Source organism: Methylomonas sp. Uni0011, from assembly GCF_056850255.1.
Window position 1 is genome coordinate 1 of record NZ_JBVVNO010000010.1, and the last position, 110,938, is coordinate 110,938.

The following is a 110,938-nucleotide window of genomic DNA, read 5'->3' on the forward strand; positions in this document are numbered from 1 at the left end:
ATGCGCTATTGATGGCCATTTGGAAGCGTAAACCGGCACAAGGCTTACTCTGGCATACCGACCGAGGGAGCCAATATGCTTCGGAAAGCCACCGGGCGCTATTGAAGCAACACGGCATTTGCCAGAGTATGAGCCGAAAAGGCAACTGTTGGGACAATGCCGTATCGGAAAGCTTCTTTCATACCTTGAAAACAGAGCTGATTCATCATCAAACCTTTCGTAATCGGGTTGAGGCTAGGCAGGCAGTGTTTGAATATATTGAAGTGTTTTATAACCGCGAGCGACTACATTCAGCCAATGGCTATTTGTCACCCGCTGACTACGAATTGCAGCAAAAAGCTGCTTAACCGTGTGTCCGGTAAGGTGTTGACACATCAGATTTGTATGGTGTTCGCGTCTTGTCCTCGAGTCGTCAGACTCGATTAAATAAACACGTAGCGACCCCTAAAATATGATCTTTAAGCCAATCTGCCCCGTGTAGCCTTGATTGGTTGAAGAAACAACAGTGTTGCCCGATGCGAAGAACACAAATCCATCTTTATTGGTAACTTGCAAGCTAATCCCTAGGTCTGCTGAATCTGAAGCGGCACTGGCGCCATTGACAGTCCAAATCCCTGTCGGTAACGCTTGAAACGATCCGGTCAGAGTGCGGTCGGTTTGGAATTCATGAATCCATGCCATTCTGAATAATGGGTACAAAGACCACTCTCTGTCGATGTCGTACACCTTGTCGACTTGAACGCCTAAACTGCCTTGCTCGGACATAACGTTCTTGCTCTGAACCGATAGACCCAAGTGATTTAGGTTGGATTCGTTGTAATGACCCATTTGTAGTGAAGTGGCCTGAATGGCAATGAACGGCATCATGTTTATTGCTGGATTTTCAATCCGATATCCGACTTCCAGCCTACCTGTCAGTGAATTGCTGTTAGTGTGGGAGCTTATCTCGGTCGTTGGTCCAATACCAGCGACATACCTCGTCGATGAGTTACTGAAATAGCCGAAATCAAAGATGCTGTTTAGGTAAAACTTATTCCATTTAGCGACGCTATATAGGCCAAACTGACCTGATACGACTGAACCGGAAGATGCGAGCGCGGATACGTTGTAGCTAGTCGATGTAGCTCCTGCCATGGCACCCACCAAGAGGTTAGGGCCAATCTCGTAATCGAATCCAATAAGACCGCCGCCTGTTTGTGTTGATACAGAAGCTGAGCCAACGATTGAAGAGCCGCTCAACGAATTTGATCCGCCCACACCAGCCGCCCAGCTTCGGAACTGGCTGTTGTCGTTATTTGCGCAGGAATGGCCGATAACCAGGTCGAATTGTGCTTTGTTCTTTTTAGCCCCGGTACCTGCTTGGCATTCATCCATGAGCCAGTAAGCACCTTGTCTTCTTACTGTATCCACAGTGATATTCGTTGCATCAAAGCTGGCAGTTTGTTGTGCAGAAATACCTTCGCCGGATATTGAATCAAAAACAGCCTGCACTTGTGGGACTGTCATTGTAACAAAGCGATTTAGAATGCTTTGGCCAGCAGTTGATGCTGGAGTAATTAAGGCTGTGTTTAAGCCGGTGGCGACCGCCAGCTGATTTTGATTGGTTGCCGTAGATATGAAGTTTGGTTGTTGGTACACATAAATTACCACGGCATTTAATTCACCAGCCGAGGTCCAGACGCCATTTGAATAAGATTTCAAGCCAAGATAGGTGTAACCATTAAACCCAGATGGTTGCGTGCCGGCTGGTGCGTTTCCGGTATTTCCCCATCTGAAATTGAAAAGCCCAGGAACGTTTGAGTCTGATTTAAGTACAAGTGCATAAGCAGTATTCGCTGTCAGTAGCCAATTTGGTATCGCAAATGTATACATTTGCTGACCACTTGACAGGGTTATTGGCTGGAGAGGGAGGCTATTGAGCTGGGTATTTGGAAGCTCAGACGCAACCGAGTAAAGGTCAATTTGGATATTGGTCGACTGCGGATATCCGCATCCAACCCCTGAGCAATTCAGTCCTAGCTGAATGGAACTGATTTCACTGGTAGCCCATGAGGGAGTAGAAAAGATAAGCCCCTTCCAATCATTCGCGCTTATACCAGAGCCGCCACTGGTCACATTTGGAGTATTTGTAATCGCGACAACAGGGGTTGCTCGTACATTATTAGCTACCAGAAAATGACAGTTAAATGTCAAGCATATTGCTAATTTGGAAAGCTTTCTTTTCAATGGGATTGGACGCTATCTTTAAGGGCAGGAAAATTTTTTATCCTACCTAGTGATAGAGATTTCGAAGGATTATGCTTCCGACTCGCAAAATAATAATGTTCGAACCCGGCGGCAATTGGTTGGTCGCGGTCCTTGACTTTCAAGTCCCCTTTGCTCGCCAATTAATTTACCGCAGAATTGTAGATCAAATTTCCCCCGATATTGGAGTAGCTCTAGTTCCAGGGTAGCGTCCTTTGTTAGCGATGCCTTATCAACCTGTGTCGAAGTGTTATCAGGAATTGCAAAAACTGGCAAAACTTGTCCGCCGTTTAACAATTCGGAAGTTAACAAATCCAACGTCGCCAAAATCTCGCTTCTCAATGCCCCCACATCTGCAACCTTTGTACCCAGGCTGTTTGCCGGAATCGCAGCCATTTCCTGAACTGCCAGCAAGCATTCCTGTTGATCGAATTCAAAAACTGGATTCAAACGGGTAATAGGCTTTTTTCTCGGACAATTTGGTGGCAGGAACTAGCAGCCGGGTTTTTAGTGCATCGAGAAAATCGCTCTGCAAATTTAGGAGCAGTAGGGCTAACGTCGATTTGCATCACTATGCCTTGCGTATTTTTATGCACAATCAAATGCTTTGCCTAGTCAAGCTAAGCCAGTGATTTAGAAATTCTCATTGCTAGACGGTTTTAGGCCAGCCTCGTTCTGTCGATTTGGCAACGGCTATCTTGCATCCATTGTTTCGGTCGGCGCGTGGCGTTGGATCAGTCCCTTTGGGAGGCCATATGCAAGCATTGTACTGCCCGGGTTTGCATTCCCAAGGCCTGCGCCACTTGGTTGGGTGCAGGAAATGCTGAAATCAGGAAAAGCGGGCCGCAGGCGCAGGGATGTGGTCTTACCCTTGTACAGCTTACGCGATAGGCAAGCAGGGCTATTTTTGGTCGAAAATGCCAACAGTTGAACTTGGGCGAACGCCTTAGTATTGGTTGCTATATTCGAGAAACCTTGGGGCAACAAAAAAGGCCTAGGTCGTTAAACCTAGGCCTTTTATTTGTCTGGTAGCGGGGGCAGGATTTGAACCTACGACCTTCGGGTTATGAGCCCGACGAGCTACCAAGCTGCTCCACCCCGCGATTGATAGTTCTGCATTATACTGGTCGCCAAAAAAATAGCAAGCAATAAACATGCAAAATCATTTGCTGCCGCCGCATTCGTACCTTCATTTCCTTAAAGTTCCTGGTCGCTGAAAAGATCAGGATGGGTTGGCTGGCGCGCAGGGACCGAATTATCGATGCTCTATGCATCAAGGATAGCCGGGCTAGCGTTCGGCTGTTGCCAGCGGCCATGGCTTCGTTCGAGCTCAGAACGAACTATTTCCCGGTGTAACCTGTATAATCCCCGCCAGAGTTGGCCGAACAGTCGCCGTTCCGCGCAAGCGGGAGGGAGGAAAGTCCGGGCTCCATAGGGCAGGGTGCCAGGTAATGCCTGGGAGGCGCGAGCCTACGGAAAGTGCCGCAGAAAATATACCGCCTGGTTCGTATCGGACCCGGTAAGGGTGAAATGGTGCGGTAAGAGCGCACCGCGCAACTGGTAACAGGTGTGGCAGGGTAAACCCCACCCGGAGCAAGATCAAATAGAGGAGCATTGGCGTGGCCCGCGCTGCTCCTGGGTAGATTGCTTGAGCGCTTGGGTGACCAAGCGCCTAGATGAATGGCTGTTCACGACAGAACCCGGCTTACAGGCCAACTCTTCCATTCCCCTATTCTTTTGCCTTCCGCAAAGACTCCATGACCTTAAAATCCGACGAATTTTTCCTGAAGGCCGAGCAACTGATCGCCGCCGGCCGCTTCATCGACAGCAAGGGCTGGGTGCCGGCCACCAGCGGTAATTTTTCGGCGCGATTGGCGGACGGCAATATTGCGATTACGGTTTCCGGTCGGCATAAAGGTCGCTTGCAAGCCGACGACATCATGCTGATCGATAACTGCGGCCGCTCGCTGGACGGCAAGAAGCCGTCGGCCGAGACCTTGCTGCACACCTCGATTTATCAGCGTTACCCTGATGTGCAAGCCGTGTTGCATCCGCATTCGGTCAACGCCACGTTGACCGCCCGGCTGTTTCAAGACGAAATCGTCCTGGAAGATTACGAACTATTGAAGGCTTTGCCCGGCATCGACACCCACGAAAGCCGCATCGTGGTGCCGATCTTTGCCAACGACCAGGATATCCCGCGTCTGGCGGCCAAGGTCGAGGACTATTTGGACAGCCACGGCGACATTCACGGTTACATCATCGCCGGCCACGGTTTTTACACTTGGGGCGCTTCGGTTGACGACGCGTTGCGGCATCTGGAAGCCCTGGAGTTTTTGTTCGATATTGAAATTCGTCTGCATGGAGTAAAACGCTTATGAGCGCATTGACTACTTATCCCGCCAACCAACCCGGCCAAGGCCAAACCTGGCGCGATTTTGACGCGATTGCCGGCCAACTGAGCGGACTGGGCGTGCAATTCGAGCGCTGGCAGGCCGAGCAAACCTTTGCCGCCGATGCGCACGCCGACACGGTATTGGCGGCTTACCAGAGTTCGATCGACAAATTGAAGCAGCAATACGGTTTTCAATCGGTCGACGTGATCAGCCTGAACGCCGAGCATCCGAACAAGGATGCGTTACGGCAAAAATTTCTGGCCGAGCATACCCACAGCGACTTCGAAGTGCGCTTCTTTGTCGAAGGCAAAGGCTTGTTTTACCTGCACGTCGGCGACCAGGTCCACGCCGTGTTGTGCGAACAAGGCGATTTGATCAGCGTGCCGGCCGATACCAAGCATTGGTTCGATATGGGCGAAAATCCGGCTTTCAAATGCATCCGCCTGTTCACGACCGAAGACGGCTGGGTAGCGGATTTTACCGGCGATAAAATCGCAGATAGCTTCCCGACGCTGGACCAATACCTCGCTGCATTATGATCGAAGCCATCGTTACCGACATCGAAGGCACCACGTCGTCGCTGTCGTTCGTAAAGGACGTACTGTTCCCTTACGCCCGCCAACACCTGCCCGCTTTCGTCGCCGAGCACTGTGCCGATCCCGAGGTAAAAGCCTTACTGGACGATGCCAATCGGCTCGCGGGAGGCCAACTCGAACAAGCGGCATTGATCGAACAATTTATTGCTTGGATCGATGCCGACCAGAAAATCACGCCGCTTAAATCTCTGCAAGGCTTGATCTGGTTGGACGGTTATCAAAACGGCGACTTTACCGGCCACGTTTACCCGGATGCGGTGCGCAATTTGGGGGCTTGGCAGGAGCGCGGCTTGAAACTGTACGTTTATTCGTCCGGCTCGGTGCAGGCGCAGAAATTGTTGTTCGGTTACAGCGATTTCGGCGATTTGACGCCGCTATTCTCCGGCTATTTCGACACCCGCATCGGCGGCAAGCGCGAAGCCGAGTCTTATCGAAAAATAGCCGACGAACTCGGTTTGCCCGCTGCGCAGATTCTGTTTCTTTCCGACATCAAAGAAGAACTGGATGCGGCGCGTATTGCCGGCTTTGCTACCCGCTGGCTGGTGCGGGACCAAACGGCGGATGCCGGCGCCGACCATCCGCAAGCGGCCGATTTCGATGCGATACGGTTCTAATCCGGCTCCGCACGGCCTATGAAAATCGCCATCCTGTCGCGCGACCCGGCGCTGTATTCCAGCGTACGGCTGATGGAGGCCGCCAAAGCACGCGGCCATGACGCGCGCATATTCGATCCGACCCATTGCTACATGAATATCACGTCGATGAAGCCGTCGATTCATTACATGGGCGAAGATTTGCTGGGTTACGATGCGGTGATTCCGCGTATCGGTGCGTCGATTACCTTCTACGGCACGGCGGTGTTGCGCCAATTCGAAGTGATGGGCGTCTATACCTTGAACAAGTCGGCGGCGATCAGCCGCTCCCGCGACAAAATGGCCTCCAGCCAATTGCTGGCTCGCAAAGGCATCGATTTGCCGATCACTGCGTTTGCGCATAATCCCGACAACATCGAAGATCTCATCGCCGAAGTCGGCGGCGCGCCGTTGGTGATCAAGCTGGTGGAAGGCTCGCAAGGCATCGGTGTGGTACTCGCAGAAACCCACAACGCGGCGCATAGCGTGATTCAGGCTTTCATGGGCTTGAACGCCAACATCATGGTGCAGGAGTTCGTTCAGGAGGCGGCCGGCAGCGACATTCGCTGTTTCGTGATTGGCGACAAGGTAGTCGCGGCCATGAAACGCCAAGGCCGCGAAGGCGAATTCCGCTCGAATTTGCATCGCGGCGGCACCGCAACACTGATCAGGCTGGCGCCGGCAGAACGCGCCGCAGCGGTTCAAGCGGCGAAAATCATGGGCTTGGACGTGTGCGGTGTCGATTTACTGCGCTCCAAACGCGGCCCTCTGGTGATGGAAGTGAATTCGTCGCCGGGGCTGGAAGGTATCGAAAAGACCAGTGGCAAGGATATTGCCGGCTTGATGATCGAATACATCGAGAAAAACGCCGGAAAGGCCAAGTCCGCGTAACAAGAGCCCGGCACAAAACCGGGCTCGGAATAAAGTCGTTACTGTTCCAACGTGACGAAAGCCAGCTTCGAGATGCCGGCGTGTTGCACGGTGGCCATCACTTCCGCCACTTTGCCGTAGTTGACGCCTTGGTCGGCATAGATATGGATGATCAGTTCGGGGTTGGCGGCCAGTTCGCTTCTCAGCGTAGTGTCCAGCGCGGCCAGATCGGCGACCGAATTCTTGTTCAGAGTCACCGCGCCCTGGGCGTCGATACCCAGTTGCATCGGCTGTTTTTCGGTATCCGGGGTGGTGGAAGCCGTTTTCGGCAGCGCTACGTTTACCGATTGGGTTAGCAAAGGTGCGGTTACCAATAAGATGATCACCAGCACCAGCATGACATCGACTAACGGCGTGACGTTTATTTCACTGACCGCCTCGTCGTCTTCCGAATTCGTTTTAAATCCCATTTATTTACTCCTTGTTTTTACCGTTGTCGCCAAAGGCGATATGCAGAAAGCCGTCCACGAAATTCTCCAGCGACGCCCGATGGTGCTTGGCGCGCCTCAGGAAAAAATTGTAGGCCAAGACTGCCGGAACTGCCACTGCGATACCGATGGCCGTGGCAATCAAGGCGTCGCCGATCGGGCCGGCCACGACATCCAGGCTGGCCGAGCCGCTGGCGCTGATGTCATGCATTGCGTGCATGATGCCCAATACCGTACCGAATAAGCCGACAAACGGCGCCGTGCTGCCGATGCTGGCGAGCATGGTCAGACCGCTTTCCATCCGGCGCTGCTCGTCCTGGGTTTGTTTGCGCAAGGTCTGCTCCAGCAAATCCTGCGGCGAACCGCGGAATTTCAGGCTGGCGCAGGTCTCCGGGTGGCTCATTTCCGCCAGCCAGGCGAAACCGCATTGGGCAATGCGCGCTTTCGGGCCGCGCGCGGTCTCGGTAGGCAATTGTTCAGCGGCTTTCAAATCGACCGAGTCCCAAAAAGCGGCGTTGTATTTTTTGTTGTAGTAGTTGTTTTTGGCGAATTGCCAAATTTTGAACAGAATCAGAGTCCAGGTTATCAGCGAAAACACCACCAGTGTGTACAGGGTGGCGTCGATAACAGCTTCTGGGGCTATATGGTAAGGCATTACTCTCTCCGAGTTTTATTATTCACGTAGTGTAAAAATGATTGGCACGATCACCGAACTGGCCACCGGCGTTTCACCGCGCTTGGCCGGAATGAATTTCCATTTTTTAACGGCCTCCATCGCCGATTCGTCCAGTATTTCGTGGCCGCTGCTCTGATCCACCGCGACCGCTTCGCTCAGGCCATCCGCGGAAACTTGGACTTTTAGCAGCACCTTACCCTGCCAGCCGCGGCTCTTCGCGATCATCGGATATTCCGGTTTCGGATTGTGGGCGTAATTGGCGCGATAATTTGCTTCAGTAAACTGTTCGGCGCGGGTCGGCACGCTGCTCGTGCTGGTGGCCGGAGCGCTGGGGGCGCTCGGCGCGCTCACCGGTGCCGGTTGCGGCTCGGCCGGAGCTTCTACCGGCGCAAATTCCGGCGCTTTTTGCACAATGGGCGGCGCCTTTTTCGGCAGCGGTTTCGGTTGCGGTTTTTTTGGCGGCGGTTTTTTTTCCGGCGGCGGCGGTGCAGGCGGTGGCGGAGCCGCAGCAGGTTTGGGGGCGGACATTGCGATCATCGAGACTTCCATGATCAGCGGTTGGGCCTCGGTCAGTTTCTCTTCGGGCTTTAGCAATTGCTGCAGGCCCCAGATGTGCAACAGTAATACCAAGACCGCCAATAATCTGAGCATACTGGCGGGCCGTTCCTCGCCGAATAAGCCTCGCCAAAACCAATGTTGACCGCGCCCCCCTGTCTGTCCCACGCCGCCGAACGATACCAAGTGATTTTCCGGCAAAGCATCCTCGTGGTTTTTAAATAAAAACATATAAGCAGTTCAGTACAAAAATATGCGCGATTGGTTTTTAATCATACATTGTATGTTATTACCTCCCCCTCGTCAGCCACCACCTCGCGGACGGCAGTGGGGGCCGAATAAAGACTAAGACGTTTCAGAACCTCAAATCCCCCCTCCCGACCTTTGCGGTTGGCGGCAAAATCGCGATCTGTGGCATAATTTTCCGGCCCGTCCCTAATCTTCCGCTATTTTCTATGTCCGCAAAACATTCCCAGACCAAGGAGCAAATCGCTGCGTTGGCGTTTAGCGCCATCGGCGTCGTCTTCGGCGACATCGGCACCAGTCCGCTGTATGCCGTAAAAGAGGTTTTTCACGGTGGCTTGCCTACCGATACGGTCCACGTACTGGGCGTGTTGTCGTTGATTTTTTGGGCCATCACTCTGGTGGTTACCACCAAATACGCCATCTTCATTATGCGCGCGGATAACAAGGGAGAAGGCGGCATTATGGCGCTGATGGCGCTGGCGATGCATGGCTCGAAGGATAATCCGGAACGTAAACTGTTCATTGTCACGATAGGTTTGCTGGGCGCCGCGCTGTTCTATGGCGATAGCATGATTACCCCAGCCATCTCGGTGCTTAGCGCCGTCGAAGGCTTGCAGATCGTTGCGCCGCGGTTGGGAAACTTCATTTCGCCGATCACCATTTCGGTGCTTGCGGTGTTGTTTGTCATCCAAGCCAAAGGCACGGGTCGAGTCGGGCGCATGTTTGCGCCGGTGATGTGCGTTTGGTTTGCTGCATTGGCTCTGCTCGGGATCTTTAACATCCTGCAGCACCCTGACGTGTTGATGGCGCTCAACCCTTACTATGCCTTTAGTTTGCTGCTCGAAATCGGCTGGAAGGGCTTTGTCATCATGGGCGCGGTGGTATTGGCGATTACCGGCGCCGAGGCGCTGTATGCCGACATGGGCCATTTCGGGTTGAAACCGATCCGCTACGCCTGGTTCGGCTTCGTATTCCCGGCGCTGTTGTTGAACTATCTGGGCCAGGGCGCCTTGTTGATCGGCAATCCGAAAGCGGTGGAAAATCCGTTCTTTCTGATGGCGCCGCAGTGGGCATCTTTTCCGCTGCTGGTATTGGCGACCCTATCCACCGTAATCGCTTCGCAAGCCGTGATTTCCGGGGCTTTTTCGGTGACCCGCCAAGCCATCCTGCTGGGCTATTGCCCACGCATGAACATCCGCCATACTTCCGGCGACGAAATGGGCCAAGTGTTCGTGCCGGCTATCAACTGGTTGTTGATGGTATCGGTGTTCATATTGGTACTGAGCTTTAAATCCTCATCCGCACTCGCCTCGGCTTACGGCATCGCAGTGACCGGCACCATGATCGTGGACACTATACTGGCCTTCATCGTGATCCAGGGTTTGTGGCAATGGAACAAGCCCACCAGCATTCTGTTTTTATCCACCTTCTTGATCATCGACTTACTGTTTCTGTCCTCCAACAGCCTGAAAATTCCGCACGGCGGCTGGCTGCCGCTAGTGGTCGGCACCGTGTTGTTTTTGGTGATGACTACCTGGATCAAGGGCAAGCAGTTGTTGGCCCGCTACCTGGACGAACGCCGGGTGCTGTTCGAAGACTTGGAGGAACGCTTGCGCGACCAGCCACTGGCTACCGTACCCGGCACCGCGATTTATATGGCGCGCAGCGTGCACGGTGTGCCGCAGGTTTTGCTGCACAACCTGGAGCATAACCATGTGATTCACGAGAAGGTGATCGTATTGACCATCGTCACCCGCGAGGAACCTTACGTGGAGGAAGCGCAACGGGTCAAAATTCGTTCGTTTGGCGACAGCGGCAACTTTTACCGCGTCAAACTGTATTTCGGCTTTCAGGAGGAACAGGACGTCCGCCGTGCGCTGCAGCTTTGTTGCCACGAAGGCCTGGATATCAACCAGAAAACCGTATCGTTTTTTATTGGTAGCGAGCGCCTGTCATTCCGCCGCAAAAGTCCGATGCCCAAATGGCGGCGCTCCCTGTTCAGTTTCCTGACTCACAATTCCAGCAGTGCGATCGAATATTTCAAAATCCCGGTTGATCGGGTCATCGAGCTAGGCATTCGGATCGAGTTGTAGTCAGTCTTACTGCGGACTATTGATCGCGGCGTCCGTGCCAGCCGCCGGGTCGGCGATCGTCGCCATCACCGCCGCGCTCGCGCCAAGCCCTGCGGCCACCGGCTTCGGCCGGCTCCGGCCGCGCCATCAAAGAATATCCTCGCCACGCAGACCGGTCCGGTTGATGATCGTCCCGATCATGATCCGGCGAGCGGCCGCGCCAATCGCCGCGACGGTCGTCGTGGCGGTCGAAATCCGGCCGCCGCCAGTCGTGGTGATCATGGTGGTCGTGAATCCGGCCTTGCGGCAGGTAGTAGCGACCGTAAGTTATCGTCGTACCTGGGCTGTAATAGCTGCCGCCGCCGTAACTGCGCGAATAGGTCGGGGACGAATAATAGCCATTGCCGTAACCCGAATAGCCACGTTGGTAGTAGCCCGTCGCACAACCCGACAGGGCGATAGCTGCGATGGAAAAAATGGTGACTTTCAAGGTTTTCATGACTGCCTCTTGGCTTTGCGGCCCTCTTGGATTAAGTTGGCTACAGCGTATCGAGGCAGACTTAATCGGCGCTTAAACTCCAGGCTGCACCAAAAAACCCGCCGGTTCGGCAATCACCGGATTGATCAGGTCGCCAATCCCCTCGATTTGGATACGCACGGTTTGTCCCGGCTTTAAATAACCGCGCGGCTTCATTTTCACACCCACGCCGGCCGGGGTGCCGGTGCTGATCACATCGCCCGGCTCCAAGGTCATGACCTGGCTCAGATAGGCGATCAACTCGTAACAATTGAAAATCATCTCGCCGGTATTAGCGTTTTGGCGCAATTCATCGTCGACCCAGGTTTTCAGACTCAGGTTGTGCGGGTCGGCGATTTCGTCGGCGGTAATCAGCCAGGGACCCAGCGGGCCGTGGGTGTCGAAGGATTTACCCAGGGTCCAGGTCGGCGTCCGCGCCTGCCAGTCGCGCACTGTCACATCATTGCAGATCGTATAGCCGGCAATCACTTCGACGGCGCGTTCGGCGGGGACATTTTTGCAGCGCTGGCCGATGACCACAGCCAACTCGCCTTCGTAATCGACTTTATCCGAGATTAGCGGAATATGGATTGCCGCGCCGGGCCCGATGACGCAGGTGCTTTGTTTGGTGAAAAACGTCGGGTATTCCGGTTTTTCCAAGCCGGTTTCGCCGATGTGGTCGGCGTAATTCAAACCCACGCCCAGCAATTTGCCCGGGCGCGGGATCGGCGCCAACAGCGTCACATCGGTCAGCGCGATGCGCGGCGCATCGGCATCGATCAAGGCTTGCAACGCCTGTCGTGCCGAGTCGCCCGCCGCCAAAAACGCCGGCATGTCGTTCGGCGCCTCCGCGCCGGCGGCCACCACCGCATCGCCCACCACCGCGCCGATTTTGCGCACGCCGTTGTCCAGAAAAGTCGCCAATTTCATATAGTCCGCTCAGTTCCAAAAAGCGGGCATTCTAGCCGATCGGCCGCAAATTGGCGGCAAGCGGGCGTTGGCGTTCGCCGCTCGGCGCGTTGTGGGGTACAATCGCCGCTTGATTGTTCGCGGCCCGGCCGCCCCATTTTGAGTTCCACCGATGACACCCGCCCAATTTGCCGACTACGCCCAACAAGGCTATAACCGCATCCCGGTCTGGCGCGAAGTTTTAGCCGACCTGGACACGCCGCTCAGCGCTTATCTCAAGCTGGCCGACGGCGCGTATTCTTATCTGTTCGAATCGGTACACGGCGGCGAACAATGGGGGCGCTATTCGATCATCGGTCTGCCCTGTCATACCCGGATCAAAATCAGCGGTCAGAGCATAACCGTCGAAAACGACGGTGCCGAGGCTCAGGTGTTCCAGCACCAGCAACCGTTGCAGTGGATAGAGGAATTCCGCCAGCAATACAAAGTGCCGGATGTGCCCGGCCTGCCGCGCTTTAACGGCGGCCTGGTCGGTTATTTCGGCTACGAAACCATCGGCTACATCGAACCGCGCCTGCAACCCAGCGGCAAACCCGACCCGATTGGCGCCCCGGATATCCTGTTGATGGTGTCGCAGGATTTGCTGGTGTTCGACAACCTGTCCGGCAAGATGCTGCTATTGACTCACGCCGATCCGGCGCAGGACAACGCCTATCATAATGCCAAGGCCCGGCTGGACCGACTGGTGGAAAAATTGCGCAAGCCGCACGCCCACCCGCAACCGCACGCGGCCGGAAAACAGGTCAACGAAGCCGATTTCGTCTCCGGATTTACCCAGCAGGGCTACGAAGACGCGGTACTGAAAGTCAAACAATACATCACCGACGGCGACTGCATGCAGGTGGTATTGTCGCAGCGCATGTCGATTCCGTTTAATGCCGCGCCGCTGGATTTGTATCGGGCACTGCGTTGCCTGAACCCGTCGCCGTACATGTTTTTCATGAACCTGGACGATTTGCATGTGGTCGGCTCGTCGCCGGAGATTCTGGTACGGCTGGAAGACAACGAAGTCACGGTCAGGCCGATCGCCGGCACCCGCCGCCGCGGCGAAACCCACGAGCAGGATCTGGAGCTGGAAAAAGAACTGCTGGCCGATCCGAAAGAAATTGCCGAACACTTGATGCTGATCGACCTGGGCCGCAACGATACCGGCCGCGTCGCCAAAATCGGCAGCGTCAAACTCACCGACAAGATGATCGTCGAGCGCTACTCGCACGTGATGCACATCGTTTCCAATGTCACCGGCGAATTGCAGGACGGCAAAAATGCCTTCGACGTGTTGGCGGCGACCTTTCCGGCCGGCACCGTCAGCGGCGCGCCGAAAATCAGGGCGATGGAAATCATCGACGAACTGGAGCCGGTCAAGCGCGGCATCTATTCCGGCGCGGTCGGTTACATTTCCTGGTCCGGCAACCTGGATACCGCAATCGCGATCCGTACCGCCGTGATCAAGGACCAAACTTTACACATTCAAGCCGGCGCCGGCATCGTCTACGATTCGATCCCGCGCAACGAATGGGATGAAACAATGAACAAAGGCCGCGCGGTATTCCGCGCCGTCAGCATGGCCGAAGCCGGCCTCGGAGGCAAAGCATGAGCGGCGTCAGATTGGTGATGGTCGACAATTACGATTCGTTCACCTACAACCTGGTGCAATATTTCGGCGAACTCGGCGCCGACGTGGTGGTGGTGCGCAACGACGAAGTCACGGTGGAAGACATTGAGGGCTTGCGCCCGGACAAGATCGTCATTTCCCCCGGCCCGTGCACGCCAAAGGAAGCCGGCATTTCCGTGGACACCATCCATCGTTACGCCGGCAAATACCCGATTCTGGGCGTCTGCCTCGGCCACCAAAGCATAGGTTACGCCTTCGGCGGTAACATCATCCACGCCAAACAGATCATGCACGGCAAGGTGTCGCCGGTTTACCACAACGATGTCGGCGTGTTCAAAGGCCTGAGCAACCCGTTTACCGCGACCCGCTACCATTCGCTGGTCATCGAACAGGCGACCATTCCCGATTGCCTGGAAATCACCGCCTGGACTCAGGACGAACAAGGCAACATCGACGAAATCATGGGCGTGCGCCACAAAACCCTCGACATCGAAGGCGTGCAATTCCACCCCGAGTCGATCCTGACCGAGCACGGGCACGACATGCTCAGGAATTTTCTGCAGCGCTGAAAAACCTCGCCGCGGCCGTTTTATCCGGCCGCGGCCACCGCAAACGCAGTCTTATCGACGACTCGTCTCAGTACAAAGCTGGAATGCACGCCGCTGACGCCGGGAATGCCGGTGATGCGCTTCAGCAGCAACTCCTGGTAAGCGTCCAGATCCTTGACCGCGACCTTGAGCTGGTAATCGGCGGCCTGGCCGGTAATCAGCAGGCACTCCATCACCTCCGGGATCTCGGCGACGGCGGCCTCGAAAGCGGCAAAGCGCTCCGGCGTGTGCCGATCCATCGAAATCTGCACCAACGCGGTCAGGCTCAAGCCCAAGGCCTTGGCATCCAATAGCGCCCGGTAGCCGACGATCAGGCCGGCTTCCTCCAGCGCCCGTACCCGGCGCAGACAAGGCGACGGCGACAGGCCGATGCGGTCGGCCAGTTCCTGATTGCTGATCCGGCCGTCGTTTTGCAGCGCGGTCAAAATTTGCCGAGCGTAGCGGTCTAGGTCCATAAATTGCCTATATCACATTAATTTAGGCAATAAAATTAATTAAAAAGACATTATTCGGCAATATTAATTTAATTCTACCGCGAATCTTCGCTATAAACGCAATCGCCTGTCTGTCGCTTTGGCGTATCGTATCGCCAACTCGAATACAGGAGACCGACCATGTTAGCCAACCCTTCCATGAAATACCGGCCGTTTCCGCCGCTCGCCTTGCCGGATCGGCAGTGGCCCAACCGGGCCATAGCTCAAGCCCCTATCTGGATGAGCACCGATCTGCGCGACGGCAATCAGGCCTTGTTCGAGCCGATGAACGCGGCACGTAAACTCCGCTTGTTCGAAACCTTGTGCGGCATCGGCTTCAAGCAAATCGAAGTGGCGTTTCCGTCCGCCTCCCAAACCGATTTCGACTTCGTCCGCCAATTGATCAGCGAACAGCGGGTTCCCGACGACGTGACGATAGAAGTGCTGAGCCATGCCCGCGCCCCGTTGTTGCGCCGCACTGTCGAAAGCTTGCGCGGCGCCCGCAGCGCCATCGTGCATATCGTCAACGCCACCTCGCAACCGTTCCGTGAGCTGGTGCTGGGCATGAGCAAGGCCCAAGTGCTGGCGATGGCGGTCAACGCGGTGCGCTTGGTCAAGGAATTGACTGTCATGCAACCCGCTACCGACTGGCAGTTGCAATACAGCCTGGAAACCTTCACCGCCACCGAACTGGATTACGCGCTGGAAGTGGCCGACGCCGTCGTCGAAGCCTGGGGTGCGACGCCGGAAAACAAGCTCATTTTGAACCTGCCGTCGTCGGTGGAACACGCGACGCCGAACGTCTACGCCGACCAGATCGAATGGATGCACCGTCGCATCGCCCGCCGCGACAGCGTGGTGTTGAGCGTGCATCCGCACAACGATCGCGGCACCGCGGTGGCTGCCGCCGAACTGGCGTTGATGGCCGGCGCCGAGCGGGTCGAAGGCTGTTTGTTCGGCAACGGCGAACGCACCGGCAACGTCGATCTGGTCACGCTGGCTTTGAATTTGTACACCCAGGGCATCGCGCCGGGTCTGGATTTTTCCGACACTGACGCGGTCGCGTGCAGCTTCGAAGCCTGCACCGGCTTGAGCGTACCGCCGCGCCAGCCTTATGCCGGCGATTTGGTGTTCACCGCATTCTCCGGCTCGCACCAGGATGCGATCAAGAAAGGCTTCGCCGCGCAAACTGCGGGCGGCTTGTGGAACGTGCCCTATCTGCCGTTCGATCCGGCCGACGTCGGTCGCGGTTACGATGCGGTGATTCGGGTCAACAGCCAATCCGGCAAGGGCGGCATCGCCCATTTGTTGGAAAGCCATTACGGCATCGTCTTGCCGCGCCGCTTGCAGGCCGAATTCGCTCAAGTGGTGCAGCAACAGGCCGACGCCGGCGGCGGCGAGATCGGCCATGCGGAAATCTGGCGCTTGTTCAACGCGACTTATTTGGCGGATGCTGGGCCGCTCCGTTACCTCGGCCACCGTTTAGCCGAAATCGATGGCGGCCAGCGAATCGAATTGGAACTGCAGTGGCGCGGCGCAACGCGCTGTGTGGCCGGCAACGGCAATGGTCCGCTGGATGCGGCGGTCGCCGCGTTGGCGGTGCTGGATTACGCTGAGACAATCCGCAATTATGAAGAACGCTCGCTCGGCCCCAGCCGCCACGGCGGCGATGCCCGCGCCTGCGCCTTCGTCGAACTGGCCGGCCCGGATGGCCAGCCGGTGCGTTACGGCGTCGGCATCGACGATAATTTGCTGACGGCGTCGATCAAGGCGCTGATCAGCGGCGTCCATCGCTCGGCCGAATAGTTTTCCAGGCCGGATGGCGTTCGATTGCGGCCAGGGCCTCGGCCAGCAGGCTGATGCCCGGCTCGGTGCGGTGCCAGGTCGAGGCGCCGGAGGGATGCGGCAGCGGGATCAGGTCGGCAGCGTGGCCGTAGGCGTCGACCTGAAATTGCTTGCCGATGACGGTGTTGAGTTTGTCTGCCTTCAGCCATTGCTGGATCGCCAGCTTGCCGACCGGGATGATCAGTTGCGGTTGCAAGATCTCGATTTCGGCGCGCAGCCAGGCCGAGCAGTTTTCGATTTCGGCCGGGCTCGGCACCCGATCGCCGCCGCCGACCTGCTTGCCTGGGAAGCAGCGGCACACCGCCGCCATATACACCCTTTGCCGAAATTGCGCTTCGTCCAGGCCCAATCGGGCGAACCAGCCGAACAACGTCTTGCCGGCGGTCCAGGCGAACGGTTTGCCGAATTGGCCTTCCTTGCCGCCCGGCGCCTGACCGATCAGCAGCACTTTCGACATCACCGGTTGACAACAAACCACCGGACCGACCATCTCCGGACAACGCCGGCAGGCCAGCAAGGCGGCCCGATGCTGGTGCAGCGCGCTCAAGCGATTTGAATGTCGATGCCGACCGGACAGTGGTCCGAGCCAGTGATCTCCGGCAGGATGAAGGCGCTTTGGATGCTCGGCAGTAGCGGTTCGCTGGCCAACAGGTAATCGATCCGCCAACCGATGTTCTTTTCGCGGGCGTTGGCGCGGTAACTCCACCAACTGTACGCCACTTGCTCCGGATGGAAATGGCGGAAGCTGTCGATCAGGCCGCGCGCCAGAATACTGTCGAAGCCGTCGATCTCGGCCTGGGTGTAGCCGGCCGATTTGTTGTAATTGGCCTTGGGCCGGGCGATGTCGATGGCTTGGTGGGCGACGTTGAAATCGCCGCCGACGATCACCGGTTTGCGGCTTTGCAGATCGGCCAGGTAATCGCCGAACGCCTGGTCCCAGGTTTGCCGGTAATCCAGTCGGGACAGGCCGTCGCCGGAATTCGGCACATAGACGTTCACCAAGTAAAACCCTTCGTACTCGGCGGCGATGACCCGGCCTTCCAGGTCGTGGTCGGTTTGGCCGATGTCGCGCAGAATTTGCAAGGGCTCCTGTCGGCACAGCAGCGCGACGCCGGAATAACCCTTGCGCTCGGCCGAGTTGGCGTGGACGTGGTAACCATCGATGCCGTTCAGGGCCTGCGCCACTTGGTCTTCCTGGGCCTTGGTTTCTTGCAACAAGATGCAATCGGCGTCGATTCGAGCCAGGGTTTCGGCAAAACCTTTGCCTTGTACGGCGCGGATGCCGTTGACGTTCCAGGAGACAATTTTCATTGCGGTAGTCGGGATGCGGTTGAAGACCGGGCTATTCTAAGCGTTGCCGGTCGCAACGGCATAGTGCGGCCGGCCGGAGGTTGGCGTCACTTAGTCGTGCCGATATTGATTCTTTGGAAATATTTACCCAAATCGATCCGGATCGGCATGAAATAGACGTGCAAACCGGTCTCGGCCGCCGTCGCGATCAGATTGTTGGCGAACTCGACGTTCCAGTCGTAATCCGGACGGAAATTTTTCGGAAATTTGACCCGATTTTTCACTTCCCAATAATTCTGCGAGGCCTGAGTCGTGATCGGACTGATGCCGATATAGGTTTCCAGCCCTTGCATATGTTCGGCATAAATCTCGACCATGCGCGGATCGTAAAACGGTTGCGAGAAAAAGCCGGTGGCGCCGGCATCGGCCTTGCGCCAGATATAGTCGCACTCGTCCTGCAAACCCTGGCGATGCGGATCGAAACCGGCGTAAATATTTAGCTCCGGAAAGCGGCGGCGCACGGCGCGGATCAAATCCACCACGTCGGTATTGTAAAACGCCCGTTTCAAACCCTCAGGCGGATCGCCGGTCACCAGCAACACGCTATCCAGGCCGTAGTCTTCGATGATGCGGAACAATTCGCCGCCGTCAATTTTAAAGTCGATGGCTCGAAAATGCGGGATGAAGCGGAAACGGCTACGATCGACCCGGCTTGCCAATTGCCAACTGCGGGTGTCGAAGCGCTGGATATCCGGCACGTTGATGATGTTGATGCCTTGGTTCAGGGTTTGCACAAAGGCGTATTGTTCGTCGAAAGCCTGTAGGCTTCTGGGTACGATTTCGAAAGAAATATTCATGGATGGTGTAACGAATGGAAGTGTATTCGGTCTGCGGCTGGGTTCAACCGGCGCTGGCAAGTTTGGAATCGGTATCGTCTGCCGGGGTTTGCTGCGGTTGAGCCATCAACCCGGAGAACAGTTGCAGGTAGTCATCCGCGGAATGATTAACCGCTTCGACCATCTTGCTATATTGCGCCAGCACCTGCTGCCCTAGCGGTGTCAGTACCGTGCCGCCGCCGTGGCGTCCACCTTTCGCGGCGTGCACCAATGGCTCGGCAAAGCTACGGTTCATCACATCCACCAACATCCAGGCCCGGCGGTAGCTCATATTCATGGATTTACCCGCTGCCATGATGGAACCGGTTTTTTGAATGGCGGCCAACAGTTCGGCTTTGCCCGGCCCCATCGCAATTTCTTGGTTATGGAGCAGACGCACCGTAATTTTTAACTTCGGAAGCTGGGCATCCGTATCGGTTTTGGTTGATGTCATGGCTTGGTAACGGACGAAAACGGCTAAGGTAGGCATGATACATCGCTAGCCGGGTTAATTCGACATGCTAGCCGATCAATCCCAATCTCAGGCGGATGACGGCGCCGTTTACCAAGTCGGGGTATTGCGCCGATGGGAGCATTTCCGGCCGATCTCTCTGGTATCGGTTGCCGAATAGGCTGCCAAATCGCTTGCCTGATCCGCATTGCGGCTACTATATCGGCTTTTTAACCAGTTCAGTACGCAGGAGCACCGCATGAATCCATTGTTCGACCCCATCCGTATCGGCGACCTCGAATTGCCCAACCGTATCGTTATGGCGCCGTTAACCCGCTGCCGCGCTGGTGCCGGCCGGGTACCGAACGCGCTGATGGCGCAATACTACGCGCAACGCGCCAGCGCCGGATTGATTCTTAGCGAAGCGACATGCGTCAGTCCGCAAGGCGTCGGTTATCCGGATACGCCGGGCATCTGGTCGGCGGCGCAGATCGAAGGCTGGCGCGGTGTTACCGAAGCGGTCCATGCCGCCGGCGGCCGCATGTTTTTGCAACTGTGGCATGTCGGGCGGATATCCGATCCGTTTTATCTGGACGGCGAGTTACCGGTTGCGCCCAGCGCGATTGCTGCGCAAGGCCATGTCAGCCTGTTACGGCCGATGCGCGATTTTGTCACTCCGCGCGCGTTGGCGCTGGATGAGATGCCGGCCATCGTCGAGGCGTTTCGCCAGGGGGCTGCTAACGCCAAATTGGCCGGTTTCGACGGCGTCGAAATCCATGCCGCTAACGGGTACCTGTTGGACCAATTTCTGCAAGACAGTACCAACCGCCGCGACGACGCCTACGGCGGGCCGGTGGCAAATCGCGCCCGCCTGTTGTTGGAGGCAACCGATGCGGCGATTTCGGTATGGGGTGCCGGCAGGGTCGGCGTGCATTTGGCGCCGCGCTGCGATATGCACAGCATGGGAGACTCCGATCCGCTGACCACCTTCGGCTATGTCGCCGAACAATTGGGCAAACGTCGGCTGGCCTTTATCTTCACGCGCGAAGCCCAGGGCGCCGACGCCATCAGTCCGGCTTTGAAACGCCGCTTCGGCGGCGTGCTGATCGCCAACGAAAATTTCAGCGCCGAAACTGCAGCGCAAGCCATCGCCAGCGGCGATGCCGACGCGGTGTCGTTTGGCAAGCACTTCATCGCCAACCCCGATCTACCGCACCGCTTAAAGACCGGTGCGGCATTGACGCCGTTCGACGCCTCGACGTTTTACCTGTACGGCGAGGCCGGACCGAGCGAGGGGTATACCGATTATCCATTGCTGGCGGATTGAGTATCTGGCAGCCGAGTTACCTATCATTCGGAAAAAGCGGAGGGCAACCATGATGTCCGCCTTTCCCGGGCGGTATCCGGCGGATGTTAGCAACAACACGGTGCGCGGCTATACTCAATTTCCGGAGGACGCATGAATGATGCCGATTTTTAACCAGCCATGGCCGCTTCAGGCGTGAGCGAAGTAATTCGTTACCGCTACCGGCTGCCTAGTCGTATCGCCGTGTCGCTTTTGTTTGCGGCGCTTGCGCCGACCTGCGGCTTGGCCTATCTCGCCGTAAGCGCGCCGTTGTCCCAGTATGCCAGTCTGATAGGCCTGCTGGCTGTTGCCAGCGGTATATGCGCCGTTTTGCTGGGTTGGATCGTTGCCAGAGCGTCGTTTAAACCGCATTACATCGAATTACGGGAGGAAGAAGCCTTGTTGCCTAAGGCATCTTTGACGTTGCCGATTATCTGTATGCCCTATTCGGCAATCGAACAGGTCAAGCGGCTTAAGGTGTCCGGCCATACCGTGGCCGTGGTGGTTTCGGCTTTCGGCGAAGCTCGGGTCAATTCCGGTTGGTTCGCGGCACCGGGGGAATTTGTCGAATTTCTCGAGCAGGTCGAGCGGCGGCGCCTGCAACACGCCAAGACCAAGTTGCCGGCCTTCGAGTCGTTACTCGCTGCGATTCGTGAGCGCAGTCAGGAGGATCCGCTGGCGGGTGCCAAAATCGCTGCGCAAGAGGTCTTCCATCGCTTGACTGCGGCGATGCAGAACGATAAGGGCGTACATGCCGAATCGCTGTTGTGCGCGCTGGGGGCTTTGGCCGGTTACGCTTGCCAGGCCAGCGTCAGGCAGCGCAATTTGGCGGAAGGTTTGGCTGCCGAGGCCGGTTTCGTTGTGATTGAAGGTACCGATGGCAACCGCTATTTTTACGGCGACGCTTTAAACTCGCCGTTGGCGGAGTCGCAGTATTCGGTGTGGGGTTTGGCGGCAGCGGCGGCGCAAAAATCCGGCTGCCAAGCGTTGCTGGATGTTGGCGAATTATTCCGCCACAGCGCAAATACTTTGGGCAGTGCCGAATTCGGCGTGTTGCGTCTGCCGTTACGGCAATCTCCGGCCGATAAGCCGTTGAATTACTTAAAGGCCTTGTGGCCTAACCTGCTGCCGACGGTACAGTTGCTGTGTCCGGCTGCGGCACATTGGCCGATTCTGTTCGGTTTGGCGATACAGGATGCGATTCATGGCGGAAAAACCGTGATCGACCCGTGCATTGCGCTTAAAATTGTCATGGAAAGCGCTATCGCGATGTCGAAGGTAGACCTCGGCGGCTGATCGTTACGGTCTTCTGTCTTAGCGGCGGCCTTTCGCATTTTTCTGTTCTGACTTTTTGAATCAATGACCGCACCGCAACGTATCGACCCGTCCAAAATTCGCAGTTTCATCCGCCGCCAGGGCCGCGCCACTGCCGGCCAAAAATTCGCACTGGAGCACCATTGGCAGAAATACTGTCTGGCGCCGGAGCAGATGTTCGATCCAGTGTCAGCCTTTGGTCGGCAGGCGCCGCTGATCGTCGAGATCGGTTTCGGTAACGGCGACAGTCTGGCGGCGATGGCGGCAGCCAATCCGCATTTGAATTATTTGGGGATTGAAGTGCATAGGCCGGGCGTCGGCCACTTGATGATGTTGCTGGAGCAGCGCGGCATCGACAATGTCAGAATCTACCATCACGATGCGATCGAAATCCTGGAACAAAAAGTCGCCGACCACAGTTTGGCCGGCGTACATTTGTTTTTTCCCGACCCTTGGCAAAAACGCCGACACCACAAGCGCCGTATCGTCCGCCCTGGTTTTGTCGAATTGCTGAATAAAAAATTGGCGGTCGGCGGTTATTTTCACGCGGCGACCGATTGGGAGCATTACGCCAAGGATATGCTGGCGATTTTGGCCGCAGGCGCGGGATTGAAGAATAGCAGTCCGAGCGGGGATTTTTGTCCGCGGCCGGATTACCGGCCGTTGACCAAATTCGAGAATCGCGGTTTAGGCTTGGGCCACGGCGTTTGGGATTTGATTTTCACCAAGCTTTAACGCGTCGCGGCTGGATTAGGCCTGGGTTTGTGCGACAAGCCAAAGCACCTGTTCCGGGCCAAACGGCCAGTGCAGTTCCAGGCCGCGGCCGGGGTGTGCCAAGACCGGAATCTTAATCCCGTAGCGCTGCAGCAAGGCTTGGTCGTCGATGATGTCCTGCGTCTCGAAGCTCAAGCCGGCCAGTCTGACTATTTCTTCGGCTTCTTCGCATAAGTGGCAGCCGTCGGTGCCGTACAAAATAAAATCCGCCATCAATCTTGGCCTGATCAGTGGTTCAAGTGTGCCGCTAGCCAGCGTTCCGCCACTTCCAGCTTGATGCCTTTGCGCCGCGCATAATCTTCCAACTGGTCGCGGTCGATCTTGCCGACGTTGAAGTACTGCGATTCCGGATGTGAGAAGTACCAGCCACTGACCGCCGCCGCCGGATACATTGCAAAACTTTCGGTCAACGTGATCGTCGTATGCTCGGTGGCGTTCAGCAGTTCGAATAACTTGGCTTTTTCGGTGTGGTCCGGGCAGGCCGGATAGCCGGGGGCCGGGCGGATGCCGCGGTAGGCTTCTTCGATCAGCGCTGCGTTGTCGTAATTTTCATCCTCGGCATAGCCCCAGTAGTCCTTGCGTACCGCCAAATGCATATACTCGGCAAAGGCTTCGGCCAGGCGGTCGGCCAGGGCCTTGAGCATGATGGCGCTGTAATCGTCGTGGTCTTGTTCGAATTCGGCCAGTTTGGCTTCGATGCCGATGCCGGCGGTGACGGCAAACCCCCCGATGTAGTCGGCGATGCCGCTTTCAACCGGTGCGACGAAGTCGGATAAACAATAGTTTGGTCGGCCCGGCGCCTTGACGTTCTGCTGCCGCAAATGGTGTAGCACTTCGAGCTGCTCGCTACGGCTGTCGTCGGTGTAAACGATGATGTCGTCGCCCTCGCTGTTGGCCGGGAAAAAGCCGATCACGGCTTTGGCGGTCACCCAGTTTTCGTTGACGATGTGTTGCAGCATGTCCTGCGCGTCTTGGAATAATTTGTTGGCTTCCTGGCCGACGACCGCGTCATGCAGAATCGCCGGGTAGCTGCCGGACAATTCCCAGGTCAGGAAGAACGGCGTCCAGTCGATGTATTGTGCCAGTGTCGCCAGAGGGAAATGGTCGAAAATCCGGGTGCCGAGGAACTTCGGTTTCACCGGTTGGTGCCCGGCATGGTCGAAACGGTTACGCCGCGCGGCTTCGAGTGGATGCTGCGGATTCTTGGCCTGGCGGCCTTTATGGCGTTCACGGACCTGGGCGTATTCGTCGCGGGTTTTGGCGACGAAGTCGGCTTTTAAATCCTGGCTGAGCAGCGAACTGACTACGCCGACCGCACGCGAGGCGTCGGTGACATAAACAGTTGGATGCTCGTAGTTGGGTTCGATCTTGACCGCGGTGTGGGCGCGCGATGTGGTGGCACCGCCGATCAACAACGGAATTTGGAAGCCCTGGCGCTGCATTTCCTTGGCGACATGGACCATTTCGTCCAACGACGGCGTGATCAAACCGCTCAGGCCGATCACGTCGACCTTTTCCTCGCGGGCTGTTTTCAAGATGTTTTCCGCCGGCACCATCACGCCCATATCTATTACTTCGTAGTTGTTGCATTGCAATACCACGGTGACGATGTTTTTGCCGATGTCATGCACGTCGCCTTTGACGGTGGCCATCAGCACCTTGCCGTTGGTTTCGCGGGCGGCGCCGTCCTTGTCGGCGTCCATGAACGGCATCAGATAGGCGACAGCTTTCTTCATGACCCGCGCCGACTTCACGACTTGCGGCAGAAACATCTTGCCTTCGCCGAACAGGTCGCCGACCACGTTCATACCGTCCATCAACGGGCCTTCGATGACGTGCAACGGCTTTTCCGCTTCCAGGCGGGCGGCTTCGGTATCTTCCTCGATAAAGTCGGCGATGCCTTTGACCAAAGCGTGTTCCAGGCGTTTAGTAACTGGCCATTCGCGCCATTCCAGGGTTTCCTGCTTGGCCGCCTGGCCGCTACCGCGATATTTTTCGGCGATGTCCAGCAGTCTTTCGGTGCCGTCCGGGGTGCGGTTCAGAATCACGTCCTCGACTGCGTTGCGCAACTCTTCCGGAATGTCGGCGTAAATCGCCAGTTGGCCGGCGTTGACGATGCCCATGTCCATGCCGGCATGCACCGCGTGGTACAGAAATACCGCGTGGATCGCTTCCCGCACCGGATTGTTGCCGCGGAACGAGAACGAGACGTTGGATACGCCGCCGGAAATCAAGGCATGCGGCAGGTTTTGCTTGATGGCGCGGGTGGCTTCGATGAAATCGACGCCGTAATTGTTGTGTTCCTCGATGCCGGTGGCGACCGCGAAAATATTCGGGTCGAAGATGATGTCTTCCGGCGGAAAGCCGACCTGCTCGGTCAAAATCTTGTAGGCGCGGCTGCAGATTTCGATCTTGCGCGCCATCGTGTCGGCCTGACCGACTTCGTCGAAGGCCATCACGATCACCGCCGCGCCGTAGCGGCGTACCAGTTTGGCTTGCTCGATGAATTTGGCCTCGCCTTCCTTGATTGAAATGGAGTTGACGATACCCTTGCCTTGGATGCATTTCAGGCCGGCTTCCAGAATATCCCATTTGGAAGAATCCAGCATCACCGGCACTTTGGCGATGTCCGGCTCGGCCGCCAGCAAATTCAGAAAGCGCACCATCGCCGCCTTCGAATCGAGCATGCCTTCGTCCATGTTGATGTCGATGATCTGCGCGCCGTTTTCCACCTGTTGGCGCGCCACTTCCAGGGCATCCTCGTAGCGCTCTTCGACGATCATCTTCTTGAACACCGCCGAACCGGTAACGTTGGTCCGCTCGCCCACGTTGACGAACAAGGTTTCCGAGCCGATGCTCATCGCTTCCAGGCCAGCCAGATGGCAGCGTTTTTCCAGTTCTGGAATTTGTCGCGGCGGAGATTTGCTCAGTTCGGCGACGATGGCGCGGATCGTGTCGGGCGAGGTGCCGCAGCAACCGCCGATGATGTTCAGATAACCGTTGGCGGCCCAGTCGGCCAGTTCGGCAGCCATCATTTCCGGGGTTTCGTCATATTCGCCGAACTCGTTGGGCAGGCCGGCGTTGGGGTGGGCCGAGACGTAGGTGTCAGCGATGTTGGATAATTCTTCGATGTACTGGCGCAGCTCCTGGGCGCCGAGCGCGCAATTGAAGCCGATTGAAATCGGCTTGACGTGTTTCAGCGAAGTCCAGAATGCGGCGGCGGTCTGGCCGGACAGAGTGCGGCCGGAGGCGTCGGTAATGGTGCCGGAAATCATCACCGGCAATTGGTAACCGATTTGGTCGAATACCGATTCGACGGCGAATATCGCCGCCTTGGCATTCAGGGTGTCGAATACGGTTTCGATCAGAATAATATCCGCGCCGCCGTCGATCAAGCCACGGGTGGCTTCGCTGTAAGCGTCAACCAAGTCGTCGAAGGTGATGTTTCTAAAACCCGGGTCGTTGACGTCAGGGGACATCGACGAAGTGCGGTTGGTCGGGCCCAGCACGCCGGCGACGAAACGCGGTTTGTCCGGTGTCAGCGCGGTTGCCGCATCGGCGGCTTGTCTAGCGACTCGAGCCGAGGCGACGTTGATTTCGTAGGCCAGATCTTCCATCCGGTAATCGGCCATCGCCACCTTGGTGGAGTTGAAGGTGTTGGTTTCCAGAATGTCGGTGCCGGCATCCAGATAGGCCTTGTGTATGGCGCGGATGACGTCGGGTTGGGTGATCGACAACAAGTCGTTGTTGCCTTTCAGATCGACCGGCCAGTCGGCAAAGCGCTCGCCGCGATAGTCCTTCTCCTCCAGCTTGTAGCTCTGTATCATGGTGCCCATGGCGCCATCCAGAAATAAAATTCGCTGTGACAGAAGCTGGTGTAAACGTTCGGAGCTATTCATGCGGGCAGTTGATCGAAGAGTGATATTGGAACGGCGGCTGATCGGAAATTTTGGCAAATCACGATTTGAGGGAAACCATGTCTAAACCCAGTCTGTTGCACGTCGTAAAAAGCGTGATAGCCGCCGCGATTGGCGTACAAAGCAACAAGAACAGAGAGATCGATTTTCAGCATGGCTCGCTGCCGGCCTACGTGATCGTCGGCTTGATTGCGACGGTACTGTTTATTTTGGCGATAGTCAGTATCGTGTCGGCCGTCGTTGGCGGTTGAATGATTGCCGCGGCCAGCCCAAGTTGCCTTGGACTGGCCCAATCGGAACGGCTTAGCTGCCGGACGAGGTTTTAAAGCTGTCTTTGATGCTGATGAACATCTCTTTGACGCCGCTGAACAGGTTTGCCGGAGTCAAAGCTTCTTTCAAAATCACCAAGGTGCGGACGACTGCGACGACGAGGAAGCCCGCTATCGATGGAAACAATTCGCACAAGCTGTTGACGAAGAAACCGCCAGCGTTTTCCTGGGTTCTTCTGTCGCTGACGCTGGCCAAGTCGCGGTCATAAGTGTCGCCAATGTCTTTGCCGCCCAGGGCATCGATGATCTCGATGCAGAAAATTTGGGCGACAAATTCCACTGCGAAAAATGCTGCAGCGCATGCGGCCACCCACATCAAAACATTGGATTTTTTAGCCTTCATCATGCTCTGGTAAACCCAGATAGCGGTCAAAACCATTACAATGCCACCGATCATATTTATTCCCCTTGTACTTTTTTATTGTTCTAAAAATTCAGGTTGAAATGGCATACTACCATATTCGGTCCGGATAGCAATTGTGCCGCTATCTTTATCGAACAGCCACGAATTGCTTGACTTTGAGGGTGGCTAAAGTAACATATGAACTTCGACCGCCAACGAAATGGCACATTTTATAACAACTAACTTTAAGGTAGGAGGCACCCATGGGAGCGATCTTAGATTTAACAGAAATGCTGAAAGAACCATCTGGCATGATCGGCGCGGTAGTAATCATCGCTGCTGGCTATTTCTTCGTAAAATGGGTTTTCGCTGAACCTAAAGACGAAGAATAAGCAACGTTTCCTGCTCGCGCTTACAAAGCTTTTCTGGAAAAAGCGGCTACGGACAGATCCCGTAGCCGCTTTTTTTTCGCCCTCTGAGCCGGCTTTTCGGCAAAATCCCTTATAATCGGTAGTCTTTTGGCCTGCCGATCCATCATGTACAAATCGTTAGTTCTAAAAATCAATAGGCTTTATTCGGAAAGGGTTCCGGCAACCGGCATCGGCTTGTTTCGGCTGCTGTTTGGTTTGGTAACGTTGCAGGAAGTGTTGTTTCTGCTGTATTTCAACCATCTGATTTTCGATCCGATTCCGTTCCTGGATGTCGAATTTCCGATGATTCCGTTCTTTCTCTGGCTGTGGGCAGTAGTGGCCATATGTCTGGCCGCGGGTTACCGTTGCCAACTTAGCAGTATTGCTAACTATCTGTTCTGGCTGGTTTTCGTCAATTTCACCCCGATGCAACGCGATTTTGATGGCGGCTTCGATTTGTTCATGACCGGTGCCAATTTCTGTTTGATCTTCATGCCGCTGGACCGGGCATTCGCCATCGACGGATTACGCCGCAAATTGCGTAATCCGTTCGTTCAGTATTCCGCCTACGGACCGGAAACCGTCTCGGCCTTGACATACCATTTACCTGTCATCGTCTGCCTCGGCTTTCTATATTTCGATTCGGCGATTCACAAAATGTTCGCCGAGCATTGGCGCAACGGCCTTGGTGCCTGGCTACCGTCTTCCATGCCTTACTACATATCGGCGCTCGATATGTCCTGGCTGCTGAACATCGAGATCCTGCAACAGACCATCGGTTACACCATCATCGTTTTCCAGTTCAGTTTCTTGTTTTTGTACTTCCGCCGGAATTTCAGGTGGTTGTACTTTCTGCTGGGATTGTCGCTGCATTTGGGCATCGCCCTCTCGTTGAATATCTATCCGTTCGGTATGGGCATGTTGATTTTCTATGCACTCATGATGCCGTTTGGATGGTACCGTTTTATCGGAGCGCGGCTTTGCGCCAAACAGGCGGTTTTGACCGTGTTTTACGACCAGCAATGTCCGCTCTGCAATCGCACGGTGTTGACCTTGAGCCATTTCGACATATTGCGCCGTATCGATTTCAAGCCCGCACAAATCCATGCTGCCGAATATCCGGCCTTGTCGCATTTGGGGCAGGAACAACTGATGAAGGATCTTTACGCGGTCGACGGTCTAGGCCGGGTCTATGCAGGTGTCGACACTTATTCGCAAATTCTGGTCGCGATGGGCTACCCGGCGTTGGCAGGCTGGACAATGCGCTTGCCGTTACTCTACGGATGGATTTGTAAGCGCTATCGGGCGATAGCCGACAATCGGCAACGCCTAGTCTGCGACAGCAGTTGCGCTCCGCCGGTTGCCGACGCAGCCGAAAATAGTCTTTACCATCGAATTTTCGAGGCTGAGCATGCGATCTCGGCCAGAAGTTGCGTCCACAAGATCAGTAAAGTGTTGTTGGTATTGATCTTGTTTCAACTCAACAGCAGCATACATTACGGTTTGCTTTACCGCTTGCACGTCGACACCCGGCAAACGCCGGTGACCAGCATGCTGAACAATATGAGCAATGCACTGTTGATGATGTCGCATACCTTTCTCGGCATCACGCCGCATGCTTTGTATCTGCACGACCATTTCGAAGGCTACGACCATATTTTGGCGATTACCTATCTCGACGCGGATGGTATCGAGCACTGGTTGCCGTTCGTCGACCAGCAGGGCCGGCTGTTGGCTCCCAACTGGGGGCGGGTGCATTCGATGTGGGCCAATATCGCCGTTACGCCGAATATCGACGAATTGCGGCTGAAAAAATTCATCATGAAAATCACTGCTTTCTGGGGTATCAAAGGCGGTTTGGACCTAGATAACACCCAGTTCATCATTAAAATGAAGAAAATCAGGGCGCCGTTTACCTGGGAGAAAGATTTAAGAAACAATAATTTATCCGGTAGCTGGCAAACGATAGGCTCGGCACGCTGGGTCGGTAGGGAAATCAAAATCAGCCTGCCTATGGACATCGACGCAATATGAAAAAGGGTGTTGCATGCGCAGATTGGTCATGCTATAAATTTTGCGTGCTTCGTTTAAGTACACTCAAAATTATAAAAACCCATTAAATCTGGAGGATGTTATGAAAAAAGTATTTTCTGTTTTGGCTATGGTTATGGTTATGGTGAGCTTGGCCGGTTGCATGGACGATCCAGACCAAGGCAACCCAAAACCAAAAGGTTACGGCTCTTCAAACCAACAAGGCGGCGGTGTAAAATAATCGTAGCCGTTACAGGATTTCAGACTCCTGATGTAAGGCCCGCATTTGCGGGCCTTATTCGTTTAAGGGCTTGACATTTTTATAATAACCCTGAATTTGCGTATCTGTTTTTAGCCGTGTTATAAAACCTGCCGTGTTCGATTGACGAGCACGTAAAAATTAAAATTTTTTGGAGGAATTATGAAAAAAGTACTGTCTTTATTGGCTATGACACTGATGATTGCCGGCTTGAGCGGATGCATGGACGATCCAGATGCGTCAAAACAAAAAGTTTCCAGCGCTACTTCATCAGTACAGCTGTAAACAAACCTGCTTAACAAAAAGGCCCGTTGAATCCGGGCCTTTTTTGTGTCAAACGGTTACTAAACCTTGGTTTTTTCCGCTTCGATTTCTGCCATGGCCTGAGAAATCCAGGCTTCGGCTTCAGCATTGATATCTTTCGATTTCTTATCGACCGTAGTTATTGGCGGGCCGATTTTTACCTTAATTACGCCGGGATACTTCAAAAAGCTGTTGCGCGGCCAAAATTCGCCGGCGTTGTGCGCCAAAGGGATCACCGGGAAGCCGGATTTCTGAGCCAGCATAGCGCCGCCGGCATTAAATTTTTTGTGCGCGCCTGGCGCGACCCTGGTACCTTCCGGAAACACCACGACGAACAAGCCCTCCTGTAAGCGTTCGATACCTTGATCGATCAACATTTTCAGCGCTTCTTTCTGATTTTGCCGGTCGATGGCGATTGGCTTCAATGTCGCCAAAGCCCAGCCGCCGAACGGAATCTGTAGCAGGGATTTCTTTAAAACAGCGGTTTGCGGCCGAATAAACTGTCTCAGCGCCACCGTCTCCCAGGCCGATTGGTGTTTGCTCAGCACGATCGCCGCCCGGTCTTGCGGGATGTGCTCCAGGCCCTCCACCTCGTAGCTCAGGCCGCAGCACAGCTTTAACATATGAAGCAGGCAGTCTATCCAGATGTCGGCGAATTTGTAGCGCAAATGAAACGGCAGGAAAAACCCGCCCAGGATCGCCACCCCGACGATCAGCGTCGAGATCACGATGTAAATGAATAGCAGGGTAGAGCCCAGATAAACTCTAAAGTCGGCTTTCGGAGACGATGTATGTCGCTGCGTCATAAAGATTGTCGAAAACGGGAACGTCTAGTTGTGGGTTGTCGTTAAGGGTTTGCATGCCTTTACCGGTCTTGACCAACACCGGTTTGGCGCCGGCCGCTTGGGCGGCCTGTATGTCGCGCAACGCATCGCCGACGGCAAAAGTAGCGCTTAAATCGATTTGCTTGTCTTGCGCCAATCGGCGAAACAAGCCGGCTTTGGGTTTGCGGCAATCGCATATGTCGCCGGGGCCGTGCGGGCAGTAATAGATTGCCTCGATTTCGCCGCCGGCAGCACGGGTCAGTTGCAACATTTTGGCGTGGATTGCGTCCAGCGTTGTCAAATCGAACAAGCCTCGGGCAATGCCGGACTGGTTGCTGATCACCGCTACGCGAAAGCCATGGCGGTTCAGCATGGCTATGGCTTCCAGGCTACCCGGTAAGGGCAGCCATTCAGCGGCGGATTTGATGAACTCGTCGGAATCGACGTTGATGGTGCCGTCCCGATCCAGTATCACGTAACGCCCGCTCACGCTTGCAGCTTGGAAATGTCGGCGATTCGCAAGAATTGGTTGGACAATTTGGCCAGCAGCGCCAAGCGGCTGTTACGCAGTGCCGGATCGTCGGTATTGACCATCACGTTATCGAAAAAAGCGTCGACGCTGTCGCGCAGCTGCGCCAGGCGGCTTAGCGCCAGCGCATAATTTTGTTCCGCCAATAACGGCCCGATATCGGCCTCCGACTGTTCGGCGGCGATAAGCAGGTTTTTCTCCGCCGCTTCGACTAATGTCCCGATCTGCTCGGCCGGCGCTTGCTCGGACTTTTTCAGGATATTGCTGATCCGTTTGTTGGCTGCCGCCAAACTTTCCGCTTCAGGCAGGGCGCGGAAATTTTGTACGGCGCGGATGCGTTGCCAAAAATCGAACGGCCGGGTCGGATTAACCGTCAGGACCGCTTCGAATTCGTCGCTGGAAAAGCCCTGGTCCAGGCAATAGCCTTTCAGGCGGTCGAAAATAAAGCCGACCAGTTTCTGCCGGATTTCGGCCTTGTCGAAAGCGTGGTTGAATTGCGCCAGCGCCGCATCCAGCAATTCCGCAACGTCCAAGGCCAAACCGTTTTCGACCAGTATCCGCAAGATACCTATCGCGGCACGGCGTAAGGCATACGGATCCTTGTCGCCGGTCGGAATCAGGCCAACGCTGAAAATACCGGCCAGCGTGTCGATTTTTTCCGCCAACGCCAGCGCAATGCTGATCGGCGCCTGCGGAATTTCGCCGCCGGATTGTTTCGGGAAATACTGTTCTTCCAGCGCGTGGGCCACCGCCAAATCTTCGCCGTCGGCCGCGGCATAATAGCGCCCCATCGTGCCTTGCAGATTGGCGAACTCGCCGACCATATTAGTTATCAGATCGGTTTTCGCCAGTAGGGCTGCGCGCTTGGCCAAGCCCGCGTCGGCGCCGAGTTGTTCGGCAATCAGGCCGGCCAGATTGGCGACACGTTCGGTTTTGTCGAACAAGGTGCCCAGGTCTTTCTGGAATACGATGGTTTTCAGGCTTTCCACCCGTTCCGCCAGCGACTGTTTTCTGTCCTGTTTCCAGAAAAATTCGGCATCGACCAGACGCGGCAATACCACCCGCTCGTTGCCGGCCCGAATCGAATCCGGACGCGAGCTTTCGATATTGGCGAAGGTAATGAAATGCGGCAGCAAACCGCCTTGCGCATTCTTCACCGGGAAGTATTTCTGGTTGGCCTGCATCGTCGTGATCAATACTTCCTGCGGCAATTCCAGAAAACGGGAATCGAAATTGCCCACCACCGGCACCGGCCATTCGTTCAGCGCAGCAACCTCTTCCAGCAGGTCCGCCTCGATATGGGCGACGCCTCCGACTTTTTCCGCCGCCTGGTTCGCCGCATCGCGAATCACCGTCATCCGTTCCTCGAAATCGGCCAGCACCTTGCCCTGCAGTCTTAAAACCTCCAGATACTCGTGCGGATCGTGAATGCTCAAATCCTGCGGCGCGTGAAAGCGGTGGCCGCGGGTGATCCGGCCGGTAGTGCGGCCGAGGATGTCGGTAACGATGATTTCGCTGCCGAACAATAGCACCGCCCAATGTACCGGTCGGGCGAATTCGGCGTCGAAACTGCCCCAGCGCATGCGCTTGGCGATCGGCAGATTGGCCAAGGCCTTGCGGATGATGTCCGGTAATAATTCGGCGGTGGCCTGACCTTTTACGGCCTGCTTGAAGATCAGCCAGGAGCCTTTGTCGGTCTCCAGTTTTTCCAATTGCTCGAAACTGGCGCCGCAACTGGCCGCGAAGCCCAAGGCCGCCTTGCTGGCCGCGCCGTCCGGCCCGTAAGCCGCTTGCAGGGCCGGGCCGCGTTTCTCGACCACCTTATCGGCCTGAAAGGTTTGCAGATCGTCGATCAAGACTGATAACCGACGCGGAGTGGCATAGGCGCGGGCCAAGTCGTAACTCAACCCGGCATCCTGCAGACCGGCCAGGATGTTGTCCAGCAAGGCCTGGCTCAGGCGTTTCAGAGACTTCGGCGGTAATTCCTCGCAGCCCAATTCGAATAGAAAATGATTGGTCGCAGTCATGATTACGCTCCTTGTCTGGCCAGAATCGGAAAGCCCAGCGCTTCCCGGCGGTTGTAATAAGCTTCGGCGACCGATTTGGCCATATTGCGGACCCTGAGGATATAGCGTTGGCGCTCGGTCACGGAAATGGCGTGGCGGGCGTCGAGCAGGTTAAACGAGTGCGAGGCTTTCAACACCATTTCATAGGCCGGCAGCGGCAGATTTTTTTCCAACAACATCAGGCATTCGCGTTCGTAGGTGTCGAAGCAGTTGAACAGGAAATCGACGTTGGCCAGGTCGAAGTTGAACTCCGACATTTCCACCTCGTTCTGGTGAAATACGTCGCCGTAAGTGACTATGCCTTGCGGGCCCTGAGTCCAGACCAGATCGAATACGGACTCGACGCCTTGCAGATACATCGCGATCCGTTCCAGACCATAAGTAATCTCGCCGGTCACCGGCCGGCATTCCAAACCGCCGACTTGTTGGAAATAGGTAAATTGCGTCACTTCCATACCGTTCAACCACACTTCCCAGCCCAAGCCCCAGGCGCCCAGGGTCGGCGACTCCCAGTTGTCCTCGACGAAGCGGATGTCGTGTTCCAACAGATCCAGCCCCAAATGGCGCAACGATCCCAGGTACAGTTCCTGGATATTGTCCGGTGACGGCTTCATGATCACCTGGAATTGGTAGTAATGCTGCAAGCGGTTCGGGTTTTCGCCGTAGCGGCCGTCGGTCGGCCGGCGCGAAGGCTGCACGTATGCCGAGTTCCAAGGCTCCGGGCCGATCGCGCGCAAAAACGTCGCCGGATGGAAGGTGCCGGCGCCCACTTCCTGGTCCAAAGGCTGCAACAACACACACCCCTGATTCGACCAGTATTCCTGCAGAGTCAGAATCAGGCCCTGAAAAGTTGAGACATCGTTTTTGCTAGTCGACACGTTGAGAGCCACTCGTTTGGTAAAAATGCCCCGATTATATCCGAAATCGCTACGCAGGGCGGAAGGGCGCCGGGGCGTCGCTACCCGGCAAAGCTTGCTGGCGACGGGCTGGCCGCCGCAAAATCCGGCGTGAATTCGGCTGCGGTTAGACTAGTCGACAACTCGGTTAAAACCGCCGGTTTTGGATTAGAATGCCCGGCCATGGCCCGCAATCGCCCTTGTAACTTCCCAACCCTTGCCCAGCGATGAATAAAATTACCGAGCGCCTTCGCCAATACTGGCTTCTCGCCCGCTTCGACAAACCCATAGGCATTTTCATTTTGCTGTGGCCCACCTTATGGGCGTTATGGATTGCCGGCAACGGCAGGCCGGATTCCTTGGTGTTGACGGTATTCGTTGCCGGTGTAGTGCTGATGCGCGCGGCCGGCTGCGTCATCAACGATTATGCCGACCGCGATTTCGACCCGCATGTCGACCGCTGCAAGCAACGGCCGATCGCCGCCGGCCGCGTCACGCCCAAAGAAGCCTTGCTGGTATTTGCAGCACTGTGCCTGACCGCGTTCGGCCTGGTGTTATTGATGAACTGGTACACGATAGCGCTGTCCTTCGTCGGCGCTTTTCTGGCGGCCAGCTATCCGTTCATGAAACGCTATACCCATTTGCCGCAAGCCTATCTGGGCGCGGCATTCGGTTTTGCGGTACCGATGGCGTTTGCCGCCCAAACCAACAGCATCCCGTTGGTGGGCTGGGTTTTATATCTGGCGGTTTTGCTGTGGGCGCTGGTGTACGACACGATGTATGCGATGGTTGATATCGACGACGACTTGAAAATCGGCGTTAAATCCACGGCGATTTTGTTCGGCAGCCGGGTGCGGGAAATCACCGGCGGTCTGCAAGTCGTCATACTGGGCTTGTTAGTCTGGATCGGCACGCGACAGCAATTGGCCTGGCCCTATTACGCCGGTTTATTGGCCGCGACCGGTTTTGCGGTTTACCAGCAAACGCTGATCTTCCATTTCGACAAACCCAATTGTTTCAAAGCGTTTTTGAACAACAACTGGTTTGGTCTGGCCGTATTTGCCGGGCTGGTACTGGCATACCTGTAACCGGACAGACTGGGTTGACGCCGGATTTTTTGCGTTACCGGCGGTCCTCCCATGCGGATGCGTTTGCCAGACGGCGGTGATGCCTTTATTACCGCAACTGAATTTCGGCAAGCCGCGGCTGTTGGCCGCGGACTTGGCGAGGTAGAACCCGTAGCGCGGCTATTTGGATGCGGGATGTTCGCTGGTTTCAAGGCATATGGTGGGCTCGCGTTGACAATCAATCGATTGATTGATATTTTCTAAATCAATCGATTGATTTCTTGCTTGGATATTCGGCGGCATGACTAAAACCACCCCCTGCGACACCGATACTCATGATTCCCGCAGCAGACTGGTTAGCGCTGCACTGCGCTTGTTTGCCGAAAAAGGTTACGAAGGCGCCTCCACCCGCGAGATCTGCGAGGCGGCAGGCGTCAACATTTCCGCGATCCGCTATTACTTCGGCGACAAAGCCGGCTTGTACCGCGCCGCGTTCACCGAGCCGATGGGTGAATCCCCGTGCGGTGCGAACATAGCCGAATATGCCGATTTGCCGTTGCCCGAAGTGTTTTACCGCTTCTTCAGCGAATTTCTGGAGCCCCTCAAAAAAGGCGAAGAGCTCGGGCTGGTGATGAAGCTGCATTTTCGGGAGATGATCGAGCCGACCGGGGCTTGGCAGCAAGAGATCGATGCGGAGATCAAGCCGCAACACGATGGCTTGGTGGCGTTGTTGCAAGCCCATTTTGGCCAGGCTGAAATCGACGACGATTTGCATCGGCTGGCGTTCTCGATCACCGGCATGGCCGTGCATTTTTATGTCGGCCAAGACGTCATCGCCGCGGTTTCGCCGCCGTTGTTGAATACGCCCGACGCAGTCGACATCCTGGCGGAACGTTTGGCCGGCTACGCGACGGCTATGGTTGCCGGTGAGGCGGCACGGCGTCGGCTCCCCGTTGTAGCCCAGGTTTGGCATTCGCATTAAATCAGATCTATTTCACTGGAGGAAAACCATGACCCACGGAAAAATCATTGCATTGGTCGTTGCCTTGCTGTCGATGATCGGGCTCGGTCTGGCGGTTGGCAGCGCTAAGGAATCTTCGCCCGCCGCATTGCCGGCCGCCAACCCGGCGCTTAGCGTCACCACGGTGCAGCCGCAACTGGTGGACATGCCGATTGCCCTGACCGCCAACGGTTCGATCGCGGCGTGGCAGGAAGCGGTGATCGGTGCCGAAATCGGCGACTTGCGGCTCAACGCCGTTAACGTGCAAGTCGGGCAAACCGTGAAGAAAGGCCAGGTGTTGGCAACCTTTGCCGACGAAAGCGTGTTGGCCGACATTGCGCAAAGCCGCGGCATCGTCGCCGAAGCCGAAGCCAATCTGGCGGAAGCGCGAGCCAATGCCGAACGCGCGCGCAAAGTGCTGGAGAAAGGTGCGTTGAGCGCGCAACAGGTCGACCAATACTTGACCAGCGCCAAAACCGCCGAAGCCAAACTGCAATCGGCCAAGGCGCAATTGGAGGTGCAATTACTGCGCTTGAAGTACACCAAGGTTCTGGCCAGCGACGATGGCGTAATCTCGTCGCGTAGCGCGACATTGGGCGCCGTCGCGGCCAAAGGCCAGGAGTTATTCAAACTGATCCGGCAGAACCGGTTGGAATGGCGCGGTGAAGTCACTGCTGCCGAAATGACGCAACTGCGGCCCAGCGTCGCGGTGACGGTCGAAGTGCCAAATGTCGGCAGCATCCGGGGAAGTGTGCGTTTCCTGGCGCCAACCTTGGACGAACAAAGCCGTAACGGCCTGGTTTACGTCGATCTGCCTAACGCGGCGCAAAGCGGTTTGCGGGCCGGCATGTTCGGTCGCGGCGAATTTCATCTCGGTTCCAGCGCCGGCTTGACCGTACCGCAAGACGCGCTATCGCTGCGCGAAGGTTTCAGTTACGTGTTCCGCTTGACCGAGCAGAGCGGCGAGCGGGCCAAGGTCGAGCAGGTCAAAGTTCAATTGGGCCGCCGCGCCGGAGATAAACTGGAAGTGCTGGCAGGCCTGAACCCCAGCGATCGCCTGGTGGCCAGAGGCGCATCCTTCCTGGCCGACGGCGACAGCGTCAGAGTGGTGGCGCCATGAACGTATCGGCTTGGTGCATCCGCAACCCGATCCCGGCGCTGATGCTGTTCGTGCTGCTGTCGTTCGGCGGCGTGCACAGCTTCAAAACCATGAAAATCCAGAACTTTCCGGACCTGGATTTACCCACGGTTACGGTCACGGCAAAGCTGCCCGGAGCCTCGCCGGCGCAACTGGAAACCGAGGTGGCGCGCAAAATCGAAAACGCTATTGCCACCTTGCAGGGTTTGAAGCACATCATGACCAAAGTCCAGGACGGCAGTGCGACCATCACCGCCCAATTTCGCCTGGAAAAGCCGGTGCAGGAGGCGGTGGAGGATGTGCGTTCCGCCGTGACCAAGGTGCGCACCGATTTGCCCAGCGATCTGCGCGATCCTATCGTCAATAAACTCGATCTGGCCGGTTCGCCGATTCTGGCGTTTACCGTGCGCTCCGACCAGCGCGACGACGAAGCCTTGTCCTGGTTCGTCGAAGACACCGTCGCCAAGCGCTTACTGGCTGTAAACGGCGTCGGCGCCGTGACGCGGGTCGGCGGCGTCAGCCGGGAAGTGACGATTGCGCTCGATCCGGTCAAATTGCAGGCTTTGGGTGCGACTGCGGCCGACATTTCCCGCCAGTTGCGCGAAATGCAGCGCGAAAGCGCCGGCGGCCGCACCGATCTGGGCAGCGGCGAGCAGCCGGTGCGCACCTTGGCCAACGTGCTCTCGGTGGATGAGATGCGGCCGCTGCAGTTGTCGCTGCCGGACGGTCGTCATATCCGTCTGGATCAGGTCGCCACGGTCGAAGATTCGGTGGCCGAACGCCGGGCTGCGGCGTTTCTGGACAGCAAGCCCGTGGTTGGTTTCGAAGTCACCCGCAGCCGCGGTGCCGGCGAAGTCGAGGTCGGCGCCGGCGTTAAAAAAGCGTTAGACGAGCTTTTGGCCGCGAATCCGGACATCGAATTCAGCGAGGCCTTCAATTTCGTCGATCCGGTTGCGGAAGAATTTGAAGGCTCAATGGCCATGCTCTACGAAGGCAGTTTGCTGGCGGTGCTGGTGGTCTGGCTGTTTCTGCGCGACTGGCGGGCTACCTTCATCTCTGCGGTAGCCTTGCCCTTGTCGGTGGTGCCTGCCTTCATCGGTATGGACCTGTTCGGGTTTTCGTTGAACGTGATCACCTTGCTGGCCTTGTCGCTGGTGATAGGCATCCTGGTCGACGACGCCATCGTTGAAGTGGAAAACATCGTCCGCCATCTGCGGATGGGCAAGACGCCGTACCAGGCAGCAATGGAAGCCGCCGACGAAATCGGTCTGGCCGTGGTCGCCACCACCTTTGCCCTGGTCGCGGTGTTTTTGCCGACCGCGTTCATGAGCGGCGTTGCCGGCCGCTTTTTCAAACAATTCGGTTGGACGGCGGCGTTGGCGGTGATGGCCTCGCTGGTGGTGGCGCGGATGTTGACGCCGATGATGTCAGCCTATCTGTTGAAAGGCACCGGCCACCAGGAAATAGCCGAAGGACCTTTGATGCGCTGGTACATGCGTGCCGCCGTCTGGTGCCTGAAGCACCGCCTGCTGACGATCAGCGGTGCGGCGGCGTTTTTCGTCGGCTCGCTGATGCTGATTCCCTTATTGCCGACCGGTTTCATTCCAGCCGACGATAATCCGCAAACCCAGGTGTTCGTCGAATTGCCGCCGGGGGCCAGCTTGAACCAGACCCAAGCCTTGGCGGAAGCCGCCCGGCTTCTGGTGGCCGACATTCAATACGTGAAGACGGTCTATACCACGATAGGCGCCGGCTCGGCCGGTAGCGATCCGATGGCCGGCGATCAGGGTGCCGGCGAAGTGCGTAAAGCCACGTTGACCATTACCTTGGCCAGCCGCCGCGACCGACCGGTCCGAAAACAGGTTATCGAACAACAGATTCGGCAAGCCTTGGAAAAATTACCCGGGGTGCGTACCAAAGTCGGTTTGGGGGCGTCCGGCGAGAAATACGTGCTGGTGTTAAGCGGCGACGATCCGCAAGCCTTGTATAGCGCAGCCCGCGCCGTCGAGCGCGATCTGCGGACGATTCCGGGCCTGGGCAGCATTGCCTCCAGCGCTGCTCTGGTCCGGCCGGAAATTGCCGTAAGGCCGGATTTCGCCCGCGCCGCCGACCTGGGCGTCACTACCGCCGCATTGGCCGAAACGTTGCGCATCGCCACGGTCGGCGATTACGACTGGTCGCTGTCCAAGCTGAATCTGGCCCAGCGCCAAGTGCCGATGGTGGTGAAGCTGGCCGCCGAAGGTCGCCGCGATCTGGCGGTGCTGGAACGGCTGGGGGTGCCGTCGGCAAAAAGCGGTAGCGGTACAGTCTTGGTCGGCCAAGTGGCGAAACTGGAACTGTCTAGCGGCCCGGCCGTGATCGACCGCTACGACCGTTCGCGCAACGTCAATTTCGAGATCGAACTGTCCGGCCAGCCGCTCGGCGAAGTCACCGCCGCGGTCGCCAATCTGCCCAGCATCCGCAATCTGCCGGCCGGCGTCAAACGCATCAGCATCGGCGACGCCGAGATGATGGAAGAGCTGTTTTCCAGTTTCGGTTTGGCGATGCTGACCGGCTTGCTCTGCATCCTGGTGGTGCTGATTCTGCTGTTCAAGGACTTTATCCAGCCGATTACGATCCTGGCCGCGCTGCCGTTATCGTTCGGCGGCGGTTTCGTCGCCTTGCTGTTGACCGGTAAGGCCTTCTCGATGCCCTCGTTGATCGGTTTGGTGATGCTGATGGGCATCGCCACCAAAAACTCGATTCTGCTGGTCGAATATGCCATTGTCGCCCGCCGCGATAATGGCATGAGTCGCGCCGATGCGTTGCTGGATGCCTGCCGCAAACGGGCGCGGCCGATTGTGATGACCACCATCGCGATGGGCGCCGGGATGTTGCCGATCGCACTCGGTACCGGCGATGCCGATGCCTCGTTCCGCAGCCCGATGGCAATTGCGGTGATCGGCGGCCTGATCACCTCGACCTTGCTTAGTTTGTTGGTGATTCCGGTGGCGTTTACATATCTGGACGACGGTAAGCAATGCGCGCTGCTACTGTGGCGGCGTTGTTTCGGCGGCAATACCGCCGGTGCCCAGGCGCCGGTTCCGGATTGACCGTCCAGCGGGGCCGGCCGTTTCGGTCCCGCGACTCCAAATGGTGCATGGCGGGTTAGCACGGCGGGCAAACGGTCCAAACCGGTGCGGTGCCGGACGCTGACCAGCGGTATTTTCGAGTCGACAAGGCTGGCGAGAAATTTGCTGCACACAAAGCCAGTCTCCACTTTCGACGAGTACCCCATGCCCGCTTCGTTGCTTTCCGCCGTTCTCGGCAACTATCGGCTTCACCATCAATTCCTGATCCTGTCCGGCCTGATCGCACTGCCGGCAATGCTTAGTGCGGCCGTGGTCGCCAACGGCTACCCCGGCCTGTCGCCGGAGCTGTGGCTGGCGGCGACTGCCGGCCAATTGCCCTGGATGATCGCGCTGTACGCACTCTACGCCGGATTGCGTAACGGGCTGCAAAGTCTGCTTGCTGCACAGCGCCAACTTGCGAACGGCGATTTCGACGTGCGCTTGCAGGTCGTCGGCCGCGACGAGTTGGCTGAACTGGGCGTTGGCTTTAACGATACGGTACGCGAACTGGGCCGGCGGATGAACAAGGTGCAGGCTTCGATCCAGGAAGTGACCTACGCCGCCGACCAGTTGCACCAAGGCTCCGGCCAGGTTGCCGACCAACTCGACCTGCAGCGGAAGAGCACGACGATGATGGCGGCGGCCATCGAGCAAATGTCGGCCAGCATCCTGGGCGTGGCCGGCCAATGCCGGGAAACCGAAAAGATTTCCTCGACCACGCAGCAACTGTCGCTGCAAGGCCAGCATTCGATCGATAGTTTTATTGCCGATATCAAGCAACTGTTCCTGGAAATAGAGGAGCTGGCCGGTTTGATGCGCAACCTGGAACAGCATTCCCAGCAGGTCTCGCAAATCTCGGAGATGATCAAGGCCATTTCCGAACAGACCAATCTACTGGCGCTGAACGCGGCGATCGAAGCGGCGCGGGCCGGCGAATACGGCCGCGGTTTCGCCGTCGTGGCTGACGAAGTGCGGACGCTGGCGCAACGGGTCAGGCTGTCGGCCGAGGAGATCACCGGTACCACCCAAGCGGTGCGCGAACAAATCGATCGCGCCGTGCGTTCGATCGACGCCACGCAGCAACGCACCGAGCAGGGTATAGACAAGGCTTACAGCGTGGAGCGCGTGCTGGCCGGGATCAAGGAATATGCCGACAGCACCTTGGACAACGTATCGATGATCGCCACCAGCACCGAACAGCAAAGCCAGGTCAGTCTGGAGATCGGCCGCAACGTGGAAAGCATCGCCCAGCATGTCGAAGAAAACAGCAAAGCCGCCCAGGAATCGGCGGCGATCGCCCGCCACCTGTCGAAACTGGCGCAAGTCGCAGCCCATTAATCCGCACCGCAGATATTCCGATGGCCGATACCCTAATCTTGTTATGCGCGGTGGCCGGCTCGACCGGCTCGGTGTTTGCCGCGATCTGGCACTGCCGCAACCGAAGCCGACTCGCCCACTTGGCCGGCCAACAAACCAGCATCGCCATCAACCGCCAACTAAAGCAATTGCTCGGCAAAATACAACAGCACCGCGGTATGGTCAGCGGCTATCTGAACGGCGATGCCAGTTTCAAATATAAAATTTCGGCATTGCAGGCCGAAATCGACCGCGAAGCCGAACAAATCGCCGCTAGCTTGCAAGCTTTGCCGGCCCATCGCGCCGGATTCGAGTCGATTCAATCCCGCTGGCGCGCATTGAGCCCGACCGTACTGCACGGCACCCGCGAGCAAAGCTTCGACAATCACTGCCAATTGATCTCGGCCGTACTGGATTTGATACGCGACATCGCCGAACGCAGCCAATTGCACTGCGATAGCGCCTGCCCGTTCGGATTTGTCGAGATTGTTTGGCATTTGTTGCCGGACACTGCCGAAGCGATCGGCCAAACCCGGGCGATCGGTACCGGCATTGCCGCCGCCGGCCGCAGTCTCAGCACCGAACGCATCAAACTGGGCTACTTGCTGACCCGCATCCGCAATGCCGCAGAGCGCCTCGAGTCGGGTATCGCCCGAACGCCGTCGGCGATGGCGGGGGCTGAATTTCGGCGCAGCTTCGGCGAGGTGCAGCAGCACATCGGTAGTTTGGTCGGCGATATCGAGCAGCAATTGCTGGCGACCGAACGCCCCGAAATCGACCCGGCCGGCTTTTTCGCCAACGCCACGCAGACACTGAACGGCGTATTCGATCTGTACGACCGGGCCGAAGCGGTCGCCAACCGGGAGTTGCAAACGCTGTTGGCCGGCGCCACCCGGCTGGGCCGCCAATCGCTGGCGGCGCTGCTACTGGGGTTGGCTATCGCCGCCGCCGGCATCGTGCCGCTGGCGCTGTAAGCCGGCGCCGGGCCGGAACGGCTTGTGTAACGGCGGGGTAAGCCGTTACAGTGGCGCACTTTTGCCGCCCGACCTGCGCCACGGCCGCGGCGGCTACCGGACCCGTTCGCGAATTTAGATGCCCAACGCCAAATCCATACCGCAAGCCAAAGCCGATTTTCTGATCGGCAATCTGCGGCCGCTCGCCGTCGATCCGTTTCGGACTTTGTCCGCCTGGTGGCGCGACTACGGCGATGCGGTCGGTTTTCGAGTACTAACCCGGCAATTCTATATGTTCAGCCATCCGCAGATGGCGGAACAGGCCTTGGTCCGTCAGGCCGGCAAGTTCGTCAAAATGTACGACCCGCAAAAACCCAAAGGCCTGGAGTTGGTGCTCGGCCAGGGCTTGGTCACCAGTCGCGGCGAATTGTGGCGCAATCAGCGGCGTTTGATGCAGCCGGTGTTTCAGCGCGGCAACCTGAGCGCGTTGCAGCCGCAAATCGTCGCCGCCGGCCGCGAAATGCTGCTGCGCTGGCAAGGCTTGGGCGATGGGGTCCAGGTCAATCTGTGCGACGAAATGATGCGACTGACGCTGGAAGTCATCACCCAAACCATGTTCGGCACCAGCGTGCTGGATCGGATCGAGGCTATCGCTCCGGCGCTGGACACGGCATTGCGCCACGCCGCCGCGTCGCTGCTGAATCCTTTATCCTTGCCGCCATCGGTGCCGACGCCGCGTAACCGCGCTTTCAACCGGGCCATGGCGACGTTGGACGGCGTGGTTTACGGCATCATCGAACAGCGCCGCGCCCATCCGGCGCCCGTCGGCCAGGATTTGCTGGGCATGTTGTTGCAGGCGCGCGACGAGGATAGCGGGGCCGGCATGAGCGACCGCCAACTGCGCGACGAAGTGTTGACCATTTTCAGCGCCGGCCACGAGACCACCTCGAATTTACTGAGTTGGACCTTGTACTTGTTGGCCAGGCATCCGGAAGCGCTCGGCCGTTTGCGGCGGGAGTTGCAGGCTTTGCCGGCCGAGGAAGATTGGCAGTTTGCTGACCTGCAAAACCTGGAATACTGCAAGGCGGTCCTGCACGAATCGCTGCGGCTGCGGCCGCCGGTCGGCATCATCATGCGTAAGGTCGCACAAGATGTCGAATTCGAAGGTTATCGGCTCGCCGCCGGGAGCTTGGCGTTGTTCAATATTTTCAACCTGCACCACCATCCGCAATTCTGGGACGACCCGGAGCGCTTCGATCCGGAGCGCTTTCTCGGCAACCGCAGCCACCGCTTTGCCTTCATGCCGTTCGGCGCCGGCGAACGGATTTGTATCGGCAACCATTTCGCCTTGCTGGAGAGCCAGTTGCTGCTGAGTCTGATCGTGCGCCATTACGATATCGAATTACTCGATCCGGGCGAGGCGGAGATCGAATTAATGGTGAGCCTGCGGCCGAAAGGCGGGTTGCCGGCGAGCTTGCACCGGCTCGCATAAGCCCAGGCAAAAGGCCGGAATCAGGTTGCGGAGAGTCTTGCGCTCGGTTGGATTCCAACCCCGCCGCGGAGATACCGATCAGCTTGAGCTGCCATCATCTCCACTTTGCTCGCGCTCCTTGCTGATCAGCCAATCCAGCACCAGGGCGTAACTGGTCGCCAGCAGGGTCGGGCCGATGAATACGCCAATGAAGCCGAAGGCCAGCAGGCCGCCGAAGATGCCGAATACGATCAAGACGAACGGCAATTCGACTTCGCGGCTGATCAGGACCGGCCGCAACCAATTGTCTATCGTGCCGACGAACAACAGGAACCACAGGGCGATAAAAATCGCCCGGCCGGTTTCGCCTTCCACCAGCAGCCATAACGCAACCGGCAGCCAGACCACGGTGCCGGCGGCCGGAAGCAGCATCAAAAAGAAAGCGACGACGCCCAGCACGAAGGCGTAGGGTACGTCGGCAAGCACGAAGCCGAGCATCGACGCCAAGGCTTGAACCAGCGCGGTGCCGATAATGCCGTATACCACGGCACGCAAGCTGGAGCGGACGATGTGCAGAATGCGTTGGCTGCGTTCGCCGGCCAGGCGCCGAACCGCAATCACCACGTGTTCGGCGACCCGTTCACCGTCGCGATAGAAAAAAAACAACACCAGAATACTCAGGCCCATATGCATCAACTGGCCGCCGAGCTTGATGCCTTGCTGCAAAATCCAGGTGCCGGCACCGAGGGCGTAGGGACGGGCCAGATTCACCAGCCGGCTGGTGTCTTCGCCTATATTTTGCCAAGCCGATTTGGCCCTGTCGCCGAGCCACGGCAGGCGTTCCAGCCATTCCGGGGCTGCCGGCCAGGTGTGCACGCTTTGGTTGAGCCATTGCAACAAGCGGTTGATGTCTTCGGTAAAGCTGAATCCGGCGGTAACGAACGGCGTCAACAGCAGGATACCGATCGGCAGCACCATGGTGGCCGCGGCGCGATTGGCGCTGAAATGCCATTCCCGCAAGCGGGAATAGAGCGGCCAGGTGACGAAACATAAGATGGCGGCCCACAGCAAATCGAACACAAACGGCTGCAGCACCTGGTAACAGGCAAACAACAGCAGGCCCAGTGCGGCCAGACTGGCGGCTTTTTCGTAACGCGTGTTTTGCATGCTCATTGGCGGCCTGCACCGGTTTAACAATACTGGTCCGGAGTTTACGGCATTATCGCGCCAGCCGGTATTACCGGTTGCGGCTTAATCAGCGCTTGCTTGGCCGGCGAAGCATTCACTAGAATGCGGCAGCGACATTTTGGAGACCCTTGCCGTGAGCGAACCCCGTGAATTCATTCCGATCAATATCGCGGTATTGACCGTATCCGACACCCGCAGCGAAGCGGACGATACTTCCGGTCGCGTGCTAGTCGATGGCCTGCTCGCTGCCGGGCATTCCCTGGCGGATAAAAAAATCGTGCGCGACGATATTTATCAAATTCGCGCCGCCGTCAGCCAATGGATCGCCGATCCCAACGTCAATGCAATCATCACCACCGGCGGAACCGGCGTAACCGGGCGCGACGGTACTCCGGAAGCGGTGTTGCCGTTGCTGGACAAGGTGCTGGACGGCTTCGGCGAGGTGTTTCGGATGTTGTCCTACCAGGACATCAAGAGTTCGACGATGCAGTCGCGGGCGCTGGCCGGCGTCGCCAATGCCACATATATATTCTGCGTGCCGGGTTCTTCCGGTGCTTGCCGCACTGCCTGGGAGGCGCTGATCAAAGACCAACTGGATTACCGCACACGACCTTGTAATCTGGTGCAATTGATGCCGCGTTTGCTGGAGAAATGATGCGCCGGACTTTTTTATTCTTGGCTGCTGTGGGTGGCTTTAGCGGAGTGGCGTTGGGTGCGTTCGGCGCCCACGGTTTGAAACATCTGCTGAGCGATTACCAATTGGATATCTATAAAACCGCGGTAAATTACCAGATGTGGCACAGCTTGGCGCTGGGGTTGGTGGCGCTATTGACCGAGCGGGCGGCGCTGCGTTGGGCGGGAAGGCTGTTCGCGCTCGGCATCCTGCTGTTTTCGGGCAGTCTATACTTGCTGGCGATATTCGATATCAAATGGCTGGGTATGGTTACGCCGCTGGGCGGCCTGGCGTTTTTGGCGGCATGGGGCCTGCTGGCCTACGTCGCGCTTCGAGAATAAGCAGGAGTCACCGATGGAATCCAAACCGCCCGTTCGCCCGTCTTCGCCGTCGCGGCCCGGAACCAGTCGCACCACCCGCGACGAACCCGAAGTGAAGTTGGCGCCGGTCGTCGAAGACGGTCTGCTAAAAGTACTGCATGCCGTGATCCATTTTGCGGTTCGGGTGCTGGCGGTGCTGATGGTGCTGGTGATTTTGTGGGGCGTGGCCGACGTGGTGTATGTGATCTACCAACGCTTGGTCGCGGAACCGTTTATGATGTTGACGGTCTCGGACATATTGTTGATTTTCGGTTCGTTCATGGCCGTGCTGATCGCGATCGAGATTTTTATCAACATCACGTTGTACATCAAGCACGACACGCTACCGATTAAAATGGTGATTGCCACAGCCTTGATGGCCGTGGCCCGAAAAGTGATCATGTTGGATTTCAAGGACCTGGACCCGGCTTATACCGTCGGGATTGCCGCTGTAACGGTGTCTCTGGGCCTGACCTATTGGCTGATTTCCTATAAACCGCAACCCGTCAAAACTGAAGAGCGATAAGCCATGCGCGATGCCAGCCCGCAAACTGTCTACCTGAAAGACTACACGCCGCCGGAATATCTGATCGACCAAGTCGAATTGGATTTCGATTTGGACGACCAGCGCACTAAGGTGCGCGCCAAAATGAGCGTCAGGCGCAATCCGCAGAGCTTGGCCGACAGTGTCGCGCTAAAGCTGTGGGGCGAGGAGTTGCAATTGCTCAGCATCGCCGTCGACGGCCGGCCGCTGAGCGCCAGCGAATATCTGGTCGGCGACGAAGCGTTGATTATCCACGAGGCGCCGCAGGACAGGCCGTTCGAAATCCTGATCGAAAATCTGATCAATCCGCAAGCCAACACCGCTCTGGAAGGGTTGTTTCTGTCCAGCAGCATGCTCTGCACCCAGTGCGAGGCGCAGGGCTTTCGGAAAATCACTTGGTTTTTGGACCGGCCGGACGTGATGAGCCGTTTCAAAACCACGCTGGTCGCCGACAAGGCCAAATACCCGGTATTACTGTCCAACGGCAACAAAACCGGCGGCGGCGAGTTGGAAAACAATCGGCATTGGGTCAGTTGGGAAGACCCGTTCGCCAAGCCGTGCTACCTGTTCGCGTTGGTCGCAGGCCAGTTGGAATGTGTCGCCGACGAGTTCATGACGATGAGTGGCCGGCGGATTGCGCTGGAGATTTTCGTCGAGCAACACAACGTCGACAAATGCGCCCATGCGATGCAATCGCTGAAAAACGCGATGCGCTGGGATGAGGAAACCTACGGCCTGGAATACGATCTGGATTTGTATATGATCGTCGCCGTCGATCATTTCAACATGGGTGCGATGGAAAACAAGGGGCTGAACGTGTTTAACACCAAGTTCGTGCTGGCCCGGCCGGATACTGCTACCGACAGCGATTACGAACACATCGAAGGCGTGATCGGCCACGAATATTTTCATAACTGGTCCGGCAACCGGGTCACCTGCCGCGATTGGTTCCAGTTGAGTCTGAAAGAAGGCTTTACCGTATTCCGCGACCAGCAATTCAGCGGCGACATGACTTCGCCGGCCGTGAAGCGGATCGAAGACGTCAACGCCTTGCGGACTCGCCAGTTTGCCGAAGACGCCGGCCCTTTGGCGCATCCGGTGCGTCCCGAAGCCTATATCGAAATCAACAACTTTTATACGCTGACCGTCTACGAAAAAGGCGCGGAAGTGGTGCGGATGCTGCACACCTTGCTCGGCGCGGAAGGTTTTCGCAAAGGCTGCGATTTATATTTCCAACGCCACGACGGCCAGGCTGTGACCTGCGAGGATTTCGTCAAGGCGCTGGAAGACGCCAACGGCGTCGAATTCGGCCAATTCCGCCGCTGGTATTCGCAGGCCGGCACTCCGCTGCTGGCAGTGGAGCAGGACTACGATACAGCCGGCGGCCGCTTGCAACTGACGCTGCGCCAAAGCTGTCCGCCGACGCCGAATCAGCCGGTCAAACAACCGTTACATATTCCGGTAAAACTGGGGCTATTGAATCCAGACGGGACACCGGCCGCATTCGAGTTCGGTGGCGAGCGGCACACCGAGGTCACATTGAATCTGACCGAAGCCGAACAAAGCTTCAGCTTCGGCAATTTGGCCGGCAAGCCGGTGGTTTCGTTGCTGCGCGGGTTTTCCGCGCCGGTGACGTTGAAAATGCCGCGCGGTTTGGACGAACTGGCCTTTCTGCTGAGCCACGATAGCGACACCTTCAACCGTTGGGAGGCCGGCCAGCAATTGGCGACGCAAGCCATTTTCGATTTGATCGACAGCATCGAATTGGGGCGGCCGCTGCAGCTGGATGCGATCGTGATCGAAGCGTACCGCAAGGTGCTGGCTGATGCCGGCGGCGATTTGTCCTATCAGGCTTTGCTGTTGGCGTTACCGGAAGAGAGTTATCTGTCCGGCCAAATGGCAATTATTGACGTCGACGCCGTGCACCAGGCCCGCGAGTTCGTCAAGAAAACCCTGGCAACCAGTCTGGCGGATCAATTTCTGGCACTTTACCGCCAACACCACCGCGACGAATCCGGTTGCTTCGATGCCGGCGCCGTGGGCCGGCGCCGCCTGAAAAACACCTGCCTGAGCTACCTGAGTAAATTGGAAACGCCGGACAGTCACCGTCTGGCCGAGCAGCAATTCCGCGGCGCCCGCAATATGACCGACCAAATCTCGGCATTGTCGGCGATCGTAAACAGCCACAACCCGGACAAAGCCGATTGCCTCGACAGTTTTTACCGGCAATGGCAGCAGGAGGCGCTGGTCATCGACAAGTGGTTTGCGCTGCAGGCGACCAGCAGCATGCCGAATACCTTTGCCACCGTGCAGAATCTGATGCGGCACCCGGCTTTCGATATGAAAACGCCGAACCGGGTTCGGGCCTTGGTCGGCGCCTTTAGTCAGTCGAATCCGTTGCATTTCCATGCTGCGAATGGCGAAGGCTACCGGTTTTTGGCCGACCGCGTGATCGAATTGAATGCGTTGAATCCGCAAATCGCCTCGCGCATGGTCAGCGGTCTGGCGCAATGGCGGCGCTACGACGCCAACCGGCAAAGCTTGATGAAACAGGAATTACAGCGTATCGTCGCTACCGAACATTTGTCGAAAGATGTCTACGAGATTGCCAGCAAGAGTTTGGCGTAGCCGTCACAATCACGTAAACTAGCTTCGGACCCAGTTACCCGCATTAGCATGAACCCACGCACCGCCCAGGTTGAACGCAACACCCTCGAAACCCAGATCAAGATTTCGGTTAATCTCGACGGCAGCGGCTCAGCCGCGTTCACTACCGGCCTGCCGTTTTTGGACCACATGCTGGACCAAGTGGCCCGGCACGGCTTGATCGACATGGAAATCGTGTCTCACGGCGATCTACACATCGATGCCCACCACAGTGTCGAAGACATCGGCATTACCTTGGGCCAGGCGGTTGCCAAAGCGCTTGGCGATAAAAAAGGCATTTACCGCTACGGCCACGCCTATTGTCCGCTCGACGAATCCTTGTCGCGGGTGGTGGTGGATTTTTCCGGCCGGCCGGGATTGTTTTACGATGTCGAATTCAAGCGCGCGCTGATCGGCAATTTCGACGTGGATTTGTTCAAAGAATTTTTTCAGGGTTTCGTCAACCACGCCGGCGTGACTTTGCATATCGACAATCTGAAAGGCGGCAACGCCCACCACATTGCCGAAACCGTTTTCAAGGCATTCGGCCGGGCAGTGCGGATGGCGATCAGCCCCGATCCGCGCATGGCCGGGATCATGCCGTCCACCAAAGGCACTCTGTAAACTCTTCACAGCCGCTTCGAACTTTTGACCTTAAATATCTAACTGTTATGCCGTCAGTTGCCGTCATCGATTACGGAATGGGTAATCTGCATTCCATCGCCAAAGCGCTTCAACATGTCGATAGCCGAAGCCAAGTGCTGGTCAGCTCCGATCCGGAAATTATTCGCGGAGCGGACCGGGTGGTGTTTCCCGGCGTCGGCGCAATTCGCGATTGCATCAATGCGCTGCACGACAGCGGTTTGGCCGAGGTCATTAAAGAGGTGGCTGCCGCGAAACCGATGTTGGGAATTTGCCTGGGCATGCAAGCCCTGCTGACCGACAGCGAGGAAAACGGCGGTGTCGCCTGTCTCGGCCTATTACCCGGTCATGTCCGGCGCTTCGCCGACGATCTGCGCGACGGTGACGGCGAGGTCCTGAAAATTCCGCACATGGGCTGGAATCAAGTCGAACAGAAGCCGCATCCGTTATGGAAAAATATCCCGGACCGCAGTCGTTTCTATTTCGTGCACAGCTATTATGCGGTGCCGGACGACGCACGCCATACTGCAGCAACCGCAGATTATCCGCAAACCTTCACCTGTGCCTTGGCCAATGGCAATCTGTTTGCCGTCCAATTTCATCCTGAAAAAAGCCAGACGGTCGGATTGCAATTGTTGCAAAACTTCCTGGCCTGGGACGGGACGGCGTAACCGCCAACCTTCTGCGTTGGCTTTACTAACCCTTTGAAATAGTGATTTAACTGTCGAGATTTAGATATGTTGCTGATACCCGCAATTGACTTGAAGGAAGGAAAATGTGTCCGCTTGCGTCAGGGCCGTATGGAAGACGACACCGTGTTCTCCGACGATCCGGTGGCGGTTGCGGGGCGCTGGGTTGAAGCGGGCGCGAAGCGTTTGCACTTGGTCGATTTGGACGGCGCCTTTGCCGGCAAGCCGAAAAACGCCGACATTATTCACGCCATCGTCGAGGCCTACCCGGAAGTGCCGATTCAAATCGGCGGCGGCATCCGCGACGAGGACACCATCCAAGCCTACCTGGAAGCCGGCGTACAATACGTGATCATCGGCACCAAAGCCGTCAGCGAGCCGCATTTTGTCCGCGACGCAGCGATCGAATTTCCCGGCCACATCATCATCGGTCTGGACGCCCGCGACGGCAAGGTGGCGATCGACGGCTGGTCCAAACTGTCTCGCCACGACGTGATCGATATGGCGCAAAAATTTGAATCCAATGGTGTTGCGGCGATTATCTACACCGATATCTCCCGCGACGGCATGATGCAGGGCGTTAATGTCGAAGCCACCGCCAAGCTGGCCAGTTCGGTACACATCCCGGTCATCGCCTCCGGCGGCATCACCAATCTGGACGATATCCGCGCTTTGGGTGCCGTGGCCCAAGAAGGCATCATGGGCGCGATTACCGGCCGCGCAATCTACGAAGGCACCTTGGATTTCGCCGAAGGCGCCAAACTGGCCGCTTCCTTCGGCGGCGAGGATTGAACGGCAACCCGCCATGAGCCTAGCCAAACGCATCATTCCCTGCCTGGACGTCGATAACGGCCGCGTTGTCAAAGGCGTCAAATTCGTCGATATCCGCGATGCCGGCGATCCGGTCGAAATCGCCCGCCGCTACGACCGCGAGGGCGCCGACGAACTTACCTTTCTCGATATCACCGCCACCCACGACAACCGGGATACGATGGTCCATGTGGTCGAACAGGTTGCCAGCGAGGTGTTCATCCCGCTGACCGTGGGCGGTGGCATCCGCAGCTCGGACGATATTCGTCGCATGCTGAATGCCGGCGCCGATAAAGTCGGAATCAACAGCGCAGCAGTATTCCGGCCCGAGTTCGTCAAGGAAGCTGCCGACAAGTTCGGTTCGCAGTGCATCGTCGTCGCGATCGACGCCAAGAAAGTCAGCCAGGACGGCGAGGCCGAGCGCTGGGAAATTTTTACCCACGGCGGCCGTAAACCCACCGGCATCGATGCCGTGGCATGGGCGGTGCGGATGAAGGATTACGGGGCCGGCGAAATTCTGTTGACCAGTATGGACCGCGACGGCACCAAGTCCGGCTTCGATCTGGCCTTGACCCGCGCCATCAGCGAAGCGGTCAGTATTCCGGTGATCGCCTCCGGCGGCGTCGGCAACCTGGACCATTTGGCCGACGGCATCATCGAAGGCAAGGCCGATGCGGTCTTGGCCGCCAGTATTTTCCATTTCGCCGAATATACGATAGAACAGGCCAAACGCCACATGCAGTCGCGCGGTATCGAGGTGCGGTTATGACGACTACTTGGCTGGAACAAATCGAATGGACCGAGGACGGATTGGTTCCGGCCATTGCCCAGGACCACAGCAGCGGCCGAGTGTTGATGTTTGCCTGGATGAATCGGGAATCGCTGGCCCTCACCGTCGCCGAAGGCTACGCCGTGTATTGGTCGCGCTCCCGCCAGCGTTTGTGGCGCAAAGGCGAGGAATCGGGCCATCGCCAAAAAATCATCGATCTGCAGTTGGATTGCGACGGCGACGTGATTTTATTGAAGGTGGAACAGGAAGGCGGCATCGCCTGCCATACCGGCCGGGAAAGCTGTTTCTTCCGCAGCTTCAAAGACGGCGATTGGCAAGTCAGCGAAGCCGTGTTGAAAGATCCGCAAGCAATATACAAATAAACGGCTATTGTCTTAGCCGCGGCTGCGGGTCCAATTGGCGGACTGCAGCGTAACCCCCTACTTCTGGCGTCATTACCGATGCCGCCCTTCCCGGCTTTGCGTTGCGGCTGTCGGCCTTCGGCTGTCAGGGAATTATTTGCTGTGGCCACAAGTCCCAGCTAAGGTTAAAGTAATCCAGCGGATTGACGCTATAAAACGGACTATCCCTACAGTCGTTACGCTCAACGCCGGCATGCACCGGTCGGGCGCTCAGAATCGCGGTATTGGCTTATGATACTGATCGTAAAAAATATTCCTTCTGCTTCCCAGGAAGACGAATTGGCCGATTTCGTTGCACCGGCTTTGCGGTTTTGTTTTTGGTTGCCGTTCAAAGTTGGCCGAATTTTGAAGACCGATATTTTTTGTCTGAAAAACCTGAGAACCAATGTGCTGTCGTTTCACGGCCGAGTCTTTATCGACGACGATAAAGCCGGGCGCCAGGCGATCAAGAAATTGCACGGCAAGCGCTTCAAAAACAAAATCGTCGAAGTGCGCGAGTATTTCATTCGATCCGGAAAAAACGACCGCCGCGCCGGGCAACAGATCGTCACGGTCGAAATGTTGGAAAAACGCAAGGGCGACCGCCGCTGCAACGTCAAGCATGACAACGAAACGCCAATCCACACCAACGTATTCGATACCCGCAACGTCTACCAAGTCAGCCGGCGAGCTAGAAACGAGTTTTACGACGAATGATTGCAGGCGCTGCCGGTGCAAGCGAGCCGTGCTGACGATACTGCTGCCGTCTCAGACGCAGGCTCAAATCCGGCAATCGGCCTTACAAGCCTTGCCCGCCAGCCACGCCCCCAGCGGCAAACGGTAGCGGGCGAAATACGCATACAGTTTGGCAAACAGCGGCCGGGTCAACGGCCAACGCAACGGCGCAGCCAACCAAGCCAGACCCAGCAAGCTATAGGTCGCGTGGAAGGCATCGATACCTTTCACCAGCGAGCCATCGGCCCGCACGCCGTGAATTTCCGCCATCAACTCGGCCTCGGTACAGCCCAAAGGTTCCGGTGCGAAATCGTTTGCGTGGATATCCTGAAACGCGACGCGGCCGGCGGCGTTTCTGGACTGTAGCCAAGCCACTTCTCGTCGGCAAATCGGACAGTGGCCGTCGTAGAGTAGGGTGAATTCGGCGTTGGTGTTCATGGCGTTACCTGTGTGCGTCAAAGGACCGGGGCTGTTATCGACCACGATCTATCCCCGATAGGCTACCGGACGAAACGCATTCGGCAAGTTCAATTCCCGGATCGATCGCTGGCGCCGAAGCCGCCGCCGCCCGGCGTTTCAATGACGATGCTGTCGCCGGCTTCGACTCGAATGTCCGCGCAACCGGCTAATTCGACCGTTTCGCCGCCGGCTTTGAGTAAACGGTTGACACCCGGCGCGCCGGGCCAGCCGCCGCGCATACCGAACGGCGGCTGGCACCGGTGGCTGGAGAGAATGGCTACCGTCATCGGCCGGCAAAATTCGAGCCGGCGTCGCACGCCGTCGCCGCCGCGATAACGCCCGTCACCGCCGCTGCCCTCGCGTAGCGAAAACTCGCGCAATAGCACCGGAAACCGTTGCTCCAGAATTTCCGGATCGGTGATGCGCGAGTTGGTCATGTGGGTATGCACGCCGCTGGTGCCGGCGAAACCGTCCCCGGCTCCGGCGCCGCCGCAGATGGTTTCGTAGTACTGGTAATCCCGGTCGCCGAAGGTCAGATTGTTCATCGTGCCTTGGGATGCGGCCAGCACGCCCAACGCGCCGAACAAGGCGTCGACGATGTACTGTGATGTCTCGACGTTGCCGGCCACCACGGCGGCCGGATATTGCGGATTCAACAAACAACCTTCCGGAATCACGATATCCAGCGGTTTCAGGCAGCCGGCGTTTAACGGAATGTCGTCCTGCACCAGTGTCCGCATTACGTACAGCACGGCGGCCTTGCATACGGCCGCCGGCGCGTTGAAATTGTCCGCCAACTGCGGCGAGGTGGCGGAAAAATCGATCCGTGCACTGCTCGTGTCCCGATCTATCGAGACGCTGACGGCAATGGTGCCGCCTTGATCCAATGGGTAGGCGAAGCTGCCGCCGTCCAGCGTTTTCAATAAGCGGCGGACGCAGGCTTCGGCGTGGTCCTGCACGTGTTGCGTATAGGCAAGTACCACCGCTAACGAATAATCGCCGACCATGGCCAATAACTCCTGAGTGCCTTTTAGATTGGCGGCGATTTGGGCCTGCAGATCGGCCAGATTTTGCTGCGGATTGCGCGCCGGGTGGCGGTTGCCGGCTAGCCATTCCAGAATCGCCGTTTCCTGAAACCGGCCGCCGTCAAGAAATTTCAGTCCGGCGCTGATCACGCCTTCATCGTCGATATGCCGGCTGGCGGCCGGCATCGATCCCGGCGAAATGCCGCCGACATCGGCATGGTGACCGCGCGAGGCGACGAAAAACAGCAGTTGCCGCTCGGCGTCGAATACCGGCGTCACCACGGTGATATCGGGTAGATGGGTGCCGCCGGCGTAAGGCGAATTCAGCAGATAGGCGTCGCCGGGCGCCAGGTCTTTACCATGGCTCAGCACCAAGGCTTTGACGCTTTCGCCCATCGATCCCAGATGAACCGGGATGTGCGGGGCATTGGCGATCAAATTGCCGCCGGCATCGAACACTGCGCAGGAAAAATCCAGCCGCTCCTTGATATTGACCGAATGCGCGGTGTTTTGCAGTACGAAACCCATCTGCTCGGCCACCGACATGAAGCGCTGGTTGAAGATCTCCAGCATGACCGGGTCGGGGCCCGGGGCGAGGGACGGGGCGGCGATCGAGTATTTGTTTCCGCTCAGCAGCAGATCGCCGTTATGCTGCATCAGGGCTTGCCAGCCGGGCTCGACCACGATGGTCGAAGTCGGCTCCAATATCACGGCCGGCCCCGCCACTGTTTGCCCGCAGCCCAATTGTTCCCGGCGGTAGACCGGCGCATCGTGCCAACGGCCGCGGCTGAACAGGCGCGTGCTGCCTTGCGCCTCGCCATCGTGGCGATCTGCAACAGTTGGCGCTATCTCGCTAAAGCGCGAGTCGCAAGCGATGCTTTCGACCTGCAAGCTGGCAATGACCACCGGCCGCTCGTCGCAAAAGCCGAATTGGCGCCGGTATGCCGCGGCAAAATCCTGCAGTATTGCCTCGGGTTCGGCGTAGTCGACCGTCAAGGCGGTATCGCTGCCTTGATAGCGCAGTGCCAGGCTCCAGCGGCTAATGGATTGGTCCGGGTCCAGGCCCTGAGCGGCCAGCTCGCGCCGCGCAGCCTGTTCCAAGTCTGAGAAACGCCGCCGCAACTCGGCCGCATCCACCTCCTGCCATAAACCTTCCAATGCCGCTTGCTTCAGCACCCGAAACTCGGCCAGGCCGATGCCGTACGCCGACAGCACGCCGGCCAACGGATGCAGCAATACCTTGCGCATGCCCAGGCGTTCGGCTAGCAGGCAGGCGTGTTGCGCGCCGGCGGCTCCGTAACAGCACAAGGCGTAGTCGGCGAGCGGGTAGCCTTTTTGCACCGAGATTTTTTTGATGGCCTCGGCCATATGCTCGACGGCGATCTCCAAAAAACCCTCCGCGACTTGTTCCGGGCTGCGAGGTTCGCCGCTGGCGGCGGAAACTTCGGCCGCCATTGCGGAAAATAGTGCCGTTACCCGCTCGCGGTCCGGCGGCAAGTTACCCTTCGGGCCAAACACCGCCGGAAAATCCGGTAACTTGCCCAGCAGTAGATTGGCGTCGGTCACTGTCAACGGCCCGCCGCGCCGGTAACAAGCCGGACCGGGATTGGCGCCGGCCGAGTCCGGCCCCACCCGGCAGCGCAAGCCGTCGAAATGCAAAATTGAGCCGCCGCCGGCAGCGACGGTATGAATCGCCATCATTGGCGTCCGCATGCGGACGCCGGCGACTTCGTTGTCGAAACTGCGCTCCAGCTCGCCGGCGTAATGGGCGACATCGGTGGAGGTGCCGCCCATATCGAAGGCGATAATCTTGGCCAACCCGGCGCCTTTGGCTGCCGCAATCGCGCCAACCACGCCGCCGGCCGGGCCGGATAGGATGCTGTCCTTGCCGTGGAAGGCGTCCGCCCGCACCAGACCGCCGTTTGATTGCATGAACAACAGGCTTGGGGTCGAGTCGCCAGTTGGCAGGCCGCGTTCGACCTGCGCGACGTAACGGCGTAACACCGGCGACAGATAGGCATCGACCACCGCAGTATCGCCGCGGGCGACGAATTTCGGCAGCGGGCTGGCGAGATGCGATAACGAAATATGCTCGAAACCAATCTCGGCGGCCAACTCGGCTAGCATCAATTCGTGTCGCGGGTAGCGCCAGGCATGCAGCAACGCGACGGCGAGATTGCGAATGCCCAGGTCGTAAAGCCGCCGCAATTCGGCGTTGGCTTGGTCCTCAGTCAGCTCCTGCAATACCCGGCCGTCGGCGCCGACGCGGACGTCGATTTCGGCCACCGCCTGATAGAGGGGCTCCGGCCGGAGAATCCGCAGCGCGAAAATATCGGGTCGGTTTTGGTAGCCTATGCGCAGGCAATCGCGGAAGCCGCGGTTGGTGACCAACGCAATGGCGGCCCCCTTGCGTTCCAGCAAGGCATTGGTGCCGACCGTGGTGCCCATTTTGACGGCGGCTATCCGGTCCTTCCTGCCGGTGCCGGACTCCCGCAAAATCTGGCTTATGCCGTGCAGTGCGGCGTCGGGATAGAGCTCCGGATTTTCCGAAAGCCACTTGCGAACCGCCACCTTTCCGTCCGGGGCCAGCGCCACGATATCGGTAAAAGTGCCGCCCCTGTCGATCCAAAACTGCCAGCCCGCCGCCATCGAAAAAAACCTACTAGAAATTACTAATCAAATTTTTGCTAACTTTATGTAATGATAGCCATTCTTCGACAATGGCATTTTAATTGATGCCGGCCCGGATAACGCGGTTGCCGGGCCATTGCGCGGCAATAATAATCACATAGGGGGAAAGGCGTGGAAACTTTGTTCGATTTGGTTCTGGTCGCGGCGGCCTTGTACGGCGCGAAAGCGTATTTGACCGCGCCGGAAGTCGTCACCGACCGGGAAATTTTTTCCAGCCGGGGGTCGATGTTCGTGAAAAGGCTGGTCAGCGAGCAAGCCGGCCAAGGCCGGCCAAGCCAACCGGGTTCGCCTGTTCCGCGCTCCGAACCGCCGCTAGCCGAGCCCGAACCAAGCCAAGGCATTATCGCCGAAGCCGAACCAACGCTGCCGGCCGAATCGGATATGCCGGCGGCCGTCACTGCGTCCGCGGCTGAACAGGATGCCGACCTATTGCCGGTAGCGGTTGAATTGCAGGTGCCGCAGGATTCGGTATTGAATCGGCATTATTGGGCGCAACGCGCCGCCGAGCGCGCCGCGATCGAGCAACCCTACCCGACCGATTCGGTGTTACTGCGCCATTACCGGCAGATACAAGCGGCGGCCCTGCAGCTCGAGGTGCTAAACGCCGATACCGGTCGTGCGGTCGAGCCGGTTGCGGCCGAGCAAACCGCGGATGCTGTCGGCGCTGGCGTGGCGATCCCGGAAGATTCGGTGTTGAAGCGTCATTTCCTGGCCGATGCCCGGTGCCGGATCGAACAACAGTACGGCCCTTGTCCCGATGAAACCGTGTTGCGCCGCCATCACCAGCAGTTGGTGGCTGCCGCCTGGGACGCTTTTTTGGCCGGTTTGGCTCAATCCACGCTTTGATCAGTCCGCAGCCGCAGTCATTTTCGAAGAAATGCCAGAATGCACCTGGCGTCTGCCGACAACTGGTTTAAAATTCAAGCGTTACCGGAGTGATTAGTCCTGGCCGGTCAGGGTATTTTCTGCAGAGAACGGTCCTCTCCGGTCTTAGGCAGCCTTATATGGGAATAGAACTCGCGTTATCATGATTAACACACCGTATGCCTTGAAAGATTCGCGCCCTAACCGGGCCTGGCTGGCGTTGGCGGCCTGCATGTCTTACGCCGGAATCGAACCGGTATCGGCGACGGATATGCCGCCTGCGGCTGCAGAAGTGGTAGCTCCAGCGGCAATTGAAGCGGCGCCGGTGCCGGCGGCAAATTTTATTCCGGCCGACAACCCGATCGGCAGTTTGCTATTGAGCCGGCAACACCCGCTGTTGGCGCGGGCCGACTTCAGCCGGGTTAGCGACTTTGTCGTGCAAATCTACCAAGCCAATAATTTTCAGCCGATTTGGCTTAACGCCAACCGCTCGGAAAAAAACCTGAACGATTTGTTCGGTATGTTGGATAACGCGGCTGGCAATGCGCTGTCTCCCGCCAACTACGATGTCGAGCGCCTGAAACAATTCGTGGGTTCTCCGATCGCCGATAATGCGACTGCTGCCGGCTACGACGTGGCCTTGACCGTATCGCTGGTGCGGTTTCTGCACGACTTGCGCCAAGGCCGGGTCGACCCGCGCGACGTTCAATACCCGGTGCATATTGCCCCCAAGCCGGCGTTGGATATTGCCGGTTTGTTGAAACAACATCTGGAAACTCAGACGCTGAGCGAACTGGCGGCCGTGTTCGAACCCAAAGCCAAACAGTATCAACAATTGAAGCGGGTTTGGAACCGGATGCAACTGTTGGCCGGGCAATCCGCGCTGCACGAATTCAAGCCCGGCAAGCAATTGCGCCCGGGCGATAAGCATCCCCATATTGTTTACCTGCGGCAAAACCTGCTGGCAATGGGCCTGATCGCTGATAACGTCAATCCGGAAAGCAAGGTTTACGATGCCGATCTGGCCGAAGCCGTGAAAAAAGTCCAACGGCAACAAGGTTTGAAAGCCGACGGCGTGATCGGCGCCGCGACTGCCGCCTTATTCAACCGGCCGCCGCAGGAAAAATTGGCGCAGTTGGAGTTGGCGATGGAGCGCTCGCGCTGGATTCCGGATCCGAGCGACGGCCCGATGATCCTGGTGAATATCCCGGCCTTCGAATTGTGGGCGTTCAATTCGCCCGACGATGCCAACCCGTTGAATATGAAGGTCATCGTCGGCAAATCCCCGGACAAACAAACCCCGGTACTGTGGGAGGAAATGAAGTACCTGGAGTTCATGCCGTACTGGAATATTCCGAAGAATATTTTCGAGAAGGAAATTTTACCGAAAGCGGCAAACAACCAAGGCTATCTGGCCAGCCAGGACATCGAACTGGTGCGGCACCAAAACAGCGAGGAAAAAGGCGGCGGCAGCTATCTGCGCGCCCGCCAGCGTCCCGGCAAGAAAAATCCGTTGGGCCGGGTCAAGTTCGTGTTTCCGAACACCGCCGATGTTTATTTGCACGACACGCCGAGCCGGGCCGCGTTTAACCGGCCGCGGCGCGATCTGAGCCACGGCTGCGTCCGGGTTGCCGAACCCAAGCGTCTGGCCGAGTTCGTGCTGGGCGACCAGCAGGGCTGGGATAAGGACACGATAGAACAAGCCATGTCGGCCCCGAAAACCCGCCACGTCACCTTAAAACGTTCGGTGCCGGTACTGTTTTACTACGCGACCACCTTTATCGATCACGCCGACCAGTTGCACGTCTATCCGGATATCTACGGCCAGGACGAACTGCTACAGAAGGCTTTGAACAAATTGCAGGCACCCACTGCCGGCACCAACCAATTGGCCGCCAGCGGCAAAGCCGCGGCTGCAACCAGCAGTCAGTAGTGGGCAAACTGGACCGGGCATAAAAAAGCGCCGGGATCGGCGCTTTTTTATGCGGCTGAGCGCGAAGGTACTAAAAAGTCCAGGTCCGGAAAGTACCGGTATCGAGATGGATAAAATTCGATTCCGGGTAATAACCGACGCCGCCGCGATGCATGGCCAGCGCCGCGTTGTGGATTCGGCGCAGATCGAAACGTTCGATGCGGATGTCCACCGCTCGGCCGTGCATGTGGAAGCTGTTGTTAGCGACACCGGTATGTTCGGCGTGCAGTTTGGCGTTGGTCAACGGCGAACGGTAGCCGCAGATGACGCCGAAAGGTTGCTGCAAGCCCAGCATTTGTTTCAGATCGTGCAATTGGTCGAGCAACTCCGGGTCGATCGGATGCACGTCGTCGGTACGGTAGTCGCGCAGTAAGAAACTGATTTCATCCAGCGCGTCCGTCAGATAGCGGCCTTTCTCGAAATAAGTCAGATTCAGCTTGTCGCCGGTATGCGGATTTTGAAACGCCAGCGAACGGTGAGACGTCATTCTGCTGCGGTCGGCGAGGAACATCGGTTCCTGATCCAACGCAATCATCGGCTCGCGTTGGCCGGGGCGAATCACCGAATGCACTCTGCCGCCGCTTTCATGGCTATGGCTGATCTGTGCGGTACGTAGCCCGTGCTTTTTGCCGTGGTAAACGTCGCGGATTCTGGCTTGGTATTGTGCGTGATGGTCGGCGTGGGCCAGTTGTATCCGGCCGTGCTGGATTTTCGCCGATTTATGGCTGTTATGGGCGGTTAGCGTTTTTTTCTCCGCATGCCGCGCTGCTTTGCCGGCTTGAATCGCCTCGTGTTTGGGCAGACGCGCCGCGCTTTTCGCCGCCTTGCCGGTTCTATGGTTCTTGTCGGCTTTAACTGCCGCACTTTTGGCAGCATGAGCTACGCCGGGCATTGCGATAGATAAAACGGCACCCAGCGCCAGGCGGCCGAAAAAGCTGCGTCGCGACAGCTCCACTTCGCCTTGCGTATCGCCATCATTCTCTAAGTTATGTCTCAGCATCCATAATCTCCTGTTTAACATCTTACGGATAGTGCTTGATTCCGAAGGTTAAAATCCAAAATTAGTTGTTCCGATTATAGCAGTCTATCACACAGAAGCGACTGTAAAGCCAAAACGGCTGTCAATTGTCGGTAATATTACAATTGCCTGAAGGTGCATATTCCGTTCTCGGTATGTTATCGGCGTCGCGGATTTAACGGTTTTTCAGCTTCCGGTAAAGTTCGACCATGCCTTCCGTTAAAGCTGGATCCGCGCAGTACAGCACGCCGCAATGGTTCATAAACAAGGAGCCGTCCGGATTCAATAGCAAGGCCCGGCCGAACATGTCGCAAGCGATGGCGCCGGTCTCGCGGAACAGGCAAGCCGTGGCTGCATAATCCCAGACGCTACCGCCGCCGGGTTGCGGTTTCGGGAATTTGAAGTAACAGGCCGGCGCATCGGTCAAGACTTGGCAAGCGTTCAGCGCGGCACCGCCCTGCAAGGTCAGAGTGGCACCGGTATAGCCCAATCCGACAGCCAGCCGTTCCAGTTCGATTTGGGCTGCGGGGTAGAGCGGGTCGGCGGCAAAGCTCTTGTCGGTGATGAATTTCAGAACGCTCCCGCCTGCTTTAGGCAACTCCAACAGATGCGAATCGCGCCAGGCGCCGTCGTTTCGCACGGCCCGATACAAGGTTCGCGCCAGCGGATCGTAAACCACGCCGATCAGCGCGGTTCCGCCGCGCTCGACCAATGCGATCGATACCGAGTAACCCGGCACGCCTTCGACGAACGGCAAGGTGCCGTCCAACGGATCGATACTCCAGAAGTAGTCTTTTCGCAGCCGGCTGCCGTCGTCGGCCTGCTCTTCCGAAAGTACGGCCAGATCGAACATATCGCAGGCGGGGCGCAAGGCCTGCAAGATCGTTTGCTGGCTCAGATGGTCGACTTCGGTGACCACTTGCGCCGCCAGACTGCCGTCGCCAGTCTTATTGCCGACCGCAATCCGGCGGCCAGCATGGCTTTCTATGATGTGTCCGGCCTGGTACGCCGCGGCAATGGCGCACTGGCAGAGTAAGTCGAGTTCGGTTGTCGACAGTCGCATATTCAGGGTTCCGGGCTATCGGTCAATTCCGCGATCACTTGCTGCGCCAACCGTTCGCTGTAACTGTCTGCCGGCCAATGCTGCGGGCTCCAGCCTTTCAGGAAACGATGGAAATCGGTCCAGGCAAGCGGATACAACAGCCGCCATTCGCGTTCCAGCGCATCCGTATCGACCTTGCTAGCTTTGGTTTGCAGAGCGGTCCTCAGCGCTTGAAAATAGAAGTCCAGCAACTCGGCTTCGCGGCGTTCCGCCGCACGGTCGTCCAGGCAACTATCGATAAAATAGGCCACATCTTTCATCCCGCAGCCGCCGCCGACGTACTGAAAATCCACCGCGGCGACGCGTTCGCCGTCCTGCGAGAAACAGAAATTGGCTAGTTTGGCGTCGCCGTGGACCAGGGTTTGATGCACGCTGGCATTGAGTTTGCGGTCGATCGCCGCCGCGGCGCGCTTTAACCTGGGGTCGGCCAAGGCCTGCAATTCGTCCGGCCGGGTTGCCAAATGCCAGTAGGTACCGGTTTGCCACAGGCCATCCGGTTTTACGCCGAGAAAAGTGGCGTGAAAATGGGCCAGCCAGTTCAGGCAGGCGCGGAGTTCCGTATCGGTCAAACGGTTGCGCCGCGCTGAAAACCCAGCCGCGTCCAAGTCTTCCAGCACGATCAAGATCTCGTCGCCGAACGACTCTGCTGCCAGACAGGCCGGCACCCGACACTGCCCATCGCAGCGGCGGCTCCATTGGCCGTACCAGGCGGTTTCGATCCGGTAGGAACGCAGTTTGCGCTGATGGGATATGTCCGTTTCGTTGCGCAGCACCGGCAACTTTACGTGCTTGACGACCACGCTGGCGCGATTGCCGCCGACCAAGCGGTAGCGCACGATCTGGCCGTAACCGCTCCATAGCCTTTGCACCGGTTCTGCGCCGCTGATATCGGTCGCCTCGGCGGCGCGCAGAATCAGGTCGCGAATACGGTGGTCCATCGAAGTCTGGGTGACGATGCCGGCCCGGTTCGGACCGGCGGACAACCTTAAAAGAACAGTTCCCGCATTTTCTGCCCTGGCGACGGTGCGCGCATGAAGGCTTCGCCGACCAGGAAGGTGTAAATGCCGTTATCCTGCATCAGTTTGACGTCGGCCGGAGTGTGGATGCCGCTTTCGGTAACCACCAACTTGTCGGCCGGTATCGTGTTTTTCAAATCCAGCGTGGTTTGCAGCGAGACCTCGAAGGTACGCAGGTTGCGGTTATTGATGCCAATCATGTTGGTGTTCAGCCGCAACGCCCGCTCCAATTCGGCGGCATCGTGCACTTCCACCAATACGTCCATGCCCAGTCCGGTCGCGGTATCGGCCAATTCCTGCAGCATCGGGTCGTCCAATGCAGCGACGATCAGCAGCACGCAATCGGCGCCCAATGCCCGCGACTCGTGGATTTGGTAGGGGTCGATCATGAAATCCTTGCGGATCGCCGGCAGCGGGCATCTTTCGCGCACCATCTGCAGATTCGCTTCCGAACCCTGAAAAAACTCTTTGTCGGTCAGCACCGACAAGCACGTCGCGCCGTTGAAAGCGTAATCGACCGCGATTTCGACCGGCTTGAAATCTTCCCGGATCACACCCTGACTGGGCGAAGCCTTCTTGATCTCGGCGATGATCGCCGGCTTTTGCTGGTCTGCCTTGCTGCGCAAAGCCTGATAAAAACCGCGCGGACCTTGCACGCCGGTCGCAATTTCCTGCAACACTGAAATCGGCGTGTTGTTCTTGCGGCGGGCGACTTCTTCGGCTTTTTTGGCGAGGATGGTTTTTAGGATGTCGGGAGTATCGGTCATGGTGTGTTGTTCGATTTGGTTATGTGTCGCTATCGCGACGGATTATATTTGAAGTCGGGTCTCGGCCCGACAGCCGAGATACTTTTCTTTACTTGTCCAAAGAAAAGTATCCAAAAGAAAAGACACCCCGATGCCGCTTGTATCCTGCGCTCCGAAGGCTTTGAACGGGGTTTTCGGAAGGGCTATCCATAGCCCTCCGAAAACGAGCGACATCCCTGCCGCTCCCCTTTCGGGCTAATCCGTCCAAACCCTCCGGTGCTCGGCGCGGCATAGGGGAATCCATCCCGGAATTAAAAGTCGCCTGGTCTGCAAATCATGTAGTCTCGATGGAGTGAAACGAAATCGAGGTATTGATAACATCAATGGATTCCACTATGACTAATTGTTGCTCCAATCGGAACGACGCGGGCTTCGGAAAACTTTATGGGTAGTTTGTTAGTCACAATTATTTCCTTACCTTATTTTTTGTTTCTATATGTAAACCAAACGTACATTAATGGGCCAAAGCCAATGAGCATTTCTATCGGTATTGATATTTTTGAATTATTCCTACTGCTTACGCGGCGCTGGTATATCTCTGCGTAATCGTTAAACAGAGGTTTTCCATCAAGAAATATTTCATATACATGGCTATTCCAAAAAAAAATATCAAACTTCCTTTGTGACAAGATGGTTATATTTTTTCCTGCCAACCAAAATAAATCATCTTTGTTTGATTTTTTTACGCGAGAATCGCCAAAGTTAACTCTAAATCTTTCTTGACGGCCATCAACGTCCAACAAGATAGAATATGCAGGCTGTTTTCTGATACTGTCAACACCTATCACTCTGCCTGTATCTTTATTCATTTGCTCAAGAGTTAACGGCGGATTAAATAAATAGTCATTCAACTCGACGCATAAAACTATCAGAGCAAACATGCAGCCTAAACCGACAACGATTACACCATTACCAAAGATCGCACTATAGTTTCGCCACGCTGCCAAATAATCTTTTCTGGCATTATTTAACAACGCCAATGGATTCCATCTTAAAAAGTTGCTCAGCAATTTTCTGTTATTATTCATTTGTTTAACATAAAAGTCCGGTAGGGTGGGCACGATTTAGTGCCCACGCGGCATTAACGGCCAATGGTGGGCAAATTGCCCACCCTACGCCTCACAAAAACCGAACAAGACCATCAACATAAGAAGTTGCCAAACGGGTATTAGCAAATAGTCCCACCCCCCAGTTGGAATTCCTTTTAACCTAAAATAGCCAAACGAAACCACAGACAAGCCGCTAACCAGACAAAAGGAAACTACTTGAAAAATTAAAGACCGATTGGCACGATTTAGCGAAGAAACGAGTACCCCGTAAGGTGTCAAAGCGAACATTACAAGGAATAAATGAACGTGCAATTGTTCTAGCTCATGCGTTTTTGACCAATCAACGCCGCCGACATAAAAAACAAATGTAATTCCTGAAATAATTTTACATGCGAGAACAAGGTTTTGGTGAGTGACAATAGTTGCCATTTTATTGGTCTCCAGGATTGGTAGGTCCAATTGCATTTCGCTAATTTGACCATCGAATTTCGGCCACGCGCTTCCTATGGTCTTTGTTAACCGTTAAAAGGCCGATGTATTTATCAATCTTGGCATTTATCTCACTGGAGTTTATTTGATGAAGTAAGACTCCACCATCGGACGATAATAACCAATTGAATGAGCCGCAATTCATCAGAACAGTAAGCCAAAACACGACCCGGAAACTTTGCTTTTTGGACTTATGCCTAAGTGTCGTTTGTGCCACTAAGGCACCAGGCCAACCTCCAATCAGAGAAGACAAATGCAAAGTATTTTCCTTTGTCCGCCAATAACCTCGCTGCGCCGCATGCTTGTCGACTGCGTAGAGGAAAAATGTCAGTACACTGGCAAATACATAAAAGACAAATATCAGTATCGGTGTTTTTCCTAAATAAGCCCAATATCCTATAAGAGCTAAAAATCCAATTGCAGCCAGGAAATAAAACAAACTAAGGAAAGATGGAATAGGCAACGCTAGTTTCGCGAATTTGAATTTTACTCTCTGCGCTTGGGGCCTGCCTTCTACATCAATTTTGATTTCAAACGTCACGACATCGCCTATAACAGGTCTTCTGGATTGACTTTGAAATCCCTTGATATGAATGAAAATCTCTGGGCCGCTCTTGGGTTGAATAAAACCGAAGCCTTTTTCATCATTCCATTTTTTGATTATTCCTTCTAAGCGCATATTTTGACTTGCTTATATATCAAACGTTCTGAGTTCTAGGGGGTAAGATTGATACCCCTCAGGAATTAACGGCCAATGGCGGGCAAATTGTGCACCCTACGAAGCCTTAAAAAACCTAAATATAGACACCATAAATTTCACAGAGGGTTAATCCCCTATGCCGCGCCGAGCACCGGAGGGTTTGGACGGATCAGCCCGCAGGGGAGCGGCAGGGATGCCGCTCGTTTTCGGAGGGCTATGGATAGCCCTTCCGAAAACCCCGTTCAAACCCTTCGGAGCGCAGGATTAAAGCGGCATCGGGGTGTCTTTTCTTTTGGATACTTTTCTTTGGACAAGCAAAGAAAAGTATCTCGGCTGTCGGGCCGAGACCCGACTTCAATCTATTCGTCGCGATAGCGACACAAAACTTAAGAATACACCACTAACGCCTCAAAATTAGCCACTGCGCTCGCTCAGGCGAATATCAAGCCGCTCTCGTCTGCACCGTCAACTTAACCCCAAGCGCCTTACAAACTTTGGCGATAGTCTCGAAGCGGGGTTGGGCGTCGGCACGCAAGGCTTTATACAAAGCCTCGCGGCTGATGCCGGCGGCATTGGCAATTTCGGTCATGCCTCGCGCTCTGGCAATGCTGCCGAGTGCATGAGCCAAGGCCGCCGGGTCATCTTCTTCCAGAACCACGGTCAGGTATTCGGCAATGGCTTGATCGCTATCCAGATGTTCGGTAATGTCAAACACGGGTAAGTCGGCGATTTTGATTTTTTCATTCATGATTCAGTCCTCCAACAACGCGGCTAGGCACTGAGCTTTGGTAATATCGGCAGCCTGACTGGATTTATCGCCGCCGCCCAGCATCACAATCAACACCTCGCCCCGCTGCACGTAGTACATTCGCCAGCCGGGACCGAAATGTTCACGCATTTCAAAAACACCCTCGCCTACCGCTTTCACGTCGCCGAGATTGCCTTGTTGGGCTTTTTCCAGTCGGCGCGCCAACCGTCGGTGCGTCAATCCATCTTTCAAGCCAAACAGCCATTCGCTGAATGCGGGGAGTTGTTTGATCGTGTACATGCAGAAAATGTAATCGAACGATTACATCGCGTCAATACTTTAACCGGTTTCGGAATACCCAATCAAAGCCTCAAATTTCCTCAACGCACTCCCATCCGCCAACACCTGATGCGCTCGCCGAATACCGGCATCCAGCGAATCGGTCAGGTCGGCGGCGTAGATTGCGGCGCCGGCGTTCAGGGCGACGATGTCGCGGGCCGGGCCGGGTTGGTTGTTCAGCACCGCTTTGACGATTGCCAGGCTGTCTGCCGCGCAGCCGATGGATAAGGTCTCCAGCTTGGCGCGCTGCAAACCGAATTGCTCCGGCGTGATGGTGTAGGTATGAATGATGCCGTCGACCAGTTCGGCCACATCGGTCGGTGCGGCGATGCTGATTTCGTCGAGGCCGTCGCGAGCATGCACCACCAGCACGTGGCGGCTACCCAGGCGCTTCAAGACTTCGGCGACCGGCACCAGCCATTGTTTGTCGAATACGCCGATCAGCTGGTGCGGGGCGTTAGCCGGATTGGACAGCGGACCGATCAGATTGAACAAGGTGCGCACGCCCATTTCCTTGCGGGCCTTGACGGTGTGGCGTACCGCGCTGTGGTGCTTGGCGGCGAACAGAAAACCGACGCCGATGTCGTTGACGCATTGCGCCACCCGCTCGGCCGGTAGCTCCAGATTGACCCCGGCCAGTTCCAGCAAATCGGCGCTGCCGCAGCAACTGGAGACCGAGCGGTTGCCGTGTTTGGCGACCTTGCCGCCGGCCGCCGCCACCACGAAAGCCGCTGTAGTCGAAATATTGAAGGTGTTGGCGCCGTCGCCGCCGGTGCCGCAAGTATCGATGACGTGCTCGCCGTCGATAGGTACATTGCGCACCAATTCGCGCAATACGCCGACCGCTGCGGCGATTTCGTCGACCGTTTCGCCCTTGCAGCGTAAGGCGATCAAAAAGCCGGCGATTTGGGCGTCGGTCAGCTCGCCGTTCATCATCGCCCGCATCGCGGCGCTCATTTCTTCGGCGCTGAGATCCTGGCGGTCGAGCAGTTTTTGCAGCGTGGTTTGGATGGACATGATTGGCTTCGAAATGGTGTGGATCGGGTTACATCCGTTACGGCGTGGGCGAGACCGGATACTTTCGGCGTGCTTGCCGGAAAGGTCCGCCCCGGCTGGCGCCGGGCGAACGTATTCCGGCCTACGTGATTAGCCCATGTTCTCGATCGGCATTTCCGGGTTCACGTCGGCGTCGTAATCCACGCCTTCGACTTCGAAACCGAACAACTTCAGGAACTCGTGCTTGTAGCCGGCGAAGTCGCTAAGTTGGTTCAGGTTTTCGCTGGTGACTTGCGGCCACAGTTGGCTGACCTCGTCCTGCACTTTCGGATCGAGTTCCTTCAAATCGGCGCGCAGGCGGCCTTCGCTGTCCAGAATCGGCGCCTCGTTGTACAGGCTGTCGCGGAACAGGCCGTCGACTTGTTCGATGCAGCCTTCGTGCGTGCCTTGCGCCTTCATCACTTTGAACAGTAGCGCCAGATACAACGGCATCACCGGAATCGCCGCGCTGGCCTGAGTCACCACCGCCTTCAATACCGAGACGCGGGCATCGCCGCCGATGGCGGCCAATTTGGCGCGGATGTCGATCACGCGTTTGTCCAGGTCTTTTTTCGCCGCGCCGATGGTGCCGTCCCAGTAAATATCCCAGGTGACTTTTTCGCCCAGATAGGTAAAGGCGGTGGTTTTGGCACCGTCGGCCAGTACGCCGGCTGCGGCCAGCGCATCGATCCACATCTGCCAGTCTTCGCCGCCCATCACCGCGACGGTGTTGTCGATTTCTTCCTGAGTTGCCGCAGTCAGCGTAAATTCCTTGATGATTTCCTTGTCGGTATCGACGCCGATTTGTACCAAATCCTTGCCGATCGGTTTCAAGGTCGAGTTATGCACCTCGCCGGTTTTGGGATGAGTACGGCGCGGCGCGGCCAGGCTGTAAACCACCAGATCGACCTTGCCCATATCTTGTTTGATGGCATCGATCACACGTTGTTTGATTTCGTCGGAAAAGGCATCGCCGTTGATGCTTTTCGCGTACAAGCCTTCGGCTTTGGCGAATTGGTGGAACGCCGCCGAGTTGTACCAGCCGGCACTGCCTGGCTTGTCGGCCGTGCCTTCTTTTTCGAAGAATACGCCCAGGGTGTTGGCGCCGGAACCGAACGCAGAAACGATGCGCGAGGCCAGACCGTAGCCGGTCGATGCGCCCAGCACCAGCACGTTTTTCGGACCGCCCGCGACCGCACCTTTGGCTTTGACGTAATCGATTTGCTGTTTGACGTTGGCGGTGCAGCCGGCCGGATGGGTGGTGACGCACATAAAGCCGCGTACGCGAGGTTTGATGATCATGGTGCTCCTCAAGTTTTAATTGTTGTTTTCCCGCGCCCGGTGCCGGAACACGTTTGCCGCCCATGATAACAAACCGGGCCGGGATTCGGCAGGTAGGGATTGAAAGTGTAGGGGTAGGATTGGCTGGTTGATGGCCCCGATCGGTGCAGCGTAATCGGCGGAACGAAATTAGCGCCGGTACGACTTCGCTCTACTAAAACAAACCACGCGGGCTGGACTTCGGGACAATACTCCAGCCTTTGTGCTTTTAGAAAAATACCGGCCATAAACCGTTCCCTTTCAATCCGAAATATCTTGAGGAGTATTTGATGCCCAATAAAAACCTTTCATTGATGCTGGCAGCATTAGGACTAACGCTTGCTGTCGATGTCGACGCAGCGCCAATCATTTCGCCGTTTGCTGCCGATTTGGCTAGCGGCCAGTACAGTGCCGATTTAACCTATCCCGGTACTTCGGCACAGGCAGCGTTCAATGGAGGAGTGTGGAATGCGGGTACCTACGGCAAGCACTGGATCCAGGCGGATATGGGGGCCAGTCAAACCCTGTCGAAAGTGGTGATCACTGCCGCGGTTGCGCCTGCCACTAATGCGCAATACTGGGTTTACCTGTCAAATTCAGCCATAGGCAATAGTTACAACAGTTTAACCCCGGTAGCGACGTTCTCGGACTGGATAGGTACGTCAGGGTTCGGACCGCATTTTGAAACCCACGAGATTGAGTTCGCTGCCGCCTCCGGACGGTATTTACAGATAGTTGCGTATGGCGGTAGCAGTTGGACCGCGCTAGGCGACCGGAAGCCAAGAGTCGACTGGGTCGAACCGGTCTCCCAAGTTCCACTGCCTCCCGCATCGCTGCTGATGTTATCCGGTTTGCTCTATCCCGTGAGACGTCGCTTGTTTGGTTCGGCCAAGGTCTAAAGCATAAGCCGTTCGCACCACGGACAAGGCTAGGCGGTGGGCCTTGTCCGTGGTTAACCTGTAAGGAAGGTTTTTTACTATATCAATGCCCGGCCGCAGGAACCGGGGAGTGACAAGAATTTTGGCATTGGCTATCGGCTGCTTTAAGTCGCTTAAGACCAGCTCGGTAAGCAATATCTTCCGGTCACGCCCGCAACCATTCGGCTAAGCCAATACCAGCCGATCTTATTCCGGCAAAACAAGCCGCCAGCGGATCGCCCGAACGAAATTAAGATGCGTACGATTTTGCTAATTGGGCTCGTTTGGGTCCGGTAGCCGCATCCCTTCCTGAAAATTAACGTCGTCGGCATAAACACATACCGGGTGAGCTCCGGATATCACCCCGTATTCACACGTTTGGTCGATTCTCAGTCGATACGCCTCAATCAGGCATCCGCGGTCTTTACAGGTATTCCGCTTGGCCATCCAGGAGCGCTGCTCTGCCTTGAGATCTGCCTTCGAGCCGCCGAAATCAGCTTCGATCATCGACGAGTAATTGTCTGCCAACACTGAATCAAGCTTGCTGAGGACTGGATCATCGCAAATCCGCTTTTCGATCCGGCTTATCGCCTTCGTGCAGTCGAAGGACGCCGCCGAAACCGTTGATGCTATAGCTAGAAAGACGATCGTGAACGGGATTTTCATCGTAGAAAGCGAGAGTCCTTGGCTTCGATGACGCTATGCTACTCTAAACTACGAGGGCTGTCCGCTTGAGCACAGGGGTTATAGGTCACTTAATAAATAACTGCCGATTGACTGAGTCCACTACCTCTTCAATATATGTGTACTTACCAATGTTCAAATCTGGTGCCAAGCCATTTTCATACATCTGCCACACTTGCTGATATACGTGCCAGATAGACGTAAGTGCGTTTTCTATTTCATCAAAGTTTGCTCTCTGAGATAGCTTAAAGATTTCTTCAGGATCTGTATAAATCGCATGAGCATGGACTTTAGATGCGATGACTGTATAGAGGCTTTTCATTTTCTTACTATTATGTCTGACGAGGCTAGCGAGTTTCTTAAACTCCTCTTCTGTTGGCTCGTGGACATCCTCCATAAAGGCATCTATCCATTCGTGCGCATTCGCGCACCCCTCCGTCTTTCGTTTTCGAAGAGACACCGACGAGAACTGATCAATGTGATCGATACAGTATTTTATAAATGACTGAAATGTAAATGTATCCCCACTCGAATCGAAGAGCCTACGGATACCAATAAATAACTTACTTTCCAGCGCTGATTCGAAGATCTTCCAAAAGTGGACATTCTTATTGAGTTCGTTAACCGACTTCTGATCAGTCAGGAGAATTGAAAACTGACGAAGCGCATACAACGCCCGTAGACTTGTTTCGGCTTCGTGTCGCAAGGTATTGAGATGTTCACGCATTTTAAGCATAGCAAGACGTCAAATAGTCAACAGTATTGTCTACCATGAGTCATCTCACCACTCGATAAATTAGCGGATCAAAGGGCCTTTCCCTGTTCGTCCATCATACCGGCAATTGATAAATTGACGCAGGTAAAGACTTAACACACCAATCACGATCTCAACCGTTCCACCACGCCCATTCCCACCATTCGCCCGCTAGCCAAACAAGCAGTCAACAAATACCCCCCGGTCGGCGCTTCCCAATCCAGCATTTCGCCGGCGCAGAATACGCCGGGCAGTTTGCGCAGCATCAGGTTTTGATCCAGTTCGGTGAATTCGACGCCGCCGGCGCTGCTGATGGCTTCTGCGATCGGGCGTGGGCTGTGCAATTGAATGGGCAGGGCTTTGAGCGCGGCGGCCAGTTGCGCCGGGTCATTCATTTCGTCGGCGGTTAATAGTTCGCGAAGCAGCAGGGTTTTGACGCCGTCGATGCCGAGCCGTTTGCGCAGGTGGTTGCTCAGGCTGTCCTTGTCGCGCGGTTTTGCCAGGCGTTCGACGATGTTTTCCGCGCTGCGGTCCGGCAATAAATCCAGCCACAGCGTCGCCGAACCGGCAGAGGCGATTGCGTCGCGCAGCGGCGCCGACAGGGCGTAGATCAAGCCGCCTTCCAGCCCGTAGTCGGCAACGGTCAGTTCGCCTTGCTGACTGAAAGTTTCGCCGCTTTCGTTGCAAAAACTCGCGACCACCGATTTGAGCGGTTGGCCGGCGCAGCGTTGGCGGAATACCTCGCTCCAGCGGGTTTCAAAGCCGCAGTTGGCCGGGCGGAGCGGCGACAAGCCGATGCCGCGTTCGGCCAGAATTTCAGTCCAGGCCCCGGTCGCGCCCAGTTGCGGCCAACTACCGCCGCCCAGTGCCAAGACGGTTGCGTCGGCCTGGATCAGACGTGCGCCGTCCGGCGTGGCGAAGCGCAACCCGCCGTCCGCCCAGCCCAGCCAGCGGTGGCGCATTTTGAATTGCACGCCATCGCTTCGCAGCCGATGCAGCCAGGCGCGCAGCAACGGCGCGGCTTTCATTTCGGTCGGAAACACGCGGCCGGAACTGCCGACGAAGGTATCGATACCAAGCTGGTTGATCCAGGCCCGCAAATCGTCCGGGGTAAAGGCTTTGAGTATCGGTTCCAATTCGGCGCGGCGCGCGGGGTAGCGGGTCACAAAGGTGTCGAAGGCTTCGGCGTGGGTGATGTTCATGCCGCCTTTGCCGGCCATCAGGAATTTGCGTCCGGCCGACGGCATCGCGTCGTAGACGCTGACCTTGATTCCGGCCTGGCTTAACACCTCGGCCGCCATCAGGCCGGCAGGGCCGGCACCGACGATGGCGACGCTTGCGCTAGGGCTGTCTAACATGTTCAGTTGCGGATTGCGCGCGGGGCGCAGGGGTGGGGGCTTAAAACCGGTTGCGGTCGCGCGCGGCCCAGAATTGGGCGGCCAGGGCTTCGGCCTGCGCTTGATCGTCGGCCTTGCCCAATAATTTCAAGGCGATAGCGGCGGTGCCGATCACGGTAGCCTGACCGAATTCGTCGTTCAGTTCGCCGCGCCAGACTTGGGCCAATAGCTGCGGCTCTAGCGATTCGGCTTTCATGTGGCGGCGTTCGAACAACGCCGGCCAGGTTTCGTCGCTGAGTTCGCCGCCGTGCACGCTTTGCACCAGACACTCGACGTCCGGGTTACGTTCGGTTTCGCCGCCTTCGCCTTTCAACACCGCCATGTGCTGTTGATTTAACAACTGTGCCGCTCTCTGATGCACCTGGCGGTAGCTGGGATGGAAAATGCCTTGAATGCTGGCGGTGGCATCGAACGGATTCAATAATCTGACCAAAGTGTGTACCGGCGAGCGTAGGCCCATGACAGGCCGCAGATTGATCATGTCGTACAGTTTCGGGCAGATGTGCTCCAGCGACAGGTAGCTGAAGTTGGTGCGTTCGATTTGTTGGCCGGCTTCGGCGATCGACTGGGCGGCGTCGATGCCCAGCGCCCGCAGCACGTTTTCGGTATACAGCCGGCCTTGAGTATGGCCGCCGGCACCGTGCATGAACACTTTGACGCCGTTTTCGGCCAGCAGCAAGGTGGACAGCAAAAACCACGGCAGGTGTCGGCGTTTGCCGGCATAAGATGACCAGTCCAGGTCCACCGCCACTTTGTTGTCGAAAGCGAAACTTTCCCGCGCCGCCGCAACGAAACCGGCCAATTCCTCGCAGGTTTCTTCTTTGACCCGCATCAGCATCAAGAACGCGCCAAGCTGGATCGGCTCGACCTGGCCGTCGGCCAGGATCATTTTCATGGCCCGGTAGGCTTCTTCCTGCGTCAGCGGCCGGGCGCCTTTTTTGCCCTTGCCGAGAATTTTGATGAATTCGGCGAACGGATGCTCTTCGGTGATCAGCGTCATGAGATGGACAGCGGGAAGTAATGGTCGATTAGCAAGGCGGCGAAGATCAACATCAAATAGATGATGGAGTAACCGAAGGTGCGCATCGCGGTTTTATTGTCTTTTTTGCGCATCATCTGAATCGCGTAGTAGATGAAGCCCAGGCCCAGCAACAAGGCGGTGGCCAAATAAATCAGGCCGCTCATGCCGGTCAGGTAGGGCAAAAGCGTCGAAATCAGCAGCAGAATGGTATAAAGCAAAATTTGCAGGCGGGTGAATTCGACGCCGTGGGTGACCGGCAGCATCGGAATCGATACCTTGGCGTATTCGTCGCGTTTGGCAATGGCCAGCGCCCAGAAATGCGGCGGGGTCCAGACGAAGATGATCAGGAACAGCAGCAAGGCGTGCGGATGCACTTCGCCGGTGATCGCCGCCCAGCCCAATACCGGCGGTGCCGCGCCGGCCGCGCCGCCGATGACGATGTTTTGCGGCGTCGCCCGCTTCAGGTAAACCGTGTAGATCAAGGCGTAGCCGATCAAAGACAGAAAGGTCAGGAACGCGGTCAGCAAGTTGATCTTGATGGTCAGAATCGCCATCGCGATAAAACCGATCACGCTCGCGAACACCAGCACTTGCCGGGGTTGCAAATGCCCGGTCGGTAGCGGCCGGTTCTTGGTGCGCGCCATTTCGGCGTCGGCTTTTTGGTCCAGGAAGTGGTTGATCGCCGCAGCCGACGACGCGGCCAGGCCGATGCCGACCGTGCCGTACAGAAAATTGGCTAACGGCGGCATGCCGGGGACGGCCAACAGCATGCCGACGATGGCGGTAAACACGATCAACGCAACCACTCTGGGCTTGCAGAGCTCGTAGTAGTCTTTCCAGGAAAGCGAGGCGGTGGTGTCTGGCATCGAGTAGCAAATGGATTGGAACGCGTTCAAACATATAGAATAACAGTGAACCAATGATTATTAAAACAATCACAGGCGCTCACCATCTTTTAGTCAACGAGGGATTTATGAAACACAGGCTTGCAGCGCTGGCGCTGCTTTGTCCGGTTGTGCTGGCGCACGCCGAGGACAGTAAGGTGTACGAACATGTTTTCGCTAACGGCTTGAAACTGCTGGTGAAGGAAGACCACCGCTCGCCGGTGGTGGTATCCCAGGTCTGGTACAAAGTCGGTTCCAGCTACGAGCCGGGCGGCATCACCGGCATCTCGCACATGCTGGAACACATGATGTTCAAAGGCACCGAAAAATATCCGGCCGGCGAGTTCTCCCGCATCATCGCCGAGAACGGCGGCAGCGAAAACGCCTTCACCGGCCAGGATTACACGGCTTATTTCCAAACTCTGGAAAAATCGCGACTGGAGATCAGCTTCAAGCTGGAAAGCGACCGGATGCGCAATCTGAATCTGAAAGCCGAGGAATTGAAGAAAGAATTGGAAGTGGTGACCGAGGAGCGGCGGATGCGCACCGACGACCAACCGCGCGCCAAAGTCCACGAGCAATTCATGGCCACGGCCTTTACCAACAGCCCGTACCAGAACCCGGTGATCGGCTGGCCGTCCGATATCGCTAACTACCAGATCGAAGACCTGCAAGCCTGGTATCAAAAATGGTATGCGCCGAATAACGCCACCCTGGTCGTGGTAGGCGACGTCGACGCCAAGCAGGTCGAAAAACTGGCCGAACAGTATTTTGTCCCATTGCAACCCAGTACGATCAAGCCGGTCAAGCCGCAAGCCGAATCCGAGCAGCGTGGCGTGCGCCGCATTACGGTGAAAGCGCCGGCCAAATTGCCGTACCTGATGATGGGTTACAAAGTGCCGGTGTTGAATAGCGCCAAGCCGGAATGGGAGGCTTATGCGCTGGAAGTATTGGCCGGTGTGCTGGACGGCGGCGACAGTGCCCGCCTGCCGGCGCGGCTGATTCGCGGCAAGCAAATCGCGGTGTCCGCGGGTGCCGGTTACGATCTGACGTCGCGTTTGCCCGAGTTGTTTTTGTTGGAAGGCACGCCTGCCGAGGGCAAAACCGTGTTCGACCTCGAATACGCCTTGCTCGACGAGGTGTACCAGTTGAAAAACGAGCTGATCGACAAGGACGAGTTGCAGCGGATCAAAGCGCAGGTGCTGGCCAGCTCGGTTTACCAGAAGGACTCCAACTTCTACCAGGCCATGCAACTGGGTACGCTGGAAACGGTCGGTTTGGGCTGGCAACGCGCCGACGAATACGTCGCCAAACTCAATCAGGTGACGGCGGAGCAAGTGCGCGACGTGGCGCGGAAGTATCTGATCGAAGACACCCTGACCGTCGCTTATCTCGACCCGCAACCGATCACCGAAGCCGCGAAACCGAAAAAACTGACAGGAGTTCATCATGCGTTTTAATTTAATCGGCTTATTGTTGCTGGCATTCAGCCAATTGGCCTGGCCGGCGGCCAAGATCGAACATTGGCAGACCGCGCAAGGCAGCCGGGTTTACTATGTGCGTACCGCCGGCTTGCCGATGGTCGACGTGCGGGTCGTGTTCGATGCCGGCAGCGCCCGCGACGGCAGCCAGTTCGGCGTCTCGGCTTTGACCTCGGCCTTGCTGGACAGTGGCGCCGGCGATTGGAGCGCCGACGATATCGCCCAACGTTTCGAGTCGGTCGGTGCCCAATATTCGGCTGGCGTCAGCGAGGATATGGCCTGGCTATCGATCCGTTCCCTGACCGAGAAGCCGTTGCTTGAAAAGGCCTTGGCCACCTTCGAAACCGTGTTGAGCCGGCCGGCTTTTCGCGAGGACGATTTCCAGCGCGAGAAGGCTCGCACTCTGGCCGGCTTGAAGCACCGGGAAGAATCGCCCGGTGAACTGGCAAGTATCGCCTTCGGCAAAGCATTGTACGGCGAACATCCCTACGCCCACCCCGAGACCGGCATCGTCCAGACCGTCGCCGGCTTTAGCGCCGACGATCTGAAAAAGTTCTATCAAACCTATTACGTCGCCGCCAACGCCATCGTCGTCATCGTCGGCGACGTCAGCCGGGAACAGGCCGAACAGACTGCCAACCAAGTGCTGGGTAAATTGCCGGTCGGCAGCAAACCGGCGGAAATTCCGGCGGTGACGATGCCGAGCCAGGCCAGCACTCAGCATATCGAGTTCCCGTCCACTCAAACCCACGTGCTGGTCGGTTTGCCCGGCACCTACCGCAAGGACCCGGATTATTTTGCCTTGTATGTCGGCAACCATATTCTCGGCGGCGGCAGCATGGTTTCGCGCTTGTTCGAGGAAGTTCGGGAAAAGCGCGGCCTGGCCTACGGCGCGTATAGTGTGTTTGCGCCGTTGTACCGGCAAGGGCCGTTCATGATGAGCTTGCAGACCCGTAACGACCAGACCGAGCAAGCACTCGGCGTGTTGCGCAAAACCTTTGCCGATTTTCTGGCACAAGGTCCGACCGAACAGGAATTGACTGCGGCAAAACGGAACATCACCGGCGGCTTTGCGATGCGTTTCGATACCAACAGCAAGTTGAGCGACTACGTGGCGATGATCGGCTTTTACCAGCAGCCTTTGGACTATCTGGATACCTTCCAAACTAACGTGGAAGCGGTCACGATCGAGCAGATCAAGGATGCCTTCAAGCGCCGGGTCAAACCGGAATTGCTGCAAACCGTCACGGTCGGCCAGAAGTCCTGATGGCAAATCAAATCCGCATCATCGGCGGCGAATGGCGGAGCCGGCAAATCGTATTCGACGATGCCCCAGGTTTGCGGCCGACGCCGGCGCGGGTGCGGGAGACCTTGTTCAATTGGCTGCAGGCCGATGTCTACGGCAGCCGCTGCCTGGATTTGTTTGCCGGCAGCGGCGCTTTAGGGTTCGAGGCTGCCTCGCGCGGCGCCAAGGCGGTGGTGCAGGTCGAGGATAATGCCGGAAATTGCAAACGCTTGCGGGAAAATATCGCCCGCCTGGCGACGGACCGGGTTCAGGTGGTGCAGCAGGATGCGGCCCGCTATCTGGCCGGATCGGCGCAGCAATTTGACTTGGTGTTTCTGGACCCGCCGTTCGGCCAAGGTTTATTGGAATCGGCTTGCCGCTTGCTGGAAAGCGGCGGCTGGCTCGGCGATTACGCCAAAATTTATCTGGAAAGCGAAAAAAACTGGCAAGCCGCCGATTTGCCGGCAAACTGGCGCTTATTGAAGGAAAAGGTGGCCGGCGAAGTGTGCTACCGGCTGCTGCAGCGGCAAGCCGCTGCCTTTGGCTCGGCTAATGGTTTAGAATGAGCGCCTTTTTGCCGCTGGCCAAGCCAATGAATATTACTGCGATCTATCCCGGTACCTTCGATCCGATTACCAACGGGCATCTGGATTTGATTCACCGCGCCTCAAGGCTTTATCCGCGGGTGATCGTCGCGGTCGCGGTCAGCCGGGGCAAACAGCCGTTGTTTTCGTTGGACGAGCGGGTCGATCTGATTCGGGAGGTGGTCACCGAATTCAGCAACGTCAGTGTGATCGGCTTCGACACGCTGCTGGTGGATTGCGCCCGCCAGCATCAGGCCAGCGTGATCATCCGCGGTTTGCGGGCGGTATCGGATTTCGAATACGAATTCCAATTGGCCGGCATGAATCGCCGTTTGTGCCCGGACATTGAGACCGTGTTTCTGACCCCGGCCGAACAATACGAATTCATTTCGTCGAGCATGATTCGCGAAATTGCCCAATTGCATGGCGACGTTTCCAGTTTCGTGCCCGACTTGGTCAAGCAACGTTTAACCGAAAAATTTTCCGAGGAGTAACTATGGCACTCATCATCAGCGACGACTGTATCAATTGCGATGTCTGCGAGCCGGAATGCCCGAACGGCGCGATTTCCCAGGGTGAAGAGATTTACGTGATCAACCCGTCTTTATGCACCGAGTGCATCGGTCACCACGACAAGCCGCAATGCATGGAAGTTTGTCCGGTGGACTGCATCGACAAGGATCCGGACCACGCCGAAGACAAAGACTCGTTGTACCGCAAGTATTTGAAACTGACGGCGTGATCTTTATGTGGTCGGCGCGGCCTGCGATGTTCTATGGCAATAGCAGTCGCATTGGCCGCATCGGCGATAACTCGAAGCCGTGGCGGTGGTAAAAACGTTGTCCGGCGCTGTTGTCGGCGTCGGTCAGCAAGGTAATTCGCCGGCAACCCTGCTGTTTGGCGAACGCCACGGCATGCTGTAGCAACGCAGAGCCGATCGCGCCGCCGCGCTGGTTTCTATCCACCACCATATCTTCCAGCCACGCCACGGGCGAACCCAGCGCCGTCGATACGCTGAACAGCAAATTGACCATCCCCAGAATTTCGCCGTCGCGCCGCGCCACCAAAATCCGCCCCAGTGCCGGTTCGGCAATGATTTGACTCAAGCCGCGGCGTTGCGCAGTTTCATCCGCGACAAATTCGGCTTCCTGTTCGAATAATTGCGCCAACAGGCGGCACATCGCCGGAATGTCGGCCTCGCTGGCGGTAACGATTTGCATGCTCTGATCTCCTGCTTAAGCCCATAGTCTTGTCGAGTCTAATACAGTAGCGTCGGGCGACGGTAATGTTGGCTGATTGCGGTGCGGTTGATGCCGTTTCGGCGGTTTGCCTTGCCTGCCCAATCCCGATCAACTACAATCCCCGACCTTCTTTCAGGTGTTGGCGCCGAATCTCGGCCAAACTTAAACAGGAAGTCGGTGCGGCAAATTTCGTTTTGCCCATGCCGACGCTGCCCCCGCAACGGTAGATAAGTAAAGAGCCGCGTTTTTTGCCACTGTGCGTTTTGCATGGGAAGGTGCGCGGTTCAGGCCTTCAAGCCGCTTATAAGCCCGGAGACTGGCCCGGAAGATCATTCGAGACAGCGGAGGGCTGTTACGGAATGGTCGCAGCCTGTCTACGCCTTTTCCTGCTCGCTTGCCTCTGTCATAAAGTTACCCGTGTGCGCGGTGGGCGCAGAGGACAAAAATGCACAAATCTTATTTATCCCGGCTAATGTTAGCTGGAGCCGGCGCTGTTTTATCCGGCCAAACGCCGGCCGAACCGGCTGTCGATTTACCGGAAACCGTGGTTACGGCGACCCGCTCCGCCACCGTCGCCGACGAGCTTGCCAGCGCAACTACGGTGTTTACCCGCAACGATATCGAGCAACTGCAAGTTAAAACTTTACCTGACCTGCTGAAAGCCGCGCCGGGTGTGGATGTTACCCAGAACGGCGGTTACGGCCAGCAGGCCAACGTCTATATGCGCGGTACCAACTCCGATCATATTTTGGTGCTGATCGACGGCATCAAGGCCGGTTCGGTGACCTTGGGTACCACCGCGTTTCAGTTATTGCCGCTCGATCAGATCGAACGCGTCGAAATCACCCGCGGCCCGCAGTCGGCCTTGTACGGTTCGGAGGCGATCGGCGGCGTTATTCAAATTTTTACCCGCAAGGGCGCACGAACCGACACGCCCAGCATCAGCCTCGATGCCGGAGCCGGGTCGTTCGATACGTTCAACGGAGCCGGTACGGTTTCCGGCAAGTGGGGCGACAACTGGTATACCTTAGGCGCGTCGCATCTTGGCAGCCAGGGCTTCAACACCCGCAGCATAGGTGCCGAAACCGACCGCGATGCCTATTACAACACCGGCTTGAACGCGCGTTTCGGCCATCGTTTCGCGAATAATGCCGAAGTCGAGGCTTTTTTCATGCGTGCGGAAGGTAAAACCGAATACGACGGTACGCCGAATCGGACCGATTTCGTCAATCAAATGGTGGGTACCACTGCCAGTTTCGATATTTTGGAAGATTGGCGCTCGGTTCTACGTTTCGGCCAAACTGAAGACCAGTCCGGCAATTTTAACCGCGATGGCCGTTTCAATAGCCGTTACAACACTACGCGCTGGAATGCCAGTTGGCTCAACGAACTGCGCTTGGGCGACGATCACCGCCTGACGCTGGGTAGCGATTACCGGGTCGACGAAGTGCAAAGCACCGTGCGCTACAGCGAGGGGTCGCGTTACGACGTCGGCGTATTCGGCGACTTGCACAGCCGATTGTTTAAACAACATTTCGTCAACGCTGCCTTGCGTTGGGATCATAACCAGGCTTTCGGCGAACGGGTGACCGGCAATTTCGGTTGGCGCTTTAACTGGGATTACGGTTTAAGCGCGTTTGCCAGTTTTGGCAATGCGTTCAAGGCACCAACCTTTAACGATTTGTACTGGCCGCACAACGAGTCCAGTTTTTTTGGTACCACTTACATCACCGAAGGCAATCCGAGCCTGAAACCCGAGGAGTCGACGACCTTCGAGGCCGGACTCGGCGGCCAGCATGCTTGGTTGAATTGGCAGCTGCGCGCCTATCACACGAATATCGATAACCTGATCGATTGGGCAGGCGAAATCGTGAGTCCGACCATCTATCGTTACCAGCCGCAAAATGTCGATAAAGCCCAAATCGACGGTATCGAAGCGGAGTTGGGCGGCCAATGGTTGGGTTGGCAGAACAAGTTGAATTTAGGCCTACTCAGTCCGCGCAACCGGGAAACCAATCTGAATTTGGCCCGGCGGGCTGAACAAAGCCTGTCTTACGATTTGTCGCGTAGTATCGGTGCGGTCGACGTCGGCGGCCACGTGTTGGCGCAAGGCCCCCGTTACGACGACCGGGCCAATACCCGGAAAGTGGATGGTTTCGTTACCGTCGACTTGCGTACTGCTTACCATATCGACAAGCACTGGACGCTGAGTGCGAAATTGAACAATCTGCTGGATAAGCAATATCAAACCGTTGATACTTATAATACTGCCGGACGGAATTTTTTCTTTTCCATACATTACAACAACTGATCCATATTTTTCGGAGACTCTTCGATGACCATGCCTAGTTTTGCCGTCAAACCCGGTGCCGTCGCGCTGATGGCGTTGATGGCCGCCACTCGTTTTCACCACTTCGGTACGCCGTTTGCGCTGCCCGACGCCTCGCTGGCAGTGTTCTTCTTTGCCGGCTTTTGGCTGGGCGGCCGTTATTTGTTCGCGCTGCTGTTGTTGGAAGCCGGTTTGATCGATTATTTGTCGATTACCAAGTTGGGCGTCAGCGATTTTTGCGTTTCCAACGCTTACGGCTTTTTGGTCGGTTCCTACGGGGCGATGTGGTTGGGCGGCCGGTGGTGCCGCAAATTCACGGCGCTGACCGCGGTGTCGGCGACGCAACAATTCGCCGCGTTATGGGCGGCTGCCACGCTGGCGTTTCTGATTTCGAACGGTAGCTTTTACTGGCTGTCCGGGCGTTATCCCGAGCCGTCGTTCGGCCAATATCTGGAGCGGGCGGCGATGTACTATCTGCCGCACTTGTCGTCGACTTTGATTTACGGTGTCGTAATCTTCGGTTTGGTTAAAGCCGGCAAAGCTTTGCTCGCCGGCAAAGCCGCGCAGCAAGCGGTTTAATTTCGTTCGGGGCGGCGCGGTCCGCCCTGTCTCCCGTCTCCGATAGTCCGCACGCCGGATAGGCGCGGCGGCTCCCGTCTTTGCATTATTGAATGGCGTTGTTCTCGATTGTGCTGCTGGCTGTCGCCCTGGATTACGTTCTGGGCGAGCCGGACAATACTTACCATCCGCTAGCCGCATTCGGTCGTTGGGCGACTTCGGTCGAGCGGCGTCTGCTCAAACCCGAGCAGAGTCCGACCCGGCAAAAACTTGCAGGCGTTTGCGCCTTGGCGCTGGCTTTATTGCCGTGCGCGGCGGCATTGCCGATATTGCTGCTTCCGGACCAATGGCAAACTTTGTTCGGCATAGCGCTGCTGTATTTTTGTATTGCTCCGCGCAGCCTGCAACAGCATGCTGAAGCCGTGCGAGTGGCCTTGGCGGCGGGCGATCTGGAGCTGGCTCGCTGCCGGGTGGGCTACATGGTCAGTCGCGACACCGCAGGGTTGGACCAAGCCGCGGTCAGGCGGGCGGCAATCGAGTCGGTATTGGAAAATGGCGCCGACGCGGTATTCGCGCCGATTTTCTGGTTCGTGATCGCCGGCCCTTTTGGCGCCTTGCTCTACCGTTGCTGCAATACTCTGGATGCGATGTGGGGTTACCGTAACCGCCGCTACCGATATTTCGGCTGGGCTGCGGCGCGCTTGGACGATGTTCTGAATTGGGCGCCGGCCCGGTTAACGGCGTTCAGCTATGCGTTGCTGGGCCGCACCGTTCCGGCGTTAAGGGCCTGGCGCGAACAGGCCGGGTGGCTGGAAAGCCCCAATGCCGGCCCGGTCATGGCAGCGGGCGGCGCGGCGCTGAATCTGCAATTGGGCGGCCCGGCCGTCTACCACGGCCAGTTAAAGCCCAAGCCCTGGTTCGGCGGCGAGCAGCTGCCGGAAAATGGTGACATTGCTCGAGCCAGCGGCTTGGTTTACCGAACGCTTTGTTTATGGCTGTTATTGATTGCACTGGGAGGCGGATTTGCTTGAGCATGGCGGCCGCTTGCGGCAGGCGGCGAGCCGTTACGGCATTCCGTTGGCGGAATGGCTGGACCTGTCGACCGGCATCAATCCGAACGGCTGGCCGGTGCCGGCAGTTCCGGCCGAGTGTTGGCAGCGTTTGCCGGAAGACGATGATGCATTAATGCCGGCGGCGAGAGACTACTACGGAAATTCGTCGATATTGGCTGTGGCCGGTTCGCAGGCGGCGATTCAAACGCTACCGTTGTTACGCGGCAGGTCGCGGGTCGGCGTATTGGCTCCGGCTTACGCCGAACACGCTGCGAATTGGCAGCACGCCGGGCATCAATTGATTGAGTTGGCGCTTCATGCCGAAGCGATCGAGCGGGCACTGGATGATTTGGATGTGTTGATTATCATCAATCCGAACAACCCGACCGGCACCTTGTGGGAGCCGGACCGCTTGTTGAATTGGCATCGGCGCTTGAGTCGGCGCGGCGGCTGGTTGCTTGTCGACGAAGCGTTTGCGGATAGCATCCCGGAATACAGTTTGGCGGGGTTTCCGGTACGTTCGGGCCTGATCGTGCTGCGTTCTATCGGTAAGTTTTTCGGTTTGGCCGGGATCCGCTGCGGATTCGTAATCGCCGAAGCCGAGCTGCTGGTGCGACTGGCCGAAGCGCTGGGGCCTTGGTCGATCAGCTATCCCAGCCGTTACGTCGCGGCGGCGGCATTGGCGGATCGTGAATGGCAACAGAACAATTCTATCGAGTTGAAGCAGCAAGGCCAGCGCTTGCAGCAGCTGCTGGATGCGGCCGGTTTCGCGCCGACCGGCGGCTGTGATTTATTTCAGTGGGTGGCCAATGAAAAGGCAGCTTTGCTGCACGATGCACTGGCCAGGCAAGGGATTCTGACCCGTTTGTTCGATTCACCGGCCAGCTTGCGCTTTGGCTTGCCTGGGAATGAGCAGGTTTGGTACAAGTTGGCTAGGGTTCTTAGGGAGCCGAAAAGTCAAGAATTACGCGACTTTGCGCGACCTTGAGTACAGATAGACCAATGCGGATCCCATCAACCAAATTGCTCCGGGCAAGGGTACCGGCTGCAGAGGAATCGATTGAACGTTGTAGCTCGTGATGATTCCGGCACCACGAAAATCCTCATTAGTGCCTAATTTCCGATTGATTTCCAACACAAAAAACTTAGGCTCTGGTAATTTTAATAACGCTTGATAATCGTGGCTTTCCAAATCAGTAGCGTTAAAAGTGTTGCGGTCGAAAAACGCAGTTAACGAAAATTCGGCTCCTGAAATCAAATTGTTGCCCGAATATTTGTTGTCCAATGACGCCATGCTTATTGTCAACGTGTCATGGATGATCGAAGGGATAATTCCGGCAAATCCGCGTTCCGCAACGGTGCTCTCGGATATTGCAGGTTCATCGTCGAGAAAATAAGCTGTGATAATGTGGTTGCCCAACGAAAAGGGTTGGCTGTTGATGAGCAACGACGACGATGTGTTTTCGGTATACATCAGCCGTAGGTCTCCCGGTGCGGAGTCGACATAATTCGGCGAAAATGCATTTAAAGTCATTTGTCCGGAAAACGTACCGTTAATGAAGTTGACAAAATCGCCGCCATAGGTAAATTGCAGTGCGGCTTGCGGACTAGCTGAGTAAAGCACGAGAGAGAGAAAAGCGAGTAAAGTCTTCATAGTCTTTCCTTAGGTTGGATTGGCGGGTTCGCTCTGCAGGCTGTATCCTCTTTCAATGAGAGGGCGTTGCGACTCGGGAACGATCTCGTTCGCTAGTTTGGATTATCCCTTCAGCCTAAGATCAACGTCAACCGATAATTCCCGAATAACAATGGTTTGAATTCAATTCGGCTCTGGCTGGATTGATTCGGAGTCAAGTATGATTCGGAAATATTACCGATCTGTTAACGATTCGCTGAAGAGGGAATCAATGGCATGGAGAGAGAACCTTCGCTGAATTGGCGGCAATCGCTCGATTCCCGGTATTGGATGTTGGCCGATTTAGCGGTTGTCAAAACAGCTTATCCAATATCGACATCACAATTTCCACGGCAATCAGCCAAATGATGATCCATTCCAAGGTCGACGAATGCTGGTGTTTCTGCTCGTCGGCCAGCATCTCCAGCAGCTCGTGGATTGTCTCCAACTTTTTTGACAATACGTCGGTGCGCGGCTGGATTTCCAAATAATTCGCCGCCATCGAATAAATGCCTTGGTATTCCGGATGTTCCCAGAAAAATTCCGGCGTATCGAGGAGGTCGTAGTTGAGGATGATGTCGCTCTTGGTCAAGAACAACTTGCCGCGGATTTTGGCCATGGCCTTGCGGTTCAGTTTGATCGTGCCTTCCCTGGCCAACGACTGCGGCAAGTGGCTGGTGGCCCGGATCGTGTCGATGGCGTTACCCTCGAAGGCCGCAAGTTTGATTGACTGCGCCATCGCATGCGATAACGCCAGCAGCACTTTGACGTCCGCCGATTGCAATTCGATATGGTCGTGCTGGAACCGGTCCTGCTCGCAACCCACTTCGTAGCTGAAGTTGTCTTCCTGCGGTTCGTCGTCCGGCTTGATGGCGTAATCCAGCAACAATTCCTGCAAACTGCGGCGGTCGTCCAGATTCAGATTCCAGCACACCATCACACCGTAAGCGAACACGATCGCATAGCCAGTTTTGTAATCAATGATCAATGCATTGCGGAACAATTGGGCGCGGGTGGTTTCCAGCAGTTTTTCCCGTAGCGCCGAAAAACGGAATGATTGCGCCAAACAAACCGTCAAGCAACGTTTAATGGCTCTTTCTTCTGTCATGGTGATGGTCTCGGGTCGGATTGAGCTTAGTTTGCAACATCTTGCCGGCAAAATGGTTAAAATAACCGTTTAAATTCACCTACCGAAAGCTCATTGCTAAGCGTCATGTCTACCAACTATAACACCGATGATTTGAGAATTTGCGAAACCAAGGACGTGGTAGCGCCGATTCAGGTTCATGAAGAAATTCCGATGACGGAATTCGCGGCAGCCAATATCCTGAAAACGCGGGCGGCAATTCATAACATTCTGACCGGTGAAGACGACAGGCTGCTGGTCATCATCGGCCCCTGCTCGATACACGATCCCAAGGCCGCGGTGGAGTATGCACAGCGTTTGAAACAGGAAATGGATGCGCTGCAAAACGATTTGGTGATCGTGATGCGGGTCTATTTCGAAAAGCCGCGCACCACGGTCGGTTGGAAAGGCTTGATCAACGATCCCGATTTGAACTCCAGTTTCAACATTAATAAAGGATTGCGACTGGCGCGCCAGGTCTTGCTCGACGTCAATAATCTAGGGGTGCCGGCGGCGACCGAGTATCTGGATTTGATCACGCCCCAATACGTGTCGGACCTGATTTCCTGGGGTGCGATCGGCGCCCGCACCACCGAGAGCCAGGTACACCGGGAGCTGGCTTCCGGCTTGTCCTGCCCGGTCGGCTTCAAAAACGCGACCGACGGCGGAATCAAGATTGCGATCGATGCGATTAACGCGGCGATGAGTCCGCACCACTTTCTGTCCTTGACCAAGGAAGGCCGCTCGGCGATTTTTTCCACCCGCGGCAACGAAGACGCCCACATCATTCTGCGCGGCGGCAACAATCGGCCGAATTACGACGAAGTCAGCGTCGAGCAAGTCGCCGAAGGTTTGGTCGCGGCCGGTTTGCGGCCGAATATCATGATCGACTTCAGCCATGCCAACAGCTCGAAAAAATACGAGCGGCAAATCTTGGTCGGCCAGGATGTGGCCGATCAAATCCGCGGCGGCGACAAACGCATCATCGGCGCGATGGTGGAAAGCCACTTGGTCGGCGGCCGCCAGGATGTCGAAGAGGGCAAGCCGCTGGTCTACGGCCAAAGCATCACCGACGCCTGCCTGTGCTGGGAGGACAGCACCGAATTGTTACACCATCTGGCCGGTGCCGTGCAACGCCGCCGCACTGCCCATACTCACAAGGCTTAAATTCATGAAAATACTGGTAAACGGCGACAGCCGGGAAATCGGCGAAAACGCCACCGTTGCCGATCTGATTGCCGAGCTGGGCTTGGCCGGCAAACGCATCGCGGTCGAATTGAACAAGGAAATCCTGCCTTACACCCAGCATGCGACGCAGCGCCTGCAAAACGACGACAGGCTGGAAATCGTCCAAGCCATCGGCGGTGGCCAGGACGATTTTTTCACGCTGGCCGGTAAACAATACCGCTCGCGCTTGCTGGTCGGCACCGGCAAATACAAAGATCTGGAAGAGACCCGGCTGGCCACCGAAGCCAGCGGCGCCGAGATCGTCACCGTCGCGATTCGCCGCACCAACATCGGCCAGAATCCCGGCGAGCCCAACTTGCTGGACGTGATTTCGCCGGATAAATACACCATCCTGCCCAATACCGCCGGCTGCTACACTGCCGACGACGCGGTCCGCACCTGCCGGTTGGCGCGGGAACTGCTGGGCGGGCATAAGCTGGTCAAATTGGAAGTGTTGGCCGACCAATTGACTTTGTTTCCCGACGTCGCCGAAACCTACGTCGCCGCCGAATTGCTGGTCAAGGACGGTTTCGACGTGATGGTGTATACCAACGACGACCCGATCGCCGCCAAACGTCTGGAAGAAATCGGCTGCGTTGCGGTGATGCCTCTGGCCGCGCCGATCGGCTCGGGCTTGGGCATCCGCAACCCATACAACATTTTGACCATCGTCGAAAACGCCAAGGTGCCGATTTTGGTCGACGCCGGCGTCGGCACCGCGTCCGATGCGGCGATTGCGATGGAACTGGGCTGCGACGGCGTGTTGATGAATACCGCGATTGCCGCTGCGAAGAATCCGGTGCTGATGGCCTCGGCGATGAAAAAAGGTATCGAAGCCGGCCGTGAAGCCTTCCTGGCCGGACGCATGCCACGTAAGCGCTTCGCTTCGGCGTCGTCGCCGATTGATGGGTTGTTTTTGTAACAAACCGTATGGAAATATCAGGGCGCTTAGTATTCAAGCTTTTGATATTAGCGATTTCCCTTGGGATCTATTTTTTATTAAAAACCATTATTCCAAAGTTGGGTTTCGAGAGTCTGCACAAAAAAGTAATGCTGATAGTTGTTGTTAGTTCAACTGCACTTTTAATTTTTGTGACTTTTAAATACGGAACTTAGGTTGGGGTAGTCCAGTAGAGCGTAACCAACGCATTGACCAACGTTCCGGTTATGCTCTTCCAATCCGGCCCACCGCACGCGACCTGATACCCTCAAGCCTTTAATCATGAGCGCCATAAAACCAGCCACTGAAAATGAAGTGATTTGCTACTGCAGCGGCACCACCGCACAACAAATCAAGCAACTGCTCGACGACGGGGTTACTGATCCGGAGCGTATCTCCCGCATCACCGGCGCCGCGTCGGGGTGCGGCGGCTGCGAGTTCGAGTTTCAGCAATTGATCGCCGCGTATAGCCAAGAGGGCTGATTCGGATGGCCTGCTGCGACGATCCCACCGAACCGAAGAAACTCGATCGCCGGGAACTGATTCGTTTGCAGGAGCAATACGGTGAGTTGGTGCGCGACCTGTTCACCGAAGATCCGGAACGGGTGATCCTGAAACTATTGAACGGCGCCAGTCCCTATCTGACCGAATTGGCCGCGTTGAACGCGCACCATGCCTCGGTCAGGCTCAGGGCCATCGAGTTGCTGGGCCATAACAGTGCCGCCGTGCTGCGCCAGATCCTCGATAAACAAGCCGGCAGCGAATTTGCCGCCGCCGCCCAAGCCCGCTTGGCTCAATTGCAACGCTAAACCACCATTCTTTCTTCCCCACGCCGCTTCGACGGGGCCCGGCACGATAGCCGGTAAATTCCTTGCTACAATGCCGCGCAACTGAATCCGGCACAGGTGGACGAATCATGCGATTGTTATTGGTAGAAGACGATGCCATTTTAGGCGATGGCCTGAAGGCCGGCCTGACCTTGGAAGGCTACGCGGTCGACTGGCTGACCGACGGCGCCCAGGCCGACGAGGCATTGAAGCTGAACCATTACGACCTGATCGTGCTGGATCTGAATCTGCCGCGAATGGACGGCATGACGGTTCTGAAAAACCTGCGCCGGCGCAAGGACAGTACGCCGGTGTTGGTGTTGACCGCCCGAGACGGCATTGCCGAACGGGTGGCGCTGCTGGATAGCGGTGCCGACGATTTCGTCGCTAAACCCTTCGACTTGGCGGAGATTTGCGCCCGCTTGCGCGCGCTGGCGCGCCGCCACGAAGGCCATAGCCTGCCGTTGCTGGAGCACAAGGGCGTCACCGTCGATCCGGCCGCGCACCAGGTGTTCTACCACGGCCAGCCGGTCGATCTGGCGCAAAAAGAGTTCGAAGTGCTCAGTTATCTGATCAGCCACGTCGGCCAGGTGATTTCCCGGGCCCGCCTGGAAGAAGCGCTTTACGCCTGGGGCTCGGAGGTGGAAAGCAACGCGGTCGAGGTGCATATCCACCATTTGCGGAAAAAACTCGATACCAATTTGATCCGAACCATCCGCGGCGTCGGTTACATCATCGACGACAACTGATGGCCAAACGCCTGCGGTTGGCGCCGCGTTCGTTGAAAAAGCAGCTATTGCTGTCGCTGCTGTCCTCTTTGCTGCTGGTCTGGGGCGCCACCGCGTATATCAATTACCGGCAAACCCGCGACGAAATCGCCGAACTGTTCAATGCCGAACTGGCGCAATCGGCGCGGGTGGTGCACGCCTTCGTCGAAAATATGCTGCGCCAGCGGGCGCTGACCAAACTGTGGGAGCGCGAGAAAACTCCCGAGCTATTCGACACGCCGATTCTCGGCCATAAATACGAACGCAAGATCGCCTTCCAATTGCGTTCGGTGAAAGACGGCGTGATCCTGCGCTCGGAGAGTGCGCCGGAATTTGCCTTGTCGTTGACTCGCAACGGCTACAGCGAAACGCAAATCAACGAACAGCTCTGGCACGTCTTCAGCTTGAGCAGCGAAAACGGCGAGTACGTAATCCACGTCGGCCAGCGCGAGGATATCCGCCGGCAATTGGTGGAGAGTATCGCCGGCCAGCAAATCGTCGGGGTCTTGATTGCTCTGCCGATTTTGGGCTTGGTGATCTGGTGGATCGTCAGTCGTACCCTGTCGCCGGTCAACCGCTTGCAGCAAGAGTTGGCCAGCCGCGAGGCCGGCTACCTGCAGCCTTTGTCGGACCAGGGCTTGCCGGACGAGATGCGGCCGGTGGTGCAGCAAATCAACAGCCTGTTCGCGATGCTGGAACAAGCCTTCGCCAACGAACGCAATTTTACGTCCGACGCCTCGCACGAACTGCGTACCCCGCTGGCCGGGCTGCAAACCCAATTGCAGGTGGCACAAAAAGCCGCCGATCCCGCCATGCGCAGCCAGGCCATCGCCAAGGCGCAGCAGGCGGTGGTCAGAATGACGCATCTGGTACAGCAACTGTTGACCTTATCCCGCGTGCAACACCAGGCCGGCATCGCCATGCAGCCTGTCGACGTCTATCAGACTTTGGCCGATACCCTGGCCGATCTGGACCATCTGGCGCACGCCAAGCATATCGAGCTCGAATTGCACGGCCAAGCCGGCCTGGCGGTGGAAGCCAATCCGCAATTGCTGCAAATTCTGCTGCGCAATCTGCTGGATAACGCCATCAAATACACTCCCGCAGGCGGTGCGGTGCGGGCCACCTGCGGCCGCGACGAGGGATGGGTTTTGATTACGGTAGACGACGATGGGCCGGGTGTGGCCGACGGCGAATACGAACGCCTGAGCCAGCGCTTTTACCGTTGTGTGGAAACGGCGCATACCGCCGAGGGCAGCGGCTTGGGCTTGTCGATCGCGCAGCGCATCGTCGCGTTGCACGGTGCCCAGATCGGTTTTGCCAAATCGGCGATGGGCGGTTTGCAAGCCCGGCTGCGCTTGCTTGCTAAGGCCAGTCCCGGTTAGCGTAATCTGGACTGCTTGGCTACGGTTGGAAACGCAGCACTTTGCCGATTCTGCTTTCGGTCGCGATATGGTGTAATCGGCGCTTTTCGATCAACCCGTTATTAGGCCATGCCGAATTCCAGGACCGCTCATTTTTGGATTGCGCTATTTAGCGTTGTTGGATTGCCCGGTTGCGGCGATATCCCCGGCCTCGGTCAACCGGCCGCCAAGCCGCTGGCTGCGACGCTAACGGCGCCGGTCGATCTGCCGGCCTTGCACTTGCAAAATGTCGCCAGTTTCGACGTATATCCGGACCGGAACCGGCTGCATGCCGTTTTCCTGGCGACGGCCGCGGATACTAAAACGCCTTCTGTCGCCTACCTGCATTCCGACGATGGCGGCTTACATTGGTCGGCGCCGCAAGCCATCGCGCCAAGCGCCGGCCGGCCGATCGAATCCAAAGCCGGCAACGATATCCAGATCGCCGCCAGCGGCGAAAATCTGCTGGCGGTTTGGCAAGCCACCGGCGAATTGCCCGGCATGGGGCCGCTGGCCAGCGCCTATTCCAGCGATGGCGGGCAAACCTGGGCGGCCGGCGCCAAGCCGACCGGCAGCGATGCCGACCAGTCCCACCCCGATTTGCTGGCGGACGGCGAAGGCCGCTTCCATGCCGTCTGGCTGGACGACAGGGACGAGAATGGTTACCAAGGCCTGCGCTACGCTCGCTCCAGCGACGCCGGCCAACATTGGGAATTGGCGCAAACCATAGACGACAGCAGTTGTTCCTGTTGTTGGAATCGCCTGGCGGCAGGGGCTGACGGCAGGATCAATGCGCTGTATCGGGATATGGTGCCGCGCGACATGGCGCTGGCGCAGTCGGCCGACGCGGGCGCAACTTGGCGCCGGGCAAGCCGGGTCGGCGCCTTCGATTGGCAGTTCGACGGTTGCCCGCACAACGGCGGCGGTTTGGCGCTGGCCGATGACCGGACTTTGCACAGCGTGGTCTGGACCGGCGCGGAAAACCGGGTTGGGTTGTATCATATGCAATCCAACGATAACGGCGCCAGTTGGACGCCGCCGCAACGTCTGGGCGAAGGCCCGGCGTTCCATGCCGATATTGCCGCCGGCTCCGGCCGATTGGTGGCAGTGTGGGATGCATTGGGGCCGGAGGGGTCGCGGGTCTATTTCAGCGAATCGGCCGATAGCGGCCGCAGCTGGTTACCGGCCCGGCAATTGTCGCCCGCCGCGGCATCCTTTCCGCGCATCGTGGCGACGCCGAACGGGTTTTTGGCGATGTGGCTGGAGCAATCGCCGGCCGGCAAAGTCTGGTCGGCAGCCGTTTTACAATGAGTTTACGAATTTAAGAGGTGGTCATGCCCAAGTTAGACATAACAACAATAATAAAACCCGGCTTGCTGGCGCTCGCGCTATTGAGTCCTTTACCGGTTTTTGCCCATGCGATTCTGGTGAAGTCGCAGCCGGCCAAGGACGAGACGTTGACCGAATCGCCGAAGCAAATCGATTTGTGGTTTAACGACGCGGTGCGCAGCGAGTACAAGGCGCTGGCCGTGATCGACAGCACCGGCAAACGGGTCGACAACCACGACGTCGAGCAAAGCCTGACCAACGGCGCCAATATCCACGCCACCGTGCCGACGCTGGCGCCCGGCGTCTATACCGTGCGTTACCGGGTGGTGTCCGAAGATACCCACATCGTTACCGGCAAGTTCGAATTCACCATCAAACCTTAACCGGCTTCAGTCATGACAATTCAAAGATTTTCCGCGTTTTGGGCGCTAGTCCTGCTGGGCGCCCTGTTGCTGAGCGGTTGCGACAAACTCGATTTCGGCACCAAACAATCCAACGCCCTGGGCAATCGGCCCGACCTGGATTGCATTATCGCCAACGACTTTTACGCGGTGCATTTCAGCGCTTATCTGCAGCCCGACAAGAACGACAAAACCGTCGACGCCAAAGCCGCGTTCGTGCCGTTTTGCCAACAAATCCCGCGCGCCGGCAAAATGTTTTTCACCGCCGATTTGATCGATCGCGACATCCGCAGTACGCCGATCGGCATCCGCTTGGTGGAAGTCGAAAAAACCGGCCAAAAAGCGCCGGACGACATTCGCGAAATTCGCACCGTTACCGAAATTCCGGCCAAGCTCTATCCGAAAGGCGCCGTCGAAGCCCAAGCCGATGTCGATAAAACCGGCGATTACGTCTTGTATCTGCTGATCGGCGACGCGATCGAGGAGGACGATAAATTCCGCGTCGCCTTGCAAGTCGGTGTGGCGCCGGACGGCCAGCAACCGCCCTGGCTGGCCATCGGCGGCGTCGCTGCGGCGATCGCCGCGGTGGCGGGCTTTCTGGTTTATTTGCTGCGCCGCAAACGCAAAGCCGCCGCAGAGCAGGAATAAAGCCGATGGCTAGATTGTGGGACATGTCGGCGTCGGCCGGCTGCAGGTATGTTTTGGCGATGGTTTTGCTTTTGATTTCGAACTGGGCCGCGGCGCACGCGCCGGGTTTGAGTTCGATAGAGTTGACGATGCAAGCCGACCGCGTCGTCGCCAAAATGACCTTTGCTTTGCAGGACATCGAAGCCTTTTCGCCGATGGATACCGACCTGGATGCCGAGGTCAGCGCCGCCGAACGCGAAGCGGCCAAACCCGCCGTGGCCCAACTCCTGGCCGAGCAGACCCGGGTCAACATCGACGGTGCCGACGTTCTGCCGGTTGTGCCGGGTAGCGTGAATTACGACGACCAGAACAATGCCCATGTCGAATTCAGTTTCCAGCCGGCGCCGAAACGGCAATTGCTGATGCAGTCCAAGTTTCTGGCCTGGTTGCAGGACGGCCACCAGCAGCATCTGACCGTACGCGATGCCGGCGGTAAACAGATCGCCGAGAAAATGCTGCGCCGCGACGACGACCAATTGCAGCTCGATCTCACCGCAGCCACTGGCGTCGAGGCCGGCCATGCCGGTTCGACCTTTCTGGATTTTCTGAAGCTGGGCGTCGAGCATATCCTGACCGGTTACGACCACTTGCTGTTTCTGTTCGCGCTGCTGGCGGTCACCCACAGCTTCTGGCCGGCGATCAAAATCGTCACCTTTTTCACGATAGCCCATTCCATCACGCTGGCCTGCGCCGGCTTGAATCTGGTGGATTTGCCGAGCAGCTTCGTCGAGCCGTTCATCGCTGCGACGATTGTGTATGTCAGCGTCGAAAACCTGATTCGGGGCGATCACCCCAAAGGTCGGCAATGGCTGACCTTCGGTTTCGGCTTGATCCACGGCTTCGGTTTTGCCAGCGTGTTGCGCGAGCTGGATATCAGCTCCGGCGATAGCGGCATCCTGATGCCGTTGTTGTCGTTCAATCTCGGTATCGAGGCCGGCCAAATCGCGGTTGCCTCCATCGTCTTGCCGCTGATTTGGTGGCTGAACCACAAACCCTATGCCAACAAGTTTCTGAAAGGCTGTTCGGCGCTGGTTTGTCTGGTCGGAGCATACTGGTTTATCGAACGGACCCTGCTTTAATCGGCCACGGTTCGGCAATTGGCCGCAGTTTGCCGGTCTGGCTGATTCCTTGTATTTATCGGACAATTTTTACAATTCGCTTAATTTTCGCTCCGCAGTTGCGTGCTATTTCCCAGAGCTGGCCAAAACGGATTTGTGATTGCTCGAAACCCACTGCCGCCTTTCGCTGCTGCGGGTCTGCGCGGAGTGCCGCAGCCGGCCGCCGGCGCCTATCGAAAGGAGCGTTCGTCTAATCTTGCGGTCTTGGCCGGCATAGTGGCGGCCGTCGCCGCGCTGCATTTTTTCGGGGTCCGTTGTTTGTTTTGCCCCAGTATTGCGCAGGCAGTCGCGCAACCCTTACCGCTACAAGTTTCCACCATCAAGATCCGGGCGGCGCAGACCGCGCCGGCCCGAGCCGCACCGCCGGAAACAGCCAAGCCGGCGCAGAAAAAACCGCAACCTAAGCCCAAACTGAAGCGCGTTATCCCCCAGGCGCCGGCATCCGATTTCTCGGTGTTGGACCAGGTCCTCGATCAAGCCCCGAAACCAGAAATTCAGACCAACCGGCCCGAGATTGCCCAGGATGTGGTGGCTGACGGCGAAAAACCGGTGTTTACCGAGGCCTACCTGAGTGCGGAGTACCAGCACAACCCGAAGCCGGGCTATCCGAGCATTGCCCGCAGCCGGGGCTGGCAGGGTAAGGTGTTGCTGCGGGTGCAAGTCGACGCCGAAGGCCGTGCCGAAACCGTAGAGCTCGAGCAAAGCTGCGGCCACGAGTTGCTCGACGAGTCGGCGCTGGAGGCCGTCAAACAATGGCGCTTCGTGCCGGCCAAGCGCGACGATGTTGCTGTCGCCAGCTCGGTGTTAGTGCCGATCATATTTTCGTTGCAAGACGAGCCGCCGATTTCCTAGGCACCGTTTCATTTCAAGCCAAATCCCCCTTATTGCCAGTTGGACCGGTTTCGTCGGCTGCGTGCAAGCGCGTGTGACAAAAAAAATATAATTCATATTTATGTTAAGATCGCCGCTCTGCCGGATGGGCGGGAGATAGCGCGCGGATCGCCGATTCGCGCCCATTATTTGATTTCGGATTGGCCGGCGCTGGTCGGTTGGGGGCGTTGTGAAGATAGTGAAATTGGGATTCGGGCTGGTGTTATTGGCGTTGCTGACGGCCGGCTGCGGAGCGCCGGACCAAATCAACGCCAGGAATTTGCAAGCCGCCCACAAATCGATGAATCGCATCAAACAGCACTTGCCGCCGGACCGCCAGTTACCGTTCGAAGTGGCCTACTGGTTGGTGCGGGAGCAGCTCAAGCACGAAGCCGACTTTCTGAAAACGATAGACGGCAAGACCCCGTCGCAGTTGATCGAACTGGGGCAGGCCGCGTTCGGCGCGCGCAAATCCGCCGGCGACCCGAAATATGCGAGTTATCAAAATTGGGAGCAATTGCTTACCGAATCCGGCAAACAGCGCGCCGAGCTTGGTGATGCCGAACAGGCCGATCCGCGCGACAAGAAGGGCTATCCGCGAGTCGACTACAAAATGCACGCGATGTAACTACGGCATTTATGCGTCTGTTACTGGTCGAGGACGATCCGGCCTTTGCTGTACTGCTGGCCGCCGATTTGCGCGGCGCCGGCTACATCGTCGATACCGCTGGCGACGGTGAGCAAGGTGAATTCCTCGGCGGCACCGAACAATACGATGCGGCGATCCTCGATCTTGGTTTGCCCAAACTCGCCGGCCTGGACGTGCTGAAATGCTGGCGCGACGCCGGTAACGCCATGCCGGTCATTGTGTTGACCGCCCGCGATGCCTGGTACGAAATCGTCGACGGTTTCAAGGCCGGCGCCGACGATTACGTCTGCAAACCCTGCCATCCCCAAGAATTGCTGGCCCGCTTACAGGCGGTTTTGAAGCGGGTACACCATTCAACCAGTCCAGATTAACCGTGTTTGGCGTCGAACTCGACGAAGACGAGCAAACCGCGACCCCAGCCGGCGGCGAGGCCCAGCCGCTGACCGCGATCGAATTCAGGCTATTGCGTTACTTCATGCTCAACGCCGGCAAGGTGTTGAGCAAGGCGCAACTGGGCGAACACGTTTACAGCGAATCGGCCGAGCCCGATAGCTGTTCGTGGCGATGAAAAACCTGCTAGACAACAACTACATCACCAACCGGGGCGCGGCATCCAGTCAGGCATGCCGCGCCTGGTCTGCGCCGGCTTTCAGTACGAGTTCTAACTCGGTTTTATCGGCTTTCACTTATTCCGCGGAGAAGGGGGCGTTTTAATGGCGCAATCCCTCCCGGCGTTTTCGCTTTGGTGTGCCCGGCGGGGCGGTCAAAACGCTGTCATCTTGCTTAGGCAAAATTCTGCTGCACAGGGCCGGCAAGCGTGAAATATGAAATATTATTAAAACTTCATATTTTTGCTAAGATAGCCCTCGTTTGCGTGGTGCCGGCGCTGACGCCCTCCAAAGTCGGGCTGGTGCCGCCAAATCATCATTTCGGAGTGGCGCGCCGTTCGAACCAGGTTCAGTGTCCACCATAACCCTTTGCAGGCAGAGGTCACTATGAGCAAGTCTTTCAAGCGTTTTTTGTTAACGATATTAATGTCTTCGGCCGGTTCGATGCCAGCCTATGCCCATCCTTTCCATGAGGCCGGCGAAGCGATCGGTTTCGGCAGCGGATTGCTGCATCCTTTTTCCAGTTCGGACCATATCTTGACGATGCTTTTTGTCGGGTTGTGGATCTGCCGTAGCGGCCATGGTCGAGCCGTCGTCTCGCTGGCGCTGACGTTCCTGGCGTTGCTGTTGTTGGGCGGCGCAATGGCTTTGGTTCCGCTGGAGATTGCCCATCCCGAAACGCTGATGTACGCCGGCATTTTGGTGCTGGGCTTACTGCTGGCGTCGGGACGCCAATTGCATTGGGCTTTGTCGTTATCGGTGATTGCCGGCGTCGCGGTATGCCATGGATACGCCCATGCTTACGATATTTGGCTGGATAGCGACGCGCTCGGTTATACCGCAGGTTTTACCTTAGCGACTTTGAGTCAACTAGCGCTCGGCGTTGCCGCAAATCGGGCCATCCCGGCATTGCTGGCCGCGCCAGCCCGCTGGGGCGCAGCCCGAATAAATTAAGCAATAATTTCAACCAAAGGAGTTCCGTTCAGCCAAGTTCAATCGCAAACCAGGAAATTTCGCTTTACCCCCATCGTTCAATTTAATTATCGAGAGTAAACATGTCATTCAAAAAAGTTTTAATCGCGTTCACCCTGTTTTTTTCAATGCTGGGCTTTTCCGGCGCGACCTTGGCCAAAGAAGCCAAAAAGAGCGTGCCTGAGGTATTGAAAGAAGTGGACGCCAAGATACAGGTTGCCTTGGACGCGATTCCTTCGGCCGATCCGACTAAAGTCGCCAGTTTGATCAAGGAAGTCGCAGAGAGCGCCAGCGAACTGAACGCCAACTACAAATTCGAATTCGAGCGCGACAAAGTGGTTTTGAAAATGAAAAAAGCCAGAGAGTTGGCTAAGAAATCCGATTTCGCCGGCGCGGAACAAGAATTGAAAGAAGCCCGCGCAGGCTTTGCCGGTCTGACCAAATTCCAGTAACAGGAAGTCAGTTACAGCTGTTTCTATTTCATGTATCGACTAGGGGCGGCCTGAGCCGCCCTTTTTTTTGCGCGGCAGAACCGCCTCAGAAGTTGACGTTGATGTTGGTAAACCAGACATGGTTGACCAAATCCGGCGCGCCGTAGTTGTGCACGTATTGCAGTTGGTAGCCGGTGTCGACGTTCAGCTCCGGCGTCAATTTATAACCGATGCCGAGGTAGCTGCGGTTCTGGTTGATGCCGGTTTGCACCGAACGCGCCAGGCGGCCGTCGTCCAACGAATTGAAATAGACGAAGAGCTCGTCTATGGCTATCAGGTAGGCTTTGGTGTCGGGTATCGAGTACACCAAACGAACGCGGTGGCGCATGCGGTGGGCGACGTTGTCTTCTTCGGAGAAAAAGCGTTGCTCCAGGCGGAAGCGGTACTGAAAATTCCACTCCGGCGACCAGTTGTCGACCCATTGCAACTGTTGCATGGCGTCGTTGGTGGCCAATTCGAAATCGGTCTGCTCGTTGTATTCGCCTTGCCAGGTGTAGCCGGCCCAGAGTTGCAGCTTTTTGGTCAGCTTGTAACCGACCAGCGGCCGGACGATGATTTGGGCGAACTGGTCGTTGTCGGTCTTGGTTCTGGGCGCCAGTTCCAAAAAAGCCAGATAGGGGCTGCCGCCGAAGTCGGTTTGGTAAGTATTGCTGATCCAGACGCCGAAATCGTCGCGGACCGGGCCGGCCGCCGCGGCGAATGTTGCCGGCAACAGCAGGCAGGCTGCCGTCCGGCGTGGTAAAAAATTGCGCATAGTGTTCGCTTGCTGAAATGGATAAATGCCGCTACGTCTTGCTGCAGCAACCGCTCACCCTAAACGAACGAGGCCGTCGCTCAGAACGCCTGGTTGGCGAACGGGTTGAAGCTGGGTCGCACCACGACGTTGAAACCGAATTCGGTGGCTTGGTGGCAGGCGTTGCAGGCAGCGGTAAGCTTATCGTAATTCGCGATAAATGCCTGTTGATTTTTGGCTTTCACGGCTTGATCCAGCTCGGCCAAGGGTTGGTCCAGATACAGCGCCAACAGATCGGGAATCGGTTGGCGAATCTGTTTGTGGGTCGGGTGGTATTTGCCGGCATCTTCGATGCCTTCGTGCAGTTCGTCGACTTCGTAAGCAGCCAGATCCCAATTTTGCGCCTGTCCGGCAAACCATAACTTGGCATGGCGGGTGGCGGTTTGGGCCATGATTTCGCCCAGGCCGGGTACGAAACCGGCGGTCTCCTGCTCATGCCGTTCCGGATGGGCGCAGGCGCCAAGCAAGCCTGCCAGGATTAAAGCCGTAAACGGTTTTGGGAATGTCGCTTTCATAAATGTTTCCTGGTAGTAATGGTGACCGGGTCGGGCCAAGCTATTCGCGCAGCATCGGCGACAGCTTACGACGGGCTGCCGTCGGTGCGCGGCTTTAGCAGCCGCGGGATGTAGTAGGCGGCCAACGCCAGGCAAAGGCCCAGCACGCCGAACACTACGCCCAGCCCTTTGGCGCTGCCGGCATTGGCTGCCGACGGCGGCGGCGCCATCGCTACCGTCAACGGCATGTGCAAGGCGCTGGTTTCCGGCGGCGTGTGCAAATCGGAGTCCTGCACCGACAGCACGGCTTGGTATTTGCCGGCGGTTTTGAAATCCACGCTGGCCGTCAATACGCCTTGCTTGACCACGGCCATCGGCACTTCGGCGATGACTTGACCATCCTCGCGCAAAATCTTCAGGCCGACCGGTTTTTTCCGCACATCCAGGTCCAGCAGGTCTACCGCGATTTGGGTTTTGCCGACCCGCGGCAGATCGACGCATTCGGCCTGCGGTATGGATTTATCGTCCTTGGCCTGGTTCGGGTCGAGTTGATAGGCGGAAAAATTGACCACGTAATAGTCGTTGGTCAGCATGCAACCGTACAGGTCGTAATTGCCGTCGGCGCCTTTGCGGTTGCCGCCCAGCGGTACCGACGCCTGCGCTTGGCCGAGGACGGTAGCGGCCAGGATCAAAACAGATAACATTTTCATGGCTTGACCTCTGGACTCGCCGCTGCGGCGACGACGGTAAACTTGGAGATGCCGCTGACCACCAGCCCGTCCTCGGTAATCACCCGATAGCGGACGGCGTAAGGGCCGGGCGGCAGAGCTTGGGTGGTTGCGGTTAGTCGGTGGCGTTCGCCCAACACCAGACGGGTGTCGCCGTTGTCGACCCGTTTGCCGTGGGCATCGACCACGACGACCGACGGCGAGCGTTCGCCGACATTGCCGCTGAACCAGAATTTGACGGTGCCATCGAAATTGCTCACTTCGGCGTCGTTTTTCGGCTCCGATTTCAGCAAAACGCCTTCCGCCAGAGCGTTCGGGCCGGCCAAAACCAGCCATATCGGGACGAGTAGATGTAACAACTTGGGCATGGCTTATCCTCAGGGCAGGCCAAAAAAGCCGGCGATGAACAACACCAGCGGATCGGACAAGGGGTGAAAGAAACCCAGCGTAATGACGGCCAGACTGATGACGAAAATCCGGGTCCAGATCGTCAAATCCAAATCCTGTTTGCGCCACATCAGGTGGAATGCCAACCAACTCAACAGCCAGACGCCGATGGCCAGGGTTTCCTTGCCGGTGTAAGAGCCGATGCTACCGTCCGGCCCCTTGCCTTGCGAGCCGGGAATCCAGTAACCGTAGCTATGCACCAGTTTGTCCAGGCCGGGCGACAGCCGGGAAATATGGTGGCTGACCATCAAGGTCAAAAATGCCAGCAATAACGCCAGGCTGGCTGCGACGACCGGGCCGGAGCGCAGCGTTTGAGTATTCGATTCGGATTGTTGTTGCATCAGCCTTTCCCGGTTCAAACGAAGCGCAGTTTGGCCAGCACCAGGCCGACGACGAAACCGAGCATCAGAAAACTCCACGACACCAGAATCGTGATGCCGACGAAGCGGCACAGGTCGCGCCGGGTCTGCATCGGCAAGCCGTAGTAATACAGCAGCGCGGTGGCGGACAGCATTAACGGGAACGGAAACAACGAGACGAATTCCTTGAATTCCATCAGCACGTTGTGGATTGCCGGCACCCGCTCCAAGATCCAGTCGCGAGGGCCGTCCTGGCCGCGGTAACGCATGTAGATCCAGTTACCGCTGATCGCGCCGGCCAAGTTCAGCAGGGTGGCTACCAGTAGCCAGCGGCGCAACGACTCCAGATTGACGTGCATGCCTTTGATCAACGGTAAGGCCCTATGCGTCAAATAAGTACCGACGACCACCGCCAGAATAGCGCTGAGGCCGTGGATGCCGGCCTTGAGGCTGTAGGCGCTGGGAAACCAGAAATTGGCGAGCGGTAAGCAGAGTAAAAGGGCCAGCGCAATCCCCACTTGCGTGCGAATCACGATTTTGCCGAAATTGTCATGTGTGTAATGTCCTGTGGACATTCAGCCTCTCCCTAAGAATCGCGGCCGGTAACCCCGGCTCTTTTCATGAATAACCCGCTTTGCCGCTGGCGCGGTGCGGGTTCCGCTTGCGTTATAATCGCCGGCTCCTATAACGACTATAAGAACAGGAGCTTGCTGTGGAACGTTTTACTATCTCTCTCAGCGACGAGCTGGCGGCGGAGTTCGACCAATGGATCGCCGCCCGCGGCTATTCCAACCGCTCCGAAGCCGTCCGCGACCTGTTGCGCAAGGAAATCGAGACCAAACGGCTGAAACAGGATCAAGCCATCTACAGCATCGCCACGCTGTCCTACGTTTACAACCACCACGAACGCAACCTGGCGGAGCGCCTGACCGGCCACCAGCACGACGCCCACGATCTGGTGGTATCGTCGATGCACGTGCATCTGGATCACGACGACTGCCTGGAAACCTTGTTTCTGCGCGGGCTGACCGCGCGCATCCGCGGGTTTGCCGACAAGCTGTCCGCCGAAACCGGCGTCCGCCACGCTTCGCTTAACATGGTGCCGGTGAAAATGGCCTCTGTCAGCCACCAACACGACCACCACGGCCATAGCCATTCGCATATTCATCCGCATAGCTGAGCCGGTTCGAAACCGCTGCTGCGGGGCATAATAAGACATTTTATTTATTATTCATAATTTTTAAAAATGTGATATGTGTCGTATGATTCCCGGCCTATTCGTCTTAACTGGCATTTGATTTGAATTTTGCAGGCTGTTCGCGTCGGTAAACCATGAAATTGCGCCGTTCCCGCTCCCCATCCGAAGTGTTGCCTGCCGGGCTGCGGCTGCTCGGCTTCGGTTTGCCGTTACTGGCAGTGGTGGCTTGGCTCGGTGTGCAATTTGTCGGATTGGACGCGCTGGGCTGGAACAACGGCTTCAACCACCCGCTGGCCGGGTGGGACCATTTGCTGGCGATGCTGGCGGTCGGAATTTGGGCCGCGCAATTGCGCGGTCATGCCGTCTGGATGCTGCCGCTGGCCTTCGTCGGCGTGATGAGTCTGGGCGGTTTGGCCGGCGCCGCCGGGATCACGATACCCAGCGTCGAAGGCATCATTCTGCTGTCTTGCGCGGTATTCGCGCTGCTTATCACGCGCAAGGCCCGCTTCAGCAGCAAGATTAACGTGCTGATCGTCGCCTTCTTCGCTTTTTTCCACGGCTTTGCCCACGGCCAGGAAATTTCCACCTCCGCCAGCCTGCTTTCTTACACGCTGGGCTTTATGCTGGCGACCTTGCTGCTGCACGGTGCCGGAATTTTGGTCGCCAAGTTGGTGGTGCTGGCCGCGACTTTTCTGCTGACCGCGATGTTTTCGCAGTCGGTATGGGCCAAAGCCGGCCCGACCGAAACGGCCGAGCCTGCCGCTTCGACACATTTGCGAGCGGATGCGGGGTTTTGCTCCGCCAATTTGGCCGGCTACGGGGGTGACTGGGACTTGGCTGGCGAGAATTCCCATAGCGCGGCGGCGAACAGTAGCGCCAAAGCCGCTCTAGCCAAACCGCCCGCCGGGTTTGCGGTCGCTGGCGCCGAATCGGTTGCGGCGGGCGCATTGCCGGTGCTTGATTGCTTTGCTGTGGCGCTGGCCGATATGGCCCGCAATTGCCTGAGCAGTTTTAAACAGCGCTTTCCGGATATCAACCAGACACCGGGCACCCAACTGCTCAGCAGCGGTGTCGGCCGCACCTCGCCGCCGCTATCCGTGTCCGCAAGCCCCGCCCCGATTTCTTTAGCGTTTCGCTCGACCCCTTCCGTATCCGCTGAATCCATTCAGCAAATCCGCGCCGAATCTTTTGGCGCCGCTCCCGACACCCGAAACTTTTACCGCCTGCACGCGACCGCCTTTTGCGCCGCCGGCAACGGCTTGGCTCGACGTTGCCTTAGCGCCGGCCGTTCCCGCTCGTTTGCCGCGAGCAAAACCGCTTTCCACATCCAATCCGGCTCGAGACCGGTGTTCATAACAACCACGACCGCAACGATATTCGCACTATGAGGAAGAATATGTACCCACTACGCCTGTCCCGGCGCGCCGCGCTGTTTCCCAAAACACTAATGGCCGTCGGCCTGGAAATCGCCCTTGGTCTGGCCGGGGCCGACGTGTTGGCCGAGCCGGCGCCGGATACGGCGGATACGATCGCCGTCGCCGCTGCCGAAGAGGCGAAGCCGGCAGCCAAAACCGTCAAAAAAGCCAAAAAAGCGGAAAAGTCGGAAGAGCTGGAAGCGGTGCAAGTCGAGGAAGACGGCCGCGCCAAAAATCTGATCGGCATCGCGCCGTCGGCCTCGCAAGGCGAAGTCAGCCAGAAGCAATTCGAACATCGGCCGTTCTCGCGTAACGGTGAGCTGGTCGAAGTCGTGCCCGGCGCCATCGCCACCCAGCACAGCGGCTCCGGCAAGGCCAACCAGTACTTCCTGCGCGGTTTCAATCTGGACCACGGTACCGACTTCACCACCTTCGTCGACGGCATTCCGATGAACATGACCACCCATGCCCATGGCCAGGGTTACATGGACATCAATAGCATCATTCCGGAGCTGGTCAAGAAAGTCGAATACGGCAAAGGCCCGTATTACGCCGAGGTCGGCGACTTTGCCGCCGCCGGTTACGCCAAAATGTTCACGATGGACAAACTGGACCAGGGCATTTTGAAATTCACGGCCGGCTCGTTCGATTATTACCGCACGCTGGTCGCCAACTCGATGAAAGTCGGCGACGGCGATTTGCTCTATGCCGGCGAATTCAATCTGTACGACGGCGTCTGGCAAGTGCCGGAAGACTCGAAGAAATTCAACGGCCAGTTGCGTTACACCCTGGGCGGCGACGATTGGGGCATGTCGATCAACGGCAAGGCCTATACCAACAGTTGGACGGCGACCAACCAGATTCCGCAAGCGGCGATCGACAACGGCAGTCTCGGGCTTTACGGCAGTATGGACCCGACCGACGGCGGCGAAACCAACCGTTACAGCGCCTCCGCCAGTTTCTGGAATCAGGGCGGTAACTGGAAAAACGACGCCAATATCTATGCCTTGTATACCGACCTGAACCTGTTTTCCAATTTCAGCGGTTTTACCCGCGGTGCCGGCGGCGACCAGATATTGCAATCCGAGCGTCGGGTGCAAACCGGCGGCCATTTCGAACACACCCGCTACAACAAATTGTTCGGCTTCGAAATGGATAACAGCGTCGGTCTGCAATTCCGCAACGACCAGATCATGGACTTGGGCTTGTACGAAACCGAAGCCCGTCAAATCGTCAATACCGTCAGTCGTCACAATGTCGGCGTCACCACGGTCGGCACGTACTTCAAAAACACCACGCACTGGCACGATAAAGTCCGCACCATTGCCGGTTTGCGCGGCGACTTTATCAACAATGACGTCGAGGTCGCCGCCACCGGTAGCGGCCTGGCATCGACGATTGCGGCCAACTCGGGCAGCCGCGGCAAGGTTATGGTCAGCCCGAAAATCAGCTTGGTCTTGGGGCCCTGGTACGACACCGAGTTTTTCTTTAACGCCGGTTACGGTTACCACTCCAACGATGCCCGCGGCACGACCCTGCAAGTTAATCCAACCGATGGCAGTCCGGTCGACTCGGCCGCCGCCCGCATTCGTCCCGCCGCCTGGTCGCGCGGCGGCGAGGCCGGTATTCGCAGCAACTATGTGCCGGGCCTGAACAGCACCTTCGCCTTGTGGTGGCTGGAATCCAGCCAGGAACTGGTGTTCGTCGGCGACGCCGGCACTACGGAAGCCACCGGCAAATCGCACCGTTACGGCGTCGAATTGACCAACTACTACAAACCGTTCGATTGGCTGACGCTGGATGCCGACTTTGCGTTGACCACCGCCAAATATGCCGACAACAATCTGTATATCCCGAACTCGGTCGGCCGGGTGGTTTCCACCGGCGCCACGATCGAAGCGCCGAACGGCTTGTTCGGCTCGATTCGCTTGCGGCATTTCGGCCGGGTCTATCTGGACCGCGATCCGGATACCAACGTCGATTACTGGTCCGGCGATACCAACATCGTCAACCTCAGCGCCGGTTACAAGCAGAAGCGTTACAAATTCGAGATCGACGTGTTCAACATCCTCGGTTCGCAAAGTAATGACATCGCCTATGCCTATGAATCTTCTTATCCGAACGGTTCGCCCAACCAATTCGGCATCCTGAAGCATCCGGTCGAACCGCGCATGTTCCGCGGCACCATTACCATCAATTTCTGAGGTGAGCGGCATGACAATTCGACTTCCGGCTTTCGGGCTGGCGTTGTTACTGCTGGGGTTGATAGCCGGTCGGGCCGACGCCCATCCGCCCGGGCTCAGCTCGCTGGATCTGGCCTTGAAACCGGACCATATCGAGGCCACCGCAACCTTTGCATTGCAGGATATCGAAGCCTTCGTAGCGATGGATAGCGATCTGGACGCCGAAGTCAGCGATGCCGAGCGCGAAGCGGCCAAGCCCGCCATCGCCAAACTGTTGGCGGAACAATTGCGTATCGCGGTTGACGGCGTCGAAGTGCAGAGTCAGCCCGGCCCGGTCAGTTACGACGGCAAGAACAATGCCCAGGTCGAGTTGCAGTATCCGCTGGCGGTGCAACGCCAGCTACGAGTGCAATCCGGATTTCTGGCATTGCTGCCGGACGGCCACCAGCAGTACTTGACGGTACGCGATGCCGCCGGGAAGTCGCTGGCCGAAAAGATGCTGGGCCGCAACGACGACCAATACCTCCTGACACTCGCCGCCGTCGCGGACTCGGCAGCCCCCCAAGCTGCGTTCGCGGCGTTCGGCGACTTTTTTAAGTTGGGTATCGAACACATCCTGACCGGCTACGACCACCTGCTGTTTCTGTTCGCATTATTGGCGGTGACGCATAGTTTGTGGCCGGCGTTGAGGATCATCACCTTCTTTACCATCGCCCATTCCATCACCCTGGCCTGCGCCGGATTGCGACTGGTCGAACTGCCGGCCAGTTTCGTCGAACCCTTCATCGCCGCGACGATTATCTACGTCGGCATCGAGAACATTGTCCGTGGCGACCAGCCCAAGGGCCGGCATTGGCTGACCTTCGGTTTCGGGCTGATCCACGGCTTCGGCTTTGCCGGGGTGTTGCAGGAAATGAACATCTCGGCGGCCGACACCGGGATTTTGTTGCCGCTGCTGGCGTTCAACTTAGGCATAGAAAGCGGACAGATTGCCGTCGCGGCGCTGGTGCTGCCGTTGATCTGGTGGCTGAACAATCAGGTCGCAACCGCCAGCCGGTTTTTGAAGGGCGGCTCGGTTGCGGTCAGTGTGATGGGCGCCTTCTGGCTGGTGGAGCGGACCCTATTGTAAATACAACCGAACGGCGGATTTACGGACCTGCCTCGACACTCAGGCTAAATCCGCCGGTTGCAATTCCAAGCCAAAAAATAGTTTTTTCGAGTCGAGGCCGGTTATTGTTGCCATTGTCAGAAAACGATTGCACTACTTGAGTGGGTAGGTTGCTCATGGCTGGTGATTTTGGAGCCGGAATGATTGGCGGCTTTGATCGGAATCGGCGCAGTGCTAGCGTAGAAAAACCATCCCCTCCCGTATACCTACCGCGATTAATTTCTATAAAGCGCGTATTTCCCCTGTCCGGCCACCGAGTATCCCGGTAGTGAATTAGGGCTTTTGGATGCAGCGAACTGGCCTAGTCGACTCGTTGCTGTCTATCGCTTAATCTGATTCAATGCCGGCAATACGATAGTTGCCCGTCAAATCAATTGATCTGCGGTGATATACAGAAGGGAAATTCATATGCGGAACAATAAATTATCGTTTCGAAGATCATTTTTTCGGTAGTTATACGGAAACCATCTGATTACTAATTAGTAGACCTATTGGGAGCTAAGAATGACGCTTCATTTCGAACGAGTACTCTTCGTCGTAGCACCTCGCGATTCGGGCAAGAGCACAGCCTTACGTTCTCTGTTCCAGGATCGACGCCTTGGTACAAGTGGAGAAGTTCCGAGTTCAGATCAACGTCGCTTGAATGAGGACTATTGGCTGAGCAACGAGCGGCGACTGTACTTGCGCCTTACTTCACCTCACGAGTCAAACGAATCAATGGATGAGTTCCTTGAGAAGTCTCGTCAGAAGATGCCTTCTGGCCGGTGGTGCATGGCCGCACCATTGCAGCCAGACGCCTACAAGCAAATGCCGGATGTAGTGGCATCAGTTCGCGGCTTTGTTGCCGCGTTTAGACCGGAGCGGACTCGGGTTGCCTTTCTGTCCCCCACCCGGCACGGAGTCGAGGTGCCTGACTTCGTTCCCGGTAGGGATCTCCGTGATGAGCTCCATTTACTTGGCGGTGTTGAGGTCTTATGTTTGGACGGCCGCCGCCGGGGAGTGAATGGACTCACTCTCGCCGACTTCTTCGATTTCAGTTGAAGAGGCCTAACCAGTCGCTCAAGCCGACTCAGGTCGGCAAGCCGCTGCTAGTGGATCATCTTCAACGTTAGTTTGACAACATGAAGACCTCAGGTTTTGTTGAACACCCGGCACTTACGCCATTATTGCCACTCATGCAAAGCTACATGCTAAAAGGTTTGGCTGCGCAGAAAGAGGGAATAATCAATTTTGAGGCTAGTGTGCTTGAAATCTACGCAGCAAGTGTTCTAGAAAAGGTTGGCGAGATTGATAACGCCGTTGCATCTATTCGTCTTGCGATGAACTTTATTCTTGATTTGGATGTGACTGCAGACGTAACGTCAAACGTATATCGGTACCACTATGAGAACTACATATTCAGGAGTGTCGGCATTGCCGACCGGGCACATAGGCTCGTGGGCGCATCTCTGATGTTGAATGCTGCAAAGTACGAAAGCTCTGGTGGCATTAAATACGTACAGGCGCATGTAAAGTCCGATCACCCTGAAATCTATACCGCACTCACAGCCGTCTCGGATGCGGCAAAACCCAACAAATCGCTACGCAACGAAATTATCCACTCCACTGCATTTTCAAATAGAGAACTAGGGCTGTTTTCTGCAATTGAAGTTATTGGCCTTGACGTGCAGTCTGATATTGACGTTAAGGAATTGAAGTTGGACTATTTCTCAGAGGGCGGAGCCCAAATTGCAGTAAACCTCTCAGAGGTCATCACATCCGTACGTGTCTTGCTCGATTCTCTTGCTAAAACCTATGAAACAGTAAAACAGGGTCATATATGGTCCGCCCCGTATTGCAAGAAAAAATTCACCAGTAACATAAAGAAAATATTGCGCCCATATATCCGGCCTGTAATTGAGGATTAAACGACCTCGGGCCCTGATGGACTTCGCGCA

The 110,938-nt window shown here is 56.9% G+C and carries 114 protein-coding genes, 1 tRNA gene, 1 other RNA gene and 1 riboswitch; of the genes, 68 read left to right on the plus strand and 48 right to left on the minus strand.

Features of this window, described 5'->3' with window-relative positions:
* Positions 1-347, plus strand: a 347-nt coding sequence (locus tag AC0IM9_RS12635) for an IS3 family transposase (RefSeq protein ID WP_482804242.1), incomplete at its 5' end; no start/stop codon positions are given.
* Between the two features lie 97 nt (positions 348-444).
* Here AC0IM9_RS12635 and AC0IM9_RS12640 read toward each other — a convergent pair.
* From AC0IM9_RS12640 to AC0IM9_RS12650, 3 genes are all read right to left on the minus strand, one after another.
* Positions 445-2,226, minus strand: coding sequence for an autotransporter domain-containing protein (locus tag AC0IM9_RS12640; protein WP_482804243.1), 1,782 nt, complete (start codon positions 2,224-2,226; stop codon positions 445-447).
* 69 nt (positions 2,227-2,295) lie between these two features.
* A complete protein-coding gene (locus AC0IM9_RS12645; protein WP_482804312.1) occupies positions 2,296-2,733 on the minus strand; it encodes a CcdB family protein in 438 nt (145 codons plus the stop codon).
* Positions 2,734-3,270: 537 nt separating this feature from the next.
* A tRNA-Met gene (locus tag AC0IM9_RS12650) sits at positions 3,271-3,347 on the minus strand.
* Positions 3,348-3,617: 270 nt separating this feature from the next.
* Here AC0IM9_RS12650 and rnpB point away from each other — a divergent pair.
* The 5 genes from rnpB to rimK all read left to right on the plus strand — a co-directional run bounded on the left by rnpB (position 3,618) and on the right by rimK (position 6,759).
* Positions 3,618-3,968: RNase P RNA component class A (rnpB, locus tag AC0IM9_RS12655), an RNA gene on the plus strand.
* A 33-nt stretch (positions 3,969-4,001) separates the two neighbouring features.
* Positions 4,002-4,625: a methylthioribulose 1-phosphate dehydratase gene (locus tag AC0IM9_RS12660; RefSeq protein WP_482804244.1), complete on the plus strand. Its 624-nt coding sequence runs from the start codon at positions 4,002-4,004 to the stop codon at positions 4,623-4,625.
* Positions 4,622-5,179 (plus strand): 1,2-dihydroxy-3-keto-5-methylthiopentene dioxygenase, encoded by a 558-nt coding sequence (locus tag AC0IM9_RS12665; protein ID WP_140914326.1) that lies wholly within the window; start codon positions 4,622-4,624, stop codon positions 5,177-5,179. Before AC0IM9_RS12660 ends, AC0IM9_RS12665 begins: the two co-directional genes overlap by 4 nt.
* Positions 5,176-5,850 carry an acireductone synthase gene (mtnC, locus tag AC0IM9_RS12670; protein ID WP_140914327.1) on the plus strand — a complete coding sequence of 225 codons (675 nt, stop codon included), beginning with the start codon at positions 5,176-5,178 and terminating at the stop codon, positions 5,848-5,850. Before AC0IM9_RS12665 ends, mtnC begins: the two co-directional genes overlap by 4 nt.
* A gap of 18 nt (positions 5,851-5,868) precedes the next feature.
* On the plus strand, positions 5,869-6,759 hold the full coding sequence (gene rimK, locus AC0IM9_RS12675; RefSeq protein WP_140914328.1) for a 30S ribosomal protein S6--L-glutamate ligase: 891 nt from the start codon (positions 5,869-5,871) through the stop codon (positions 6,757-6,759).
* Positions 6,760-6,797: 38 nt separating this feature from the next.
* Here rimK and AC0IM9_RS12680 read toward each other — a convergent pair whose 3' ends face one another.
* The 3 genes from AC0IM9_RS12680 to AC0IM9_RS12690 are packed head-to-tail and all read right to left on the minus strand — an operon-like array spanning position 6,798 to position 8,688.
* Positions 6,798-7,208, minus strand: a complete 411-nt coding sequence (locus AC0IM9_RS12680) for an ExbD/TolR family protein (RefSeq protein ID WP_140913943.1) — start codon at positions 7,206-7,208, stop codon at positions 6,798-6,800.
* 4 nt (positions 7,209-7,212) lie between these two features.
* Positions 7,213-7,881, minus strand: coding sequence for a MotA/TolQ/ExbB proton channel family protein (locus tag AC0IM9_RS12685; protein WP_140913944.1), 669 nt, complete (start codon positions 7,879-7,881; stop codon positions 7,213-7,215).
* Between the two features lie 18 nt (positions 7,882-7,899).
* Positions 7,900-8,688 carry an energy transducer TonB gene (locus tag AC0IM9_RS12690; RefSeq protein ID WP_482804245.1) on the minus strand — a complete coding sequence of 263 codons (789 nt, stop codon included), beginning with the start codon at positions 8,686-8,688 and terminating at the stop codon, positions 7,900-7,902.
* A gap of 224 nt (positions 8,689-8,912) precedes the next feature.
* Here AC0IM9_RS12690 and AC0IM9_RS12695 point away from each other — a divergent pair, with 224 nt between their 5' ends.
* On the plus strand, positions 8,913-10,796 hold the full coding sequence (locus tag AC0IM9_RS12695; protein WP_482804246.1) for a potassium transporter Kup: 1,884 nt from the start codon (positions 8,913-8,915) through the stop codon (positions 10,794-10,796).
* Positions 10,797-10,812: 16 nt separating this feature from the next.
* Here the strand turns inward: AC0IM9_RS12695 and AC0IM9_RS12700 are convergent, their stop codons facing one another.
* On the minus strand, positions 10,813-11,274 hold the full coding sequence (locus tag AC0IM9_RS12700; RefSeq protein ID WP_482804247.1) for a hypothetical protein: 462 nt from the start codon (positions 11,272-11,274) through the stop codon (positions 10,813-10,815).
* A 72-nt stretch (positions 11,275-11,346) separates the two neighbouring features.
* A complete protein-coding gene (locus AC0IM9_RS12705; protein ID WP_482804248.1) occupies positions 11,347-12,222 on the minus strand; it encodes a fumarylacetoacetate hydrolase family protein in 876 nt (291 codons plus the stop codon).
* A 151-nt stretch (positions 12,223-12,373) separates the two neighbouring features.
* Between AC0IM9_RS12705 and trpE the strand changes: the two genes are divergently transcribed.
* Positions 12,374-13,858: an anthranilate synthase component I gene (gene trpE, locus AC0IM9_RS12710; protein WP_482804249.1), complete on the plus strand. Its 1,485-nt coding sequence runs from the start codon at positions 12,374-12,376 to the stop codon at positions 13,856-13,858.
* Positions 13,855-14,445: an anthranilate synthase component II gene (locus AC0IM9_RS12715; RefSeq protein ID WP_482804250.1), complete on the plus strand. Its 591-nt coding sequence runs from the start codon at positions 13,855-13,857 to the stop codon at positions 14,443-14,445. The genes trpE and AC0IM9_RS12715 overlap by 4 nt, the downstream gene beginning before the upstream one ends.
* 20 nt (positions 14,446-14,465) lie before the next feature.
* Here AC0IM9_RS12715 and AC0IM9_RS12720 read toward each other — a convergent pair whose 3' ends face one another.
* On the minus strand, positions 14,466-14,939 hold the full coding sequence (locus AC0IM9_RS12720) for an Lrp/AsnC family transcriptional regulator (RefSeq protein WP_482804251.1): 474 nt from the start codon (positions 14,937-14,939) through the stop codon (positions 14,466-14,468).
* Positions 14,940-15,098: 159 nt separating this feature from the next.
* Between AC0IM9_RS12720 and leuA the strand changes: the two genes are divergently transcribed.
* Complete coding sequence (leuA, locus tag AC0IM9_RS12725; RefSeq protein WP_482804252.1) at positions 15,099-16,763, plus strand: 2-isopropylmalate synthase; 1,665 nt, start codon at positions 15,099-15,101, stop codon at positions 16,761-16,763.
* On the opposite strand, the gene AC0IM9_RS12730 is transcribed toward leuA, so the two are convergent.
* From AC0IM9_RS12730 to AC0IM9_RS12745, 4 genes are all read right to left on the minus strand, one after another.
* On the minus strand, positions 16,735-17,349 hold the full coding sequence (locus AC0IM9_RS12730; protein WP_505331638.1) for a uracil-DNA glycosylase family protein: 615 nt from the start codon (positions 17,347-17,349) through the stop codon (positions 16,735-16,737). The two genes, leuA and AC0IM9_RS12730, sit on opposite strands and share 29 nt — an antisense overlap.
* Positions 17,346-18,113 (minus strand): exodeoxyribonuclease III, encoded by a 768-nt coding sequence (locus tag AC0IM9_RS12735; protein ID WP_482804253.1) that lies wholly within the window; start codon positions 18,111-18,113, stop codon positions 17,346-17,348. Before AC0IM9_RS12735 ends, AC0IM9_RS12730 begins: the two co-directional genes overlap by 4 nt.
* Before the next feature lie 86 nt (positions 18,114-18,199).
* Positions 18,200-18,949, minus strand: coding sequence for a methylenetetrahydrofolate reductase (locus AC0IM9_RS12740; protein ID WP_278210120.1), 750 nt, complete (start codon positions 18,947-18,949; stop codon positions 18,200-18,202).
* Between the two features lie 43 nt (positions 18,950-18,992).
* Positions 18,993-19,457, minus strand: a complete 465-nt coding sequence (locus tag AC0IM9_RS12745; RefSeq protein WP_482804254.1) for a winged helix-turn-helix domain-containing protein — start codon at positions 19,455-19,457, stop codon at positions 18,993-18,995.
* Positions 19,458-19,677: 220 nt separating this feature from the next.
* On the opposite strand from AC0IM9_RS12745, the gene AC0IM9_RS12750 reads away from it, so the two are divergent.
* From AC0IM9_RS12750 to trmB, 3 genes are all read left to right on the plus strand, one after another.
* On the plus strand, positions 19,678-20,745 hold the full coding sequence (locus AC0IM9_RS12750) for an alkene reductase (RefSeq protein ID WP_482804255.1): 1,068 nt from the start codon (positions 19,678-19,680) through the stop codon (positions 20,743-20,745).
* A gap of 174 nt (positions 20,746-20,919) precedes the next feature.
* Positions 20,920-22,059 (plus strand): hypothetical protein, encoded by a 1,140-nt coding sequence (locus AC0IM9_RS12755; RefSeq protein WP_140914338.1) that lies wholly within the window; start codon positions 20,920-20,922, stop codon positions 22,057-22,059.
* A gap of 63 nt (positions 22,060-22,122) precedes the next feature.
* Positions 22,123-22,812: a tRNA (guanosine(46)-N7)-methyltransferase TrmB gene (trmB, locus tag AC0IM9_RS12760; protein WP_482804256.1), complete on the plus strand. Its 690-nt coding sequence runs from the start codon at positions 22,123-22,125 to the stop codon at positions 22,810-22,812.
* A gap of 15 nt (positions 22,813-22,827) precedes the next feature.
* Here trmB and AC0IM9_RS12765 read toward each other — a convergent pair whose 3' ends face one another.
* Both AC0IM9_RS12765 and metH read right to left on the minus strand, forming a co-directional pair.
* Positions 22,828-23,064, minus strand: a complete 237-nt coding sequence (locus AC0IM9_RS12765; RefSeq protein WP_482804257.1) for a glutaredoxin family protein — start codon at positions 23,062-23,064, stop codon at positions 22,828-22,830.
* A 14-nt stretch (positions 23,065-23,078) separates the two neighbouring features.
* Positions 23,079-26,750 carry a methionine synthase gene (gene metH, locus AC0IM9_RS12770; RefSeq protein WP_482804258.1) on the minus strand — a complete coding sequence of 1,224 codons (3,672 nt, stop codon included), beginning with the start codon at positions 26,748-26,750 and terminating at the stop codon, positions 23,079-23,081.
* 77 nt (positions 26,751-26,827) lie between these two features.
* On the opposite strand from metH, the gene AC0IM9_RS12775 reads away from it, so the two are divergent.
* Complete coding sequence (locus AC0IM9_RS12775) at positions 26,828-27,019, plus strand: DUF2970 domain-containing protein (protein ID WP_140913902.1); 192 nt, start codon at positions 26,828-26,830, stop codon at positions 27,017-27,019.
* A gap of 52 nt (positions 27,020-27,071) precedes the next feature.
* Here the strand turns inward: AC0IM9_RS12775 and AC0IM9_RS12780 are convergent, their stop codons facing one another.
* Positions 27,072-27,494 (minus strand): hypothetical protein, encoded by a 423-nt coding sequence (locus AC0IM9_RS12780; RefSeq protein WP_445371938.1) that lies wholly within the window; start codon positions 27,492-27,494, stop codon positions 27,072-27,074.
* Positions 27,495-27,703: 209 nt separating this feature from the next.
* On the opposite strand from AC0IM9_RS12780, the gene AC0IM9_RS12785 reads away from it, so the two are divergent.
* The 4 genes from AC0IM9_RS12785 to AC0IM9_RS12800 all read left to right on the plus strand — a co-directional run bounded on the left by AC0IM9_RS12785 (position 27,704) and on the right by AC0IM9_RS12800 (position 30,425).
* Positions 27,704-27,832, plus strand: a complete 129-nt coding sequence (locus AC0IM9_RS12785; protein ID WP_255189959.1) for a hypothetical protein — start codon at positions 27,704-27,706, stop codon at positions 27,830-27,832.
* Between the two features lie 144 nt (positions 27,833-27,976).
* On the plus strand, positions 27,977-29,884 hold the full coding sequence (locus tag AC0IM9_RS12790) for a DCC1-like thiol-disulfide oxidoreductase family protein (protein ID WP_482804259.1): 1,908 nt from the start codon (positions 27,977-27,979) through the stop codon (positions 29,882-29,884).
* 100 nt (positions 29,885-29,984) lie between these two features.
* A complete protein-coding gene (locus AC0IM9_RS12795; RefSeq protein WP_445371936.1) occupies positions 29,985-30,122 on the plus strand; it encodes a hypothetical protein in 138 nt (45 codons plus the stop codon).
* A 180-nt stretch (positions 30,123-30,302) separates the two neighbouring features.
* Positions 30,303-30,425 (plus strand): hypothetical protein, encoded by a 123-nt coding sequence (locus AC0IM9_RS12800; RefSeq protein ID WP_260839399.1) that lies wholly within the window; start codon positions 30,303-30,305, stop codon positions 30,423-30,425.
* Between the two features lie 59 nt (positions 30,426-30,484).
* On the opposite strand, the gene AC0IM9_RS12805 is transcribed toward AC0IM9_RS12800, so the two are convergent.
* The 4 genes from AC0IM9_RS12805 to glyQ are packed head-to-tail and all read right to left on the minus strand — an operon-like array spanning position 30,485 to position 34,740.
* Positions 30,485-31,249 (minus strand): lysophospholipid acyltransferase family protein, encoded by a 765-nt coding sequence (locus AC0IM9_RS12805; protein ID WP_140913905.1) that lies wholly within the window; start codon positions 31,247-31,249, stop codon positions 30,485-30,487.
* A complete protein-coding gene (gene gmhB / locus AC0IM9_RS12810; protein WP_445371935.1) occupies positions 31,209-31,757 on the minus strand; it encodes a D-glycero-beta-D-manno-heptose 1,7-bisphosphate 7-phosphatase in 549 nt (182 codons plus the stop codon). Before gmhB ends, AC0IM9_RS12805 begins: the two co-directional genes overlap by 41 nt.
* A complete protein-coding gene (gene glyS / locus AC0IM9_RS12815; RefSeq protein ID WP_482804260.1) occupies positions 31,754-33,823 on the minus strand; it encodes a glycine--tRNA ligase subunit beta in 2,070 nt (689 codons plus the stop codon). The genes gmhB and glyS overlap by 4 nt, the downstream gene beginning before the upstream one ends.
* 2 nt (positions 33,824-33,825) lie before the next feature.
* Positions 33,826-34,740 (minus strand): glycine--tRNA ligase subunit alpha, encoded by a 915-nt coding sequence (glyQ, locus tag AC0IM9_RS12820; RefSeq protein ID WP_445371933.1) that lies wholly within the window; start codon positions 34,738-34,740, stop codon positions 33,826-33,828.
* 245 nt (positions 34,741-34,985) lie between these two features.
* On the opposite strand from glyQ, the gene ubiA reads away from it, so the two are divergent.
* The 7 genes from ubiA to AC0IM9_RS12855 all read left to right on the plus strand — a co-directional run bounded on the left by ubiA (position 34,986) and on the right by AC0IM9_RS12855 (position 44,874).
* Positions 34,986-35,846 (plus strand): 4-hydroxybenzoate octaprenyltransferase, encoded by an 861-nt coding sequence (gene ubiA / locus AC0IM9_RS12825; RefSeq protein ID WP_482804261.1) that lies wholly within the window; start codon positions 34,986-34,988, stop codon positions 35,844-35,846.
* Positions 35,847-36,126: 280 nt separating this feature from the next.
* Positions 36,127-36,807 carry a CerR family C-terminal domain-containing protein gene (locus AC0IM9_RS12830; protein WP_482804262.1) on the plus strand — a complete coding sequence of 227 codons (681 nt, stop codon included), beginning with the start codon at positions 36,127-36,129 and terminating at the stop codon, positions 36,805-36,807.
* A gap of 28 nt (positions 36,808-36,835) precedes the next feature.
* The gene (locus AC0IM9_RS12835; protein ID WP_482804263.1) at positions 36,836-37,945 is read left to right on the plus strand and encodes an efflux RND transporter periplasmic adaptor subunit; all 1,110 of its coding nucleotides are present in this window, start codon (positions 36,836-36,838) and stop codon (positions 37,943-37,945) included.
* Positions 37,942-41,055 carry an efflux RND transporter permease subunit gene (locus AC0IM9_RS12840; RefSeq protein ID WP_482804264.1) on the plus strand — a complete coding sequence of 1,038 codons (3,114 nt, stop codon included), beginning with the start codon at positions 37,942-37,944 and terminating at the stop codon, positions 41,053-41,055. The genes AC0IM9_RS12835 and AC0IM9_RS12840 overlap by 4 nt, the downstream gene beginning before the upstream one ends.
* Positions 41,056-41,238: 183 nt before the next feature.
* Positions 41,239-42,411: a methyl-accepting chemotaxis protein gene (locus AC0IM9_RS12845; RefSeq protein ID WP_482804265.1), complete on the plus strand. Its 1,173-nt coding sequence runs from the start codon at positions 41,239-41,241 to the stop codon at positions 42,409-42,411.
* 20 nt (positions 42,412-42,431) lie between these two features.
* Positions 42,432-43,403 carry a hypothetical protein gene (locus tag AC0IM9_RS12850; protein ID WP_482804266.1) on the plus strand — a complete coding sequence of 324 codons (972 nt, stop codon included), beginning with the start codon at positions 42,432-42,434 and terminating at the stop codon, positions 43,401-43,403.
* A 118-nt stretch (positions 43,404-43,521) separates the two neighbouring features.
* Positions 43,522-44,874, plus strand: a complete 1,353-nt coding sequence (locus AC0IM9_RS12855) for a cytochrome P450 (protein WP_482804267.1) — start codon at positions 43,522-43,524, stop codon at positions 44,872-44,874.
* Positions 44,875-44,952: 78 nt separating this feature from the next.
* On the opposite strand, the gene AC0IM9_RS12860 is transcribed toward AC0IM9_RS12855, so the two are convergent.
* The gene (locus tag AC0IM9_RS12860) at positions 44,953-46,026 is read right to left on the minus strand and encodes an AI-2E family transporter (RefSeq protein ID WP_278210138.1); all 1,074 of its coding nucleotides are present in this window, start codon (positions 46,024-46,026) and stop codon (positions 44,953-44,955) included.
* 148 nt (positions 46,027-46,174) lie between these two features.
* Between AC0IM9_RS12860 and moaB the strand changes: the two genes are divergently transcribed.
* The 10 genes from moaB (at position 46,175) to AC0IM9_RS12910 (ending at position 54,291) form a co-directional block, all read left to right on the plus strand.
* A complete protein-coding gene (gene moaB, locus AC0IM9_RS12865; RefSeq protein ID WP_445371924.1) occupies positions 46,175-46,696 on the plus strand; it encodes a molybdenum cofactor biosynthesis protein B in 522 nt (173 codons plus the stop codon).
* A complete protein-coding gene (locus AC0IM9_RS12870; protein WP_482804268.1) occupies positions 46,693-47,055 on the plus strand; it encodes a DUF423 domain-containing protein in 363 nt (120 codons plus the stop codon). Before moaB ends, AC0IM9_RS12870 begins: the two co-directional genes overlap by 4 nt.
* Positions 47,056-47,068: 13 nt before the next feature.
* Positions 47,069-47,599 (plus strand): phosphate-starvation-inducible PsiE family protein, encoded by a 531-nt coding sequence (locus AC0IM9_RS12875; RefSeq protein WP_445371922.1) that lies wholly within the window; start codon positions 47,069-47,071, stop codon positions 47,597-47,599.
* Between the two features lie 3 nt (positions 47,600-47,602).
* The gene (gene pepN / locus AC0IM9_RS12880) at positions 47,603-50,245 is read left to right on the plus strand and encodes an aminopeptidase N (protein ID WP_482804269.1); all 2,643 of its coding nucleotides are present in this window, start codon (positions 47,603-47,605) and stop codon (positions 50,243-50,245) included.
* A gap of 48 nt (positions 50,246-50,293) precedes the next feature.
* Positions 50,294-50,887, plus strand: a complete 594-nt coding sequence (gene hisB, locus AC0IM9_RS12885) for an imidazoleglycerol-phosphate dehydratase HisB (protein WP_140913919.1) — start codon at positions 50,294-50,296, stop codon at positions 50,885-50,887.
* 47 nt (positions 50,888-50,934) lie between these two features.
* Complete coding sequence (gene hisH / locus AC0IM9_RS12890; protein ID WP_482804270.1) at positions 50,935-51,576, plus strand: imidazole glycerol phosphate synthase subunit HisH; 642 nt, start codon at positions 50,935-50,937, stop codon at positions 51,574-51,576.
* Between the two features lie 66 nt (positions 51,577-51,642).
* Positions 51,643-52,386: a 1-(5-phosphoribosyl)-5-[(5-phosphoribosylamino)methylideneamino]imidazole-4-carboxamide isomerase gene (gene hisA / locus AC0IM9_RS12895; protein WP_140913921.1), complete on the plus strand. Its 744-nt coding sequence runs from the start codon at positions 51,643-51,645 to the stop codon at positions 52,384-52,386.
* Positions 52,387-52,399: 13 nt separating this feature from the next.
* Positions 52,400-53,173 (plus strand): imidazole glycerol phosphate synthase subunit HisF, encoded by a 774-nt coding sequence (gene hisF, locus AC0IM9_RS12900; protein WP_140913922.1) that lies wholly within the window; start codon positions 52,400-52,402, stop codon positions 53,171-53,173.
* A complete protein-coding gene (hisI, locus tag AC0IM9_RS12905; protein WP_482804271.1) occupies positions 53,170-53,556 on the plus strand; it encodes a phosphoribosyl-AMP cyclohydrolase in 387 nt (128 codons plus the stop codon). The genes hisF and hisI overlap by 4 nt, the downstream gene beginning before the upstream one ends.
* A 270-nt stretch (positions 53,557-53,826) precedes the next feature.
* Positions 53,827-54,291 carry a hypothetical protein gene (locus AC0IM9_RS12910; RefSeq protein WP_278210145.1) on the plus strand — a complete coding sequence of 155 codons (465 nt, stop codon included), beginning with the start codon at positions 53,827-53,829 and terminating at the stop codon, positions 54,289-54,291.
* A 63-nt stretch (positions 54,292-54,354) separates the two neighbouring features.
* Here the strand turns inward: AC0IM9_RS12910 and AC0IM9_RS12915 are convergent, their stop codons facing one another.
* Positions 54,355-54,747 carry a thiol-disulfide oxidoreductase DCC family protein gene (locus AC0IM9_RS12915; RefSeq protein ID WP_482804272.1) on the minus strand — a complete coding sequence of 131 codons (393 nt, stop codon included), beginning with the start codon at positions 54,745-54,747 and terminating at the stop codon, positions 54,355-54,357.
* An 89-nt stretch (positions 54,748-54,836) separates the two neighbouring features.
* Positions 54,837-58,442, minus strand: coding sequence for a hydantoinase B/oxoprolinase family protein (locus AC0IM9_RS12920; protein WP_482804273.1), 3,606 nt, complete (start codon positions 58,440-58,442; stop codon positions 54,837-54,839).
* Between the two features lie 153 nt (positions 58,443-58,595).
* Between AC0IM9_RS12920 and AC0IM9_RS12925 the strand changes: the two genes are divergently transcribed.
* Together AC0IM9_RS12925 and AC0IM9_RS12930 are read left to right on the plus strand one after the other, a co-directional pair.
* Entirely contained in the window at positions 58,596-59,330 is a 735-nt protein-coding gene (locus AC0IM9_RS12925; RefSeq protein WP_482804274.1) for a hypothetical protein, read from the plus strand.
* A 181-nt stretch (positions 59,331-59,511) separates the two neighbouring features.
* The gene (locus AC0IM9_RS12930; RefSeq protein ID WP_482804275.1) at positions 59,512-61,281 is read left to right on the plus strand and encodes a L,D-transpeptidase family protein; all 1,770 of its coding nucleotides are present in this window, start codon (positions 59,512-59,514) and stop codon (positions 61,279-61,281) included.
* Between the two features lie 70 nt (positions 61,282-61,351).
* Here AC0IM9_RS12930 and mepK read toward each other — a convergent pair whose 3' ends face one another.
* From mepK to fabV, 11 genes are all read right to left on the minus strand, one after another.
* Complete coding sequence (gene mepK, locus AC0IM9_RS12935; RefSeq protein ID WP_140913928.1) at positions 61,352-62,320, minus strand: peptidoglycan L,D-endopeptidase MepK; 969 nt, start codon at positions 62,318-62,320, stop codon at positions 61,352-61,354.
* A 193-nt stretch (positions 62,321-62,513) separates the two neighbouring features.
* Entirely contained in the window at positions 62,514-63,401 is an 888-nt protein-coding gene (locus AC0IM9_RS12940; RefSeq protein WP_482804276.1) for a 3'(2'),5'-bisphosphate nucleotidase CysQ family protein, read from the minus strand.
* Between the two features lie 2 nt (positions 63,402-63,403).
* Positions 63,404-64,378, minus strand: coding sequence for a phosphotransferase (locus AC0IM9_RS12945; RefSeq protein WP_482804277.1), 975 nt, complete (start codon positions 64,376-64,378; stop codon positions 63,404-63,406).
* A gap of 47 nt (positions 64,379-64,425) precedes the next feature.
* Positions 64,426-65,223 (minus strand): indole-3-glycerol phosphate synthase TrpC, encoded by a 798-nt coding sequence (gene trpC / locus AC0IM9_RS12950; protein ID WP_482804278.1) that lies wholly within the window; start codon positions 65,221-65,223, stop codon positions 64,426-64,428.
* Positions 65,224-65,681: 458 nt separating this feature from the next.
* A complete protein-coding gene (locus AC0IM9_RS12955; protein ID WP_482804279.1) occupies positions 65,682-66,290 on the minus strand; it encodes a hypothetical protein in 609 nt (202 codons plus the stop codon).
* Between the two features lie 84 nt (positions 66,291-66,374).
* Positions 66,375-66,740, minus strand: coding sequence for a hypothetical protein (locus AC0IM9_RS12960; protein WP_482804280.1), 366 nt, complete (start codon positions 66,738-66,740; stop codon positions 66,375-66,377).
* A gap of 40 nt (positions 66,741-66,780) precedes the next feature.
* A complete protein-coding gene (locus AC0IM9_RS12965) occupies positions 66,781-67,479 on the minus strand; it encodes a DUF1294 domain-containing protein (protein ID WP_482804281.1) in 699 nt (232 codons plus the stop codon).
* 463 nt (positions 67,480-67,942) lie between these two features.
* Positions 67,943-68,248, minus strand: coding sequence for an addiction module antidote protein (locus AC0IM9_RS12970; protein ID WP_256608987.1), 306 nt, complete (start codon positions 68,246-68,248; stop codon positions 67,943-67,945).
* Positions 68,249-68,251: 3 nt separating this feature from the next.
* Complete coding sequence (locus AC0IM9_RS12975; RefSeq protein ID WP_445371910.1) at positions 68,252-68,548, minus strand: type II toxin-antitoxin system RelE/ParE family toxin; 297 nt, start codon at positions 68,546-68,548, stop codon at positions 68,252-68,254.
* Positions 68,549-68,587: 39 nt separating this feature from the next.
* Positions 68,588-69,604, minus strand: a complete 1,017-nt coding sequence (gene trpD, locus AC0IM9_RS12980; RefSeq protein WP_482804282.1) for an anthranilate phosphoribosyltransferase — start codon at positions 69,602-69,604, stop codon at positions 68,588-68,590.
* A gap of 129 nt (positions 69,605-69,733) precedes the next feature.
* Complete coding sequence (gene fabV / locus AC0IM9_RS12985; protein WP_482804283.1) at positions 69,734-70,924, minus strand: enoyl-ACP reductase FabV; 1,191 nt, start codon at positions 70,922-70,924, stop codon at positions 69,734-69,736.
* Positions 70,925-71,232: 308 nt separating this feature from the next.
* On the opposite strand from fabV, the gene AC0IM9_RS12990 reads away from it, so the two are divergent.
* Positions 71,233-71,841 carry a discoidin domain-containing protein gene (locus AC0IM9_RS12990; protein ID WP_482804284.1) on the plus strand — a complete coding sequence of 203 codons (609 nt, stop codon included), beginning with the start codon at positions 71,233-71,235 and terminating at the stop codon, positions 71,839-71,841.
* A gap of 288 nt (positions 71,842-72,129) precedes the next feature.
* Here the strand turns inward: AC0IM9_RS12990 and AC0IM9_RS12995 are convergent, their stop codons facing one another.
* The 5 genes from AC0IM9_RS12995 to cyoE all read right to left on the minus strand — a co-directional run bounded on the left by AC0IM9_RS12995 (position 72,130) and on the right by cyoE (position 76,581).
* A complete protein-coding gene (locus AC0IM9_RS12995; protein WP_482804285.1) occupies positions 72,130-72,525 on the minus strand; it encodes a lysozyme inhibitor LprI family protein in 396 nt (131 codons plus the stop codon).
* An 85-nt stretch (positions 72,526-72,610) separates the two neighbouring features.
* Positions 72,611-73,270: an AbiU2 domain-containing protein gene (locus AC0IM9_RS13000; protein ID WP_482804286.1), complete on the minus strand. Its 660-nt coding sequence runs from the start codon at positions 73,268-73,270 to the stop codon at positions 72,611-72,613.
* A gap of 152 nt (positions 73,271-73,422) precedes the next feature.
* A complete protein-coding gene (locus AC0IM9_RS13005) occupies positions 73,423-74,655 on the minus strand; it encodes a TIGR03862 family flavoprotein (RefSeq protein ID WP_482804287.1) in 1,233 nt (410 codons plus the stop codon).
* Between the two features lie 40 nt (positions 74,656-74,695).
* A complete protein-coding gene (locus tag AC0IM9_RS13010; RefSeq protein ID WP_482804288.1) occupies positions 74,696-75,694 on the minus strand; it encodes a glycosyl transferase family protein in 999 nt (332 codons plus the stop codon).
* Positions 75,691-76,581 carry a heme o synthase gene (gene cyoE / locus AC0IM9_RS13015; RefSeq protein WP_140910767.1) on the minus strand — a complete coding sequence of 297 codons (891 nt, stop codon included), beginning with the start codon at positions 76,579-76,581 and terminating at the stop codon, positions 75,691-75,693. Before cyoE ends, AC0IM9_RS13010 begins: the two co-directional genes overlap by 4 nt.
* A 107-nt stretch (positions 76,582-76,688) precedes the next feature.
* Here cyoE and AC0IM9_RS13020 point away from each other — a divergent pair, with 107 nt between their 5' ends.
* The 5 genes from AC0IM9_RS13020 to AC0IM9_RS13040 are packed head-to-tail and all read left to right on the plus strand — an operon-like array spanning position 76,689 to position 80,691.
* A complete protein-coding gene (locus AC0IM9_RS13020; RefSeq protein WP_482804289.1) occupies positions 76,689-78,059 on the plus strand; it encodes a M16 family metallopeptidase in 1,371 nt (456 codons plus the stop codon).
* A complete protein-coding gene (locus AC0IM9_RS13025; protein ID WP_482804290.1) occupies positions 78,049-79,347 on the plus strand; it encodes a M16 family metallopeptidase in 1,299 nt (432 codons plus the stop codon). Before AC0IM9_RS13020 ends, AC0IM9_RS13025 begins: the two co-directional genes overlap by 11 nt.
* On the plus strand, positions 79,347-79,931 hold the full coding sequence (gene rsmD / locus AC0IM9_RS13030) for a 16S rRNA (guanine(966)-N(2))-methyltransferase RsmD (protein WP_482804291.1): 585 nt from the start codon (positions 79,347-79,349) through the stop codon (positions 79,929-79,931). The genes AC0IM9_RS13025 and rsmD overlap by 1 nt, the downstream gene beginning before the upstream one ends.
* 26 nt (positions 79,932-79,957) lie before the next feature.
* Positions 79,958-80,443, plus strand: coding sequence for a pantetheine-phosphate adenylyltransferase (gene coaD, locus AC0IM9_RS13035; protein ID WP_140910784.1), 486 nt, complete (start codon positions 79,958-79,960; stop codon positions 80,441-80,443).
* 2 nt (positions 80,444-80,445) lie between these two features.
* Complete coding sequence (locus AC0IM9_RS13040) at positions 80,446-80,691, plus strand: YfhL family 4Fe-4S dicluster ferredoxin (RefSeq protein ID WP_140910763.1); 246 nt, start codon at positions 80,446-80,448, stop codon at positions 80,689-80,691.
* A 31-nt stretch (positions 80,692-80,722) separates the two neighbouring features.
* Here AC0IM9_RS13040 and AC0IM9_RS13045 read toward each other — a convergent pair whose 3' ends face one another.
* On the minus strand, positions 80,723-81,169 hold the full coding sequence (locus tag AC0IM9_RS13045) for a GNAT family N-acetyltransferase (RefSeq protein ID WP_482804292.1): 447 nt from the start codon (positions 81,167-81,169) through the stop codon (positions 80,723-80,725).
* A gap of 138 nt (positions 81,170-81,307) precedes the next feature.
* A riboswitch (cobalamin riboswitch) is annotated at positions 81,308-81,529 on the plus strand.
* A 106-nt stretch (positions 81,530-81,635) separates the two neighbouring features.
* Between AC0IM9_RS13045 and AC0IM9_RS13050 the strand changes: the two genes are divergently transcribed.
* The 4 genes from AC0IM9_RS13050 (at position 81,636) to cobD (ending at position 86,117) form a co-directional block, all read left to right on the plus strand.
* On the plus strand, positions 81,636-83,501 hold the full coding sequence (locus AC0IM9_RS13050) for a TonB-dependent receptor domain-containing protein (RefSeq protein ID WP_482804293.1): 1,866 nt from the start codon (positions 81,636-81,638) through the stop codon (positions 83,499-83,501).
* A 24-nt stretch (positions 83,502-83,525) separates the two neighbouring features.
* Positions 83,526-84,098, plus strand: a complete 573-nt coding sequence (locus AC0IM9_RS13055) for a hypothetical protein (protein ID WP_482804294.1) — start codon at positions 83,526-83,528, stop codon at positions 84,096-84,098.
* A 92-nt stretch (positions 84,099-84,190) separates the two neighbouring features.
* The gene (gene cbiB / locus AC0IM9_RS13060; RefSeq protein WP_482804295.1) at positions 84,191-85,108 is read left to right on the plus strand and encodes an adenosylcobinamide-phosphate synthase CbiB; all 918 of its coding nucleotides are present in this window, start codon (positions 84,191-84,193) and stop codon (positions 85,106-85,108) included.
* Positions 85,101-86,117 carry a threonine-phosphate decarboxylase CobD gene (cobD, locus tag AC0IM9_RS13065; protein WP_482804296.1) on the plus strand — a complete coding sequence of 339 codons (1,017 nt, stop codon included), beginning with the start codon at positions 85,101-85,103 and terminating at the stop codon, positions 86,115-86,117. The genes cbiB and cobD overlap by 8 nt, the downstream gene beginning before the upstream one ends.
* Here cobD and AC0IM9_RS13070 read toward each other — a convergent pair.
* A complete protein-coding gene (locus tag AC0IM9_RS13070; protein ID WP_482804297.1) occupies positions 86,094-86,783 on the minus strand; it encodes a hypothetical protein in 690 nt (229 codons plus the stop codon). The genes cobD and AC0IM9_RS13070 overlap by 24 nt on opposite strands.
* A 331-nt stretch (positions 86,784-87,114) precedes the next feature.
* Complete coding sequence (locus AC0IM9_RS13075; RefSeq protein ID WP_445371895.1) at positions 87,115-87,909, minus strand: RMD1 family protein; 795 nt, start codon at positions 87,907-87,909, stop codon at positions 87,115-87,117.
* Positions 87,910-88,014: 105 nt separating this feature from the next.
* Here AC0IM9_RS13075 and aroG point away from each other — a divergent pair, with 105 nt between their 5' ends.
* The 16 genes from aroG to AC0IM9_RS13155 all read left to right on the plus strand — a co-directional run bounded on the left by aroG (position 88,015) and on the right by AC0IM9_RS13155 (position 100,177).
* Positions 88,015-89,094 carry a 3-deoxy-7-phosphoheptulonate synthase AroG gene (gene aroG, locus AC0IM9_RS13080; protein ID WP_140910755.1) on the plus strand — a complete coding sequence of 360 codons (1,080 nt, stop codon included), beginning with the start codon at positions 88,015-88,017 and terminating at the stop codon, positions 89,092-89,094.
* Between the two features lie 4 nt (positions 89,095-89,098).
* Entirely contained in the window at positions 89,099-90,076 is a 978-nt protein-coding gene (gene thiS / locus AC0IM9_RS13085) for a sulfur carrier protein ThiS (protein ID WP_256609008.1), read from the plus strand.
* A 300-nt stretch (positions 90,077-90,376) separates the two neighbouring features.
* Positions 90,377-90,577, plus strand: coding sequence for a (2Fe-2S)-binding protein (locus AC0IM9_RS13090; protein ID WP_482804298.1), 201 nt, complete (start codon positions 90,377-90,379; stop codon positions 90,575-90,577).
* A gap of 5 nt (positions 90,578-90,582) precedes the next feature.
* Complete coding sequence (locus AC0IM9_RS13095) at positions 90,583-90,903, plus strand: hypothetical protein (protein ID WP_140910749.1); 321 nt, start codon at positions 90,583-90,585, stop codon at positions 90,901-90,903.
* Positions 90,904-91,010: 107 nt separating this feature from the next.
* Positions 91,011-91,670, plus strand: coding sequence for a response regulator (locus AC0IM9_RS13100; RefSeq protein ID WP_445371890.1), 660 nt, complete (start codon positions 91,011-91,013; stop codon positions 91,668-91,670).
* A complete protein-coding gene (locus tag AC0IM9_RS13105; RefSeq protein ID WP_482804299.1) occupies positions 91,670-93,073 on the plus strand; it encodes an ATP-binding protein in 1,404 nt (467 codons plus the stop codon). Before AC0IM9_RS13100 ends, AC0IM9_RS13105 begins: the two co-directional genes overlap by 1 nt.
* Before the next feature lie 108 nt (positions 93,074-93,181).
* A complete protein-coding gene (locus AC0IM9_RS13110; RefSeq protein ID WP_482804300.1) occupies positions 93,182-94,402 on the plus strand; it encodes a sialidase family protein in 1,221 nt (406 codons plus the stop codon).
* Between the two features lie 23 nt (positions 94,403-94,425).
* The gene (locus AC0IM9_RS13115; protein WP_140910745.1) at positions 94,426-94,803 is read left to right on the plus strand and encodes a copper resistance CopC family protein; all 378 of its coding nucleotides are present in this window, start codon (positions 94,426-94,428) and stop codon (positions 94,801-94,803) included.
* A 12-nt stretch (positions 94,804-94,815) separates the two neighbouring features.
* Positions 94,816-95,469, plus strand: coding sequence for a hypothetical protein (locus AC0IM9_RS13120; RefSeq protein WP_482804301.1), 654 nt, complete (start codon positions 94,816-94,818; stop codon positions 95,467-95,469).
* 5 nt (positions 95,470-95,474) lie between these two features.
* Positions 95,475-96,587, plus strand: coding sequence for a HupE/UreJ family protein (locus AC0IM9_RS13125; RefSeq protein ID WP_482804302.1), 1,113 nt, complete (start codon positions 95,475-95,477; stop codon positions 96,585-96,587).
* 255 nt (positions 96,588-96,842) lie between these two features.
* On the plus strand, positions 96,843-97,478 hold the full coding sequence (locus AC0IM9_RS13130; RefSeq protein WP_482804303.1) for an energy transducer TonB: 636 nt from the start codon (positions 96,843-96,845) through the stop codon (positions 97,476-97,478).
* A gap of 208 nt (positions 97,479-97,686) precedes the next feature.
* Complete coding sequence (locus tag AC0IM9_RS13135; RefSeq protein WP_278210191.1) at positions 97,687-98,124, plus strand: hypothetical protein; 438 nt, start codon at positions 97,687-97,689, stop codon at positions 98,122-98,124.
* Between the two features lie 11 nt (positions 98,125-98,135).
* Entirely contained in the window at positions 98,136-98,516 is a 381-nt protein-coding gene (locus AC0IM9_RS13140; protein ID WP_482804304.1) for a response regulator, read from the plus strand.
* Between the two features lie 2 nt (positions 98,517-98,518).
* Positions 98,519-98,713, plus strand: coding sequence for a winged helix-turn-helix domain-containing protein (locus AC0IM9_RS13145; protein WP_482804305.1), 195 nt, complete (start codon positions 98,519-98,521; stop codon positions 98,711-98,713).
* Between the two features lie 427 nt (positions 98,714-99,140).
* Complete coding sequence (locus AC0IM9_RS13150) at positions 99,141-99,707, plus strand: HupE/UreJ family protein (RefSeq protein ID WP_482804306.1); 567 nt, start codon at positions 99,141-99,143, stop codon at positions 99,705-99,707.
* A 101-nt stretch (positions 99,708-99,808) separates the two neighbouring features.
* A complete protein-coding gene (locus AC0IM9_RS13155; protein ID WP_140910739.1) occupies positions 99,809-100,177 on the plus strand; it encodes a hypothetical protein in 369 nt (122 codons plus the stop codon).
* Positions 100,178-100,262: 85 nt separating this feature from the next.
* Here the strand turns inward: AC0IM9_RS13155 and AC0IM9_RS13160 are convergent, their stop codons facing one another.
* From AC0IM9_RS13160 to AC0IM9_RS13185, 6 genes are all read right to left on the minus strand, one after another.
* Positions 100,263-100,970: a DUF2490 domain-containing protein gene (locus AC0IM9_RS13160; protein WP_140910738.1), complete on the minus strand. Its 708-nt coding sequence runs from the start codon at positions 100,968-100,970 to the stop codon at positions 100,263-100,265.
* 80 nt (positions 100,971-101,050) lie between these two features.
* Positions 101,051-101,524, minus strand: a complete 474-nt coding sequence (locus AC0IM9_RS13165; protein ID WP_260839166.1) for a hypothetical protein — start codon at positions 101,522-101,524, stop codon at positions 101,051-101,053.
* Between the two features lie 65 nt (positions 101,525-101,589).
* On the minus strand, positions 101,590-102,213 hold the full coding sequence (locus AC0IM9_RS13170; protein ID WP_445371880.1) for a hypothetical protein: 624 nt from the start codon (positions 102,211-102,213) through the stop codon (positions 101,590-101,592).
* Positions 102,210-102,599, minus strand: a complete 390-nt coding sequence (locus AC0IM9_RS13175) for a copper resistance CopC family protein (protein WP_445371879.1) — start codon at positions 102,597-102,599, stop codon at positions 102,210-102,212. Before AC0IM9_RS13175 ends, AC0IM9_RS13170 begins: the two co-directional genes overlap by 4 nt.
* 9 nt (positions 102,600-102,608) lie before the next feature.
* Positions 102,609-103,019: a hypothetical protein gene (locus AC0IM9_RS13180; RefSeq protein WP_482804307.1), complete on the minus strand. Its 411-nt coding sequence runs from the start codon at positions 103,017-103,019 to the stop codon at positions 102,609-102,611.
* Between the two features lie 14 nt (positions 103,020-103,033).
* Positions 103,034-103,612, minus strand: a complete 579-nt coding sequence (locus tag AC0IM9_RS13185; protein ID WP_278210206.1) for a hypothetical protein — start codon at positions 103,610-103,612, stop codon at positions 103,034-103,036.
* A gap of 137 nt (positions 103,613-103,749) precedes the next feature.
* Here AC0IM9_RS13185 and nikR point away from each other — a divergent pair, with 137 nt between their 5' ends.
* The 5 genes from nikR (at position 103,750) to AC0IM9_RS13210 (ending at position 110,908) form a co-directional block, all read left to right on the plus strand.
* On the plus strand, positions 103,750-104,217 hold the full coding sequence (gene nikR, locus AC0IM9_RS13190; protein WP_278210207.1) for a nickel-responsive transcriptional regulator NikR: 468 nt from the start codon (positions 103,750-103,752) through the stop codon (positions 104,215-104,217).
* A 152-nt stretch (positions 104,218-104,369) separates the two neighbouring features.
* Positions 104,370-105,623, plus strand: a complete 1,254-nt coding sequence (locus tag AC0IM9_RS13195) for a HupE/UreJ family protein (protein ID WP_482804308.1) — start codon at positions 104,370-104,372, stop codon at positions 105,621-105,623.
* 8 nt (positions 105,624-105,631) lie between these two features.
* Entirely contained in the window at positions 105,632-107,854 is a 2,223-nt protein-coding gene (locus AC0IM9_RS13200) for a TonB-dependent receptor (protein ID WP_482804309.1), read from the plus strand.
* 10 nt (positions 107,855-107,864) lie between these two features.
* Positions 107,865-108,962, plus strand: coding sequence for a HupE/UreJ family protein (locus AC0IM9_RS13205; protein ID WP_482804310.1), 1,098 nt, complete (start codon positions 107,865-107,867; stop codon positions 108,960-108,962).
* A 1,160-nt stretch (positions 108,963-110,122) separates the two neighbouring features.
* Positions 110,123-110,908, plus strand: coding sequence for a Cthe_2314 family HEPN domain-containing protein (locus AC0IM9_RS13210; protein ID WP_482804311.1), 786 nt, complete (start codon positions 110,123-110,125; stop codon positions 110,906-110,908).
* The last annotated feature ends 30 nt before the right edge of the window (positions 110,909-110,938 follow it).

Excerpts from the sequence above, each read along its gene's own strand:
- fabV (WP_482804283.1), bottom strand. The coding sequence starts at position 70,924 with ATGATCATCAAACCTCGCGTACGCGGCTTTATGTGCGTCACCACCCAT.
- thiS (WP_256609008.1), top strand. The coding sequence starts at position 89,099 with ATGAAAATACTGGTAAACGGCGACAGCCGGGAAATCGGCGAAAACGCC.
- AC0IM9_RS13100 (WP_445371890.1), top strand. The coding sequence starts at position 91,011 with ATGCGATTGTTATTGGTAGAAGACGATGCCATTTTAGGCGATGGCCTG.
- ubiA (WP_482804261.1), top strand. The coding sequence starts at position 34,986 with ATGAATAAAATTACCGAGCGCCTTCGCCAATACTGGCTTCTCGCCCGC.
- AC0IM9_RS12745 (WP_482804254.1), bottom strand. The coding sequence starts at position 19,457 with ATGCCTACCTTAGCCGTTTTCGTCCGTTACCAAGCCATGACATCAACC.
- AC0IM9_RS12665 (WP_140914326.1), top strand. The coding sequence starts at position 4,622 with ATGAGCGCATTGACTACTTATCCCGCCAACCAACCCGGCCAAGGCCAA.
- AC0IM9_RS12700 (WP_482804247.1), bottom strand. The coding sequence starts at position 11,274 with ATGAAAACCTTGAAAGTCACCATTTTTTCCATCGCAGCTATCGCCCTG.
- AC0IM9_RS13090 (WP_482804298.1), top strand. The coding sequence starts at position 90,377 with ATGAGCGCCATAAAACCAGCCACTGAAAATGAAGTGATTTGCTACTGC.
- AC0IM9_RS13045 (WP_482804292.1), bottom strand. The coding sequence starts at position 81,169 with ATGCAAATCGTTACCGCCAGCGAGGCCGACATTCCGGCGATGTGCCGC.
- AC0IM9_RS12860 (WP_278210138.1), bottom strand. The coding sequence starts at position 46,026 with ATGAGCATGCAAAACACGCGTTACGAAAAAGCCGCCAGTCTGGCCGCA.
- AC0IM9_RS13000 (WP_482804286.1), bottom strand. The coding sequence starts at position 73,270 with ATGCGTGAACATCTCAATACCTTGCGACACGAAGCCGAAACAAGTCTA.
- AC0IM9_RS12830 (WP_482804262.1), top strand. The coding sequence starts at position 36,127 with ATGACTAAAACCACCCCCTGCGACACCGATACTCATGATTCCCGCAGC.
- AC0IM9_RS12855 (WP_482804267.1), top strand. The coding sequence starts at position 43,522 with ATGCCCAACGCCAAATCCATACCGCAAGCCAAAGCCGATTTTCTGATC.
- aroG (WP_140910755.1), top strand. The coding sequence starts at position 88,015 with ATGTCTACCAACTATAACACCGATGATTTGAGAATTTGCGAAACCAAG.
- AC0IM9_RS12740 (WP_278210120.1), bottom strand. The coding sequence starts at position 18,949 with ATGAATATTTCTTTCGAAATCGTACCCAGAAGCCTACAGGCTTTCGAC.
- AC0IM9_RS12695 (WP_482804246.1), top strand. The coding sequence starts at position 8,913 with ATGTCCGCAAAACATTCCCAGACCAAGGAGCAAATCGCTGCGTTGGCG.
- leuA (WP_482804252.1), top strand. The coding sequence starts at position 15,099 with ATGTTAGCCAACCCTTCCATGAAATACCGGCCGTTTCCGCCGCTCGCC.
- trpE (WP_482804249.1), top strand. The coding sequence starts at position 12,374 with ATGACACCCGCCCAATTTGCCGACTACGCCCAACAAGGCTATAACCGC.
- AC0IM9_RS12955 (WP_482804279.1), bottom strand. The coding sequence starts at position 66,290 with ATGAATAATAACAGAAAATTGCTGAGCAACTTTTTAAGATGGAATCCA.
- AC0IM9_RS13210 (WP_482804311.1), top strand. The coding sequence starts at position 110,123 with ATGAAGACCTCAGGTTTTGTTGAACACCCGGCACTTACGCCATTATTG.
- AC0IM9_RS13150 (WP_482804306.1), top strand. The coding sequence starts at position 99,141 with ATGAGCAAGTCTTTCAAGCGTTTTTTGTTAACGATATTAATGTCTTCG.
- AC0IM9_RS12735 (WP_482804253.1), bottom strand. The coding sequence starts at position 18,113 with ATGAAAATTGTCTCCTGGAACGTCAACGGCATCCGCGCCGTACAAGGC.
- AC0IM9_RS13095 (WP_140910749.1), top strand. The coding sequence starts at position 90,583 with ATGGCCTGCTGCGACGATCCCACCGAACCGAAGAAACTCGATCGCCGG.
- AC0IM9_RS13005 (WP_482804287.1), bottom strand. The coding sequence starts at position 74,655 with ATGTTAGACAGCCCTAGCGCAAGCGTCGCCATCGTCGGTGCCGGCCCT.
- trmB (WP_482804256.1), top strand. The coding sequence starts at position 22,123 with ATGACCGCACCGCAACGTATCGACCCGTCCAAAATTCGCAGTTTCATC.
- AC0IM9_RS12910 (WP_278210145.1), top strand. The coding sequence starts at position 53,827 with ATGATACTGATCGTAAAAAATATTCCTTCTGCTTCCCAGGAAGACGAA.
- metH (WP_482804258.1), bottom strand. The coding sequence starts at position 26,750 with ATGAATAGCTCCGAACGTTTACACCAGCTTCTGTCACAGCGAATTTTA.
- AC0IM9_RS13180 (WP_482804307.1), bottom strand. The coding sequence starts at position 103,019 with ATGCAACAACAATCCGAATCGAATACTCAAACGCTGCGCTCCGGCCCG.
- AC0IM9_RS13185 (WP_278210206.1), bottom strand. The coding sequence starts at position 103,612 with ATGTCCACAGGACATTACACACATGACAATTTCGGCAAAATCGTGATT.
- AC0IM9_RS13170 (WP_445371880.1), bottom strand. The coding sequence starts at position 102,213 with ATGAAAATGTTATCTGTTTTGATCCTGGCCGCTACCGTCCTCGGCCAA.
- AC0IM9_RS12920 (WP_482804273.1), bottom strand. The coding sequence starts at position 58,442 with ATGGCGGCGGGCTGGCAGTTTTGGATCGACAGGGGCGGCACTTTTACC.
- AC0IM9_RS12765 (WP_482804257.1), bottom strand. The coding sequence starts at position 23,064 with ATGGCGGATTTTATTTTGTACGGCACCGACGGCTGCCACTTATGCGAA.
- AC0IM9_RS12875 (WP_445371922.1), top strand. The coding sequence starts at position 47,069 with ATGGAATCCAAACCGCCCGTTCGCCCGTCTTCGCCGTCGCGGCCCGGA.
- AC0IM9_RS12785 (WP_255189959.1), top strand. The coding sequence starts at position 27,704 with ATGGGAGCGATCTTAGATTTAACAGAAATGCTGAAAGAACCATCTGGC.
- hisI (WP_482804271.1), top strand. The coding sequence starts at position 53,170 with ATGACGACTACTTGGCTGGAACAAATCGAATGGACCGAGGACGGATTG.
- AC0IM9_RS13020 (WP_482804289.1), top strand. The coding sequence starts at position 76,689 with ATGAAACACAGGCTTGCAGCGCTGGCGCTGCTTTGTCCGGTTGTGCTG.
- AC0IM9_RS12990 (WP_482804284.1), top strand. The coding sequence starts at position 71,233 with ATGCCCAATAAAAACCTTTCATTGATGCTGGCAGCATTAGGACTAACG.
- coaD (WP_140910784.1), top strand. The coding sequence starts at position 79,958 with ATGAATATTACTGCGATCTATCCCGGTACCTTCGATCCGATTACCAAC.
- AC0IM9_RS12840 (WP_482804264.1), top strand. The coding sequence starts at position 37,942 with ATGAACGTATCGGCTTGGTGCATCCGCAACCCGATCCCGGCGCTGATG.
- glyS (WP_482804260.1), bottom strand. The coding sequence starts at position 33,823 with ATGACTGCGACCAATCATTTTCTATTCGAATTGGGCTGCGAGGAATTA.
- AC0IM9_RS12800 (WP_260839399.1), top strand. The coding sequence starts at position 30,303 with ATGAAAAAAGTACTGTCTTTATTGGCTATGACACTGATGATTGCCGGC.
- hisB (WP_140913919.1), top strand. The coding sequence starts at position 50,294 with ATGAACCCACGCACCGCCCAGGTTGAACGCAACACCCTCGAAACCCAG.
- AC0IM9_RS12970 (WP_256608987.1), bottom strand. The coding sequence starts at position 68,248 with ATGAATGAAAAAATCAAAATCGCCGACTTACCCGTGTTTGACATTACC.
- hisA (WP_140913921.1), top strand. The coding sequence starts at position 51,643 with ATGTTGCTGATACCCGCAATTGACTTGAAGGAAGGAAAATGTGTCCGC.
- AC0IM9_RS13050 (WP_482804293.1), top strand. The coding sequence starts at position 81,636 with ATGCACAAATCTTATTTATCCCGGCTAATGTTAGCTGGAGCCGGCGCT.
- hisH (WP_482804270.1), top strand. The coding sequence starts at position 50,935 with ATGCCGTCAGTTGCCGTCATCGATTACGGAATGGGTAATCTGCATTCC.
- AC0IM9_RS12680 (WP_140913943.1), bottom strand. The coding sequence starts at position 7,208 with ATGGGATTTAAAACGAATTCGGAAGACGACGAGGCGGTCAGTGAAATA.
- AC0IM9_RS13200 (WP_482804309.1), top strand. The coding sequence starts at position 105,632 with ATGTACCCACTACGCCTGTCCCGGCGCGCCGCGCTGTTTCCCAAAACA.
- AC0IM9_RS12850 (WP_482804266.1), top strand. The coding sequence starts at position 42,432 with ATGGCCGATACCCTAATCTTGTTATGCGCGGTGGCCGGCTCGACCGGC.
- AC0IM9_RS12660 (WP_482804244.1), top strand. The coding sequence starts at position 4,002 with ATGACCTTAAAATCCGACGAATTTTTCCTGAAGGCCGAGCAACTGATC.
- AC0IM9_RS13105 (WP_482804299.1), top strand. The coding sequence starts at position 91,670 with ATGGCCAAACGCCTGCGGTTGGCGCCGCGTTCGTTGAAAAAGCAGCTA.
- AC0IM9_RS12915 (WP_482804272.1), bottom strand. The coding sequence starts at position 54,747 with ATGAACACCAACGCCGAATTCACCCTACTCTACGACGGCCACTGTCCG.
- AC0IM9_RS13040 (WP_140910763.1), top strand. The coding sequence starts at position 80,446 with ATGGCACTCATCATCAGCGACGACTGTATCAATTGCGATGTCTGCGAG.
- hisF (WP_140913922.1), top strand. The coding sequence starts at position 52,400 with ATGAGCCTAGCCAAACGCATCATTCCCTGCCTGGACGTCGATAACGGC.
- mepK (WP_140913928.1), bottom strand. The coding sequence starts at position 62,320 with ATGCTGAGACATAACTTAGAGAATGATGGCGATACGCAAGGCGAAGTG.
- AC0IM9_RS13195 (WP_482804308.1), top strand. The coding sequence starts at position 104,370 with ATGAAATTGCGCCGTTCCCGCTCCCCATCCGAAGTGTTGCCTGCCGGG.
- cbiB (WP_482804295.1), top strand. The coding sequence starts at position 84,191 with ATGGCGTTGTTCTCGATTGTGCTGCTGGCTGTCGCCCTGGATTACGTT.
- AC0IM9_RS13205 (WP_482804310.1), top strand. The coding sequence starts at position 107,865 with ATGACAATTCGACTTCCGGCTTTCGGGCTGGCGTTGTTACTGCTGGGG.
- AC0IM9_RS12795 (WP_445371936.1), top strand. The coding sequence starts at position 29,985 with ATGAAAAAAGTATTTTCTGTTTTGGCTATGGTTATGGTTATGGTGAGC.
- AC0IM9_RS12870 (WP_482804268.1), top strand. The coding sequence starts at position 46,693 with ATGATGCGCCGGACTTTTTTATTCTTGGCTGCTGTGGGTGGCTTTAGC.
- AC0IM9_RS13010 (WP_482804288.1), bottom strand. The coding sequence starts at position 75,694 with ATGACGCTGATCACCGAAGAGCATCCGTTCGCCGAATTCATCAAAATT.
- AC0IM9_RS12975 (WP_445371910.1), bottom strand. The coding sequence starts at position 68,548 with ATGTACACGATCAAACAACTCCCCGCATTCAGCGAATGGCTGTTTGGC.
- pepN (WP_482804269.1), top strand. The coding sequence starts at position 47,603 with ATGCGCGATGCCAGCCCGCAAACTGTCTACCTGAAAGACTACACGCCG.
- AC0IM9_RS13125 (WP_482804302.1), top strand. The coding sequence starts at position 95,475 with ATGGCTAGATTGTGGGACATGTCGGCGTCGGCCGGCTGCAGGTATGTT.
- AC0IM9_RS12775 (WP_140913902.1), top strand. The coding sequence starts at position 26,828 with ATGTCTAAACCCAGTCTGTTGCACGTCGTAAAAAGCGTGATAGCCGCC.
- AC0IM9_RS13025 (WP_482804290.1), top strand. The coding sequence starts at position 78,049 with ATGCGTTTTAATTTAATCGGCTTATTGTTGCTGGCATTCAGCCAATTG.
- rsmD (WP_482804291.1), top strand. The coding sequence starts at position 79,347 with ATGGCAAATCAAATCCGCATCATCGGCGGCGAATGGCGGAGCCGGCAA.
- rimK (WP_140914328.1), top strand. The coding sequence starts at position 5,869 with ATGAAAATCGCCATCCTGTCGCGCGACCCGGCGCTGTATTCCAGCGTA.
- AC0IM9_RS12995 (WP_482804285.1), bottom strand. The coding sequence starts at position 72,525 with ATGAAAATCCCGTTCACGATCGTCTTTCTAGCTATAGCATCAACGGTT.
- AC0IM9_RS12705 (WP_482804248.1), bottom strand. The coding sequence starts at position 12,222 with ATGAAATTGGCGACTTTTCTGGACAACGGCGTGCGCAAAATCGGCGCG.
- AC0IM9_RS13155 (WP_140910739.1), top strand. The coding sequence starts at position 99,809 with ATGTCATTCAAAAAAGTTTTAATCGCGTTCACCCTGTTTTTTTCAATG.
- mtnC (WP_140914327.1), top strand. The coding sequence starts at position 5,176 with ATGATCGAAGCCATCGTTACCGACATCGAAGGCACCACGTCGTCGCTG.
- trpC (WP_482804278.1), bottom strand. The coding sequence starts at position 65,223 with ATGACCGATACTCCCGACATCCTAAAAACCATCCTCGCCAAAAAAGCC.
- AC0IM9_RS13115 (WP_140910745.1), top strand. The coding sequence starts at position 94,426 with ATGCCCAAGTTAGACATAACAACAATAATAAAACCCGGCTTGCTGGCG.
- AC0IM9_RS13175 (WP_445371879.1), bottom strand. The coding sequence starts at position 102,599 with ATGCCCAAGTTGTTACATCTACTCGTCCCGATATGGCTGGTTTTGGCC.
- AC0IM9_RS12780 (WP_445371938.1), bottom strand. The coding sequence starts at position 27,494 with ATGATCGGTGGCATTGTAATGGTTTTGACCGCTATCTGGGTTTACCAG.
- AC0IM9_RS12945 (WP_482804277.1), bottom strand. The coding sequence starts at position 64,378 with ATGGACCACCGTATTCGCGACCTGATTCTGCGCGCCGCCGAGGCGACC.
- AC0IM9_RS12940 (WP_482804276.1), bottom strand. The coding sequence starts at position 63,401 with ATGCGACTGTCGACAACCGAACTCGACTTACTCTGCCAGTGCGCCATT.
- AC0IM9_RS12685 (WP_140913944.1), bottom strand. The coding sequence starts at position 7,881 with ATGCCTTACCATATAGCCCCAGAAGCTGTTATCGACGCCACCCTGTAC.
- AC0IM9_RS13120 (WP_482804301.1), top strand. The coding sequence starts at position 94,816 with ATGACAATTCAAAGATTTTCCGCGTTTTGGGCGCTAGTCCTGCTGGGC.
- AC0IM9_RS13165 (WP_260839166.1), bottom strand. The coding sequence starts at position 101,524 with ATGAAAGCGACATTCCCAAAACCGTTTACGGCTTTAATCCTGGCAGGC.
- AC0IM9_RS13140 (WP_482804304.1), top strand. The coding sequence starts at position 98,136 with ATGCGTCTGTTACTGGTCGAGGACGATCCGGCCTTTGCTGTACTGCTG.
- AC0IM9_RS13160 (WP_140910738.1), bottom strand. The coding sequence starts at position 100,970 with ATGCGCAATTTTTTACCACGCCGGACGGCAGCCTGCCTGCTGTTGCCG.
- AC0IM9_RS12720 (WP_482804251.1), bottom strand. The coding sequence starts at position 14,939 with ATGGACCTAGACCGCTACGCTCGGCAAATTTTGACCGCGCTGCAAAAC.
- AC0IM9_RS12805 (WP_140913905.1), bottom strand. The coding sequence starts at position 31,249 with ATGACGCAGCGACATACATCGTCTCCGAAAGCCGACTTTAGAGTTTAT.
- AC0IM9_RS12790 (WP_482804259.1), top strand. The coding sequence starts at position 27,977 with ATGTACAAATCGTTAGTTCTAAAAATCAATAGGCTTTATTCGGAAAGG.
- AC0IM9_RS12845 (WP_482804265.1), top strand. The coding sequence starts at position 41,239 with ATGCCCGCTTCGTTGCTTTCCGCCGTTCTCGGCAACTATCGGCTTCAC.
- AC0IM9_RS12690 (WP_482804245.1), bottom strand. The coding sequence starts at position 8,688 with ATGTTTTTATTTAAAAACCACGAGGATGCTTTGCCGGAAAATCACTTG.
- AC0IM9_RS12930 (WP_482804275.1), top strand. The coding sequence starts at position 59,512 with ATGATTAACACACCGTATGCCTTGAAAGATTCGCGCCCTAACCGGGCC.
- AC0IM9_RS13075 (WP_445371895.1), bottom strand. The coding sequence starts at position 87,909 with ATGACAGAAGAAAGAGCCATTAAACGTTGCTTGACGGTTTGTTTGGCG.
- AC0IM9_RS12965 (WP_482804281.1), bottom strand. The coding sequence starts at position 67,479 with ATGCGCTTAGAAGGAATAATCAAAAAATGGAATGATGAAAAAGGCTTC.
- trpD (WP_482804282.1), bottom strand. The coding sequence starts at position 69,604 with ATGTCCATCCAAACCACGCTGCAAAAACTGCTCGACCGCCAGGATCTC.
- AC0IM9_RS12750 (WP_482804255.1), top strand. The coding sequence starts at position 19,678 with ATGAATCCATTGTTCGACCCCATCCGTATCGGCGACCTCGAATTGCCC.
- AC0IM9_RS12960 (WP_482804280.1), bottom strand. The coding sequence starts at position 66,740 with ATGGCAACTATTGTCACTCACCAAAACCTTGTTCTCGCATGTAAAATT.
- AC0IM9_RS12835 (WP_482804263.1), top strand. The coding sequence starts at position 36,836 with ATGACCCACGGAAAAATCATTGCATTGGTCGTTGCCTTGCTGTCGATG.
- AC0IM9_RS12715 (WP_482804250.1), top strand. The coding sequence starts at position 13,855 with ATGAGCGGCGTCAGATTGGTGATGGTCGACAATTACGATTCGTTCACC.
- cyoE (WP_140910767.1), bottom strand. The coding sequence starts at position 76,581 with ATGCCAGACACCACCGCCTCGCTTTCCTGGAAAGACTACTACGAGCTC.
- AC0IM9_RS13070 (WP_482804297.1), bottom strand. The coding sequence starts at position 86,783 with ATGAAGACTTTACTCGCTTTTCTCTCTCTCGTGCTTTACTCAGCTAGT.
- AC0IM9_RS13110 (WP_482804300.1), top strand. The coding sequence starts at position 93,182 with ATGCCGAATTCCAGGACCGCTCATTTTTGGATTGCGCTATTTAGCGTT.
- AC0IM9_RS13055 (WP_482804294.1), top strand. The coding sequence starts at position 83,526 with ATGACCATGCCTAGTTTTGCCGTCAAACCCGGTGCCGTCGCGCTGATG.